This is a genomic window from Bradyrhizobium sp. 137 (assembly GCF_023074095.1).
Taxonomy (GTDB): Bacteria; Pseudomonadota; Alphaproteobacteria; order Rhizobiales; family Xanthobacteraceae; genus Bradyrhizobium.
This window is the reverse complement of the sequence record NZ_JADPKU010000099.1, coordinates 1-111,789: the sequence shown is the minus strand read 5'-3', so window position 1 is coordinate 111,789 and position 111,789 is coordinate 1. Positions and strand designations below refer to the sequence as shown.

At 64.1% G+C, this 111,789-nt stretch carries 106 protein-coding genes, 3 tRNA genes, 2 pseudogenes and 1 riboswitch (1 of these 112 only partly in view); of the genes and pseudogenes, 52 read left to right on the top strand and 59 right to left on the bottom strand.

Annotated features, from left to right (window positions below):
* The 4 genes from hisA to hisB form a co-directional block, all read right to left on the bottom strand.
* A protein-coding gene (gene hisA / locus IVA78_RS26080) for a 1-(5-phosphoribosyl)-5-[(5-phosphoribosylamino)methylideneamino]imidazole-4-carboxamide isomerase (RefSeq protein WP_247421417.1) crosses the window boundary here: on the bottom strand, window positions 1–30 show its beginning. 702 nt of this gene lie to the left of the window's left edge; only the first 30 of its 732 coding nucleotides appear in the window; its start codon is at window positions 28–30; its stop codon lies off the left edge, out of view.
* A 154-nt stretch (window positions 31–184) separates the two neighbouring features.
* The gene (hisH, locus tag IVA78_RS26075; RefSeq protein WP_247421415.1) at window positions 185–835 is read right to left on the bottom strand and encodes an imidazole glycerol phosphate synthase subunit HisH; all 651 of its coding nucleotides are present in this window, start codon (window positions 833–835) and stop codon (window positions 185–187) included.
* Window positions 832–1,362 carry a DUF2628 domain-containing protein gene (locus tag IVA78_RS26070; protein WP_247421412.1) on the bottom strand — a complete coding sequence of 177 codons (531 nt, stop codon included), beginning with the start codon at window positions 1,360–1,362 and terminating at the stop codon, window positions 832–834. The genes hisH and IVA78_RS26070 overlap by 4 nt, the downstream gene beginning before the upstream one ends.
* A gap of 63 nt (window positions 1,363–1,425) precedes the next feature.
* Entirely contained in the window at window positions 1,426–2,019 is a 594-nt protein-coding gene (hisB, locus tag IVA78_RS26065) for an imidazoleglycerol-phosphate dehydratase HisB (RefSeq protein ID WP_247421411.1), read from the bottom strand.
* Window positions 2,020–2,268: 249 nt separating this feature from the next.
* Between hisB and hslV the strand changes: the two genes are divergently transcribed.
* From hslV to IVA78_RS26040, 5 genes are all read left to right on the top strand, one after another.
* Window positions 2,269–2,829 carry an ATP-dependent protease subunit HslV gene (hslV, locus tag IVA78_RS26060; RefSeq protein ID WP_247276596.1) on the top strand — a complete coding sequence of 187 codons (561 nt, stop codon included), beginning with the start codon at window positions 2,269–2,271 and terminating at the stop codon, window positions 2,827–2,829.
* Window positions 2,830–3,017: 188 nt separating this feature from the next.
* Window positions 3,018–3,503 (top strand): GNAT family N-acetyltransferase, encoded by a 486-nt coding sequence (locus IVA78_RS26055; RefSeq protein WP_247421408.1) that lies wholly within the window; start codon window positions 3,018–3,020, stop codon window positions 3,501–3,503.
* The gene (locus IVA78_RS26050; protein WP_247421406.1) at window positions 3,500–4,117 is read left to right on the top strand and encodes a DUF2585 domain-containing protein; all 618 of its coding nucleotides are present in this window, start codon (window positions 3,500–3,502) and stop codon (window positions 4,115–4,117) included. Before IVA78_RS26055 ends, IVA78_RS26050 begins: the two co-directional genes overlap by 4 nt.
* Window positions 4,118–4,170: 53 nt before the next feature.
* Window positions 4,171–5,475 carry an ATP-dependent protease ATPase subunit HslU gene (hslU, locus tag IVA78_RS26045; protein WP_247276599.1) on the top strand — a complete coding sequence of 435 codons (1,305 nt, stop codon included), beginning with the start codon at window positions 4,171–4,173 and terminating at the stop codon, window positions 5,473–5,475.
* A gap of 194 nt (window positions 5,476–5,669) precedes the next feature.
* Complete coding sequence (locus tag IVA78_RS26040; RefSeq protein ID WP_247468525.1) at window positions 5,670–6,794, top strand: hypothetical protein; 1,125 nt, start codon at window positions 5,670–5,672, stop codon at window positions 6,792–6,794.
* 34 nt (window positions 6,795–6,828) lie between these two features.
* Here the strand turns inward: IVA78_RS26040 and IVA78_RS26035 are convergent, their stop codons facing one another.
* From IVA78_RS26035 to IVA78_RS26025, 3 genes are read right to left on the bottom strand one after another with little or no spacing between them, the layout of a single operon-like run.
* The gene (locus IVA78_RS26035) at window positions 6,829–7,419 is read right to left on the bottom strand and encodes a Smr/MutS family protein (protein WP_247421401.1); all 591 of its coding nucleotides are present in this window, start codon (window positions 7,417–7,419) and stop codon (window positions 6,829–6,831) included.
* The gene (locus tag IVA78_RS26030) at window positions 7,416–8,957 is read right to left on the bottom strand and encodes an MltA domain-containing protein (RefSeq protein WP_247421400.1); all 1,542 of its coding nucleotides are present in this window, start codon (window positions 8,955–8,957) and stop codon (window positions 7,416–7,418) included. Before IVA78_RS26030 ends, IVA78_RS26035 begins: the two co-directional genes overlap by 4 nt.
* Entirely contained in the window at window positions 8,935–9,630 is a 696-nt protein-coding gene (locus IVA78_RS26025) for a Tim44/TimA family putative adaptor protein (RefSeq protein ID WP_247421396.1), read from the bottom strand. The genes IVA78_RS26030 and IVA78_RS26025 overlap by 23 nt, the downstream gene beginning before the upstream one ends.
* A 419-nt stretch (window positions 9,631–10,049) precedes the next feature.
* Between IVA78_RS26025 and secB the strand changes: the two genes are divergently transcribed.
* Entirely contained in the window at window positions 10,050–10,535 is a 486-nt protein-coding gene (gene secB / locus IVA78_RS26020; RefSeq protein ID WP_247276604.1) for a protein-export chaperone SecB, read from the top strand.
* Here the strand turns inward: secB and dnaQ are convergent.
* From dnaQ to IVA78_RS26000, 4 genes are read right to left on the bottom strand one after another with little or no spacing between them, the layout of a single operon-like run.
* Window positions 10,526–11,248 carry a DNA polymerase III subunit epsilon gene (dnaQ, locus tag IVA78_RS26015; protein ID WP_247294896.1) on the bottom strand — a complete coding sequence of 241 codons (723 nt, stop codon included), beginning with the start codon at window positions 11,246–11,248 and terminating at the stop codon, window positions 10,526–10,528. The two genes, secB and dnaQ, sit on opposite strands and share 10 nt — an antisense overlap.
* A gap of 30 nt (window positions 11,249–11,278) precedes the next feature.
* Window positions 11,279–11,878: a dephospho-CoA kinase gene (gene coaE, locus IVA78_RS26010; RefSeq protein WP_247421389.1), complete on the bottom strand. Its 600-nt coding sequence runs from the start codon at window positions 11,876–11,878 to the stop codon at window positions 11,279–11,281.
* A gap of 22 nt (window positions 11,879–11,900) precedes the next feature.
* On the bottom strand, window positions 11,901–12,509 hold the full coding sequence (locus IVA78_RS26005) for a Maf family nucleotide pyrophosphatase (protein ID WP_247421387.1): 609 nt from the start codon (window positions 12,507–12,509) through the stop codon (window positions 11,901–11,903).
* A gap of 8 nt (window positions 12,510–12,517) precedes the next feature.
* Window positions 12,518–13,357 carry a pyruvate, water dikinase regulatory protein gene (locus IVA78_RS26000; RefSeq protein WP_247276608.1) on the bottom strand — a complete coding sequence of 280 codons (840 nt, stop codon included), beginning with the start codon at window positions 13,355–13,357 and terminating at the stop codon, window positions 12,518–12,520.
* Window positions 13,358–13,815: 458 nt separating this feature from the next.
* On the opposite strand from IVA78_RS26000, the gene hemJ reads away from it, so the two are divergent.
* The 7 genes from hemJ (at window position 13,816) to IVA78_RS25965 (ending at window position 22,370) form a co-directional block, all read left to right on the top strand.
* The gene (gene hemJ, locus IVA78_RS25995) at window positions 13,816–14,250 is read left to right on the top strand and encodes a protoporphyrinogen oxidase HemJ (protein ID WP_247421385.1); all 435 of its coding nucleotides are present in this window, start codon (window positions 13,816–13,818) and stop codon (window positions 14,248–14,250) included.
* A gap of 244 nt (window positions 14,251–14,494) precedes the next feature.
* Complete coding sequence (gene rho, locus IVA78_RS25990; protein ID WP_247276610.1) at window positions 14,495–15,760, top strand: transcription termination factor Rho; 1,266 nt, start codon at window positions 14,495–14,497, stop codon at window positions 15,758–15,760.
* Window positions 15,761–16,069: 309 nt separating this feature from the next.
* Window positions 16,070–17,428 carry a tRNA uridine-5-carboxymethylaminomethyl(34) synthesis GTPase MnmE gene (gene mnmE / locus IVA78_RS25985; protein ID WP_247421383.1) on the top strand — a complete coding sequence of 453 codons (1,359 nt, stop codon included), beginning with the start codon at window positions 16,070–16,072 and terminating at the stop codon, window positions 17,426–17,428.
* 354 nt (window positions 17,429–17,782) lie between these two features.
* Window positions 17,783–19,663, top strand: coding sequence for a tRNA uridine-5-carboxymethylaminomethyl(34) synthesis enzyme MnmG (gene mnmG, locus IVA78_RS25980; protein ID WP_247421381.1), 1,881 nt, complete (start codon window positions 17,783–17,785; stop codon window positions 19,661–19,663).
* Between the two features lie 141 nt (window positions 19,664–19,804).
* Window positions 19,805–20,446, top strand: coding sequence for a 16S rRNA (guanine(527)-N(7))-methyltransferase RsmG (gene rsmG, locus IVA78_RS25975; RefSeq protein ID WP_247421603.1), 642 nt, complete (start codon window positions 19,805–19,807; stop codon window positions 20,444–20,446).
* A 31-nt stretch (window positions 20,447–20,477) separates the two neighbouring features.
* The gene (locus IVA78_RS25970) at window positions 20,478–21,347 is read left to right on the top strand and encodes a ParA family protein (protein ID WP_247468522.1); all 870 of its coding nucleotides are present in this window, start codon (window positions 20,478–20,480) and stop codon (window positions 21,345–21,347) included.
* 138 nt (window positions 21,348–21,485) lie between these two features.
* The gene (locus IVA78_RS25965; protein WP_247276614.1) at window positions 21,486–22,370 is read left to right on the top strand and encodes a ParB/RepB/Spo0J family partition protein; all 885 of its coding nucleotides are present in this window, start codon (window positions 21,486–21,488) and stop codon (window positions 22,368–22,370) included.
* A 342-nt stretch (window positions 22,371–22,712) separates the two neighbouring features.
* Here IVA78_RS25965 and holA read toward each other — a convergent pair whose 3' ends face one another.
* The 4 genes from holA to IVA78_RS25945 all read right to left on the bottom strand — a co-directional run bounded on the left by holA (window position 22,713) and on the right by IVA78_RS25945 (window position 28,975).
* Window positions 22,713–23,741 (bottom strand): DNA polymerase III subunit delta, encoded by a 1,029-nt coding sequence (holA, locus tag IVA78_RS25960; protein ID WP_247421376.1) that lies wholly within the window; start codon window positions 23,739–23,741, stop codon window positions 22,713–22,715.
* A gap of 104 nt (window positions 23,742–23,845) precedes the next feature.
* Window positions 23,846–24,397, bottom strand: coding sequence for an LPS assembly lipoprotein LptE (lptE, locus tag IVA78_RS25955; protein ID WP_247279959.1), 552 nt, complete (start codon window positions 24,395–24,397; stop codon window positions 23,846–23,848).
* Window positions 24,384–27,005, bottom strand: a complete 2,622-nt coding sequence (leuS, locus tag IVA78_RS25950) for a leucine--tRNA ligase (protein ID WP_247421373.1) — start codon at window positions 27,003–27,005, stop codon at window positions 24,384–24,386. The genes lptE and leuS overlap by 14 nt, the downstream gene beginning before the upstream one ends.
* 272 nt (window positions 27,006–27,277) lie before the next feature.
* Window positions 27,278–28,975, bottom strand: a complete 1,698-nt coding sequence (locus IVA78_RS25945; protein ID WP_247279961.1) for a diguanylate cyclase — start codon at window positions 28,973–28,975, stop codon at window positions 27,278–27,280.
* A 108-nt stretch (window positions 28,976–29,083) separates the two neighbouring features.
* On the opposite strand from IVA78_RS25945, the gene IVA78_RS25940 reads away from it, so the two are divergent.
* Window positions 29,084–29,773, top strand: coding sequence for a YggS family pyridoxal phosphate-dependent enzyme (locus IVA78_RS25940; protein WP_247279962.1), 690 nt, complete (start codon window positions 29,084–29,086; stop codon window positions 29,771–29,773).
* A 137-nt stretch (window positions 29,774–29,910) separates the two neighbouring features.
* On the opposite strand, the pseudogene IVA78_RS25935 reads toward IVA78_RS25940, so the two are convergent.
* Together IVA78_RS25935 and IVA78_RS25930 are read right to left on the bottom strand one after the other, a co-directional pair.
* Window positions 29,911–30,027, bottom strand: a pseudogene (locus IVA78_RS25935) (hydratase); the annotation flags it as partial.
* Window positions 30,028–30,053: 26 nt separating this feature from the next.
* Window positions 30,054–30,590 (bottom strand): L,D-transpeptidase family protein, encoded by a 537-nt coding sequence (locus tag IVA78_RS25930; protein WP_247468518.1) that lies wholly within the window; start codon window positions 30,588–30,590, stop codon window positions 30,054–30,056.
* A gap of 234 nt (window positions 30,591–30,824) precedes the next feature.
* On the opposite strand from IVA78_RS25930, the gene IVA78_RS25925 reads away from it, so the two are divergent.
* Together IVA78_RS25925 and IVA78_RS25920 are read left to right on the top strand one after the other, a co-directional pair.
* Complete coding sequence (locus tag IVA78_RS25925) at window positions 30,825–31,511, top strand: response regulator transcription factor (RefSeq protein ID WP_007598630.1); 687 nt, start codon at window positions 30,825–30,827, stop codon at window positions 31,509–31,511.
* Between the two features lie 56 nt (window positions 31,512–31,567).
* The gene (locus tag IVA78_RS25920; RefSeq protein ID WP_247279964.1) at window positions 31,568–32,011 is read left to right on the top strand and encodes a cyclic nucleotide-binding domain-containing protein; all 444 of its coding nucleotides are present in this window, start codon (window positions 31,568–31,570) and stop codon (window positions 32,009–32,011) included.
* A gap of 133 nt (window positions 32,012–32,144) precedes the next feature.
* Here IVA78_RS25920 and xth read toward each other — a convergent pair whose 3' ends face one another.
* The 8 genes from xth to IVA78_RS25880 all read right to left on the bottom strand — a co-directional run bounded on the left by xth (window position 32,145) and on the right by IVA78_RS25880 (window position 42,134).
* Window positions 32,145–32,960, bottom strand: a complete 816-nt coding sequence (gene xth / locus IVA78_RS25915; RefSeq protein ID WP_247279965.1) for an exodeoxyribonuclease III — start codon at window positions 32,958–32,960, stop codon at window positions 32,145–32,147.
* 219 nt (window positions 32,961–33,179) lie between these two features.
* Window positions 33,180–33,932 carry an outer membrane lipoprotein carrier protein LolA gene (locus tag IVA78_RS25910; protein WP_247280038.1) on the bottom strand — a complete coding sequence of 251 codons (753 nt, stop codon included), beginning with the start codon at window positions 33,930–33,932 and terminating at the stop codon, window positions 33,180–33,182.
* Between the two features lie 153 nt (window positions 33,933–34,085).
* A complete protein-coding gene (locus IVA78_RS25905; protein WP_247421361.1) occupies window positions 34,086–36,566 on the bottom strand; it encodes a DNA translocase FtsK in 2,481 nt (826 codons plus the stop codon).
* A 9-nt stretch (window positions 36,567–36,575) separates the two neighbouring features.
* Window positions 36,576–37,790: an aminotransferase class I/II-fold pyridoxal phosphate-dependent enzyme gene (locus tag IVA78_RS25900; RefSeq protein ID WP_247421358.1), complete on the bottom strand. Its 1,215-nt coding sequence runs from the start codon at window positions 37,788–37,790 to the stop codon at window positions 36,576–36,578.
* A gap of 437 nt (window positions 37,791–38,227) precedes the next feature.
* Window positions 38,228–39,676 carry an ammonium transporter gene (locus IVA78_RS25895; protein WP_247279968.1) on the bottom strand — a complete coding sequence of 483 codons (1,449 nt, stop codon included), beginning with the start codon at window positions 39,674–39,676 and terminating at the stop codon, window positions 38,228–38,230.
* Between the two features lie 38 nt (window positions 39,677–39,714).
* Entirely contained in the window at window positions 39,715–40,053 is a 339-nt protein-coding gene (locus IVA78_RS25890) for a P-II family nitrogen regulator (protein ID WP_247279969.1), read from the bottom strand.
* A gap of 307 nt (window positions 40,054–40,360) precedes the next feature.
* A complete protein-coding gene (locus IVA78_RS25885; RefSeq protein ID WP_247279970.1) occupies window positions 40,361–41,662 on the bottom strand; it encodes an ammonium transporter in 1,302 nt (433 codons plus the stop codon).
* A gap of 133 nt (window positions 41,663–41,795) precedes the next feature.
* Entirely contained in the window at window positions 41,796–42,134 is a 339-nt protein-coding gene (locus IVA78_RS25880) for a P-II family nitrogen regulator (RefSeq protein WP_028176997.1), read from the bottom strand.
* A gap of 234 nt (window positions 42,135–42,368) precedes the next feature.
* On the opposite strand from IVA78_RS25880, the gene IVA78_RS25875 reads away from it, so the two are divergent.
* On the top strand, window positions 42,369–43,244 hold the full coding sequence (locus tag IVA78_RS25875; RefSeq protein ID WP_247468514.1) for a DUF4339 domain-containing protein: 876 nt from the start codon (window positions 42,369–42,371) through the stop codon (window positions 43,242–43,244).
* 4 nt (window positions 43,245–43,248) lie between these two features.
* On the opposite strand, the gene tesB is transcribed toward IVA78_RS25875, so the two are convergent.
* Entirely contained in the window at window positions 43,249–44,112 is an 864-nt protein-coding gene (tesB, locus tag IVA78_RS25870) for an acyl-CoA thioesterase II (RefSeq protein ID WP_247468510.1), read from the bottom strand.
* Between the two features lie 204 nt (window positions 44,113–44,316).
* Here tesB and IVA78_RS25865 point away from each other — a divergent pair, with 204 nt between their 5' ends.
* Complete coding sequence (locus IVA78_RS25865) at window positions 44,317–45,537, top strand: ubiquinone biosynthesis hydroxylase (RefSeq protein WP_247468506.1); 1,221 nt, start codon at window positions 44,317–44,319, stop codon at window positions 45,535–45,537.
* Between the two features lie 248 nt (window positions 45,538–45,785).
* On the opposite strand, the gene IVA78_RS25860 is transcribed toward IVA78_RS25865, so the two are convergent.
* Both IVA78_RS25860 and IVA78_RS25855 read right to left on the bottom strand, forming a co-directional pair.
* Window positions 45,786–45,983 carry a Trm112 family protein gene (locus IVA78_RS25860; RefSeq protein WP_007598651.1) on the bottom strand — a complete coding sequence of 66 codons (198 nt, stop codon included), beginning with the start codon at window positions 45,981–45,983 and terminating at the stop codon, window positions 45,786–45,788.
* A 59-nt stretch (window positions 45,984–46,042) separates the two neighbouring features.
* On the bottom strand, window positions 46,043–46,573 hold the full coding sequence (locus tag IVA78_RS25855; RefSeq protein WP_247468504.1) for a TetR/AcrR family transcriptional regulator: 531 nt from the start codon (window positions 46,571–46,573) through the stop codon (window positions 46,043–46,045).
* Window positions 46,574–46,682: 109 nt separating this feature from the next.
* Here IVA78_RS25855 and IVA78_RS25850 point away from each other — a divergent pair, with 109 nt between their 5' ends.
* The 4 genes from IVA78_RS25850 (at window position 46,683) to IVA78_RS25835 (ending at window position 50,886) form a co-directional block, all read left to right on the top strand.
* A complete protein-coding gene (locus IVA78_RS25850; protein ID WP_247279975.1) occupies window positions 46,683–47,033 on the top strand; it encodes a hypothetical protein in 351 nt (116 codons plus the stop codon).
* Window positions 47,034–47,240: 207 nt separating this feature from the next.
* Entirely contained in the window at window positions 47,241–47,519 is a 279-nt protein-coding gene (locus IVA78_RS25845; RefSeq protein WP_247279976.1) for a PepSY domain-containing protein, read from the top strand.
* A gap of 78 nt (window positions 47,520–47,597) precedes the next feature.
* Window positions 47,598–48,176, top strand: coding sequence for a cytochrome b/b6 domain-containing protein (locus IVA78_RS25840; protein ID WP_247468501.1), 579 nt, complete (start codon window positions 47,598–47,600; stop codon window positions 48,174–48,176).
* Window positions 48,177–48,378: 202 nt separating this feature from the next.
* Entirely contained in the window at window positions 48,379–50,886 is a 2,508-nt protein-coding gene (locus IVA78_RS25835) for an EAL domain-containing protein (RefSeq protein ID WP_247468674.1), read from the top strand.
* A gap of 6 nt (window positions 50,887–50,892) precedes the next feature.
* Here IVA78_RS25835 and IVA78_RS25830 read toward each other — a convergent pair whose 3' ends face one another.
* Window positions 50,893–51,570: an LON peptidase substrate-binding domain-containing protein gene (locus tag IVA78_RS25830; RefSeq protein ID WP_247279979.1), complete on the bottom strand. Its 678-nt coding sequence runs from the start codon at window positions 51,568–51,570 to the stop codon at window positions 50,893–50,895.
* 32 nt (window positions 51,571–51,602) lie between these two features.
* Window positions 51,603–52,526 (bottom strand): thioredoxin, encoded by a 924-nt coding sequence (gene trxA, locus IVA78_RS25825; RefSeq protein ID WP_247421354.1) that lies wholly within the window; start codon window positions 52,524–52,526, stop codon window positions 51,603–51,605.
* Window positions 52,527–52,798: 272 nt separating this feature from the next.
* On the opposite strand from trxA, the gene IVA78_RS25820 reads away from it, so the two are divergent.
* The 4 genes from IVA78_RS25820 to IVA78_RS25805 all read left to right on the top strand — a co-directional run bounded on the left by IVA78_RS25820 (window position 52,799) and on the right by IVA78_RS25805 (window position 56,385).
* Window positions 52,799–52,873: transfer RNA gene (locus IVA78_RS25820), tRNA-Gly, on the top strand.
* Window positions 52,874–52,949: 76 nt separating this feature from the next.
* The gene (locus tag IVA78_RS25815) at window positions 52,950–53,936 is read left to right on the top strand and encodes an NAD(P)-dependent oxidoreductase (protein WP_247468498.1); all 987 of its coding nucleotides are present in this window, start codon (window positions 52,950–52,952) and stop codon (window positions 53,934–53,936) included.
* 379 nt (window positions 53,937–54,315) lie between these two features.
* Window positions 54,316–55,590, top strand: a complete 1,275-nt coding sequence (locus IVA78_RS25810; RefSeq protein ID WP_247279981.1) for a PQQ-dependent sugar dehydrogenase — start codon at window positions 54,316–54,318, stop codon at window positions 55,588–55,590.
* A gap of 201 nt (window positions 55,591–55,791) precedes the next feature.
* Window positions 55,792–56,385: a c-type cytochrome gene (locus IVA78_RS25805; RefSeq protein ID WP_247279982.1), complete on the top strand. Its 594-nt coding sequence runs from the start codon at window positions 55,792–55,794 to the stop codon at window positions 56,383–56,385.
* 165 nt (window positions 56,386–56,550) lie between these two features.
* Here the strand turns inward: IVA78_RS25805 and panE are convergent, their stop codons facing one another.
* The 4 genes from panE to IVA78_RS25785 form a co-directional block, all read right to left on the bottom strand.
* Window positions 56,551–57,474 carry a 2-dehydropantoate 2-reductase gene (gene panE / locus IVA78_RS25800; RefSeq protein WP_247279983.1) on the bottom strand — a complete coding sequence of 308 codons (924 nt, stop codon included), beginning with the start codon at window positions 57,472–57,474 and terminating at the stop codon, window positions 56,551–56,553.
* 110 nt (window positions 57,475–57,584) lie between these two features.
* Window positions 57,585–58,193: a 2-hydroxychromene-2-carboxylate isomerase gene (locus IVA78_RS25795; RefSeq protein WP_247279984.1), complete on the bottom strand. Its 609-nt coding sequence runs from the start codon at window positions 58,191–58,193 to the stop codon at window positions 57,585–57,587.
* 93 nt (window positions 58,194–58,286) lie between these two features.
* The gene (locus tag IVA78_RS25790; RefSeq protein WP_247279985.1) at window positions 58,287–59,636 is read right to left on the bottom strand and encodes an MATE family efflux transporter; all 1,350 of its coding nucleotides are present in this window, start codon (window positions 59,634–59,636) and stop codon (window positions 58,287–58,289) included.
* 82 nt (window positions 59,637–59,718) lie between these two features.
* Window positions 59,719–60,300: a DUF2239 family protein gene (locus tag IVA78_RS25785; RefSeq protein ID WP_247279986.1), complete on the bottom strand. Its 582-nt coding sequence runs from the start codon at window positions 60,298–60,300 to the stop codon at window positions 59,719–59,721.
* A 158-nt stretch (window positions 60,301–60,458) separates the two neighbouring features.
* On the opposite strand from IVA78_RS25785, the gene IVA78_RS25780 reads away from it, so the two are divergent.
* Complete coding sequence (locus tag IVA78_RS25780; protein WP_247468495.1) at window positions 60,459–61,124, top strand: glutathione S-transferase; 666 nt, start codon at window positions 60,459–60,461, stop codon at window positions 61,122–61,124.
* A 23-nt stretch (window positions 61,125–61,147) separates the two neighbouring features.
* On the opposite strand, the gene ggt is transcribed toward IVA78_RS25780, so the two are convergent.
* Window positions 61,148–62,899 (bottom strand): gamma-glutamyltransferase, encoded by a 1,752-nt coding sequence (gene ggt / locus IVA78_RS25775; RefSeq protein WP_247468493.1) that lies wholly within the window; start codon window positions 62,897–62,899, stop codon window positions 61,148–61,150.
* 101 nt (window positions 62,900–63,000) lie between these two features.
* Here ggt and IVA78_RS25770 point away from each other — a divergent pair, with 101 nt between their 5' ends.
* Complete coding sequence (locus IVA78_RS25770; protein ID WP_247279989.1) at window positions 63,001–64,386, top strand: MFS transporter; 1,386 nt, start codon at window positions 63,001–63,003, stop codon at window positions 64,384–64,386.
* 127 nt (window positions 64,387–64,513) lie between these two features.
* Here the strand turns inward: IVA78_RS25770 and purH are convergent, their stop codons facing one another.
* The 3 genes from purH to IVA78_RS25755 all read right to left on the bottom strand — a co-directional run bounded on the left by purH (window position 64,514) and on the right by IVA78_RS25755 (window position 69,496).
* Window positions 64,514–66,106: a bifunctional phosphoribosylaminoimidazolecarboxamide formyltransferase/IMP cyclohydrolase gene (gene purH / locus IVA78_RS25765; protein ID WP_247279990.1), complete on the bottom strand. Its 1,593-nt coding sequence runs from the start codon at window positions 66,104–66,106 to the stop codon at window positions 64,514–64,516.
* 24 nt (window positions 66,107–66,130) lie between these two features.
* Window positions 66,131–66,212, bottom strand: a riboswitch (ZMP/ZTP riboswitch).
* A 59-nt stretch (window positions 66,213–66,271) separates the two neighbouring features.
* The gene (locus IVA78_RS25760; protein WP_247468673.1) at window positions 66,272–67,990 is read right to left on the bottom strand and encodes a heparinase II/III family protein; all 1,719 of its coding nucleotides are present in this window, start codon (window positions 67,988–67,990) and stop codon (window positions 66,272–66,274) included.
* Between the two features lie 159 nt (window positions 67,991–68,149).
* The gene (locus tag IVA78_RS25755) at window positions 68,150–69,496 is read right to left on the bottom strand and encodes a transcription antitermination factor NusB (RefSeq protein ID WP_247468492.1); all 1,347 of its coding nucleotides are present in this window, start codon (window positions 69,494–69,496) and stop codon (window positions 68,150–68,152) included.
* A 189-nt stretch (window positions 69,497–69,685) separates the two neighbouring features.
* Here IVA78_RS25755 and IVA78_RS25750 point away from each other — a divergent pair, with 189 nt between their 5' ends.
* A complete protein-coding gene (locus IVA78_RS25750; protein WP_247279992.1) occupies window positions 69,686–69,883 on the top strand; it encodes a DUF1674 domain-containing protein in 198 nt (65 codons plus the stop codon).
* Between the two features lie 108 nt (window positions 69,884–69,991).
* On the opposite strand, the gene IVA78_RS25745 is transcribed toward IVA78_RS25750, so the two are convergent.
* A complete protein-coding gene (locus IVA78_RS25745; protein WP_247468490.1) occupies window positions 69,992–70,261 on the bottom strand; it encodes a hypothetical protein in 270 nt (89 codons plus the stop codon).
* Between the two features lie 117 nt (window positions 70,262–70,378).
* On the opposite strand from IVA78_RS25745, the gene IVA78_RS25740 reads away from it, so the two are divergent.
* On the top strand, window positions 70,379–70,963 hold the full coding sequence (locus IVA78_RS25740; RefSeq protein WP_247468488.1) for a thermonuclease family protein: 585 nt from the start codon (window positions 70,379–70,381) through the stop codon (window positions 70,961–70,963).
* Between the two features lie 54 nt (window positions 70,964–71,017).
* Here the strand turns inward: IVA78_RS25740 and IVA78_RS25735 are convergent, their stop codons facing one another.
* Both IVA78_RS25735 and acs read right to left on the bottom strand, forming a co-directional pair.
* Window positions 71,018–71,527: a L,D-transpeptidase gene (locus tag IVA78_RS25735; RefSeq protein ID WP_247468672.1), complete on the bottom strand. Its 510-nt coding sequence runs from the start codon at window positions 71,525–71,527 to the stop codon at window positions 71,018–71,020.
* Between the two features lie 362 nt (window positions 71,528–71,889).
* Window positions 71,890–73,836 (bottom strand): acetate--CoA ligase, encoded by a 1,947-nt coding sequence (gene acs, locus IVA78_RS25730; protein WP_247468486.1) that lies wholly within the window; start codon window positions 73,834–73,836, stop codon window positions 71,890–71,892.
* Between the two features lie 399 nt (window positions 73,837–74,235).
* Here acs and IVA78_RS25725 point away from each other — a divergent pair, with 399 nt between their 5' ends.
* Window positions 74,236–75,405 carry a DNA topoisomerase IB gene (locus IVA78_RS25725; protein ID WP_247468484.1) on the top strand — a complete coding sequence of 390 codons (1,170 nt, stop codon included), beginning with the start codon at window positions 74,236–74,238 and terminating at the stop codon, window positions 75,403–75,405.
* 12 nt (window positions 75,406–75,417) lie between these two features.
* Here the strand turns inward: IVA78_RS25725 and IVA78_RS25720 are convergent, their stop codons facing one another.
* Window positions 75,418–75,873, bottom strand: a complete 456-nt coding sequence (locus IVA78_RS25720; protein ID WP_247468482.1) for an SRPBCC family protein — start codon at window positions 75,871–75,873, stop codon at window positions 75,418–75,420.
* A gap of 101 nt (window positions 75,874–75,974) precedes the next feature.
* Between IVA78_RS25720 and IVA78_RS25715 the strand changes: the two genes are divergently transcribed.
* Window positions 75,975–77,054, top strand: coding sequence for an adenylate/guanylate cyclase domain-containing protein (locus tag IVA78_RS25715; protein ID WP_247468480.1), 1,080 nt, complete (start codon window positions 75,975–75,977; stop codon window positions 77,052–77,054).
* A 30-nt stretch (window positions 77,055–77,084) separates the two neighbouring features.
* On the opposite strand, the gene IVA78_RS25710 is transcribed toward IVA78_RS25715, so the two are convergent.
* The 3 genes from IVA78_RS25710 to tsaD are packed head-to-tail and all read right to left on the bottom strand — an operon-like array spanning window position 77,085 to window position 79,563.
* Window positions 77,085–77,504: an EVE domain-containing protein gene (locus IVA78_RS25710; RefSeq protein ID WP_247279998.1), complete on the bottom strand. Its 420-nt coding sequence runs from the start codon at window positions 77,502–77,504 to the stop codon at window positions 77,085–77,087.
* A gap of 2 nt (window positions 77,505–77,506) precedes the next feature.
* Entirely contained in the window at window positions 77,507–78,487 is a 981-nt protein-coding gene (locus IVA78_RS25705; protein ID WP_247279999.1) for an NAD(P)H-dependent glycerol-3-phosphate dehydrogenase, read from the bottom strand.
* Window positions 78,488–78,489: 2 nt separating this feature from the next.
* Window positions 78,490–79,563 (bottom strand): tRNA (adenosine(37)-N6)-threonylcarbamoyltransferase complex transferase subunit TsaD, encoded by a 1,074-nt coding sequence (gene tsaD / locus IVA78_RS25700; RefSeq protein WP_247280000.1) that lies wholly within the window; start codon window positions 79,561–79,563, stop codon window positions 78,490–78,492.
* A 151-nt stretch (window positions 79,564–79,714) separates the two neighbouring features.
* On the opposite strand from tsaD, the gene IVA78_RS25695 reads away from it, so the two are divergent.
* The 5 genes from IVA78_RS25695 (at window position 79,715) to IVA78_RS25675 (ending at window position 84,419) form a co-directional block, all read left to right on the top strand.
* Complete coding sequence (locus IVA78_RS25695; protein WP_247280001.1) at window positions 79,715–80,461, top strand: uroporphyrinogen-III synthase; 747 nt, start codon at window positions 79,715–79,717, stop codon at window positions 80,459–80,461.
* Between the two features lie 72 nt (window positions 80,462–80,533).
* Window positions 80,534–81,775 carry a hypothetical protein gene (locus IVA78_RS25690; protein ID WP_247280002.1) on the top strand — a complete coding sequence of 414 codons (1,242 nt, stop codon included), beginning with the start codon at window positions 80,534–80,536 and terminating at the stop codon, window positions 81,773–81,775.
* A 36-nt stretch (window positions 81,776–81,811) separates the two neighbouring features.
* Window positions 81,812–83,599, top strand: a complete 1,788-nt coding sequence (locus tag IVA78_RS25685; RefSeq protein ID WP_247280003.1) for a heme biosynthesis HemY N-terminal domain-containing protein — start codon at window positions 81,812–81,814, stop codon at window positions 83,597–83,599.
* Window positions 83,600–83,699: 100 nt separating this feature from the next.
* A tRNA-Thr gene (locus IVA78_RS25680) sits at window positions 83,700–83,775 on the top strand.
* 248 nt (window positions 83,776–84,023) lie between these two features.
* On the top strand, window positions 84,024–84,419 hold the full coding sequence (locus IVA78_RS25675; protein ID WP_247280004.1) for a hypothetical protein: 396 nt from the start codon (window positions 84,024–84,026) through the stop codon (window positions 84,417–84,419).
* 70 nt (window positions 84,420–84,489) lie between these two features.
* Here the strand turns inward: IVA78_RS25675 and IVA78_RS25670 are convergent, their stop codons facing one another.
* On the bottom strand, window positions 84,490–85,533 hold the full coding sequence (locus IVA78_RS25670; RefSeq protein ID WP_247280005.1) for a polysaccharide deacetylase family protein: 1,044 nt from the start codon (window positions 85,531–85,533) through the stop codon (window positions 84,490–84,492).
* 253 nt (window positions 85,534–85,786) lie between these two features.
* Here IVA78_RS25670 and IVA78_RS25665 point away from each other — a divergent pair.
* Window positions 85,787–86,079, top strand: a pseudogene (locus IVA78_RS25665) (hypothetical protein).
* Between the two features lie 165 nt (window positions 86,080–86,244).
* A complete protein-coding gene (locus tag IVA78_RS25660) occupies window positions 86,245–86,460 on the top strand; it encodes a cysteine rich repeat-containing protein (protein WP_247280007.1) in 216 nt (71 codons plus the stop codon).
* A 55-nt stretch (window positions 86,461–86,515) separates the two neighbouring features.
* On the opposite strand, the gene IVA78_RS25655 is transcribed toward IVA78_RS25660, so the two are convergent.
* Window positions 86,516–88,204: an MFS transporter gene (locus IVA78_RS25655; protein WP_247280008.1), complete on the bottom strand. Its 1,689-nt coding sequence runs from the start codon at window positions 88,202–88,204 to the stop codon at window positions 86,516–86,518.
* Between the two features lie 134 nt (window positions 88,205–88,338).
* Here IVA78_RS25655 and IVA78_RS25650 point away from each other — a divergent pair, with 134 nt between their 5' ends.
* The 7 genes from IVA78_RS25650 to IVA78_RS25620 all read left to right on the top strand — a co-directional run bounded on the left by IVA78_RS25650 (window position 88,339) and on the right by IVA78_RS25620 (window position 96,115).
* The gene (locus IVA78_RS25650; protein ID WP_247450896.1) at window positions 88,339–89,712 is read left to right on the top strand and encodes a hydrolase; all 1,374 of its coding nucleotides are present in this window, start codon (window positions 88,339–88,341) and stop codon (window positions 89,710–89,712) included.
* A gap of 34 nt (window positions 89,713–89,746) precedes the next feature.
* Window positions 89,747–91,114 carry a cytochrome P450 gene (locus tag IVA78_RS25645; protein WP_247280010.1) on the top strand — a complete coding sequence of 456 codons (1,368 nt, stop codon included), beginning with the start codon at window positions 89,747–89,749 and terminating at the stop codon, window positions 91,112–91,114.
* Window positions 91,115–91,164: 50 nt separating this feature from the next.
* Window positions 91,165–92,574, top strand: coding sequence for an adenylate/guanylate cyclase domain-containing protein (locus IVA78_RS25640; protein WP_247280011.1), 1,410 nt, complete (start codon window positions 91,165–91,167; stop codon window positions 92,572–92,574).
* A gap of 219 nt (window positions 92,575–92,793) precedes the next feature.
* Window positions 92,794–93,300 (top strand): TerB family tellurite resistance protein, encoded by a 507-nt coding sequence (locus tag IVA78_RS25635; RefSeq protein ID WP_247280012.1) that lies wholly within the window; start codon window positions 92,794–92,796, stop codon window positions 93,298–93,300.
* A 202-nt stretch (window positions 93,301–93,502) separates the two neighbouring features.
* Window positions 93,503–94,282, top strand: coding sequence for an SDR family oxidoreductase (locus IVA78_RS25630; protein WP_247280013.1), 780 nt, complete (start codon window positions 93,503–93,505; stop codon window positions 94,280–94,282).
* Between the two features lie 125 nt (window positions 94,283–94,407).
* Complete coding sequence (locus IVA78_RS25625) at window positions 94,408–95,208, top strand: glutamine amidotransferase (protein WP_247280014.1); 801 nt, start codon at window positions 94,408–94,410, stop codon at window positions 95,206–95,208.
* 94 nt (window positions 95,209–95,302) lie between these two features.
* Complete coding sequence (locus IVA78_RS25620) at window positions 95,303–96,115, top strand: enoyl-CoA hydratase (RefSeq protein ID WP_247280015.1); 813 nt, start codon at window positions 95,303–95,305, stop codon at window positions 96,113–96,115.
* A gap of 111 nt (window positions 96,116–96,226) precedes the next feature.
* Here the strand turns inward: IVA78_RS25620 and IVA78_RS25615 are convergent.
* Window positions 96,227–96,302 (bottom strand) — tRNA-Ala (locus IVA78_RS25615).
* Between the two features lie 187 nt (window positions 96,303–96,489).
* Here IVA78_RS25615 and IVA78_RS25610 point away from each other — a divergent pair.
* Genes IVA78_RS25610 through folD form a run of 3 tightly spaced genes read left to right on the top strand, consistent with a single transcriptional unit; the run spans window position 96,490 to window position 98,023 of the window.
* Complete coding sequence (locus tag IVA78_RS25610) at window positions 96,490–96,780, top strand: YggT family protein (protein WP_008539240.1); 291 nt, start codon at window positions 96,490–96,492, stop codon at window positions 96,778–96,780.
* Window positions 96,781–96,795: 15 nt separating this feature from the next.
* Window positions 96,796–97,137, top strand: a complete 342-nt coding sequence (locus IVA78_RS25605; RefSeq protein ID WP_247280016.1) for a DUF167 domain-containing protein — start codon at window positions 96,796–96,798, stop codon at window positions 97,135–97,137.
* A gap of 1 nt (window position 97,138) precedes the next feature.
* Window positions 97,139–98,023, top strand: coding sequence for a bifunctional methylenetetrahydrofolate dehydrogenase/methenyltetrahydrofolate cyclohydrolase FolD (gene folD, locus IVA78_RS25600; RefSeq protein ID WP_247280017.1), 885 nt, complete (start codon window positions 97,139–97,141; stop codon window positions 98,021–98,023).
* 105 nt (window positions 98,024–98,128) lie between these two features.
* On the opposite strand, the gene ppa is transcribed toward folD, so the two are convergent.
* The 3 genes from ppa to IVA78_RS25585 form a co-directional block, all read right to left on the bottom strand.
* Window positions 98,129–98,665, bottom strand: coding sequence for an inorganic diphosphatase (ppa, locus tag IVA78_RS25595; RefSeq protein ID WP_158668697.1), 537 nt, complete (start codon window positions 98,663–98,665; stop codon window positions 98,129–98,131).
* Between the two features lie 177 nt (window positions 98,666–98,842).
* Window positions 98,843–99,352, bottom strand: a complete 510-nt coding sequence (locus IVA78_RS25590) for a GNAT family N-acetyltransferase (RefSeq protein ID WP_008136728.1) — start codon at window positions 99,350–99,352, stop codon at window positions 98,843–98,845.
* 49 nt (window positions 99,353–99,401) lie between these two features.
* Window positions 99,402–99,716, bottom strand: coding sequence for a hypothetical protein (locus IVA78_RS25585; protein ID WP_247280018.1), 315 nt, complete (start codon window positions 99,714–99,716; stop codon window positions 99,402–99,404).
* 3 nt (window positions 99,717–99,719) lie between these two features.
* Between IVA78_RS25585 and IVA78_RS25580 the strand changes: the two genes are divergently transcribed.
* Window positions 99,720–100,631: an alpha/beta fold hydrolase gene (locus IVA78_RS25580; RefSeq protein ID WP_247450901.1), complete on the top strand. Its 912-nt coding sequence runs from the start codon at window positions 99,720–99,722 to the stop codon at window positions 100,629–100,631.
* Complete coding sequence (locus IVA78_RS25575) at window positions 100,631–101,029, top strand: DCC1-like thiol-disulfide oxidoreductase family protein (protein ID WP_247280020.1); 399 nt, start codon at window positions 100,631–100,633, stop codon at window positions 101,027–101,029. Before IVA78_RS25580 ends, IVA78_RS25575 begins: the two co-directional genes overlap by 1 nt.
* Window positions 101,030–101,138: 109 nt before the next feature.
* On the opposite strand, the gene IVA78_RS25570 is transcribed toward IVA78_RS25575, so the two are convergent.
* The 6 genes from IVA78_RS25570 to IVA78_RS25545 form a co-directional block, all read right to left on the bottom strand.
* A complete protein-coding gene (locus IVA78_RS25570) occupies window positions 101,139–102,386 on the bottom strand; it encodes an NAD(P)/FAD-dependent oxidoreductase (RefSeq protein ID WP_247280021.1) in 1,248 nt (415 codons plus the stop codon).
* Window positions 102,387–102,588: 202 nt separating this feature from the next.
* Complete coding sequence (gene typA, locus IVA78_RS25565; protein WP_247280022.1) at window positions 102,589–104,415, bottom strand: translational GTPase TypA; 1,827 nt, start codon at window positions 104,413–104,415, stop codon at window positions 102,589–102,591.
* A gap of 255 nt (window positions 104,416–104,670) precedes the next feature.
* Entirely contained in the window at window positions 104,671–104,931 is a 261-nt protein-coding gene (locus tag IVA78_RS25560) for a hypothetical protein (RefSeq protein WP_247280023.1), read from the bottom strand.
* Entirely contained in the window at window positions 104,928–106,358 is a 1,431-nt protein-coding gene (locus IVA78_RS25555) for a radical SAM protein (protein ID WP_247280024.1), read from the bottom strand. The genes IVA78_RS25560 and IVA78_RS25555 overlap by 4 nt, the downstream gene beginning before the upstream one ends.
* Entirely contained in the window at window positions 106,339–107,055 is a 717-nt protein-coding gene (locus tag IVA78_RS25550; RefSeq protein ID WP_247421311.1) for a prolipoprotein diacylglyceryl transferase family protein, read from the bottom strand. Before IVA78_RS25550 ends, IVA78_RS25555 begins: the two co-directional genes overlap by 20 nt.
* A gap of 100 nt (window positions 107,056–107,155) precedes the next feature.
* Window positions 107,156–107,920, bottom strand: coding sequence for a Crp/Fnr family transcriptional regulator (locus tag IVA78_RS25545; protein WP_247280026.1), 765 nt, complete (start codon window positions 107,918–107,920; stop codon window positions 107,156–107,158).
* Between the two features lie 194 nt (window positions 107,921–108,114).
* Here IVA78_RS25545 and IVA78_RS25540 point away from each other — a divergent pair, with 194 nt between their 5' ends.
* Window positions 108,115–108,495, top strand: coding sequence for a response regulator (locus IVA78_RS25540; RefSeq protein WP_247280027.1), 381 nt, complete (start codon window positions 108,115–108,117; stop codon window positions 108,493–108,495).
* Between the two features lie 3 nt (window positions 108,496–108,498).
* On the opposite strand, the gene IVA78_RS25535 is transcribed toward IVA78_RS25540, so the two are convergent.
* Both IVA78_RS25535 and IVA78_RS25530 read right to left on the bottom strand, forming a co-directional pair.
* Window positions 108,499–110,040, bottom strand: coding sequence for an alkaline phosphatase D family protein (locus tag IVA78_RS25535; protein ID WP_247280028.1), 1,542 nt, complete (start codon window positions 110,038–110,040; stop codon window positions 108,499–108,501).
* Between the two features lie 102 nt (window positions 110,041–110,142).
* Window positions 110,143–111,588, bottom strand: coding sequence for a TAXI family TRAP transporter solute-binding subunit (locus tag IVA78_RS25530; protein ID WP_247280029.1), 1,446 nt, complete (start codon window positions 111,586–111,588; stop codon window positions 110,143–110,145).
* Between the last annotated feature and the right edge of the window lie 201 nt (window positions 111,589–111,789).

Genomic DNA, 111,789 nt, shown 5'->3' with positions numbered 1-111,789 from the left:
CTTGAGATCGATCGCGGGGAAGAGAATCATGTCGCACCTGCTCCCGTCCCCATCGCAGGAACGGACCTGTCAGCTATGCACTCCGTCATTGCGAGCGCAGCGAAGCAATCCAGACTGCCGCCGCGGAAAGACGCTGGATTGCTTCGCTTCGCTCGCAATGACGAGGTGAAAGCCGTCGAATCCATCACGGTTTCCATCGCAAAAAGTTCGAGATCAGGGCCAGCCCGAACCGCTGGCTCTTCTCGGGATGGAATTGCGTGCCGATCGCGGTGTCCTTCGCGACGATCGCGGTGACGGGCCCGCCATAGTCGGCGCGCGCCAGCACGTCCGCCTCGTTGGCGGGGTTCAGGTGATAGGAGTGCACGAAATAGGCGTGCTGGCCCTTGGGGCCAAGCGGCAGCTTGTTCAGCACCGGATGCTCGCGCAGCACCTCGAGCGTGTTCCAGCCCATGTGCGGGATCTTCAGGTTTTCGTCGCGCGGCGTGATCTTCTCGACGTCGCCGCCGATCCAATTCAGCCCCTCCGTCGTGACGTGCTCCTTGCCGCGGCTCGCCATCAATTGCATGCCGACGCAGATGCCGAAGAACGGCCGCGCCTTGACGCGCACCGCTTCGGTGATGGCCTCAACCATGCCGTTGACGGCGTCAAGTCCGCACCGGCAATCGGCGAAAGCGCCGACGCCCGGCAGCACCAGACGGTCGGCGCTGTAGGCCTGGTCCGGATCGCTGGTAACGAATACCTTTTGCGGGTCCTCCAGGCTGCGCGCGGCACGTTCGAAGGCCTTGGCGGCGGAATGCAGATTGCCCGAACCGTAATCGATGATGGCGACGCTCATCTTGACCCTCCCGGTTCTGGAAACAACCCAATGATGCCGCCCGCCGGCAACGGCGGCGGGTTCGAGAATTGCTGACCCGGCACGCTACGGGTCGGCGGCGGGCCGCCGCGATCGACGGCCCATTGATCGTTGACGATGCCGTGCTGCTTCTGGCTCCAACGTTCGAAGAAGCGATGCTCGGCAGTGTCTTCCTTGTCGGCAATCACGACGTCGAGCTGCCGCCATTTGCCGCGTGAGAGAGTCCAGCGGCGCAGGCTCGAGGCCTCGAAGCCCATCAGCAGCGCGACGATGATATTGGCGAAGAAGATCGAGCTGCGTCCAACACTCAGGCTGGACAGCCCCGCATTGAACGCGGCCACGAAGATCACCCAGCCGATCAGCGCCAGCCACAGCCGATTCCACAGCAGCCAGAGCGGGCCGAAGATCATCGCCCAGAAGTGGAAGCCGTCGCGCACGAAGACGAACTTGTCGGTCGCGCGCAGATCGGCTCCGGCAGGGGAGGGAGCATGAACTGTGTAGACAGGCATGGTGATGCCCCGTTCTCTAAATTCAGTGATACCGCAAGCGGCGCGTGCCGCTGGCTGGAGATGTCACCCGCCGAGCGAGCCCTTGGTGGACGGGATTTCGCCCACAGCCTTCGGATCGATCGCGACAGCGGTGCGCAGCGCCCGCGCCAGACCCTTGAAGCAGGACTCGGCGATATGGTGGCTGTTATCGCCATATAGTGTCTCGACGTGGAGAGTCACGCCGGCGTTGATGGCGAAGGCCTGGAACCACTCGCGCACCAGCTCGGTGTCGAACTCGCCGATCTTGTCGCGGGGAAAGTCGGCCTTGAACACCAGGAACGGGCGGCCCGAGATGTCGATGACCACGCGCGACAGCGTCTCGTCCATGGGCATGTGCACGCTGGCATAGCGGGTGATACCCGCCATGTTGCCGAGCGCCTGCTTGACCGCCTGGCCGAGCGCAATGCCGGTGTCTTCGGTGGTATGGTGATGATCAATGTGCAAGTCGCCTACCGCCTTGACCGTGAGGTCGATGCGGGAATGGCGGGCGAGGAGATCGAGCATATGGTCGAAAAAGCCGATGCCGGTCGCGATATTGGCCACGCCGGTGCCATCGAGGTTCACGGTGACCTCGATGTCGGTTTCCTTGGTCTTGCGCTTGATCGTCGCGGTGCGCATTGAAGGCTTTCGCTTTCATTTCAGCATGGTCTTGGTCGGAAAAGCGGTATCCGCTTTTCCAAATCATGCTGTTCGGGGCCGAAAACGCCGGTCTTTTACCAGCCAAATGACGCCTTCGCTACTGCGGGAACGGCTAGCCGGGCCTCTACTTCTGCCTATGGTGAGCGAATTAGGCCCGGAGCGGCCGTTGTGCGCCGGTTGTCCCTTTTGCCCCGACCGCCTAAATCAGGCCGACAACGAGGGTCATTCATGCAGGATTCCCAGAACAGCTCGCCTAGCTGGCACGGCACCACGATTTTGACGGTCCGCAAGGGCGGCAAGGTGGTGGTTGGCGGCGACGGCCAAGTCTCGATCGGCCAGACCGTAATCAAGTCCAACGCCAAGAAGGTCCGCAAGCTCGGCAAGGGCGACGTCATCGGCGGCTTTGCCGGCGCCACCGCCGACGCCTTCACGCTCTTTGAGCGGCTGGAGAGCAAGCTGGAGCAATATCCGGGGCAGCTGACCCGGGCCGCGGTCGAGCTCGCCAAGGACTGGCGCACCGACCGTTACCTGCGGCGGCTGGAGGCCATGATGATCGTGGCCGACAAAGACGTCTCCCTGGTGCTGACCGGCACCGGCGACGTGCTCGAGCCTGAGGCCGGCGTGATGGCGATCGGCTCCGGCGGTAATTATGCGCTGGCGGCGGCCCGCGCCCTGCTCGACACCGATAAGGACGCCGAGACCATCGTCCGCCGCTCCCTCGACATCGCCGCCGACATCTGCGTCTACACCAACCGGAATGTAACGATCGAGAGCCTCGCGAGCGGGTAGGCGGAGCTTCATTTGTCCGAAGGCTTGTCCGAATGCTCGGTGCAACCTCTCCCGCTTGCGGGGGAGGTCGGCGCGAAGCGCCGGGTGGGGGCTCTCTCCTCTGGGGGATTGTCCCATTGCGGAAGCACCCTCTCCCCGACGCTCTCCCGCAAGCGGGAGAGGGAGCGCAGTGCCACCGTGGCTGCTAGATGACGCCCACCTACACCTTCCGCGCGATGACAACGGCCGATCTGCCGCTGATCCGGCGGTGGCTGGGCGAAGCGCATGTGCGGGAATGGTGGGGCGATCCGGACGAGCAGCTTGAGCTGGTCAGCGGCGATCTTGACGAGCCGGCGATGGACCAGTTCATCGTCTTGGCCGACAACAAGCCCTTCGGCTATCTTCAGTGTTACCGGCTGACGGCCTGGAATACGGGCTTTGGGCCGCAACCGGAGGGCACGCGTGGGATCGACCAGTTCATCGGCGAAAGCAACATGATCGCGCGCGGCCATGGCTCGGCCTTCATTCGCCAATTCGTCGACGCGCAGCTGCGCGCCGGTCTGCCGCGGATCGTCACCGATCCTGATCCGCTCAACACACGCGCGGTACGCGCCTATGCGAAGGCCGGCTTCGTCCGCGACCGCATGGTCGAGACGCCGGACGGACCGGCGCTGTTGATGGTGCGTCAACCGTGACGCTGGCGAACACGCAACGGAGCAAGCTCGCCGTACCCCCGCAAGCCTGGCTCGGCATCGCGCTGTTGCTGCTGGCGTTACAGGCCTCCATCCTGTTCGCGGCGGGGCGCGTGCCGATCTGCACCTGCGGCTATGTGAAGTTGTGGCATGGCGCGGTGAACAGCTCGGAGAATTCGCAACAGGTCGCCGACTGGTATAGTTTCTCCCACGTCCTGCACGGCTTCCTGTTCTACGGCCTGACCTGGCTGCTGTTCGCGCGACTGCCCGCGCTGCCTTTGTCATGGCCGGCGCGGCTGATCATCGCCATGCTGATTGAAGGCGCCTGGGAAATCGTCGAGAACTCGCCATTCATCATCGAACGCTACCGTGCCGGTACGATTTCGCTGGACTATTACGGCGACAGCATCGTCAATTCGGTCTCTGACACGCTGTTCATGGTGCTGGGCTTCCTTGCCGCACGCCTGCTGCCGGTCCCGGCAACGGTGGCGATCGGGCTCGCCTTCGAGATCGTGCTGGCGCTCCACATTCGCGACAATCTGACGCTGAATATCCTCATGCTGATCCATCCGATGGAGGCCGTGAAGCAATGGCAATCCGGGCCGCCGATCATCTGATGGCCGAAAAAAGCGGCTTGTCCCGGCCGGAAACTGACCCTAGCTAAGGTGCCATGACAGACTTCTCTCCCCGCGAAATCGTTTCTGAACTCGACCGTTTCATCGTCGGCCAGGCCGATGCCAAGCGCGCCGTCTCGATCGCGCTGCGCAACCGCTGGCGGCGGCAGCAGCTCGAAGGCTCCTTGCGCGAGGAGGTGCTGCCGAAAAACATCCTGATGATCGGCCCCACCGGCGTCGGCAAGACGGAAATCGCGCGGCGGCTCGCCAAGCTCGCGAATGCACCCTTCCTGAAGGTGGAAGCGACCAAGTTCACCGAAGTCGGCTATGTCGGCCGCGACGTCGAGCAGATCGTGCGCGATCTCGTCGAGGTCGCGATCGTCCAGGTGCGCGAGCGCAAGCGCAAGGACGTGCATGCGCGGGCGCAGCTCGCGGCCGAGGAGCGTGTGCTCGATGCACTGGTCGGCGCCAATGCCTCTTCCGCGACGCGAGAATCGTTCCGCAAGAAGCTGCGTGCCGGCGAGCTCAACGACAAGGAAATCGAGATCGAGACGCAGTCGTCCGGCGGCGGCATGCCGATGTTCGAGATCCCCGGCATGCCGGGCGCGCAGATGGGCGCGATCTCGATCGGCGACATCTTTGGCAAGCTGGGCGGCCGCAGCAAGACGCGACGGCTGACGGTGGAGGGCTCGCATGAAATCCTCGTCAACGAGGAATCCGACAAGCTCTTGGACACCGAGCAGCTCACGCTGGAGGCGATCAGCGCGGTCGAGAACAACGGCATCGTGTTCCTGGACGAGATCGACAAGATCTGCGCGCGCGACGGCCGCGTCGGCGGCGACGTCTCACGCGAGGGCGTGCAGCGCGATCTCTTGCCGCTGATCGAGGGCACCTCGGTCTCGACCAAGCACGGCGCGGTCAAGACCGACCACATCCTGTTCATCGCCTCCGGCGCCTTCCATGTCGCAAAGCCGTCCGACCTGTTGCCGGAGTTGCAGGGCCGGTTGCCGATCCGCGTCGAATTGCAGGCGCTGACCCGCGACGACATGCGCCGGATACTGACCGAGCCCGAAGCCTCGCTGATCAAGCAATATGTCGCCTTGATGCTGACCGAAGGCGTGACGCTCGACATCACCGACAGCGCGATCGATGCGCTGGCCGACGTCGCGGTCGCCGTCAATTCCACCGTCGAGAACATCGGCGCGCGGCGGCTCCAGACCGTGATGGAGCGGGTGCTGGACGAGATCTCCTTCACCGCTCCCGACCGCAATGGCGAGACGGTCCGGGTCGACGCCGATTACGTGCAGAAGCACGTCGGCGACCTCGCCAAAAATGCGGATTTGAGCCGGTTTATTTTGTAATTCCGAGCTCCCGCGCTATCTAGGAGCGTCGTCCTGGCGAAGGCCAGGACCCCACCCCCGGCGGTCCTTGTTGAAACAGATGGCGACTTCGATCTCGGCTCAAACGACCTTCTGTGGTTACGGGTCCGGGATCAGCGCTCGCTATGCTCGCTTGTCCGGAACGACCGCTGAGATTGACGCGCGCCGAGTGCCATATGCGCGCTAGCATCCCGCAAAACCCCTGGCGCCTGCTGCTCGCGATCAACACCGCCGTCCTCGTCGGCGTGTTCGTTCACAAGATCCAGCTGCCGCCTTACGTTCCCTATATCCACCTTCTCGTCGACTACCATTTCGGCTTCATCAAGCGTGCGCTGATCGGGGCGATCGTCGCGCTGTTCACGGCGAAGGTGCCGGTATGGCTGGTGTTCGCGCTCGGCGGCGCGACGTGGCTGGCAACGCTGGGCCTTTACGCAAGACTGTTCCAGAACACGTTCGGCTTCACCGCGAAGACGCTGCCGTTGTTCGTCTTCACCGCGGGCTCGCCGTTCTTCCTCAAGAACTTCATGCACACGCTCGGCCATTTCGACATCTATGGCTGTGCGCTGGCGATCGTCCTGCTGCTGATGCCGGCGGGCTCATCGCTGTTCGTGGCGACGGCTGCGCTGTTCTCGATCATGCTCGTCCTGATCCACCACATCCATCTCTTGATGTATGTGCCGACGATCATCACCATCGTCGTGATCAGACATTACCTGGCTTGCGGCTGCCATCGCACCAACGTCGCGTTCGGTGTTGCCGCCTTCGCGATCGTCTCCGGATTGTTCTTCGCGGCGCAATTTGTGGGAACGATGCCGATCCCGGAGGCGGAATTCGTCGCCTATCTCAAGAGCCGGATGGCCGATCCATCCCGCACCGACCTGCTGCAATTCAGCTACATCTGGTATCAGCCGCTGGCGAAGGAGGTTGCCGACACCTGGGGCCGGCTGCCGCACAACATCCTCGGCGTGCCGGTCTTCGCGCTTTTGATCTGGCTGCACACGCCGTTATGGCGCTTCTTTGCGAACCTGATCGACGCGCTCGCCAGCGTGACTCATCGCCGTCTCGTGATCGCGGCGCTGATCGGCGTCAGCCTCGCTTATCTCGTGATGTTCGCGATGGTGTTCGACTATTCGCGCTGGATCTCGAACTGGGCGGTCTGCATGTTCCTGATACTGCATGCGGTGAAGATGCTGCCCGCCGCGCGGAAGGCGCCGCCGATTCAGGCGGAGGATCGCAACACCAATATCTTCGGCCTGATCATCACGCTGATCCCGCGGGTCGGAATCATCCGGCCGTTTTAGGAGGCGCGCTCCCTCTCCAGCTTACGGGAGAGATTTAATGCCTCGCCCGCCGAATTCGCACATACAGCGCACCTTCGCCGCCGTGGCCGATATGGGCCTCCTCGAAGCCGACGACGAAGGCGCGGAATTCCGGCAGGCTCAGCCATTCCGGCACCTGGCGGCGGAGCACGCCGCTTTCGCCACCGCTGCGGCCCTTGCCGGTGATGACCAGGACGAAGGTCAGGCCATCGTGATGGGCGCGGTGCAGGAAGCCGGTCAGCGCACGATGGGCACGCGTCTGGGTCATGCCATGCAGGTCGAGCCGCGCCTCGATCTCGCGTCGTCCGCGCGACAACTTTGCGCGCTCGCGCTTGCCCAGCGGCGCCAAGGGCGGCACGGACGGTTTTGCCACGCGCGGCGCCGGGACAGCTGCGACCGGCCTTGACGGTGACGCAGGTCTGGCCGCCTCGGCGGCAAGCGAGGATTCAGCGCGCGGCGCGGCGGGCGCCTTCGGCGCCCGAAGCTTCCTCAGCGGCTTCACCTGTTTTGCAACGAGCTCCCACAGCTCGCGCTCCTCCTCGCTCAGGGCGCGGCGACGCGGCACGGGGCGGGGCTCCAGCACGGGCGGACGGGATGATCGCTTCATTGCTGCCGAAGCGAACGATTCTTCACCGGCCGCTGCGGTTCGCGAACGGGCTCGATCGCTGGACGCGGCACCGGTAGCGGGACGGAACCGGCAGTGGCGACCGTTTCGTTTTTGTCGACCGTCGCCGCAGCAGCACGAGAGGCGGGCTTCGCCGGATCGGTCTGCGGAAACAGCTTTGCGATCTTTTCCGACGGTCGCGGATCCGGCACCGGCAATCGCGCGCCGCGCACACTGGGATCGAGGCTCTTCGGCACCAGCATCACGAAATGCATGGGATGGCGCAACCGCCCGGAGACGCGGCCGGCATCCGCGCCCGCGCCAAAATAAAGGTCGGCGCGCGCAGGTCCAATGATGGCCGAGCCGGTGTCCTGGGCGATCATCAGCCGGTGGAACGGCGTCTTGGCGCGCTCGGACTCGATCGGCAGCTCGCCCTCGATGAAGAACGGCGTGCCGTAGACGTGCAGCGATTTGTCGACCGCGATCGAGCGGCCGGCCGTCAGCGGAATTCCTTGCGCGCCCACCGCCTCCTCCTTGTCGGACAGATTGACCTCGCGGAAGAAGATGTAGGCGCGGTTCTGGCGGCGCAATTCCTTCGCCCCATCCGGATTCTGCGCCATCCATTCCCTGATCTTCTGCATCGACATCTCTTCCTTCGGAATGATGCCGCGCTCGATCAGGATGCGACCTATCGCCGTGTAGGGATAGCCGTTATAAGCGTCGTAATTGAGCCGGACCGTGCCGCCGTCGTCGAACTTGATCCGTGCCGAACCCTGGATCTGTGCGAACAAGAGATCGGTCGGGTCCTTGAGCCAGGCGATCTCCAGCCCGCGGCCGGCGATCTTGCCGTCCTCGATCTCGCCGCGGTCGTAATAGGGCACCAGCTTGCGGCGACCGATCTTGCGATAGACCGGGCCCTTGTTGGGCAGGCTGACCGAGTCCTGCTTGTAGCCACGCACGAACAGGTTGGAGGGCCGGCGATAGACCGGAACGTTGTAAACGTCGGTCTGGGTGTGCGATCCCTCGAGCACGGGCTCGTAATAGCCGGTGACGAAGCCGTCGGGCTCACCGAGACGGGAGATGCGCAGCGGCGCAAAATTCTGCTCGAAGAAGGTCTTGGCTCTGGCGTCGTCGGTGAGTTCGAGCGATTTGGCGACCCGGCAGGGCTCGCTCAGCGAAGCGCCGAGTGCTTTGGCTTCGGCTTTCGGCTCGGACGCGCCGGTCTGCGTGTTGATCGAACGGCAGCTCGCGCGGAAGGTCTTGTAGGCGGCGAGATGATTATCGTCGCTCCAGCCCTTCACGTCCGCCCAGGCCAGCGGCAGATATTGCGCGCCGGGAATCTCGAACGGCAGCGAAAGCTGCGGATAGGGCAAGGCGCGCGGCGGGGCGGCAGGCAATGTTGGAAGATGACGGTGGTGACTGCGGTAGTGGCGCCGCGCCGCCTCGGCGCCGAGCGAAAACGACGACAGCACGACGACACCTGCGCAAAGCGCCGTCGCGCTGGTCTTCAAGAAGATCTTAATTCGCGCTTCCGGTACCAACCAGCTTCCAGTTCGGATCGCGAGAGGAGGTGTCGCGGGCGAAAGTCCAGATGTCGGTGATGTCGGCGACCGTGTCGGCGCTGCCGTCGACGATATTGCCGGCCTTGTCGCGGGTGACCGAGATCATCTGCGAGACGAAGCGCACGGTGAGCTGGGCGGTGCGGTCGCGCAGCTCGGCGCCGACGAGCTCGGCCTTGTCGATCGAGACGAAACGCGTCTCGGTCTTCTGCTCGTTCTTCTCGCGCTCCTTGATCGCGGCGTCGAAACTCTCATAGACTTCCGGCGACAGCAAATCGCGCAGCGCGCGGCGGTCGCCGTTGGCGAAGGCCAGCACGATCATCTCATAGGCGCCACGGGCACCCGAGATGAAATGGCGTGGGTCGAAGGTGGAATCCTTGTCGACGATGGCGTCGAGACCCTGAGCGAGCGGGGTGCCCGGCTCGGCCAGGCCCTTCCAGCGGTCGGTGGGCGGGGTCGGCTCGGCCGTCGGTGCCAGCGGGGCCTGGTCGATCACCTTACCCGGCATGGTCACGACGTTCTTGTCCTGGGCACCTTGGAGCGCGTTGCGGTCGAACGGCGGCCGTTCGCTGCCGGTGCGCTGCCCCAGCACACTGCGCAGCCGCAGAAAGATGAAGACCGCCAGCGCCAGGAAGATGATGGTGTAGATGTCCACGTCGTATTCGCTTTCTGGTCTTTTCCGAGGGTCTCTTTATCAGAGGGTCCTTGCCGGGAAAAATCGATCCGGCCAGTAGACCGTTCCATAGGGGAACGGCAAGTCTACATCACCATTTCAGGTCCGCGCGTCTGGTCCCTGGGATGTAGGCACGAAATCTTGCCCGGCCAATGGCGCCTTTTGGCACAGTGCCGAGTGTAGCGCGTTTTATGCCCAAGGGGAAACCCGATCCTGCCCGGAAATCGCGCTTCTTCAATCGTTTAGGGCGCAATTTCGCGCAAAAGACCGGGGTGAACGTCACAGTTGCGGGCGCGACTCCGATCCCTCACCTGGGGGTCGTTCGTCCTTGTGGAATGAGGCGGCCCTATGTTAGCCAACCGCCGCGAAATTCAGCCCAAATCGGGTAAGGAGAGACTTTCATGACCAACGGTAACGGCACCCCTCCCGAGGCGGCCCAGGCTCCCCAGCTCAACGTGCTGGCGCAATATACCAAGGACCTCTCGTTCGAAAATCCAAACGCGCCGAGCTCGCTCCAGCAGCAGAGCCAGCCGCCCCAGATCAACATCCAGATCAATGTCAGCGCCAACAATCTCAGCGAACATGAGTTCGAGGTGACGTTGTCGGTCGAGGGCAAGGCCGAGGCCGCGAGCAAGGTGATGTTCTCGTTCGAGCTCGCCTACGCCGGCGTGTTCCGGATCGCCAATGTGCCGAAGGAGAATTTGCATCCGCTGGTCATGATCGAGTGCCCGCGCCTGCTGTTCCCGTTCGCCCGCGAGATCATCGCGACCGCGGTCCGCGACGGCGGGTTCCCGCCGCTGATGCTGGATCCGGTCGACTTCGTCGGTCTGTATCGTCAGAACATGGAGCGGCAGATGGCCGCTCAGGGCCAAGCCGGTCAGGCCTGACCGGCCGCCACGGCAGCTGGAGCGGGCAGGTACTCGTTCCAGATCGCCTTGTCGCCGAGCGTTGCGATGAAGGTGCGATGGGCCTCGCGTTCGGCAGCAGAAACCCGCGGCGCGAGCGGCACCAGGCGTTGCCGCCGCGGCGCTTCGCCACTTGCGCTGACGCGAATTTCCTCGGTTTCCGAGGCCAGCAGCAACTGCGACTGCCGCGCCCCGACCAGGTCGACATAGACCTCGGCCAGAAGCTCGGCATCGAGCAACGCACCGTGCTTGGTGCGGTGTGAATTGTCGATCGCGTAACGCGAGCAGAGATCGTCGAGCCGGTTGGACACGCCGGGATGCTTGCGCCGTGCCAGCAGCAGCGTGTCCACCAGCCGCTCGCGCGGGATCGCTGCGCGCTTGATCCGGTCGAGCTCGGCGTTGATGAAGCTGATGTCGAACGAGGCGTTGTGGATCACCAGCGGCGCATCGCCGATGAATTCCAGAAACTCGTCGACGATCTCGTGGAACAGCGGCTTGGTCGCCAGAAATTCGGCCGACAGCCCATGCACTGCAAAGGCCTCGGCCGGCATGTCCCTTTCAGGGTTCATGTAGCGGTGAAAGGTCTGTCCGGTCGGCATGCGGTTGAATATCTCGACACAGCCGATTTCGACCAGGCGATCGCCGCGGAGCGGATCGAGGCCGGTGGTTTCGGTATCGAGAACGATTTCGCGCATGATCGAGATGGCCGGTGTAAAATCGGCGAATCAGGCTCGCCGCTGCGGCATCTTAACGACCTCGGCCAGGATGTGCTTGATTTGCGCCCGCACCGGCTCAAGTCCGTGTGACGTATCCACTACGAAATCGGCGCGCTTGCGCTTTTCGGCGTCGGGCATCTGCTTGGCGATGATGGCATCGAGTTTTGCTTCGTCCATCGTTCCCCGCGCCAGCACCCGCTCGCGCTGAAGTTCCGGCGAGGTCGAGACCACGACCACTGCGTCGACCCGTTTCTCGCCACCGGTCTCGAACAGGAGGGGAATGTCCAGGACCACGACGGGGACCTTGGCCGCTTCCGCATCGGCAAAGAATTTTTGCCGGGAGGCGCCGAGCATCGGATGGACGATCTGCTCGAGCTTCTTGATCGCGGCAGGATCGTGCACCACGCGCGCGGACAGTTTGGACCGGTCGACCTTGCCGTTGATGGTCGTGCCGGGGAAGGCAGCCTCGATCGCGGGAGCCGCTTCGCCCTCATACAAATGATGAACTGCGGCATCGGCGTCGTAGACGGGAACACCGGCCTCGGCGAACAATTTGGCGGTGGTGGATTTGCCCATCCCGATCGAGCCGGTCAATCCCAGGATCCGCATCAGCGCCCAGCCTGTCTGTCGTTTACACCGCAACTAGCCGCTCGCGGCGCAGGAACGCAAGCAGCGGCAGCAGCGGCAGGCCGAGGATGGTGAAATGATCGCCCTCGATGCGCTCGAACAGATGGATACCGAGACCCTCGAGCTGGTAGGCGCCAACGCTGGTGGTCACGGCAGCGCCGGCGGCGTCGAGATAGGCCGTAAGCTCCGCTTCCGTCATTTGCCGCATCGTCATGCGGGCCACGGAAACATCCTCGAAAACAATCCTTCCGTCATGCGCCACCGCCACCGCCGAATTCAGCTCGTGGCTGTTGCCGGAGAGATCGCGCAACTGCGCCATCGCCTGGGGACGGCCAGCGGGCTTGTTGAAGAGGTGCTCGCCAAGAGCCAGCGTCTGGTCGGCGCCTATTACATAGCTTCCGGGATGATAAGCCGAGACCGCCTTGGCTTTCTCACGCGCCAGCAGCAGGGCGATCTCGCGCGGGTTTGAGAGTTTCGACACCGCCTGGATGCCGCGCTCATCGATAGCAGCCGTGACGGCCACGAATTCGAGTCCAGCATTCGCCAGCAGCATTTTCCGCGCGCTGCTCTGCGAGGCCAGGATCAGCGGAGATGTGCCGCGCCACAGACCCATTGCGACAACTATTCCGAGGGCCGGTTGCGTTGGCGATCGGTGTAGAGCTTCATGATCGCCGCGGCGGTTTCCTCGATCGAGCGCCTTGTGACATCCAGCAGTGGCCAGTCATGCTTGGCGCTGAGCTTGCGTGCGAATGCGACCTCCTCGGCGACCGCTTGCTTGTCGGTATAGGTATCACTGCCGGAATTGGCGCCCATGGAGAGCAGGCGGTTCTGGCGCACCTGAATCAGGCGTTCCGGCGTCGCATGCAGGCTCACCACCAGCGGCCGCGTCAGGGTTTCCAATTGCGAGGGCACCGGAATGCCCGGAACCAGCGGCACATTGGCGGTGCGGATGCCGCGATTGGCGAGGTAGATCGACGTCGGCGTCTTCGAAGTGCGGGACACACCCACCAGCACCACGTCAGCTTCGTCGAGGCCTTCGACATGCTGCCCATCGTCGTGGATCATGGTGTAGTTCAGCGCGTCGATGCGCTTGAAATATTCCGCGTTGAGCACGTGCTGGGCGCCGACGCGACCTGTGGTCGCGGCACCGAGATAGGCTTCGAACAGTTGCATCACCGGGCCGATGATCGACAGGCTCGGAACGTTGATCTCCTTGCACTTGTTCTCGAGCCTGAAGACCAGATCCTTCTCCAGCAGCGTGAACAGCACGATGCCCGGCGCCTCCTCGATCTCATCGAGTACGCGATCGAGCTGCTTTTGGCTGCGCACCAGCGGATAGACGTGCTCGACCGGCGTCACGTTGGCGTATTGGGCCGCGACCGCGCGGGCCACGGTGATCAGCGTCTCACCCGTGGAGTCGGAGACGAGGTGCAGATGGAAATAATTGTTCGAGGTCGGCACAAAAACCCTTTGTATGGAGGCGGTGTGATTTGTGGATTTCTGTGGAGCTTAACCCCTCGGAAAGGGTTGCGCGACAGGAGGGGCGGGACAACGGCCAATTTTCTTCACACCGCTGCCCGTCAGGACAAGTTTGCCGGTCCTCCGCGACGGCAACGGGATTGCGCGGACAAGCCTCTTGATAAGCTGCCGACAGGCGGGCGCAAGCCCCTGAACGCGGGTCAATTATTCCGACAGGGCAGACTGGCGCAGGATATGTTGATGGATGTGAACAAGCGCGCGTGAAGCCGCGGACGGAATTGTGTGAGTCCAATCCACGGTCACATAGACTCAAACCTTAAGAATCTAAGATTCTAGATTTGAGGAAGGCGCTACGGACGGATAAGTGTGCAGGGTAAGACCTTAACGAGTTCTTACTATCCCCAGCGTTTGGAATGCTCGGCAGGAATCCGGGGCGGCACATGTTTGAAGACCTCTATCTCTGGATCAAGGCGCTGCACGTGATCGCCGTCATCGCCTGGATGGCGGGCATGCTCTATCTGCCACGGCTGTTCGTCTATCATTCGGAGACCGAAATCGGCTCGAAGCAGTCCGAAACGTTCAAGATCATGGAGCGCCGGCTACTCAAGGCGATCATCAACCCCGCCATGATGGTCACTTGGCTGGCCGGGCTTTATCTCGCCTGGTCCGGCCATTGGTTCACTTCCGGCTGGCTGCACGTAAAACTGGCACTGGTCTTGGCAATGTCCGCGGTCCACGGCTTTTTTTCCCGCTGGCTGACGGATTTCGCCCGCGACCGGCGCCCGCGGACCCAGAAATTCTATCGGATTATCAATGAGGTGCCGACAGTCCTGATGATTTTCATCGTGATCATGGTGATCGTGAAGCCGTTCTAGGCAACGCGCGCGACGAATCCCTCGGCGCTTCGGCTTGCGGAGCAGGAAGCGATTTTCTATATTATCGGTATCCCACCCAACGCAGGCGGATGTGGTTGTGTCTGAGCTTTCCAGAGGCCGGACACCGCATCAGGTTTGAAGCCTCACCGGCACTCTCCTTGCCAGACCTGCGGACCTTACCTTCTCACGTCCGCATTTCAGCCTCCTCGCACCCCTTCCAAGGTTACCCCACAGGACCACCCCAATGCGGGAAATTAAACTTCAGGACCTCAAGTCGAAAACCCCGGCCGAGCTGGTCTCGTTCGCGGAAGAGAACGGGGTCGAGAATGCCAGCACCATGCGCAAGCAGGAGCTGCTGTTCGCTATCCTCAAGCAGCTTTCGCTGGCCGAGACCGACATTGTCGGCGAGGGCGTCGTCGAGGTGCTGTCCGACGGCTTTGGCTTCCTCCGCTCGCCCGATGCAAATTATCTGCCGGGTCCGGACGACATCTACGTTTCGCCCTCGCAGATCCGCCGGTTCGGCTTACGCACCGGCGACACCCTCGAAGGCCATATCCGCAGCCCGAAAGAGGGCGAGCGCTATTTCGCGCTGCTGAAGGTCAACACGCTCAATTTCGAGGATCCGGAAAAGGCCAAGCACAAGGTCAATTTCGACAACCTCACGCCGCTGTTTCCGAATCAGCGCTTCCGCATGGAGATCGACGATCCCACGCGAAAGGATCTCTCCGCACGCGTGATCGACATCGTCGCGCCCATCGGCAAGGGCCAGCGCGCTTTGATCGTCGCGCCGCCGCGCACCGGTAAAACCGTGCTGATGCAGAACATCGCGCATTCGATCACGCACAATCACCCCGAATGCTATCTGATCGTGCTCCTGATCGACGAGCGCCCGGAAGAAGTCACAGACATGCAGCGTTCGGTGAAGGGCGAGGTGGTGTCCTCGACCTTCGACGAGCCGGCGGTGCGCCACGTCCAGGTCGCCGAGATGGTGATCGAGAAGGCCAAGCGCCTGGTCGAGCATGGCCGCGACGTCGTGATCCTGCTCGATTCGATCACGCGCTTGGGTCGTGCCTACAACACCGTGGTGCCGTCATCCGGCAAGGTGCTGACCGGCGGTGTCGATGCCAACGCGCTCCAGCGCCCGAAGCGTTTCTTCGGCGCCGCCCGGAACATCGAGGAGGGCGGCTCCCTGACTATCATCGCGACGGCACTGGTCGATACCGGCAGCCGCATGGACGAAGTCATCTTCGAAGAGTTCAAGGGCACCGGCAACTCGGAGCTGATCCTGGACCGCAAGGTCTCGGACAAGCGCACCTTCCCGGCGATCGACATCTCGCGCTCCGGCACCCGCAAGGAGGAGCTCATCACCGATCCGCAGGTGCTCAAGAAGATGTACGTGCTCCGCCGCATCCTGAACCCGATGGGCACCATGGACGCGATCGACTTCCTGCTCGACAAGCTGCGCTCGACCAAGAGCAATTCGGAGTTCTTCGACTCGATGAACACCTGAGTGCAGTGCAACGGAAAGTGGAGGGCGCCCTGGGGCGCCCTTTCTTGTGCAGCTTTGCTGCAGTGAACCTGCAGCATGGCAAGAGGCTTGTTACATAGCCCGTTTTTATTTAAGTCATTGATATAGTACGATAATGTTTTCAATTCGGTGAGCCGACCGAGTTGAACGGCTGCGTTCTGCAGCAAAAATGCTGTGCCAATATTGCACTGCAATGCAATCTTCTGCTGCGGGATGTGGCGCAGCAAAATCATGCCGCCTGGCGTTCGAAATGGAGGTTTGCCTTTTCTCCGGCAGCCGGACAAATAGGCCATGCATCCGCAAGACCAGACCATATTTGCGCTGTCGTCCGGCCGTCCGCCAAGCGCGATTGCGGTGGTGCGCGTCTCCGGGCCACGGGCTGGCTTGGCGCTGACGACGCTGGCGGGTGAGCTGCCGGCGCCGAGGCACGCCAGCCGCAGGTTGCTCCGTGACGCCGTGGGCCAGCCGATCGATGATGCGGTCGTGCTCTGGTTTCCGGGGCCGGCAAGTGCGACCGGCGAGGACGTCGCCGAATTCCACGTCCATGGCGGCCGCGCTGTGCTCTCGGCGCTCCTCGCTGCAATTTCTGCTATCCCGAACACGCGAGCGGCCGAGCCCGGCGAGTTCACGCGACGTGCATTCGAGAACGGCAAGCTCGACCTCACCGAGGCCGAGGGCCTCGACGATCTCATCCACGCCGATACCGACCGCCAGCGGCGTCAAGCGCTGCGCCAGTTGCAGGGCCTGCTCGGCAATCGTGCACGCGATTGGCGCGAACGTATCATCGAAGCTTCGGCCTTGATCGAAGCCGGCATCGATTTCTCGGATGAGGGCGACGTGCCTGCCGAGCTTCTGGCGCCCGCCGTCAAGGCGATCGGAGCGCTGCATCGCGAAATTGCAGAAGTTCTTGCGGCACAGGGCCAAGCTGAACGGCTGCGCGATGGCCTGGTGGTCGCGATCGCAGGCGAGCCGAATGTCGGCAAGTCGACGCTGATCAATCAGCTCGCACGCCGCGAGGTTGCGATCGTCTCGCCGTACGCTGGCACCACACGCGATGTGATCGAGGTGCAGCTCGATCTCGACGGCTACCCCGTCACGCTGATCGACACCGCCGGCATTCGCGAGACCGACGATCCTGTCGAGCAAGAGGGCGTGCGCCGGGCACGGGCCAGGGCCGAAGACGCGGATCTCGTGCTGTGGCTGGTGGAGGGATCGCAGACCATCGATCCGGACGCGACGCGGTTGCTGCGGAAGGCCGGCGGCGGGAATGGTCCGTCTGGCGGCTCGATCTGGATCGTGCGCAACAAGGTCGATCTCGGCGGGGCTGGGGGATCGGGGCCGCGGGACGAGTTCGCGATCTCCGCGAGCCGGGGCGATGGCATCCCTCAGCTGGTCGATGCTCTCGTGAAATTCGCCTCTGAATTCTTCGGGAGCAGCGAGGGTGCATTGGTGACCCGGGCACGCCAACGCGAGCTGTTGCGCCAAGCGGCAGACAGCTTGCGCCGGAGTTTGGAGCTTGTAGAAGAGGGCGAAGAGCTCGCCGCCGAGGAATTGCGTGCCGCGGCCTATGCCTTGGGCCGGCTGCTGGGCCGGGTGGACGTGGAAGACGTGCTCGGCGCCATTTTCCAGAAATTTTGCATCGGAAAGTAGGATTAGTTCTTCATTGTAGAGCTAGCCTTTGTTCCACTCTTTGCGTTTCACGTGAAACACATGCTGTGGTTCCTTTGCCTCGTGAAACGGTTGGGGCGCCGGCCGCCCTTACGGGCATCACTGCACGATAATCCAGACTGCCCACGAAAGATTCTGGGATCGCGTCGCCGCGATATCTTTTGATCATTTCAGTGATTTTGTTTCACCTGAAACGCAGCAGGTTCAATAGCTCGTCTACTGTGCATGGGGTTGTTTTCGCGAAATCGCTTTCCCCTCGAATGCTCCGTTTCACGTGAAACATCTCCGCCTAGTTTCCACTTCCGGCTTTCACACCTCTGAGCTAGAAGTTGGCTCATGCGAACAGAGCGAGAGAACTACGACGTCATCGTCATTGGCGGCGGTCACGCCGGCTGTGAGGCCGCGGCGGCTGCTGCTCGGATGGGTGCAACAACCGCTCTTGTGACGCATCGTTTCTCGACCGTAGGCGCGATGTCCTGCAACCCCGCCATTGGGGGTCTCGGCAAGGGCCATCTGGTCCGCGAAGTCGATGCGCTCGATGGTCTGATGGGCCGGGTCGGCGATGCCGGCGGCATCCAATTTCGTGTCCTCAACCGCCGCAAGGGTCCGGCTGTCCGTGGTCCTCGCGCTCAGGCCGACCGAAGGCTTTATGCGGCCGCGATGCAGGCCGCGGTCCGGGAGACCGAGGGTCTTTCCGTCCTCGAGGGGGAGGCTGAGGAGCTGATCGTGGTGGAAGGCCGGGTCATCGGTCTGCGCCTGGCCGACGGCCGGGAGCTTCGGGCAGGGGCGATAGTCGTCACCACCGGCACCTTCCTGCGCGGTCTGATCCATCTCGGCGAGAAGAATTGGCCCGCCGGTCGCGTCGGCGAGGCACCGGCGATGGGCCTTTCTGGCTCCTTTGAGCGCGCCGGCTTCACCCTCGGGCGGCTGAAAACGGGGACTCCTCCCCGCTTGGACGGCACCACGATCGATTGGTCGGCCGTCGAAATGCAGCCCGGAGACGAACCGCCTGAGCCGTTCTCGGTGATGACGGAACGGATCACGACCCCGCAGATCCAGTGCGGCATCACCCGGACCACCTCGGTGACCCATGAGGTGATCCGCGCCAATGTCCATCGCTCCCCGATGTATTCCGGCCAGATCAAGAGTTCCGGTCCGCGTTATTGTCCGTCGATCGAGGACAAGATCGTCCGCTTCGGCGACCGTGACGGCCATCAGATCTTCCTGGAGCCGGAAGGGCTCGACGATACAACTGTCTATCCCAACGGCATCTCGACCTCGCTCCCTGAGGAGGTCCAGCTCGCGATCCTCGCCAGCATTCCCGGCTTGGAGCGGGTGAAGATGGTCCGTCCGGGGTACGCCATCGAATACGACCACATCGACCCCCGCGAGCTCGATCCGACCCTCCAGACCAAGCGTCTGCGCGGTCTGTTCCTGGCCGGGCAGATCAATGGCACCACCGGATACGAAGAAGCCGCCGGGCAGGGCATCGTGGCAGGCGTCAACGCAGCGCTCTCCGCCAGCGGGGCGGCGCTAACGGTGTTCGACCGGGCGGATGGCTATCTGGGTGTGATGATCGACGATCTCGTCACCCGCGGGATCAGCGAGCCCTATCGGATGTTCACCTCCCGGGCGGAATACCGGCTGACGCTGCGGGCCGACAATGCGGATCAGCGTCTCACCGAGAAGGGCATCGCCTTGGGGTGTGTCGGCAGTGCCCGCATGCAGCATCATCGCGCCAAGATGGGTGCGCTGAACGCAGCCCGCGCGCTCTCGAAGTCGCTTGCGATCACCCCGAACGAGGCGATCAAGCACGGACTCTCCCTGAACCGCGATGGCCAGCGCCGGTCCGCCTTCGAACTGATGGCCTATCCGGATATCGGCTGGAGCCAGGTCCGGGCGATCTGGCCGGAGCTGTCGGCGATCGACCCCATCATCGCGACCCACCTCGAAACCGACGCCAAATACGACGTCTATCTGGAGCGCCAGAGCGCCGACGTCGAAGCCTTCCGGCGCGACGAGGGTATGGTGCTGTCGGAGGTCGATTATCAGCAGGTCCCCGGTCTCTCCAATGAGGTGCGGACCAAGCTGGAGAAGGCCCGACCGTTCACGGTCGGCCAAGCCGGCCGGATCGATGGGATGACGCCGGCGGCGCTCGGCATTCTCGCGGCCTACCTGCGGCGCGAGGCACGGAAGACCTCGAAGGCGATTGCATAGGCGTTTCACGTGAAACAGCGCGGGCCGGGAGGCGGCAGATCGTCATCAGGAAAACCTGCGGCGGGCGAGGGTGGCGGTCGATGGCCCGAGCCGAGGCTGATCAGACCGAAGATCGACCACGCCGGCACCAACGATCAATCGCTGGACGCCGTCATCGCTGCCGACAAGATAGCGGCGCTCAAGCTCGCGCCTGTTTCACATGAAACGGAAGACCGGCTCGATCGCTACATCGCCTTGCTCCGCGAGTGGCAGGCCAAGACCAACCTGGTCGCGCCCTCGACCCTGCCGCACCTCTGGACCCGGCACATCGCCGACTCGCTTCAGCTCGTGGATCTCGCACCGGCGGCAAAACGATGGGCCGACCTCGGGAGCGGCGGTGGCTTCCCGGGCATCGTCCTGGCCTGCGCCATGGCCGGGAGGCCCGATGCTCGCGTCCATCTTGTCGAGCGAATCGCCAAGAAGGCCGCGTTCCTGCGCGAAGCGATCCGTGTCACCACATCTCCGGGAGTCGTACATCTCGCTGAAATCGGGGATAATGTGGATAGAATCACCGGCCCCGTCGATTGCGTCACCGCGCGTGCGCTCGCTCCGCTACATCAACTCATCGGCTTTGCGGAGCCGCTGATACGCCAGGGCGCAAAAGCGTTATTTCTCAAGGGTCAAGATGTAGAGGCTGAATTGACCGAAGCCGCTAAATATTGGAATATTCGGCCTCAGCTTCATCCAAGCCGCACCGGCGACGGCTGGATCGTGGAACTGACGTCTGCCGAACGGCGCGGGTGAGGCGTTCAGGGGCCTGAGTGGGGAATTTACGATGACCGTGATTGACGAGCCGCAGCAAGAACAGACCCCTCAAGAACAGGCAGCGGAGGTGCCGCATGGCCACCCGCGCATCCTGGCGCTGGCAAATCAGAAGGGGGGCGTCGGAAAAACAACCACAGCGATTAACCTCGGCACGGCGCTCGCAGCGATTGGCGAACGCGTCCTGATCGTCGATCTCGATCCGCAGGGCAACGCCTCGACCGGCCTCGGCATCGATCGCCGCAACCGTAGCTGTTCGATCTACGACGTGCTGGTCGGCGAAGCCGCCTTGCGCGAGGCTGTGGTCTCGACCGCGGTGCCGCGGCTGCACATCGCGCCCTCGACCATGGATCTCTCCGGCCTTGAGCTCGAGCTCGGCACCACGCCCGGCCGCGCCTTCAAGCTGCGCGACGCCATCGGTGCGCTCAACAACAATGTCTCTCCGGATGCCGACTACACCTACGTGCTGATCGACTGCCCGCCTTCGCTCAACCTGCTCACGGTCAACGCGATGGCGGCGTCCGATGCGATCCTGGTACCGCTGCAATGCGAATTCTTCGCGCTCGAAGGTCTGTCGCAATTGCTGCAGACCGTGGAGCAGGTGCGCTCGACGCTCAACCCGAATCTGTCGATCCACGGCATCGTGCTGACCATGTTCGACTCGCGTAACAACCTCTCGAACCAGGTCGTCGCCGACGTCCGCCAGTTCATGGGCGAGAAGGTCTACAAGACCATGATCCCGCGCAACGTGCGCATCTCGGAAGCGCCGTCCTACGGCAAGCCGGTGCTGGTCTACGACCTCAAATGCGTCGGCAGCGAAGCGTATTTGCGGCTCGCCACCGAGGTGATCCAGCGCGAGCGCGAGCTGCGGACCACGCATTGACGAGGCCGTAGGGTGGCAAAGGTGTCTTCGCCGGGTCCACCGTCTTCCGCACACACTGGTGGGCACGCTTCGCTTACCCACCCTACGTTTCGAAATTCAGTTCTGGAGTGCGCTCAAGTGAATCCAAGGGAGCTGGCGATGGCCGACGAAGCGCGTTCGCGACTGGGCCGGGGTCTTGCGAGTCTGATTGGTGATGTCGGCGGCGAGGCTCAGCATGTCGATCGCCCGCGCGCGCAGCGCAAGGTGCCGATCGAATTCATCAAAGCCAATCCGCGCAATCCGCGTCGCACCTTTTCGGAGGCCGAGCTCAAGGAGCTCTCCGACTCCATCAAGCAGCACGGTGTGATCCAGCCGATCGTGGTGCGTCCGGTGAAGGGCGCGCAGGATCGCTACGAGATCATCGCCGGCGAGCGGCGCTGGCGCGCTTCGCAAATGGCTGGCCTGCATGAAGTGCCGATCGTCCCGGTCGACATCAGCGACAGCGATGCGCTGGAGTTCGCGATCGTCGAGAACGTGCAGCGCGAAGACCTCAACCCGATGGAAGAGGCGCAGGGCTATCACGCGCTTGCCAACGAGTTCAAACGCAGCCAGGACGATATCGCAAGAGTCGTCGGCAAGAGCCGCAGCCACGTCGCCAACATGATGCGTCTGACGAAGCTGCCGGCCGAGGTGCAGGCCTTGATCGCAACCGGCGAGCTGACGGCTGGCCATGCTCGCGCACTGATCGGCGTGCCCGATCCGCTCGCGGCCGCCAAGCGCATCGTCGAGGAGGGCCTCAACGTCCGTCAGACCGAGGCGCTTGCGCATGAAGAGGGCGTGCCGGGGCGCAAGCCGCAGAAGGCGCGCGCTGGGGCGAAGGAAAAGGACCCCGATACGGTCGATCTGGAAAAGCGCGTCAGCGACGCGCTCGGTCTCAAGGTCACCGTCAATCACCGCGATCCTGGCGGATCCGTGCAGATCAACTATCGCAACCTCGATCAGCTCGACGAGGTGATGAAGCGGCTCGCGAAGGGCGCGCTGTAGCTCGCGTGTCGTTCCGGAGCTGGGTGCGAAACCGGGATCGTGCGCGGCACGTCCAATCTATTTCCCTCACCCTGAGGAGCTGCGAAGCGGCGTCGCGAAGGGCGGGGATCACAGGCGGGCCTGCATCCTTCGAGACGCGCGCAAGAGCGCGCTCCTCAGGATGAGGGATTACCGCCATCATTGTGACGCGGGACTCTCTCCACACGTCATTGCGAGGAGCATCAGCGACGAAGCAATCCAGAATCTTTCCGCGGAGGGATTCTGGATTGCTTCGCGGAGCCTGGCATCGGGCCGCGCTTTGCGCGGACCCGTTGGCTCGCAATGACGTGGAGAGAATTCGGCTCAGCCCCGCCGCTTTGCATTCGCGGCGATCGCCATCAGCGTGCGCTGGGCGATGGCGGCGGCGAGGGTGGATTGCTTGCGGGTGTCGAGCGCGGCGGTCGCGAGCTGCTCGATGATGGCGGCGAGCCGGGCCGGGCTGAAGTTGCGCAGCGCCGCTTCGACCGCGGGCTTCCGCGAGAAGTGCAGCCGTGGAAAGCCGCCGTCGAGCACGGCTGAGGCCGGCGTCCCGTCGGCAATCGCGAGCGCCGATTTGTGCAGCCACGCGGCCTGGCGCTGCGCGGCGGAGATGATCACGCCGGGATAGGTGCCGGCGATCATGGCCTTGGCGAATTCGGCCTCGACAATGTCGGGCCGGCCGGCAAAGGCGCCATCGACGATGGGATCGAGCTTCAGCTCGGAGGCGTCGGCAACCACGGACATCACGTCATCCAGCGTGACCTCGCCCTTGCCATGGGCATAGAGCGTGAGCTTGCGCAGCTCGTTGCGCGAGGCCTGGCGGTCGCCGCCAAGGAACGACATCAGCGCCGCGCGGGCGTCCTGCGCGATGCGCAGATTGGCGATGCGGAGCTCCTCCTCCATCAGCTTGGCGAGGTCGCGCTCGGTGTCGGGATAGCAGCCGATCGCGACCGCCGTCTTGGCGCGCTCGCACGCCTTGCGCAGCGGCGATTCCGGGCGCAGCTCGCCGGCCTCGATCACGATGCGGCAATCCTTTACGTTCATCTCGGCCAGGGTGTCGATGCCGCTGGCAAAGCTGCGCGAGCCGGCGCGGACGCGGATGGCGCGGCGGCCGCCGAACAGCGGCACCGTCATGGCTTCGTCGACGAGGCGCGACGGCTCGGCGGAGAGCTCGTCGCCGTCGAGCTTGACCAGCGAGAACGGATCGTTGGGATCGTCGACGGCGGATGCGATCAGCGCATCGGCGCGCTCGCGCACGAGGCCCGCGTCGGGACCGTAGAGCAGGATGATCGGGCGGCCCGCATCGGGGCGGGCGAGGAAGGCATCGATCTCTTTTCCGCGCAGCGCGACCATGCCTAGATTGTCATTCCCGGGCGCGCATCGCGCAAAGCCGGAATCCAGAGGTTGGGAATTGAGATTCCGGGTTCACTTCGTGCCCCCGGAATGACGGAAATGAACTACGTGCCCGCGGTGAAGAACGAGGCGAGCCGAGTGTTGATGTTCTCCGCGATCTCGTTGGCGGCACGATCCTCGGCGTCGCGCACGGCGCGGTTGCGGGAGAAGCGCTGATAGGAGCCGGGCATGTCGTAGGACACGCGCGAGAAGGTGGTCCCGGTCATCACCGACTTGCCGGTCGCGACGTCGATCAGATTGTATTGCGCATCGATGCCGTAATTTTCGCTGGTCGGCAGTCCCGTCGCGGCGCTCACGATCAGGGACGAGCGGGTGGTGGTGAAGCGGATCTCCAGGCGGTGGGTCGGCGGCATTCCCGTCGCCGTGCCGTAGAGCTTGAAGGCCAGGGCATTGCGGACCTCGACGCCAACGCGCGCCTCGCGGGAGGCGTTCGCTTTGGCGATCGGCGGCAGCTCGACCCCCATCAGCTTCTCGCGCAGGCCAGGGGTACCGTCGTTGCGCTCGGCATACATCGGCTGGAAGCAGCCGGCCGTCAGCGCCGCCAGGGCGGCGACCGCCAGCAAGCGGGCTGCGATGCGGATCCTAGCCGACAACATTCACGATCCTCTTGGGGACGATGATCACCTTGCGGACGGGCTTGCCGTCCAGGGCCAGCTTTACCGCATCGAGGGCCAAAACGGCAGCCTCGATTTCCGGATTCTGGGCCAGTGTTGCAACTGTGACCTCACCCCGCTTCTTGCCGTTGACCTGGACCACCAGGGTCACGCTGTCTTCAACCAGCAAATCGCGTTCGATTTGGGGCCAATTGGCCTCCGAAACCAGCCCGCTCTGGCCCAAAGCCTGCCAGCACTCCTCGGCCAGATGCGGCATCATCGGGGAGAACAGCTGGACCAGGATCTGGCTGGCCTCCCGGATTGCCCAGGCCAGGTCCGCGGCGGGCTGGCCGGGGCGCTGGAGCACCTCGGATAGGGCATTGGCGAATTCGCGGATATGGGCGAGGCAGACGTTGAAGTGCAGTCGCTCGATGCCGGTCGTGACCTTGTCCAGGGCGCCATGGGCGGCCTTGCGCAAGGCGGTGGCATCTGCCCCGAACGAAGCCGGCCGGGCCGCCGGCGCGTCGTTGCCGAGTTCCTTCGCATCGTTCACCAGCCGCCACAGCCGCTGCACGAAGCGCGATGCGCCCTGGACGCGCTCGTCGCTCCAGATCACGTCGCGATCGGGCGGGGAGTCTGACAGCATGAACCAGCGGGCGACGTCGGCGCCGTAGGTCTCGATGATGTCGTCGGGATCGACAGTGTTCTTCTTCGACTTCGACATCTTCTCGATCGGACCGATCTGGATGTCTTCGCCGGTCGCGAGCAGCGTGGCGCGGCGACCATTGCCGCCGACCTCGACCTTGACCTCGGCCGGCTGCACATAGGAGCCGTCGGCCTTTTGGTAGGTCTCGTGCACCACCATGCCCTGTGTGAACATCCCGGCAAACGGCTCGTCGAGCGCGATGTGCCCAGTCGCCTTCATCGCGCGGGTGAAGAAGCGGCTGTAGAGCAGGTGCAGGATCGCGTGCTCGACGCCGCCGATATACTGATCGACCGGCAGCATCCGGTTGGCGACCGCAGGCGTCGTCGGCGCGTTCTCGTTCCAGGGATCGGTGAAGCGCGCAAAGTACCAGGACGAATCCACGAAAGTGTCCATGGTGTCGGTCTCACGCTGCGCCTTAGCCCCGCATTTCGGGCAGGTGACGTGTTTCCAGGTCGGATGATGATCGAGCGCGTTGCCCGGTCGGTCGAAGGTCGCATCATCCGGCAGCTTCACCGGCAAATCCGCATCCGGCACCGGCACCACATCGCATTTCGGACAGTGGATGACGGGAATCGGGCAGCCCCAGTAGCGCTGGCGCGAAATGCCCCAGTCGCGCAGGCGGAAATTGACCTGCCGCTCGCCGACCGGCGCGTTGCCGCGCAGCTCGCCTTCCAGCCGCTTCGCCACCTCTTCCTTGGCCTGATCGATCGTCATGCCGTCGAGGAAGCGGGAATTGATCATGCGGCCGTCACCGTCATAGGCGGTATCGGTGATGACGAACGATTTCGGATCCTGCCCCTCGGGGCACACCACCGGCGTGTTGCCGAGATTGTACTTGTTGACGAAGTCGAGGTCGCGCTGGTCGTGCGCGGGGCAGCCGAAGATCGCGCCGGTGCCGTATTCCATCAACACGAAGTTGGCGACATAGACCGGCAGCTTCCAGGAGGGATCGAACGGGTGCACTGCGCGGATGCCGGTGTCGAAGCCCTGCTTCTCCGCGGTGTCGATGACCTCCTGCGCGGTGCCGATCTTCTTGATCTCGGTGATGAACTCCGCAAGCGCAGGGTTCTTCGCGGCGGCCGCCTGCGCCAGCGGATGATCCGCCGAGATCGCCATGAACTTCGCGCCGAACAGCGTGTCCGGGCGCGTCGTGAAAATCTTCAGCTCGTTTTCGCCGGCCGTCGTCGCCGCATCCAGCGCAAAGCGGATCAACAGGCCTTCCGAGCGGCCGATCCAGTTGCGCTGCATTAGCCGCACCTTGTCGGGCCAGCGGTGGAGCCCGTCCAGCGCCGACAGCAGCTCCTGCGAGTACTTCGTGATCTTGAAGACCCACTGGTTCATCTCGCGCTGCTCGACGACGGCGCCGGAGCGCCAGCCACGGCCATCGATTACCTGCTCGTTCGCGAGCACGGTCATGTCGACGGGGTCCCAGTTCACCTTGCGCTTCTCGCGCTCGGCGAGCCCTTCGCGGAGGAAGTCGAGAAACATCTTCTGCTGGTGCTTGTAGTAGGAAGGATCGCAGGTCGCGATCTCTCTGGACCAGTCCAGCGACAGCCCGATCGAGCGGAGCTGCTTCTTCATCGCGGCGATGTTGTCGTAGGTCCAGGCCTTGGGCGCGACCTTGCGCTCGATCGCGGCGTTCTCGGCCGGCAGGCCGAAGGCGTCCCAGCCCATCGGGTGCAGCACATTGAACCCCTTGGCGCGCATGAACCGGGCCAGGACGTCACCGAGCGTATAGTTGCGGACATGACCGATATGGATGCGCCCGGAGGGGTAGGGGAACATCTCGAGGACGTAATATTTCGGCCGCGGATCGTCGTTTCGGGAGACGAAGATCGCCTGTTCGTCCCAGAGGCGTTGCCAGCGCGGTTCGGCGTCGCGGGCATTGTAGCGTTCGGAGGTCATGGAATCGTTGGGTTTTCGTGGGTTCGGCCGGCTAAAGACGGCGGACTAGGCCATAAAAGCCTGTAAGGGGTCAATGGGTTGCCGAACGCCGATAGATTTCACGTTTTCCGCTTCAAACCTCCGGTTCGCTACCGAGGTAGGTCCAGTTTGAGGTGCAATTAACGAGCTGAGCGCCAGTCTCGAGCGCGGCAACCGCGCGCTCTATCTTGCAAGAGCAGCGGCCGCAATCGCGCCGTTACGGAGAGCGAGTTCGATCGGGAGCGGATGGCCGGCTAGCCTGCCATCGCGATCTCGGTCGCGCCGGTCTCGATCGCCTGCACGCCGTGCTCGACGACGTTGTTGCGGCCGCGGTGTTTTGCGGCGTAGAGCGCGGCGTCGGCGGCTTCGATGAGGTCACCGGGGCGCAGTGTCTCGTTTGGCTTCGTCGCTGCAACGCCGATCGAGACGGTGACGATCATATGCGCGGAGGTGATATGCGGCAGGCAGAGTTTCAACACGGCCGCGCGGACGAGTTCGCCGATTTCGACGGCGCGGGCGACGTCGGTGTTCGGCAGCAGCAGACAGAATTCCTCGCCGCCATAGCGCGCCGCGAAACCCATCGTGTCGGCGGCAATACCGGACAGCGATTCGCCGAGCCGGGTCAGGCAGGAATCGCCTTCGAGATGGCCATAAGTGTCGTTGAAGAGCTTGAAGTGGTCGACGTCGATCATCAGAAGCGCGAGGTCGCTGCCATATTGCTGGGCGCGCATCCATTCGAAATCGAGCCGGCTCTGGAAGCCGCGACGGTTTGCGAGACCGGACAGCATGTCGATCGATGCCATCACCGTCAGGCGGTCGTTGCTCGCGATCAGCTCGCGCTCGCGCTGACTCAATTGCGCGGCCATCGCATTGAACGCGCGCGCCAGCGGCACGAACTCGGCGGGCAGGCGAGTACGCGCCGCCCGCGCCGACAGATCGCCTTCGCCGAGACGCTTGGCCATGTCGGCCAGCATCTCGATCGGCTTGATCACCAGTTTCTCGGCGGCGATCAGCGCGCCGAGCAGGACGAACACGACGACGAAGGCGAGCTGAAGATAGGCGGTGCGGATGTCGCGGCTCACCGCCGCGGACACCTTGTCCTCGTCGATGCTTGCGATCAGGCGGGCATTGGTGCCGGCGATGCGGATGTAGCTGACCGCGCGGCGGGAGCCGTCGGCAGCTAGAAAGGACAGCGCGCCTTCATCCTGGTCGGACCGCAGCGCCCTGTCGGCGATCGCCGACATCAGCGGCATGTTGTCGAGGGGACGGCCGACCGCGCTGTGCTGGTCGGCGGGCGCGGCCAGTACGGTGCCGGCGCTGTCGACGAGAACCGCCGTGATGCCGGCGCGTCCGCCGAGATTGCTCATAACCTTCGACATCCAGTCGAGGTTGACGGTGGCGAGCACGACGGCATCCGGAACGCCGCTGAAGGCGGACACCGGATAAACCGCCATGACGGTCGGCGTCGGCGCGGGCCGCGACAGGATGAAGTCGCTCAGCACGAAACGGCCGGTTTCCTGTGCCTGCAGGAAGTAGGGCCGGTCACTGAGATCGAGGCCGACATACATGTTGTTGGTGGCGCACTGGATGCGGCCGTCCTGGCCCGCGATTAGAAGCGTGCGGATCCAGGGCAGGCTCGACGGCAGGCTCGCACGCAGCACGTCGCAGCTCTTGCTGATCCCGCCGGCGGACGCCCGAATGAAGGCCTCCGATTTCAGGATGGTCTCGACCGACGAGATCACCTCGCGCTGCGCATCGGCGCTGTGCCTTGCGACGGTGGTGAATTCGGCGGCGGCCTGCGCGATCTGCCGCGCGCGCGTGTCTTCGAGCGAACGGATGCGCTCGAGCATCAAGGGGGCCACCAGAATCACCGCGAGCAACGCGAGCCGCGCCCGGATTCCGAGAACCTGCTTGAGTTTGGCTCGTTTGCGGTTGAGACTGACGCTTGCCATCTTCGCTACCCACCCCACGGGCAAGGTAAAGCGAAGGGTTCAAAAACTCTTTCTTGAACTCGGTAAAATTGGACTTACCTGCGGTTACGACCACAACCGTTCGACGTCATGACAGAAGCCAACGCCGCGCCGGCAACCGGCCATTCACCAAACGGGCTCGCCGCAGTCGAGGCCGAAATTGCACGTGCCTGCAAGGATGCGCAGCGCGATCGCGCCTCCGTGACGCTGATCGCAGTGTCCAAGACTTTCGCCGCGGATACGATTACCCCGGTGATCGACGCCGGACAGCGCGTATTCGGCGAAAATCGGGTCCAGGAGGCCAAAGGCAAGTGGCCCGCGTTAATGTCTGTCTACTCGGACATCGCGCTGCATCTGATCGGGCCGCTGCAATCCAACAAGGCGAAGGAGGCGGTCGCGCTGTTCGATGCCATCCATTCGGTCGACCGTCCGAGCATTTGCCAAGCGTTAGCCAAGGAAATCGAATCCCAGAACAAGCACCCGCAGCTGTTCGTCCAGATCAACACCGGCGAGGAGCCGCAGAAGGCCGGCGTCGCGCCCGGCGAGGCCGATGCCTTCCTCGCGAGCTGCCGCGACACCTATGGGCTGACGATTTCCGGCCTGATGTGCATCCCGCCGATCGACGAACCGCCGGCGGCGCACTTTGCTCTCACCGCCAAGATCGCGGCGCGCAATGGCCTGAAGAACCTGTCGATGGGCATGAGCGCGGATTTTGTGACCGCGATCATGCTCGGCGCCACCCATGTCCGCGTGGGAAGCGCGATCTTCGGGCATCGGTGAGAGCCGTAGGCGAAGGGCCGTGGGGCAACGGTCTTGATTTCGTCATTGCGAGCGAAGCGAAGCAATCCAGAGTCTTTCCACGTATGCATTTCGGGATTGCTTCACTTCCCCCGCAATGACGGCGGAAGGGGCCGCACCTACGCAAACCCCACCGACACCTTGCCCAGCACGCCGAAATCCACCGCAAAATGATCGCCGGCCTGGATCGGCAGCGGCGGATGGCCCATGCCCGGGGTCACCACCTCCGCTGCCCGATCTGATCCCTGTCGAGCATGCGTCCTCACCCGATGATGATTTTCGTTCTTGGTCCCAATCGTCGCAGCAATTGCAGCATCGCAGATCTCGTCATGGCGACGCAGCCTGCGGTCGGGCCGAAATTGTCGCGGGCGAGGTGCAAGAACACCGCGCTGCCGCGGCCGGCGATGCGCGGCCTCGTGTTGTGGTCGATCTCGATGATGAAATCATAGAGATGGTCGCTCCGCTTGAGCCGGTCACCGCCCTGCCCTTCGCCGAGCCGGATACCTTGGTTGTAATGACGGTCTTTGGGGTCCTCGCACCAGGCGTCCTCGCCGGTGATGATCCGGGCCGGCAAGAATGTCTGCGGACGGCTGTGCCGATCGCCCCGCCACCACAACCGCCTGGGGCGGAAGCTGCCTTTCGGGGTGCCGCCGTCGCCCTCGCGCTTGTTGGCGAGGATGCCGCCGCGTCCCAGCGCCACCGGTATCGTCAGTGCTCCGGCCGTCAGCCAGCCCCGGCGGGGATTGCCGGCGGCACGCCCAACGCGGATCGCGGACAGCGGCCCGGCACTTCGGTTCATGGTGTAACTAGCTGACGCAGCTTTGTTTTTCATGTGAACGTGCGATGTCGAATTCATTACAGGACATTCATCAAAACGCCCTGCTATTCTGGGTTAGAGTGGTTCTGGCTTGTGAATCGGTAACAGCCCACTACTTCAACACGAACAACAATAACAACGGCGACCCCTAACTTTCCCTCGCGGCTGGGTGCGGCATGGATGCGCGCCGAGCCGGATCCAAAAGGATGACCCCCTATGGCCAATGCCCGCAAGATCCTGATCGTGGATGACGATACCGATCTGCGCGATACGTTGGTGGAGCAATTATCGCTGCACGAAGAATTCGAAGCATCCGCCGTCGATACCGGCGCCAAGGGCGCAAGCGCCGCAAAGGCCAATGCTCCCGATCTCGTTCTGATGGATGTCGGCCTGCCCGACACCGATGGTCGCGAGGTGGTTCGCTCGTTACGCAAGGGCGGCTTCAAGGCCCCGATCATCATGCTGACCGGCCACGACACCGATTCCGACACCATTTTGGGGCTGGAGTCCGGCGCCAACGATTATGTGGCAAAGCCCTTCCGCTTCGCCGTGCTGCTCGCCCGCATCCGCGCCCAGCTTCGCCAGCACGAGGCCAGCGAGGACGCGGTGTTCTCGGTCGGCCCCTACTCTTTCCGCCCCGGCTCGAAGATGCTGACGGCAGCGAACGCGCGCAAGGTCCGCCTCACCGAAAAGGAGACCGCCATCCTCCGCTTCCTCTACCGGGCCGGCCAGATGCCGGTGTCGCGCGAGACGCTGCTCCAGGAGGTCTGGGGTTATAATTCCGGCGTCACCACCCACACGCTGGAAACCCACATCTACCGCCTTCGCCAGAAGATCGAGAAGGACGCCGCCAACCCGGAAATCCTGGTCACGGAAGCCGGTGGCTACAAGCTGGTGCCGTGATACGCTTCAGGGGCCTGCGAATCGTTAGATCGCGTGCCCTTGAGCCTCGGACCTGAATGTCAATCGACGACGATGTAGCGCTTCTCGAGCGTGTCCCGACACTGCGCCTGTTGGGAGACGCCTCGTTGCGCATGCTGGCGATCGGCTCCGAGCAGCGCAACTTCGTCCGCGGCGACGTCCTGTTCAATCTCGGCGACGATGCCGACGCCGGCTTCGTGGTCCAGCGCGGCGCCTTCCGGGTCGATGACGGCGCCGGTGCCGAAATGATCGCCGGTCCCGGCGCCCTGATCGGCGAGCTCGCGCTGGTGGTGCCGATGAAGCGGCCGTCGACCGCGGTCGCGCTGGAGCACGCCTCCGTCATCCGCATCGCGCGCAGCCTGTTCCAGCGCGTGCTCGAAAGCGACCCCGCCGCCGCGGTTCGCCTGCGCGACGAATTCGCAGTCCGCTCCAGCCAGATCGCCAGCGATATTTTGATGGCCGGTGCGAAGCTGACGTCGTGAGTGATCCTCATGGTGAGGAGGCGCGTCAGCGCCGTCTCGAACCATGAAGGCCCGGACATCGCCCGCAGCCCATCCTTCGAGACGCGCGCACGCGCGCTCCTCAGAATGAGGGCGTCAGGCGTGATGGACGGTGCTAAACCTCGAGCGTCACCGTCACCGGGACATGGTCCGACGGCCGCTCCCAGCTCCGCGCATCGCGAAGGATCTTGAAATCCTGAACCGCATCCTTCAGCGCGCGCGAGACCCAGATGTGGTCGAGCCGGCGGCCGCGATCGCCGACGGTCCAGTCGGGGGAGCGATAGCTCCACCACGTATAGACCTTCTCCGACATCGGGATGCGCTCGCGCGCGACATCGATCCATTCGCCGGCAGCCAGCGCCGCCTTCAGCTTCTCGGTTTCGATCGGGGTGTGCGAAACCACCTTCAGAAGCTGCTTGTGCGACCAGACGTCGTTCTCGTGCGGGGCGACGTTGAGGTCGCCGACGAGGATGTGGCGGTCCTGCCCTCGCGGATGCAGCGGCTCGCAGGCTCTCATCTCGTCGAGGAAGCGCAGCTTGTGGTCGAACTTCTCGTTCAGCGCGGGATCGGGAATGTCGCCGCCGGCGGGCACGTAGAAATTATGCACGATCAGCGGCTTTGCGATGTTGGCCGTGCCGCCGAACGACACCGAGATGTGGCGGGAATCCAGCTTGTCGCAGAAGGTCCGGATGTCCTTCGACTCGAACGGAATCTTCGAGACGATGGCGACGCCGTGATAGCCCTTCTGCCCGTTCAGCGCGACGTGCTCATAGCCGAGCCGCTTGAAACGCTTGAGCGGAAAGGCGTCGTCGATGCATTTGGTCTCCTGCAGGCACAGCACGTCCGGCCGCGCGCTCTTGAGGAATTTCGCGACCAGATCGATGCGTAGCCGCACCGAATTGATGTTCCAGGTTGTCAGGGAAAAACGCATGGGACGTGCGTCTTAGCAAGCTCTCGCAGGATGGGCAAAGGCGCAGCGCGACGTGCCCACGTCTTTTCCAGCTTGGAAATGCGAGGTCTCGCAGCACGGGCACAGCAATTTGTCCGGTGCAGCTCGAAGAGCGAAGCGTGCCCACTATGCCTGCCGCGAGGAAAGAGATGGTGGGCACGGCGCAAGGGCACCTTCGCTCACCCTACGGCGATAGAACGTTCAACCTGGCGATGGGCCGTAATTGGTGAAATCGATCTTGAACATGTTGGGATCGAGCTTCTTGCTCGAATCCAGATTGTAGACCGCGATCGTGGTGTCGTAGCCCTGCGGATCGGTGACGGTCCACTGCTTCAACTGACCGTCCTTGGCGCCAAACATCAAGAGGAGACGGCTGGTGCCGACCAGCGCCTGCTTCTCCTCGATGGTAACGCTAATGAAGACGTCGTCAGCCGATACGTTGACGACGTTGGTGTCTCTCATCAGGTCGATGCGATCGGACAGCAGGAAACGCAGCGGCGTCTGCGACAGCGGATACACGTCCTGGGTTGCGAGCTTGCGATCACGCACCACCAGCGACGATCCGTCGGCGACGATGTCGATCGGGCTCGGCGCATCATATTCGAAGCGGACCTTGCCCGGCTTCTGGATGTAGAAATCGCCCTGCGTCTTGCTGCCGTCGGGGCCGACCTGAACGAAATTCCCGACCAGCGTCTGAAGCGAGGACAGATAGGCGCTGACCTTGGCGGCCTGTGCCTTCTGGTTGGCGTCGAAGGTCTGGAAGATGCTGCTCGGCACGTTGCGGCGCGGATCCGGGATGACCGGATTCGGTGGCGTCTGCGTCGCACCGGTGATAGCTGGCCCGCCCGCGGCGCCGCCGTCACGTCCCTTCGGCGCGGGCTTGGGCACAGGCACAGTCTGCGCCAGCGACGCTGCGGTCACCATCGCGGCGGTCACCAGAAGCACGCCGGCCACCCGCGCGCTACGCGCAGCGATGGTGGCAGCGAATCGAATGTCCGTATGTCTGATCAACGCGTCGTCCTAACGTGGCTGGGCGCCTTCTTAGCGTGATTTCGGCCAAAAGCAGATATCGATTCTGCGTGAAATGATGTCTCGAGGTCCCTTGCCTCACATATGGCTGTCTTCTTCCTCGACCAGAATCTCACGCTTGCCGGCATGGTTGGCGGGCCCGACGATGCCTTCCAGTTCCATGCGCTCCATCAGCGATGCAGCGCGGTTATAGCCGATTTGCAGGCGGCGCTGGATGTAGCTGGTCGAGGCCTTGCGGTCACGTTTGACGATGGCAACGGCCTGCGCAAATAAATCGCCGCCGCCGTCGGCACCCATGCCCGTGGCGTCGAACACCGCGCCATCCTCGTCCTCGGTGGGCTCTTCGGCCGTGACCGCTTCGAGATATTCGGGCTGGCCCTGCGTCTTGAGGTGACGCACCACCTTCTCGACCTCCTCGTCGGAGGCAAAAGGTCCGTGCACGCGGCTGATGCGGCCGCCGCCGGCCATGTAGAGCATGTCGCCCTGGCCGAGCAGCTGCTCGGCGCCCATCTCGCCGAGGATGGTGCGGCTGTCGATCTTGGACGTCACCTGGAAAGCGATGCGGGTCGGGAAGTTCGCCTTGATGGTGCCGGTGATGACGTCGACCGACGGACGCTGCGTGGCGAGGATCACGTGCAAGCCGGCGGCGCGCGCCATCTGCGCCAGACGCTGCACCGCGCCTTCGATGTCCTTGCCGGCGACCATCATCAGGTCGGCCATTTCGTCGACGATGATGACGATGTAGGGCAGCGGGTCGAGCGAGAGCTTCTCTTCCTCGTAGATCGCCTTGCCGGTCTCCTTGTCGAAGCCGGTATGCACCGTGCGCGTCGGCTCCTCGCCCTTGGCCTTCAATTCGAGCAGGCGCGTGTTGTAGCCATCGATGTTGCGCACACCGAGCTTGGCCATGTTCTTGTAGCGCTCTTCCATCTCGCGCACGGCCCATTTCAGCGCAACCACCGCCTTCTTCGGATCGGTCACAACCGGCGTGAGCAGATGGGGGATGCCGTCATAGACGGAGAGTTCGAGCATCTTCGGATCGACCATGATCAGCCGGCACTGGTCGGGGCGCAGCCTATAGACCAGGCTGAGGATCATGGTGTTGATGGCGACCGATTTGCCGGAGCCGGTGGTACCGGCGATCAGCATGTGCGGCGTGCGCGCTAGGTCGATGATGACGGGATCGCCGCCGATGGTCTTGCCGAGGCAGAGCGGCAGCTTTGCAACCGTGTCGGTCGCCTCTTTCGCCACCAGCAGTTCGCGCAGATAGACTTTTTCCCGGTGCGCGTTCGGCAGCTCGATGCCGATCGCGTTACGGCCGGGCACGACCGCGACGCGGGCGGATAGCGCGCTCATCGAGCGCGCGATGTCGTCGGCAAGCCCGATCACGCGCGACGACTTGATGCCGGGCGCCGGCTCCAGCTCGTACAGCGTGACGACGGGACCCGGATTGGCCTTCACGATCTCGCCGCGCACGCCGAAATCCTGGAGCACGCCTTCGAGGGAGCGGGAATTGGTTTCAAGCTCGGCCTTGCTGAGCGGCTGGCGGTCGCCGGCCTTTGGCGCGGCGAGCATGGAGACGGACGGAAGATCGAACTTGTCGGAGGATTTCTTGGCAGGAGTTTTCGGAGCAGCCTTCTTGCGCGGGGCGCGCGCGGCGGGCTCCTCCTCTTCCTCCTCGTCTTCCTCTTCCTCTTCTTCGTACTCGTCCGCGTGGTCCTCGTCCTCGGACTGCGGTGTGATCGAGGGCGCGCCGCGGCCGCCGCCGAGATTGGGCTCCTGACGACTGAACGCAACGGGCTTGGTCTTCGGCCCGCTCGAGACCAGCGAGCGGTAAGCGGCGCCGAGCAGCCAGATCAGTCGCGCCTTGGTGCTCATCAAGGCGTGGAACAGCCAGCCCAGCGACACCGAGCCGCGATCGCTCTCCTCGTCTGCGTCGAGCGGTTTGTCGTCGTTTTCGATATCCGCGAACTCGTCGTCATGCTCGCGCGCGCCGAGACCACAGGCGATCAGGAAGGTCGCCGTCATCGCGGCGAACAGGATCGTGCCGAGCAAGATGCGGTAGATCGTGCCGGCCGGCCCAAAGATCACTGCGGGTGCGCGTACCAGGGCATCGCCGACCACGCCGCCAAGGCCGGTCGGCAGCGGCCAGGCGCCGCCATGCGGCCAGCAGCTGACGAAGCCCGCCGCGATCACCGTGCAGAGAATCCAGGAGCCGAGCCGCAGCGCTTCGCGGTCGAATGGCCGATGCGTCATCATGCGCCAGCCCCAGACCGCGACGGTCAGGACCAGCATGATCGCGCCGAGCCCGAGAATCTGCATTGCAAGATCGGCGCCGATCGCGCCGGCATAGCCGAGGATGTTGCGGATCGGCCGTGAGGTGGCGTGGCTGAGGCTGGGATCCTGCACCGACCAGGTCATCAGCGCCGCCGACGCGACGCCGGACAGCGCGACCAGGCCGAGGCCGGTGAGCTCGCGCAGGCGCCGCGCCAACCCCTCGCGGATCGAGGGCGGCAGATGGCCGACCAGTGGAATGACACGTTCGATTGCCGACATGCTCATGGGCCCCGCCTAACCCAGAGTCTCGACCAGGCGGTGCAGCGCCTGCGCCGTGGTCTCGCCATCCTGCACCAGCGCGAGGCGAATGTAGCCTGCGCCGGGATTGAAGCCGTCGGGCTGGAGCCGCGCCAGATAGCTGCCGGGCACCACGCGCACGCCTGCTTCCTTGAAGAGTCTCAGCGTCACGGACACGTCGTCGCCGATCGCGGACGTGTCGAGCCAGACGCAGAAGCCGGCATCGGGCCGGCGGTAGCCGTAACGATTGCCGATGATCTGGTCGGCGAGATCGAACTTGATCCGGTAGAGCCTGCGGTTCTCCTCGACATGCGTTTCGTCGCCGTAAGCAACGGTCGCGACATGCTGGAGCGGCACCGGCACTTGCGGCGCCGCGATGTTGCGCAGCTCCAGGAACATGCCGATGAACTTCTTGTCACCGGCGGCAAAACCGACGCGCAGGCCCGGAAGGTTGGAGCGCTTCGAGAGCGACTGGAACGCGACCACGCGGGTGAAATCGGGGCCGGCGCATTCGAGCGCGCTGCCCGGTGCCTGGCGGGTGTAGATTTCCGAATAGCACTCGTCGCTGAGAATCACGAAGCCGTGGCGATCGGCGAGTTGCTTCAACCGCTTGAAATAATCGGGTGTGGCGACCGAGCCCTGCGGGTTGGCGGGCGAGGCGAGATAGAACGCCACCGTGCGCGCCAGCGTCGCCTCATCGATGGCATCGAGATCGGGCAGGAAGCCGTTGTCGACGGTGGTCGGCAGATAGACTGGCTCGCAAGCTGCTGCGAGGGCGCCGGCGCCATAGACCGGATAGAACGGGTTCGGCATCAGGACGGCGGGCTTGCCCGGGCGCGGGCCGACATAGCGCGCGGCTGCGATCGCGGCGAGGAACAGCCCCTCGCGGCTGCCGTTGAGGACGAGAATCTCGCTCTCGGGGTCGAGCGCCCGGGGCAGGTTGAAACGCGACGACAGCCAGGCGCCGGCGGCTTTGCGGAACGGGTCGGTGCCCTTGTTCATGGGGTATCGGCCGAAATCGGCGATGTGCTTGGCCAGCACTGGGCCGACGAAATCAGGCACCGGATGCTGGGGTTCCCCGACCGCAAGCGTGATCAAGGGCTTACCCGGCTGATGCGGGGCCAAGAGCTCGTTCAGCCGGACGAAGGGCGAGCGTTCGGTCTCGGAGCTTCCACCGGTCTGCGGCGCACGGGATGAAGCGGTCATAGCCATTCTGGGCGCCAGCACTCTTGGAACAGCCGGTCGCGCGAAGGCACCGGCGGGAAGCGGTTCAGTTCACCATAGATAGGGCGAGGTTAAGACGCGATTAACCATCGGTCGCCGCCTCCGTCCAGAGCGGGAATATTGAGGCGGGATGACGGCGGGATCCATGGCGCTTTTGTCGAGGTCCACGCTTCTCGTCGCTGGCGGCGCTTGATCGTGCTCTTCCCGGGAACGTCGATGTTTCGGCGACGTCATAGCCGGGACAAGCCCGGCCAAGAGGAGCTTCGTGACAGTCGCGCAACGGCAATCTTTTCTTCGGCACCCCGATCGAAAGAAAGGGGCTCCAGCTTGCGCTGGAGCCCCTCAACGGTCAGGGCATTGCCGGGTATGTGCCCGAACCGTAGGTCTGGTCGCGGTCCCCAAGGAGATCGCGACCGGGAGGAGAGTTACATGTTGTAGGCGCGCTCGGTGTGCTCGGTGATATCGAGGCCTTCACGTTCGCTCTCGACATTGGTGCGGAGACCAACGATCACGTCGACGACCTTATAGAGGATCGCCGAACCGATGCCCGACCACACCAGCGTCGTGCCGACGCCCCAGAGCTGGGCGATCATCTGCGTTGCGAAGTCATAATCGGCAGCCTTCGGCGGGATCGCGGTATAGTCCATGATGCCGGCACCACCCAACGCGGGGTTGACGAGGATGCCGGTGCCGATCGCGCCGACGATGCCGCCGACGCAGTGCACGCCGAACACGTCGAGCGAGTCGTCATAGCCCAGCGCGTTCTTCACGGCGGTGCAGAAGAACAGGCAGACCACGCCGACCACAAGGCCGAGAACGATCGCACCCATCACGCCGGAGTAACCGGCCGCAGGCGTGACCGCCACGAGGCCCGCGACAGCGCCGGAGATGACGCCGAGCACCGAGGGATGACCCTTGATGATCCACTCCGCGAACATCCACGACAGCGCGGCGGCTGCGGTGGCGACGAAGGAGTTGGTCATGGCGAGCGCAGCGCCGCCGTTGGCCTCGAGGTTGGACCCGGCGTTGAAGCCGAACCAGCCGACCCAGAGCAGCGAGGCACCGATCATCGACATGGTCAGCGAGTGCGGAGCCATCAGCTCCTTGCCGTAGCCGACGCGCTTGCCGATCAGCAGAGCGCCGACGAGACCTGCGATGCCGGCGTTGATGTGCACCACGGTGCCGCCCGCGAAGTCGATCGCGCCCTTCTTGAAGATCCAGCCGGCGTCGGCATTGATCTCGTCGAGCTTGGCCTGCGCCGCGGTCTTGGCTGCCGCGTCACCCGCCGCTGCGAGGGCCTTGGCCGCATCCTGAATCATGTCCGGGCCGGGCCAGTACCAGACCATGTGCGCGATCGGGAAGTAGATCAGCGTGACCCAAAGCGGGATGAAGAGCGCGATCGCCGCGAACTTCATGCGCTCGGCGAAGGCGCCGACGATGAGGGCGGGCGTGATCGCCGCGAAGGTCATCTGGAAGCAGACATAGATGAGCTCCGAGATGTTGGCGTCGACCGAGAAGGTTGCGGCCTTGGTATCGGTGGTCACGCCCATCATGAAGGCCTTGGAGAAGCCGCCGATGAAGTCGGAGCCTCCGGTGAAGGTGAGGCTGTAGCCGTAGACGGCCCAGATCACGGTGACGACGCAGACGGTGTAGAACACCTGCATCAGAACCGAGAGCATGTTCTTGGAACGGACGAGGCCGCCGTAGAACAGCGCGAGGCCGGGGATCGTCATCAACAGCACAAGCACTGTCGATGTCAGCATCCAGGCGTTGTCTCCCTTGTTGACCGTTGGCTCGGCATAGGCTGCGGTCGCAGCGAACAGGCCGACTGCGAGAGCCGCCAGTCCCGCGCCATAGGGACGCTTAAACGTCATTTTATTCACTCCTGATTGGATAAAGGTTGAGCGCGAAATCAAAGGGCCGCGGCGTCGGCCTCGCCGGTGCGGATGCGCACCGCATGGTCGAGGTTGATGACGAAGATCTTGCCGTCGCCGATCTGGCCGGTTTTCGCGGCAGACGTGATGGCGTCGACGGTTTTGTCGACCTGGTCGGAGGCGATAGCGACCTCGATCTTAATCTTGGGCAGGAAGCTCACGGCATATTCGGCGCCGCGGTAGATTTCCGTATGGCCCTTCTGGCGGCCATATCCCTTGACTTCCGTCACCGTGAGACCGTGAACGCCGATGGCGGTCAGGGCGTCACGGACTTCTTCCAGCTTGAATGGCTTGATAATCGCCATAACAATTTTCATGGGTCCTATCCCCGCTTTGGCCCGGTCCGGACATGGCCGGGCGTTCTCGACTGGTTCGCCACGAGGGAGAAGTTCACTACGCGGGCACAGCCGGGACCCTAGAATCAAATGCCGTGCCAGATCAGGCGCGTTGCCTAATAGATTATGAAAACGGGTGTTTTCGCGCTTGGCGCGTGCTGCTGCGCAGTGCGCTATTACGTCGCGCTCAAAACGTGGTCACGACTGCCCAAAAGGCGGGCAGGACAGGCTGTCGACACAATGTTGCTCATGCCTCGGGCAACGGGAAGGTAATTTCGTAGCGTAAGGCTTATTGCAGGGCCTCGCCGTGCTGCGAAATGTCCAGGCCTTCGAGTTCGTGCTCATGGGATACGCGCAACGGCACGAACAGGCCGACCAGCTTGAGCAGGATGAAGCTCACGCCTGCCGACCAGACGAAGGTGACGGCGACGCCATAGAACTGGATCAACAATTGCTGGGGGTGGCCCTCGATCAGGCCGGCGGCGCCGCCAATGGCGCTGGTTGCGAACACGCCGCCAAGCAGGGTGCCGGTCAGGCCGCCGATGCCATGGACGCCGAACACGTCGAGCGAATCGTCATAGTTGAAGCGGTGCTTCAGCCAGGTGCAGGCCCAATAGCAAACCGCACCGGCGATGATGCCGATGACAATGCCGTGCCAGGGCGCCACGAATCCGGAGGCCGGCGTGATGGTGCCGAGCCCCGCGACCGCGCCGGAGATCATGCCGAGCACCGAAGGCTTGCGCCGCGTCGACCATTCGATCGCGCCCCAGGTCAGGGCGCCGGCGCAGGCGGCGAGATGCGTTGCGATGATCGCCATCACCGCGCGCGAATTGGCCGCGCCCGCCGAGCCGCCGTTGAAGCCGAACCAGCCGACCCACAACAGGCCGGTGCCCATCACCGCGAGCGAGAGATCGAATGGCGAAAGATTCTCGGTGCCATAGCCGTGACGGCGCCCCATTACCATCGCGGCGACGAGGCCGCCGGTGCCGGCCGACAGATGCACCACGAGGCCGCCGGCGAAATCCAACACGCCCATACTGGCGAGGAAGCCGCCGCCCCACACCCAATGCGCCAGCGGAATGTAGACGAACATGAACCAAGCGACGGAGAACAAGAGATAGGCGGAGAACCGCATGCGATCGGCGACCGAGCCCGCGACCAGCGCCACCGTGATGATCGCAAACGTCATCTGGTAGAGCATGAACAGCGATTCCGGGATCGTCTTGGCCGCCGGATTGATGCTGTCCATGGTCATGCCCGCAAGGAACCAGCGGTCGAGCGTGCCCATCCAGGGGCCGTCGCCGACGAAGCACAGCGAGTAGCCGAACGCGACCCAGAGAATCGAGATCAGCGTCACTGCGGCGAGGCTCTGCGCCATGGTGGCAAGCACGTTCTTCTTCCGCACCATGCCGGAGTAGAACAGCGCAAGTCCCGGGATCGTCATCATCAGCACCAGCGCGGTGGCGACGATCATCCAAGCGGTGTCGGCGGTGTTGATCTCGGAGCCCGCGGCGTGCGCCGGCGAGGCAATGATCGACAAAAGTCCGATCGGCACAGCCAAACAAGCTGCGCGGCGCAACAATCCCGCCATGTCGTTCCCCCAGCATGGTGATGACGTCGCACACTGTGGCGTCGTTGCCCGGTGCGATCGACGAAGACATATCAGCGCGTTTTTGAGCGAAGCGGATTCCGGCTCGCCCCAAGACAACGCGTCAAACCAGAATCTAGAGCGCGTCGCTGTCGGTTTCGCCGGTGCGGATACGCAGCGCGTGGTCGATCGGCGTGACGAAGATCTTGCCGTCACCGATCTGGCCGGTGCGCGCGGTCGCGGTGATCACGCTGACCGCCTTGTCGGCCACGTCGGATGCGACCGCGATCTCGATGCGCAGTTTGGGCAGGAAGTTCACGACATATTCGGCGCCGCGATAGATCTCGGTGTGGCCCTTCTGGCGGCCATAGCCCTTCACCTCGGTCACCGTCATGCCGTGCACGCCGATCGCCGTGAGGGCCTGGCGGACCTCATCGAGCTTGAAGGGTTTGATGATCGCGACGACGAGTTTCATGGTCAGGCCTATTCCCCGGGATGCGCCGTATGTCCTCGGCGCTGCGTCAATCTGGCATCTTTCCGGGCAAATGGCACAAAAAAGTTGCAGGTTGAAGCGGAAAAACGTTTGGCCATGTGAACGGCCGCCTCTGTACAGGGCAGCCGTTCATCCTTCACAATGCATTTTTGGCATGGATGCGGTGAACCCAGGCGTCCCGGCCGGTACATAAGTATGTTCGAGGGGGACGGCTACATGGCGAGTTGGTTCTACGCATCCGAGGGCAAGCAGCAGGGGCCCTTTCCGGAGGGGCAATTTCGCGACCTCGTCGCCCAAGGAATCGTGCGCCCAGACACGCTGGTGTGGACCGAGGGCATGGCCGGCTGGCAGAAGGCCGCCGAAATTCCTGGCCTGGTCCGCGGCGGCGCCGCGCCGCCGATGATGCCGGCCGGCGGATATGCTCACGCTGGCGGCTATGATGGCGCAGGTGGAGGATCACTTTCGGTCGATTTCGGCATCCTCGAGTTCACCTGGCGCAGCATCGTCTTGCTGATCGGAATGATCTTCGTCCTGCCAGCGCCGTGGGTGTTCGTCTGGTACACGCAATGGATCGTGTCCTGCGTGAACGTCCCGGGGCGTCCGAACCTCAGCTTCACCGGCAACGCGATGACGCTGGTGCCCTGGTTTTTCGGCTTCATCGTCCTGGCGATCGCCATCTCCTTCATCGGCAGCGAGATCTTGAGCAACCTGCTGTTCATCGTCCAGATCGTTCTCTACTGGCTGCTGATCAAATGGATGGTCGCGAACCTCGCCTCCAACGGGCAGCCGCTGGGCTTGAGCTTCACCGGCTCGATCTGGGCCTATATCGGCTGGAGCCTGCTGTTCGCGGTCTCGGTCATCACCATCATCGGCTGGGCCTGGGTCGCCGCGGCGCAGATGCGCTGGTTCTGCCGCAGCGTCGAAGGCACGCGGCGTGAAATCGTCTTCAAGGGCAGCGGCCTTGACATTCTGTGGCGTGGAATCGTGGCCGTGGTCCTGTGCAGCTTCATCATCCCGATCCCGTGGGTGTATCGCTGGATCATGAACTGGTTTGCATCGCAGACCGAGCTCGCTCCGCGCGGCTCGCTTTAAGCTATCACGTCCTCCGCTCGCGCACCGAGCCTTCCTGCGCGACGGAGGCCACCAGCGTGCCGTCGGGCTTGAAGATCGAGCCGCGGGTCAGGCCGCGGCCGCCTTGTGCGCTCGGCGAATCCTGAGCGTAGAGCAGCCACTCGTCGGCGCGGAATGGGCGGTGAAACCACATCGCGTGGTCGAGACTCGCTGGCATCATGCGCTTGTCGAACAGCGTGCGGCCATAGCGCGCCATGATCGCATCCAGCAGCGAAAAGTCCGAGGCATAGGCGAGCGCACACATGTGCAGTGCCGGATCGTCGGGCAGTTTCGCAGCCGTCTTGATCCAGACGTGAATGCGGCCATCGTCGATCTTCTGGCCGAAATAACGGCCGAGCTCGACCGGGCGCAACTCGATCGGACGATCGGATTCGTAATAGCGGCGGATGAACTCCGGCATCTCCTTGAACATCGGCTGCTTCGCCACCTCCTCCGCCGTGAGCTTTTCCGGCGGCGGGACGTCGGGCATCTTGTCCTGATGATCGAACGCACTCTCCTCCTCGGCGTGGAACGATACCATGATCGAGAAGATCGCGTTGCCGTGCTGGATCGCGGTGACGCGGCGCGTCGAGTAGCTCTTGCCATCGCGCAGGCGCTCGACCTGGTAGATGATCGGGATCTGCGGGTCGCCCGGCAGAATGAAATAGCAATGCAGCGAATGCGGCAGCCGGCCCTCGACGGTGCGGCAGGCCGCCACCATCGCCTGTCCGATCACTTGGCCGCCGAACACCCGCTGCCAGCTCGTTTTTGGGCTGTTGCCGCGGAACAGGTTCACCTCGAGCTGTTCGAGGTCGAGGATTGAAATGAGGTCGATCAGGCCTTTGGACATGCTGCTGCTTTCGAGTGCCTCGTCATTTCGGGCATCGCGACAGCGATGCCCCGGAATCCCGAGCCGATAACCTCCGGATTCCGGGTTCGCGCTCGCGCGCGCTCCGGCTGACGGAACGATTGCCGTTCCGCCCTTGTTTCACCGCACTGTTTCGCCCACCTCAAGTCTGCTAGCAAGTCCAGGAATTGGCCGGGAAAGTCGGGTATGTCGGTACAGGGGAGCATTGTCATTGGCGGCGGCGCGTTTGCAGGGCTGGCGCTGGCGCTGGCGCTGCGCCAGGGGCTCGGGCCCGAGATTCCCGTCATCGTCGCCGATCCCGCGCTCAGCATGCGTCCAAGCCGCGATCCGCGCGCAACTGCGATCGTGGCGGCTTGCCGCCGGCTGTTCGAGGCGATCGGCGCTTGGGACGATGTCAGGGGCGAGGCGCAGCCGATCCTCGACATGGTCGTCACCGATTCCAAGCTGGAGGACGCGACGCGTCCGGTGTTCCTGAATTTCGCCGGCGATGTCGCGCCGGGCGAGCCCTTCGCGCATATGGTCGAAAACCGTCGCCTGATCGATGCACTGGTGGTGCGTGCGGAGGCCGAGGGCATCGATCTGCGTGCCACCATTGTCGCCTCGTACGACGCGCGTTCCGAAGGCATCGACGTGACGCTCGGCGACGGCAGCGTGATCGCCGCAAGCCTGCTGGTCGCCGCGGATGGCGCCAGATCCAAGCTGCGCGAGCGCGCCGGCATCGCTACCCATGGCTGGGAATATGACCAGTCCGGCATCGTCGTCACCGTCGGGCACGAGCGCGATCACGAGGGCCGCGCCGAGGAGCATTTTCTGCCGGCCGGTCCGTTCGCGATTTTGCCCCTATCCGGCAAACGCTCCTCGCTGGTGTGGACCGAGCGCCGCAGCGAAGCCGCACGCATCATCGCGCTGAGCGAGGCGGAATTTCACGGCGAGCTCGAGCAGCGCTTCGGTCTGCATCTCGGCGAGGTCAAGGCACTCGACACGCCGCGTGCGTTCCCGCTGTCCTATTTCGTCGCGCGCTCCTTCATCGCCGAGCGTCTGGCGCTGGTCGGCGACGCCGCTCATGTCATCCATCCGATCGCGGGCCAAGGCCTCAACATGGGACTGAAGGATGTCGCCGCGCTGGCCGAGGTGGTGGTCGATGCCGCGCGGCTCGGCATGGATCTCGGCAGCGTCGATGTGCTCGAACGTTACCAGCGCTGGCGCCGCTTCGACACCATGGCGATGGGCGTCGCCACCAACTCGCTGAACCTCCTGTTCTCCAACCAATCGACGCTCCTGCGCTCGTTGCGCGATATCGGCCTCGGCCTCGTCGACCGCGCCCCGCCGCTTAAGAATCTCTTCATCCGACAGGCCGCCGGCTTGACCGGTGAAGTGCCGCGTTTGTTGAAGGGCGAAGCGTTGTAGGCGGAGGTTTCAAGAGCGCTCGCCCCACCCTCTCCTCATCGTCCGGACAAGCGCGCTCTGAGCGCGCGCAGATCCGGGACTATACGCCGCAGCAATGATTTGCGAAGGCTTGGAGTTACCAGCTTCGCGCCATAACTCCCTTTGTGGTTATGGATCCTGGCCCCCCGCACGCAATTGCGCGCTAGGCCGGGACGACATCAAGAATGTGGTGAAGCCATCGCGCTCCAGCCGGGATACGTGCCGTGACTTCAATCGATCTTGCGCGCCTCTTCCGGCAGCATGATCGGGATGCCGTCGCGGATCGGGTAAGCGAGCTTGGCGCTGCGCGAGATCAGCTCCTGCTTGGCAGAATCGAACTCCAGCGGGCCCTTGGTCAACGGGCAAACCAGAATCTCCAGCAGCTTCGGATCGACACTGGCTTCGGGGCGTTCGGTGGGCGCGTTCATGATGGTCTCCGGCAGTCGGATTGCCTCTAGCACAGAAATTCGCATCCGCCCATCGCGGCCTAAGCGGACATCATCCGCAAGAGCTCGTCGAGCAGGGCCTGGAGCCGCGCCTGCGGCACGGGCGTGCCCGATAACGCGAAGCCGAGAAAGCTCCAGTACAGGATCTGCGAGCGCGCCTGCGCCATCGCCGGGTCGAGTCCCCGCTTCTTCAGCAGCGCCTCGATATAATCGAGCCTGCGGCGGTCGATCACACGGACTGCGCCTTGCGCGGCCGCATCGAACGCCGCCCAGTTGCGCACGGCGCGCTCGAGGTCGAGCCGCGCGCTGAAAGATCTTCGCAACAGCGCCGTCAGCGGTTCGTCACTGCCAGCCTCGACATCGGCGATGATCTGCTCGGCCGCGATCTCGCGCCAGCGCTTCAGCAAGGCCGCGTGGAAGGCGCCGAGATCGGCAAAATGCCAATAAAAGCTGCCGCGCGACACGCCCATGGCCTTGGCGAGCGGATCGGCCTTCAGCGCCGTGAAGCCGCTTCTGGCGAGCGCCTTCAGCCCCTGTTTGATCCAGTCGTCGGCGGCGAGCTGTTCGGTCATGGCGAGTTCCCGATGATCAGGACCATACACGAGTGTATTGACAGGTCACCGTGCGCGGGTCCATACCATACACACCTGTATGGCCACTGGATAGATCGGAGTTTCCGTCATGCGCGATCTCCTGCTGCAATGCTCCGGCGCTGCCGCGATCGTGCTGGCGCTGATCCACGGCATGCTCGGCGAGACCAAGGTGTTCGCTCGTGCCACAATCGAGCCGCCGCGCCTTCGTACGCTGATCCGCTTGGTGTGGCAGGCCGGCACGGTGGCCTGGATCGGCGGCGGCGTGCTGCTGCTCGCGGCACCCTTGATGCAGTCGAACCTCGCCCGGCACTGGATCGTCGTCACACTCGCCGTCGTGTTCGGCTGCGCGGCACTCGCCAACGCCCTCGCGACGCGCGGCCGCCACTTTGGCTGGGTCGGCATGGGCACTGTGGTGGCGCTTGCGGTTGCCGGCTACTAGCGGCGCTCGCGTTTGGCCCGTGAGGCGTAAGGCCGCAGCCGCACTTCAAATGCGCGTTGCATGCGGAGAGCGCTGATCTTTTGGCGACCATTAGAACAAATCTAAGATTGGTCACCCCAAACCGGATTGACTTCACCTTCGCCTTTGCTTCCTTCGGCTGCGCTTCGCGCTGAGCACACAGCGCACACGACAGAGGAGGAGACGTTCGTGAAGGTCATTCGAGTTGTTGCCATTGCACTGACGATCGGGATTGGTACGGGATCGGCGGTCATGGCCGACGGTTTCAAGGACTGCACCAAGCTCGACAAGGCGTCATGGAAGCCGGCCAGCGAGGCCGAAGCCAAGGCGAAGGCGCTGGGCTACGAGGTGCGGCGCTCCAAGATCGAAGGCTCGTGCTACGAGGTGTACGGCGTCAAGGAAGGCAAGCTCTACGAGCTGTTCTACAGCCCCGAAGATCTCAGCCTGAAGCATACGATTGCCAAATGACTTGCGCGAAGTAGTCTGCGCCGAGTGACTCGCGCCAAATGACTTGCGCAAAGTGAAGCGGAATTGATGGCGGAAGCGATGCCACAAGCGCGCGGGGTGTCCAACGGGACCCCCGCGGATCGAACTGCTTCGCGGGCGGTCGCGGTCTGGGACCTCCCGCTGCGGCTCTGGCACTGGCTTCTCGCGACCTCGGTTCTGATCGCGTGGTTCACGCCGACCGTCTATGACGGCCTGCACCGCATCGTGGGCTATACGGTCATCGGCCTACTTGGCTTCCGACTGGTCTGGGGCTTCATAGGAGGCCGTTATTCGCGCTTCCGGATGGTCGGGGTCAGACTTCGCGCGGCGCCCGGCTATCTCTGGAACCTGCGCCGCGGCATCACCGGCCGCTATATCGGACTCAATCCTGCCGGCACCTTGATGCTGGTGGCGCTGCTGGCTTCGCTCGCGGTGTCGACGATCACGGGCGCGATGTCGGTGACCGTCACTTTTTTCGGCGTCTGGTGGGTCGAGGATACCCACCATTATTCATCGGACGCCGTCATCATCCTGGTCGTGCTGCACGTGCTCGGCGTGGTGCTGATGGGGACGCTCCAGCGCGAGAACCTGATCCGCGCGATGTTCACCGGACGCAAGCGCATCCGCAATCGCCTCTAGGGCTTGTTGCCGATCCTTGCAGGTCTCCTTCGCTCTCCTTGGGCGCGATGGCGGTGTGACGCATGCGCAATGCTCGGCAAAATCGAATTGCGCAGGAAGCATTAACGTCACGGTAAGCATGCAATCAGGCGTTGCACAAAATTAACGCGAACGACGTTTAGCCCGTTCACCATCGACACTATTGACGATGGAGCGATATTGGATGTTCCGCGTTTTTTCCTGCCTTACCGTCGAGCATGATTGGCGGTTGGTCCTGCTGGCTGGCCTGGTCTGTTTCGTCGCGAGTATCGTTGCGATCAGTATCTTCCATCGCGCGATCGCTGCGCGCGCGAGATCACGGTTGATCTGGATCGCCATTGCTGGCGCTGCGATCGGATACGGAATCTGGGCAACCCATTTCGTTGCGATGCTCGCCTATGAGCCTGGCGTCCCGACCGGTTATGGAATCGTGCTGACGACGCTCTCACTGGCTACGGCAATGCTGCTGACGTCGGGGGGCTTCAGTGTTGCGCTCGGCGATTCCGGCCGGTGGCGCGCAGCGGCCGGCGGCGTCATCATCGGCGGCGGCATTGCCAGCATGCACTATCTCGGCATGTGGGCCCTTGAAGTGCCGGGTCGCGTCGCCTGGTCGCCGGACCTCGTGCTCGTCTCGATCACTCTCGGCATGTGCCTCGGCTATGCGGCCTTGGCTGTGGCGATCAGGTACCAGAACTACCGCGGCACGCTCGCGGCGGCGGTCCTGCTGACCCTTGCCATCGTATCGCATCACTTCACGGCCATGGGTGCCGTGCAAATCACGCCGGACCCAATGCGTGCGACAGGTGTCCTATCGCTTTCTCCGGCCGTGCTCGCGCTGGCTATCGCCGGTGTAGCACTCTCCGTGCTGGGCATGAGCCTGATCGGCGTGGTGGCCGATCGTCGCCTGGCAAGCAGAACCGTGAGGTTCGAAGGGATCATCAGCCAGCTTTCGGACGCACGGCAGCAGCTCGAAGACTCGCAGCAGGAGCTACAGGAACAGAAGCTGAGGCTGGACACGGCCATCAACCACATGGTCGAAGGCCTTTGCATGTTCGATGCCGAGAAGAGGCTGGTCATCTGCAACGAGCGTTACGCCAATCTGTATCGGCTGCCGCCGGAATTGCTGCGCGCGGGAACCTCGCACCGCGACATCATCAGGCATCGCATCATCAGCGGTACACTCAAAAGCGACGCAAGCGACATTGCCGCCGAGCAACTGATCTCGAAGCTCGATGCTTTGCCAGTCAATGCGGTCTCGAGCCGAATCGACGAATTCGCTGATGGCCGGTTGATTTGCGTGACGAGACAGCCGATGGCTGGTGGCGGATGGGTGGCAACGCATCTCGATGTCACGGAGCAACGCCGGTCCGAAGCCAAGATTACCTATATGGCGCAGCACGACGCGCTGACGGAGTTGCCAAATCGCGTGCTGCTGAGAGCGCGTTTGGAGCAGGCCTTCGCCGAGACGCGCAATGGAGCTCGCCATCTGGCGGTCCTCATGATCGATCTCGACCGCTTCAAGGAGGTCAATGACACGCTCGGACATCCGGCGGGCGACTCGCTGCTGCGTGCGGCCGCGACGCGTTTGCGGGAGTGCAGCCGGGAAACCACCTTGATTGCCCGACTGGGTGGCGATGAGTTCGCCGTCGTGGACTATGTTACAAATCCCGTCGTGGATGCGGCCTCGTTCGCCGAGACGATCAAGGCTGCGCTCTGCGAACCCTTTGACCTTGGCGATCATCAAGTCACCGTGGGCGCCAGCATTGGGATCGCCATCGGGCCCCGCGACGGGGCTGATTCCGACGTCATCCTCAAGAGCGCAGACCTTGCTCTGTACGCGGCAAAGAGTGGCGGACGCGGCGCATTCCGCTTCTTCGAACCGGAGCTGGACCAGCTCATGCATGTCCGCCGCAACCTGGAAAAGGACATGCGCAGAGCGCTTGCGCGGGGCGAATTCGAGCTCCACTACCAGCCATTTGTGAGTGTGGAGACCGGCCAAACCTGCGGCTATGAGGCGTTATTGCGGTGGCACCATCCGGAGCGCGGTCTGGTCTCGCCTGCCGAATTCATTCCGCTTGCGGAGGAAACCGGCTTGATCCTGCCCCTGGGCGAATGGGTCTTGAGAGCTGCCTGCACTGAGGCAGCCAAGTGGCCTTCCGATCTGATGATCGCAATCAATCTCTCTCCCGCTCAGTTCAGGAGCAAGGAGCTCGTCTCCATCATTGTCGGCGCCCTGGCGACCTCGGAGATTGCGCCGCACCGGCTCGAGCTCGAGGTCACCGAAACCGTCATCATGCACGACAGCGACGCGGTGTTCGCAGCGCTTGGGCAGCTGCGCGAGCTCGGCGTGCGAATTGCCCTCGACGATTTCGGCACGGGCTATTCATCGCTGAGCTTTCTGCAGAAATTTCCATTCGACAAGATCAAGATCGACCGCAGCTTCGTCAGCGAGCTGTCCAGCAAAAGCGAAGAGGCGCATCGGATCGCCCGTGCCGTCGTGGCGTTCGCGGTCAGCCTCGGCAAGACGACGACCGCTGAAGGCGTCGAAGCCGCCGAGCAACTGGACATCCTGCGCGAACAAGGCTGTGTCGAGGCGCAGGGCTACTATTTCAGCCCGCCAATGCAGGCCTCGAGGATCCCGGAGGTGGCCCAGCGGAAGGCCGAAGCCGAAGCGGCTGTCCGTGCCGCGTAGGTGTTCTCACTGCAGCGGCGGATCGCCGCTGGTGCGCTTCTTGGCGAGATCCATTTCGGTGACCGCGATCAGGATCTCGGCGCGGGTCTTTAAGTCAGGCGCCTCCAGCATGGCCTGCTTTTCCGCGGGTCCGTAGGGCGACATCATCGCCAGCGCGTTGACCAGCGCCTCGTTGGGCGCGCTCTCGACGCCCTCCCAGTCGACCTTGAGGTTGTTAGCCTTCAGGAAGTCCGCCAGCACCGCCAGCAGGGCTTCGCGATCGACCTGGTCCTCGCCCATACGCGCGGTGAAATCGTCGACGAAGGCGAAGAAATCCACCTTGCATTGCCGGTAGGCGGTCAGCACGTCGAGCTCCTCGACCACCTTGAAGCGCGAGACGCCGGTGAGCTCGAGGATGTAGCGGCCATCACCGGATTCAGCGAGCTGGGTGATGCGGCCGACGCAGCCGACGCGGAACAGCGCCGGCTTGTCGGAATTCTTCGGCGAGTGCGCCACATCAGGCTGGATCATGCCGATCAGGCGATGGCCGTCGCGGAAGGAATCGTCGACCATCGCGAGATAGCGCGGCTCGAAGATGTTGAGCGGCATCTGGCCCCGCGGCAGCAGCAGCGCACCCGGCAGCGGAAATACCGGAATGACCTCCGGAAGGTCGGCGGGCCCGCGATATTCGATGTTGATCGGCATCTGCCCGGTCCCCCTGGCGTTGCCAGCACGCCCTACGAAAACAGGATCGTCGACAAACGCTTGCGTCCCTCGACGGTTGCATCATCCGTGCCGCCCCAGGCCTCGAAGAACTGCACCAGCTGCTTGCGGGCGCCGTCGTCGTTCCATTTGCGGTCGCGCTTGATGATCTCGAGCAACTGCTCGGTGGCGGCCGCGCGATTGCCTTGCGCGTTGAGCGCGGTGGCGAGATCGAATCGGGCCTGATGATCGAGCGGGTTTGCGGCGACTTTCTGTTCCAACTCGGCCACCGGTCCCAGCGCTTCCGCCTGCTCGGCGAGGTCGATCGTGGTCTGCACGGCTTTCACGGCGGGATCGTTGCGCTTGGATTCCGGCACCATGGCCAGCGTCTGCTTGGCCTGTTCCATCGCGCCGGAGACGGCGTAGCACTTTGCAAGGCCCGCAAGCGCCGCGATGTTGGTCGAATCATGCTGGAGCGCCTCGGCATAGATCTGCGCGGCCGCAGCCGTGTCGCCCTCGGCGAGCACGGCCTCGGCCTCCTGCACGATCTCGGCGACGTTGACCTCGCCCGGCGCGGTGACGCCCTTGGTCAGCCGCTCGATGAAGGCATTGAGCTGGCTCTCGGGCACCGCACCCATGAAGCCGTCGGCTGGCTGGCCGTTGACAAAGGCGATCACCGCCGGAATCGACTGGATGCCCATCTGCCCCGGAATCGCCGGGTGCTGGTCGATGTTCATCTTGACCAGCTTGACCTTGCCCTTGGCCGCCTTGACCGCCTTTTCCAGGATCGGGGTGAGCTGCTTGCAGGGGCCACACCACTCCGCCCAGAAATCGATCAGCACCGGCTGGCGCTTCGATTCCTCGATGACGTCCTTCACGAAAGTCTGGGTGGTGGTGTCCTTGATCAGATCGGCGGCAGCCGGGCCCGCCGCTCCGTTACCCTGGTCGATGATCGTCACGGGATCCCCTCGTCATGTCTGGAATGGCGGCTCTTTAACACGCCGCCGATGCATATGCTTGGTGTCGGCTCCTAAATTGGGCCGAATGGGCCGAATTTCAATCCAGGTGCCTTGATTCGCCGGTTCCGGGGCGCTTTCGGGCGATTTGGTCGCATTCAGCGTCCATATGGGGCCTCCGACTGCGAATCTATGCCGCCTGTAGCTGTTGCATTCCCCTTCCGCTTTTGGCATACGACAGCCGTTGCCGGCGCGTCACGCGACCGACACAGGATGCGGGTGTAGCTCAGTGGTAGAGCACGACCTTGCCAAGGTCGGGGTCGAGGGTTCGAGCCCCTTCGCCCGCTCCAATTTTTCCCAGAGCATCCAGCCGAACCGGGCCGGGCCGTGGTTTTCCACGCCGCCGGCGACTGCATTGGGTCTCACATGACGATTCTGGTCACCGGCAGCGCGGGCCACCTTGGGGAGGCCATTCTCCGGACGCTGCGGGGGCGCGGATTGCCTGCGCGCGGGGTCGATCTGAAGCCATCTTCCTTCACCGACGCGGTCGGATCGATCGCCGACCCAGGCTTCGTGCGGCGCCAGATGGCGGGCGTCACCGCGGTGATTCACACTGCGACGCTGCACAAGCCGCATGTGGCGACTCACAGTAAGCAGGATTTCGTCGACACCAACGTCACCGGCACGCTCAACCTGCTCGAGGCGGCCGCGGCGAGCGGCGTGAAGAGCTTCGTCTTCACCAGCACCACCAGCGCGTTCGGCTCGCAGCTTCGCCCGGAGGCAGGACAAGCCGCAGTGTGGGTCACCGAGGACCTGCCGCCGGTGCGGAAGAACATCTATGGCACGACCAAGCTGATGGCCGAGAACCTCTGCGAGCTGTTCTTTCGCGAGCGCGCCCTGCCGGTCCTCATCCTGCGGACGTCGCGCTTCTTTCCGGAAGCCGATGACGATCCGGCGATGCGATCGGCTTACACGACCGAGAACGCGCAGGCCAACGAGCTGCTCTATCGCCGGTTGGACATCGCGGACGCGGTGAGCGCCCACCTACTCGCCGCCGAGCGCGCGCCCAAGATCGGCTTTGCGCGCTACATCGTCTCGGCCACGAGCCCGTTCGAGCAACGCCATCTCGCGGCGCTCGCGCGCGATGCTGCCGGTGTCGTGCGCGAGCTCTATCCGGATTGCGTGCAGCTCTATGCGGCGCGCGGCTGGCGCCTCTTCCCCGCGATCGATCGCGTTTATGTCAACGAACGCGCGCGGCGCGAGCTGGGCTGGCGGCCTGAATTCGACTTCGCGCATGTGCTGCGCAGCCTGCATGATGGCCGCGATTTCCGCAGCGCGCTGGCACGCGAGATCGGGTCGAAAGGCTATCATGAGGCGGAGTTCGACGATGGGCTCTACCCCGTCGACCCGTAAGCGCGCTTACCGCAATTTTGCTCGATGCTTCAACTGTCTGTCCGGTGTCGCCGAGCGCAGGCTGGCCTGAGCCGATCTACTGTGCATGGGGTTGTTTTCGCATTTTTTGGATGTCCGCCCCTCGCGCCGCCTGAAAATGGTCACGCGCGATATCGATTCCGCGTTGCAGCGAGAGCGTTGGCATCGCGCCGTTCGCCCCTCATTGACATTCCGTCTCAATTTTTCCGGAGTGCAACCGCAGTGCATGCGATGCCCTTCTCAGCGCTCGCAGATGTGCTAGCTTTTTGCGTCTGCCTCCCGGCAGACTCCAAACTTCGCCTCTCGACTAGCAAAATAAAATAAATTGCAGCCCTGACGGCTGCCTTTGGGGAGTGACGCGATGACATCGATGTTCCATCGATCCGTGTTGGCGCTTGCAGCCGTTGCCCTTCTCGCAGGGTCTAGCGCTGGCAATGCGCAACAGCAGGACAAGAACCGGGCGCTGAAGAAATACGAATCCGGTACCAAGGAGTTCTGGACCCATCCGCCGGATGACTGGTTCCTCGGCGACGAGACCGAGGCGCAGAAGGGCCTTGCGCCGCCATCGGGTCCGCCGACCGGCGCTTCCGACACCGAGCTCGCTAACATCGTCAAGAAGATCAAGCTGCCGCCGGGCTTCAAGATCGAGGTCTATGCTTCCGGCGTGCTGGCCGCGCGGCAGATGGCCTGGGGCGACAAGGGCACGCTGTTCGTCGGCTCGTTCGGCCTCGGCAACGTCTATGCCATCAAGGACAACAACGGAAAGAAGGAGGTCAAGACCGTCCTCAAGGGCCTGAACATGCCCACCGGTCTTGCCTTCAAGGACGGCGCGCTCTACGTCATCGCCGTCGACAAGCTGATCCGCTATGACGACGCCGAAGCCAAGCTCGACAATCTCGGCGAGGGCAAGGTCGTCTATGACGACATGCCGTCCTATGCCGCGCATGGCTGGAAATATATCGCGGTCGACAAGGATGGCTGGTTCTTCCTGCCGTTCGGGCCGCCCTTCAATGTCGGCATCCCGCCGACCAGCGTCTCGCAGATCCGGCGCGTCGATCCCAAGACCGGCAATGCCGAGATCTGGGCGCTCGGCGTCCGCAACTCGGTCGGCGGGGACGTCGATCCGCGAACCGGCAAATACTGGTTCACCGAGAACGCGCGCGACTGGATCAGCGATGATCTGCCCTCAGACAAGCTGAACATGATCAACAGGATCGGTGAGCATTTCGGTTATCCCTATTGCCACCAGGGTAATTTGCCTGATGACAAGTTCGCGATGGGTCATAAATGCTCCGAGTTCACGCCGCCGGTGCTGAATCTCGGCGCGCATGTCGCTCCGCTCGGCATGAAATTCTATACCGGCGACCAATTCCCCGCCGAGTACAAGAACAATATCCTGATCGCCGAGCACGGCTCCTGGAATAGGCACAAGTACCAGGGCGCACGCATCGTGCGCGTGATCGTCGGGCCTGACGGCAAGAATCCCAAGCAGGAAATCTTCGCCTCCGGCTGGCTCGAGGGCGATCAGGGCTATCTCGGCCGTCCCAACGACATCCTTCTTGCCAAGGACGGCTCGATCCTTGTGGCCGACGACTGGGCCGGCGCGATCTATCGCATCAGCTACAGCAAGAAATAGCGCGCGGACGATAAGAGGCTGCGGTGGTCGCGAGGTGCCGCAGCCTCGTTTGCTTTCAACTTCGATGCCGTTCCCGATTGCGCGCCACTTGCGCGCAAGTCCGGAAACCATATCCACGAACGGGGGCTATGGATTCCGGCTCCCGCCAAGCGGCGCGCCCCGCCCCGCAATGACGAACTCGACAGATCGGAAGTGCTAATCATGCGCCGCCAGTTTTTTCCGTATGTCATCGGCGCGCTTTCGCTCGCAGTGCTTGCATTCGTCTCGGCCCAGGCCGCCGATAATGCCGCGATCAAGGAGAAGACGGCTGCCTGCGCCGGCTGCCACGGCGAGAACGGCATTTCGCAGACCGAGAACGTCCCCTCGCTCGCCGGCCAACCCGATCAATTCCTGCAATGGCAGCTGGTGTTCTTCCGCGCCGGCTCGCGCAAGAACGATCAGATGCAGCCGATCGTCGAAGAGATCACCAACGAAGACATTCGCAATTTCGGCGCCTATTTTTCGCAGCTGGCGCCGCCGAAGGCACCGGAAGACGAGGACCCGGACTTGTCGAAGAAAGGCGCCCAGGTCGCAGCCGGCCGCCGCTGCGCCTCATGCCATACGGACACCTATGCCGGCACCAAGGCCGTGGCGCGGCTCGCGGGCCAACGCGAGGAATATCTCGTGAAGGCGCTGCACGACTACAAGTCCGGGCAGCGCGTCGGCGGCGGCGTCGCCGCGATGGCCGATGTCGCCTATCACATGAGCGAGGAAGAGATTACAGCAGTCGCGCACTACCTGGCGCATTTGCAGTAGCGCAAGGCTGTTGCCCCAAACTCCACCGTCGTCCCGACGACGGGACCGATAACCACAGGATGTGGTTTGGCGAAGACAGGTCGTTTTTCGAGCATCGCGCGGTACTGATAGCGTCGCTTCCGATAGGTCACGCAGTATGGGTCTCGGCCTTCGCCGGGGCGGCCGCTACCTCGCCCTCTGCTTCTCATACGCCTTCAGATGCGTATATGCGATGCGCAGCTTCGGCACGGGAACCTTCGCCGCATCTCCGCGTGCGATGAGATCGCCGATAACGTGATCGGCTTCGACCGGCAGGCCGGCCTTGATGTCGCGGAACATGGATGCCGTCATCGGCGAGTCCTCGGTGGTCAGATTGCCCTTCACGCGCTCGAAGAACGGTCCGGCCGGCGGATAGCCCGACGCAGCGGCAATCGCGCTGGTCTCGTCCAGCATGCCAAGCAGAAAATCCCTGCCGCCGGGGGCAGCGAGAATATTGCCGACGGAGCTGCGCATCAGGCTGGTGGACGCTGCGAGCGTGGAGAGGAACACCCACTTCTCCCACATGTCCTGCAGGATGTTCTGGCTGGCGGTGGCGCCATTGATACCGCTCCTGAAGGCCTCGTCGATCGCCTTGACGCGGTCCGACAGCTTGCCGTCGCGCTCGCCGTAATTGATCGATTGCATCGGCTGGAGCTGCACCACCTCCCGCTGCTCGTTGAGGGTCGCGGCGATGGCGCAGAGGCCGCCGAGCACGCGCTCCTTACCGAACTTGTCGTCGAGGACGTCGAGATGCTTCATGCCGTTGAGCATGGGGATGATCGCGGTGTTCGACCCGACGGCGGCCGCGAACGACTTGATGGCGTCGTCGAGGTCGAACGCCTTGCAGCTCAGCAGCACGACGTCGAATTTTTCCGCGAGCTTGTCCGCTTGCACTGTCGGCGGGGCCTTCAGCGTCACATCGCCATTCGGACTCTTGATGACGAGGCCGGCGCTCGCGAGCTCGCCGGCGCGGCGCGGCCGCACCAGGAAGGTGACGTCGCGGCCGGCCTGCAACAGCCTGCCACCAAAATAGCCGCCGATGGCGCCGGCGCCGACCACGAGGATACGCATGGGATGCTCCATTGTTGCTCTTGGTGGCTACTTATAATCGTCATTGCGAGCGAAGCGAAGCAATCCAGAATGTTGCCGCGATCACATTCTGTCGCTGGAGAATGAAGGTACTACGTCCCCAGCACCATCTCCTCGACCTCACGCAGCTGCTCCTTACCGAAGAACATCTCATTGCCGACGAAGAAGGTCGGCGAGCCGAACGCGCCGCGCGCCACCGCTTCCTCGGTATTCTTGATCAGTCTGCCTTTCACCTCGGGTTCCTGCGCGCGGGCGAATAACTTTTGCGCATCGAGGCCGGATGACGCCAGCGCCTTCGTCGCGACCTCAGGGTCGTCCATCTTCTTCGGCTCGCGCCACATGTGGTGGAAGGCGGCTTCGACATAGGTCTCGAACACGCCCTCGAGCTGCGCTGCGATCGCCGCGCGCATCAAATTCAACGTGTTGACGGGGAAGAACGGATTCATGATGTAGGGCTGGACTTTGAAGCGCTTGATGAAGCGCTCGGTCTCGACCGCCTGAAACTCGCGCTTGTTCTTGATGCCGGCGAGCGTCTCGGCCGGCGACTTGTTGTTGGTCGCCTTGAAGATGCCGCCGAGCAGGATCGGCACATATTCGAACTTGACGCCGATGCGTTGCTCGATTGCCGGGATCGCCAGATGGCTGAGATAGGCGTTCGGGCTGCCGAAATCGAACAGGAATTGCGGGGCTGTGCGGGTCAATTCGATCTCCCTGGCGGCGCTTTTCATCCATTGTGGCGCAGGCCGCGCGACAGGTCCATCGTTTAATGACGGTCATAATGCCTTGATGTCCCGTCAGAGCAGACGCCGGATCGTCTGCTTGCGCCACACCAGGAGGTAACAGCCCATCTGCAAAACGAACATGGCGCAGAACACGATCGGATAGGCGGCCCATACGCCCTCGAGGCCGATCGTGCGGCTTAGGATCATTGCAGCCGGCAGCTCGATCGCGACGATCGCGAAGATCGAGAGCAGCATCGGCGTCAAGGCGATGCCGGCGGCGCGCAGGGCGCCCGAAAACACCGTGGCGAGGCCAAACGGAACCGAGCTCCACAGGGCGATGTAGAGGAGAGTCTTCGCCAGATCGAGCACGGCGCCGTCGGTGATGAAGATGCCGAGCACGGCGCGCGGTACCAGATAGATCAGCGCCACCAGCCCGCCGGTCAGAACGACATTGAACGCGAGGCCGGTGCGCACGATGCCCTCGAGCCGCACCCTGTCGCCGCCGCCGATCGCTTGCGCACCGAGGATCGAGACCGCGATCGAAATCGACATTGCCGTGAACTGCGTGTAACCCATCACCTGATTGACGGCGCCGTACGCGGCCGTGGCGTTTGAGCCGAAGCCGTTGACGAGCCCAAGCAGCACCAGCTCGGCAATCGCCATCACCACCATGCCAATTGCGCTCGGCAGTCCGATGCCGAGGATTTTTCCGAGCACGGCGCCGTTGAGCCGCAGATGACGCAGCAGTGCAGCGTCCGGTGCCAGTGCATGCTTTCTCCGGAGCAGATGGACGGCGAGCACGATCAGCGTCAGCGCGTTGGCAATTGCGGCTGCCCATGCCGGACTGGTGATGCCCGCTGCCGGCAAGCCGAACGCGCCGCGGATCAGCAGCGGCGTCAGGGCGAGGCCGATCGCGGTCGATAGCGCCAGCGCGAGGAGCGGCGTCAACGTATCACCGACGCCGCGGATCATCGCTGTCATCAGTAGGAAGATGAAGCCGAGCGGCATCGTCAGCAGCATGATGCGGGCATAGGCGCTGGCCTGGTCGAGGATGTCAGCGGGCGTTGCGAGCATGACCATCAGTGGCCGGCTGAAGATCCCGCCAGCGAGTGCAACCGTTGCCGAGAGCGAGAGGCCGATCGCGAGCGTCGTGCCGACGACGAGCTTGATCCTGCCGTGCTCCCCCGCGCCAAAGGCTTGGCCGATCAAGACGGTGGCGCCGGTGCTCAGGCCGATGACGAAGGCGAACAGGAAGAACATCACCGGGAAGAATGCCGAGACTGCGGCGAGCGCGTCGATGCCGATCATCTGGCCGAGATAGACGTTGCTGACGGTGCCAAACAGCGATTGCAGCGCGTTGCTTGCCATCAGAGGTGCGAGGAAGCGAAGAAACGTCGTCCAGAGAGGCGCGGATGCGGACATGAATTTGCCTTTCATCGAGGCGTGCGAAGCCGTTGCCGCGCGATGCGCGGCTCGGCCGTTGATAGGGTGAATGCTGCGCGGTTTAAGCCCGGTCGCTGTAGGCGAGCTTGACGATGTGGTCGCGGATGTCAGTCGGCCAGTCGGCGATCAGCCCGGTGAAGCGCCGTCGTTCATCCGCGAACAGCGCGCGCGAGGCTTCCTCGAACTGCGGCAGATTGCCCGCCATGGTCGACATGAAGTGATAGGCCGCATCGCGCGCCTGCCGCTCGCGGTCCTTGTCGCCGCTGGCGCGTCTGGCCTCGTCGACGAGCTTGCGCAGCGCGACCGAGGCGCCGCCGGGTTGCGCGTTGAGCCACTCCCAGTGGCGCGGCAGTAACGTCACCTCGCGCGCGACCACACCAAGCTTCGGCCGGCCGCGGCCGCGCGGCTCGCTCAGTGGTTCGGTGATTTCGGTCGGCGGCGGCATGATCTCGGCCAGCCGCGCCAGCACCTCGTGATCCTCGCCGCGCAGGTCGAAATCGATCGACCGGCCAGTCCCATCGTCGAAAATGATGATCGGCTGGTCCGGATTCGATCCGGCCCGCTTGACTGCGAGGGCGACATCGCCGGCCGCTCCCGAGGCCAGCCGGCGCTGGCCCATGAAGGCTGTGAAGGTGGCTTGCATTGGAATCATTGCCAGATTGACTGTGTTGGCGATTTAATACCCGGGTAAATTTAAGGCGTCAATATACCCGGGTGAAAATAGGCGCACCGATGGCTCGACATTGTGTTCCCGGGCTGGCACCAACGGCGCGACGACCAAGCCAAGCTGGGGACCACGCGATGCTGACCGTTCACCACCTCAACAATTCCCGCTCGCAGCGCGTGCTGTGGCTGCTCGAGGAATTGGGCGTGCCCTACGAGATCGTGCGCTATCAGCGCCAGCCGGACATGCGCGCGCCGAAGGAGCTGCGCGCCATCCATCCGCTTGGCAAATCGCCGGTCATTACAGACAACGGCAACACCATCGCCGAGTCGGGCGCGATCATCGAGTATCTCATCGCTACCTATGGCAACGGCCAACTGATCCCGCCGCCGAACACGCCGGAACGGCTGCGCTTCACCTATTGGCTGCATTATGCGGAAGGGTCGGCGATGCAGCCGCTGCTGCTCAAGCTGCTGTTCACGCTGATGCCGAAGCGCGCGCCGGCGTTGCTGCGCCCCTTGGTGCGCAAGGTTTCGAATCAGGCGCTCACCGCGCTGGTCAATCCGCAGCTCAAGCAGCACATGGACTTTTGGGAAAGCGAGCTCAGCAAGAGCGAGTGGTTCGCCGGCAACGAGTTCACCGCAGCCGACATCCAGATGAGCTTTCCGCTGGAAGCAGCGCAAGCGCGCGGCGGGCTGGAGCAGGGCCATCCCAAGGCGATGGCGTTCCTGGAGCGCATCCACGCGCGGCCGGCGTATAACCGCGCGCTCGAAAAGGGCGGGCCTTATCAGGTCGGGCGCTAAATCATCTCGGCGCAGTGACAGGGTTACTGTCCCGCAGCTTCCGCCCCACGCGTGCGCGGATCGGGCGCGCCGAGCGGCCCATTCGGCGTCACCAGAATCGAATTGGCCGATGTCTGTCCCATCGGCTCCACGACGAAGTGGCCTATCGCCTTCAGCTCCAGCAGAACATCGGCAGGAAAGCCGCTCTCGACGCGCACCTCGTCCGGCAGCCATTGGTGATGCAGCCGCGGTACGGAGACGGCGGCAGCCACATCCATCTTGTAGTCGAGGACGTTCACGATCACCTGGAGCACGGTCGAGATGATGCGGCTGCCACCAGGCGAGCCCGTCACCAGCACCGGCTTGCCGTCTTTGAGCACGATGGTCGGTGACATCGACGACAGCGGGCGTTTTCCAGGCCCTGGCAGATTGGCCTCGAAGCCGACGAGGCCGTAGGCATTCGAGGCGCCGACCGCCGCGGTGAAGTCGTCGAGCTCGTTATTGAGCAGCACGCCGGTGCCGTCGGCAACGAGGCCGACGCCATAGCTGAAGTTCAATGTGTAGGTGTTGCTGACGGCATTGCCGCGGCCGTCGACGACGGAGAAATGCGTGGTGTTGCTGCCCTCGCGCGGCGAGATAGCAGCAGAAACGAGCTCTTTCGAAGGCGTGGCGCGCTCGGCGGAGATGCCCGCGCGCAGCTTGGCAGCGTAGTCCTTCGCGGTCAGCGTCTCGATCGGTGCGTTGACGAAGGCGGGATCGCCGAGATAGCGCGCGCGGTCCGCATAGGCGCGCTTCATAGCTTCGATCAGGAGATGCAGCGATGCCGGCGATCCCTGCTTCAGATCGGCGAGCTGGAAGCCTTCGAGAATGTTGAGCGTTTCCACCAGCACCACGCCGCCGGACGAGGGCAGCGGCATCGATACGATGTCGTAGCCGCGATAGGTGCCGCGCACCGGCGCGCGGATCACCGCCTGATAGGACTTCAGATCGGCAGGCGTCATGATGCCGCCGGCGTCAGCCACGGCCTTGGCGAGTTTCTCGGCAACTGGCCCCTCATAGAAGCCGCGTGGCCCCTGTGCGGCCACGGCCGATAGCGTTTCGGCGAGATCGCCCTGCGCCAGCCTGTCGCCTTCGCCAAGTGGCGTGCCGTCGGGGCGCGAGAAGATCTTGGCCGAGGAAGGCCAGCGCGCCAGCCGCCGGTGCCAGGCCGGCAGCGTATCGGCCATGTCGTCGCTGACGGCAAAGCCATCGCGAGCGAGCGCGATCGCCGGCTCGAGCAATTGCGCCAGCGTGAACTGACCGGAGCCATATTTCTCCAATGCGAGCGCGAGACCTGCAACGGTGCCGGGCACGCCGACGCCAAGCGCGGAATCCCGTGACCTCGTCGGGTCAGGCTTGCCATCGGGCCCCAGGAAAACTTGCGGCGTGGTCGCAGCTGGCGCGGTCTCGCGATAGTCGATAGTGATGTCTTCGTTGCGATCGGCGGAATGGATCACCATGAAGCCGCCGCCGCCGATATTTCCTGCGCGCGGATAGGTCACGGCCATCGCAAAGCCGGTGGCGACCGCGGCATCGACGGCATTGCCGCCACGGCGCAGGATGTCGGCGCCGACCTGCGCAGATATCTTCTCCTGCGCCACCACCATGCCGTGTTCGGCAGCAACGGCGCGCACCATATCGCGCGCGGGCGGGACATAGCCCCGCCGCGCGTCCTGGGCCGTCACAGCGACAAGACCGAACGCCAGCGTGGCTATGACGGCGAAAAATGTCCGCCGTGTCGAATATGACAACATCATCAAAATTCCCGTCGCGCCTTCCGGCCAGTTCACACGCGTCACGGCAATGCTATACGGTTTGCCCCGAGACAGGCAAAACTGTTCGTGATGGGGACTGCGTGATGACAACGATCGCCCAGGATGTGCGCATGGCCGGCGTGCCGCGGACCTATCCGCGGCGCGCCGCCGTCGTCAGCTGGATCTTCTTCGATTGGGCCGCGCAGCCTTATTTCACACTGATTACGACCTTCGTGTTCGCGCCCTATTTCGCGACCGGCATCGCGCCAAATCCCGCCATCGGTCAATCGCTGTGGGGCTTTGCGATGGCGGCCGCGGGCCTTGCGATCGCATTGCTGTCGCCGGTGCTCGGAGCCATCGCGGATGCTTCGGGCCGCAGGAAACCATGGATCGCAGGTTTCGGCGCGGTGCTGGTGTTGGCGTCCTGCACGCTGTGGATCGGCAAGCCCGGCGATGACGCCATCATTCCGCCGCTGCTCACCGCCGTCGCGCTCGCCAGCGTCGGCGCGGAATTCGCTACCCTCTTCAACAACGCGATGATGCCGACTCTGGTGCCGCCGGAGCGGATCGGGCGGCTGTCCGGCACCGGCTGGGCGACAGGATACATTGGCGGCATTGTCAGCCTGATCATCGTGCTCGGCCTGCTCGCCGCCAATCCCGAGACCGGCCGCACGCTGCTCGGCTTGATGCCGCTATTCGGGCTCGACCCCATCACGCATCAGGGCGACCGTGCTGCCGGGCCGTTGACCGGGCTGTGGTTCATCATCTTCGTGATGCCGATGTTCCTGTTCACGCCGGATTATCCGGCAAAGCGCCCGGTGCGCGAGGCACTGCGCGAAGGACTGTCTGAGCTGAAGCAATCGATCAAAGGTCTGCCGAAGCAGAAGTCGCTCGCGGCGTTCCTGCTCGCCAACATGATCTACACCGACGGTCTGGTGTCGCTGTTCGCCTTCGGCGGCATTTATGCCGCCGGCACCTTCGGCTGGCACACGATCCAGATCGGCACGTTCGGCATCATGCTCGCGATCGCGGGTGCCCTCGGTGCGTGGCTTGGCGGCAAGCTCGACGATCGTCTCGGGCCGAAGCGCGTGATCGCCGGCAGCCTGCTGATTCTCCTGCTGTCGGTGGCGGCGATCCTGCTGGTCGACAAGGACAGTGTGTTGTTCGTCAAGGTCGCGCCGCCGCAGCCGGGTGCGGCCCTGTTCTCGAGCGCGGCGGAGCGTGCCTATCTGGTGCTGGGGTGCCTGATCGGCGCCGCCGGCGGCCCGTTGCAAGCCGCTTCGCGCACGCTGCTGATCCGTCTGGCGCCGAAGGACCGCATCGCACAGTATTTCGGCCTGTTCGCATTGACCGGGAAGGTGACGTCTTTCATCGGTCCGCTGTTGATCGGCATGATCACCGCTGCGACGGCGAGCCAGAAAGCCGGCATGGCCGTGCTGGTGGTGTTCTTCGTCGCGGGATTGGGGCTGTTGATGCGGGTGCGGGATTAGCCGCACCACGCAATTCCATCTCCGCCGTCATTGCGAGGAGCGAAGCGACGAAGCAACCCAGACTCTCTCCGCGCAGACTGGATTGCTTCGCTTCGCTCGCAATGACGACGTGGTTACCGCCAATCAATCAATGCCTGAAGTGCCGCGTCCCCGTGAAGACCATCGCGATGCCGTGCTCGTCGGCGGCCTTGATCACCTCGTCGTCGCGCATCGAGCCGCCGGGTTGCACCACGGCGGTGGCGCCGGCTTCGATGCAGGCGAGCATGCCGTCAGCAAACGGGAAGAACGCATCCGACGCCACCACCGAGCCCTTGGTGAGCGGCTCGGCAAGCTTCAGCTCACTCGCCGCGTCCTGGGCCTTGCGCGCTGCGATCCGCGCTGAATCCACCCGGCTCATCTGGCCCGCGCCGATGCCGACGGTGGCGAGGTCCTTGGCATAGATGATGGTGTTGGATTTCACGTGTTTTGCCACACGGAATGCGAATTTCAGATCGCGCATCTCGGCATCATCAGGCGCACGCTTGGTCACGACGTTGAACGTCATGTCGTCGACCACGGCATTGTCTCGGCTCTGCACCAGCAGGCCGCCCGCCACCGTCTTGGCGGTCAGGCCCGGCGCGCGTGGATCGGGTAGGCTGCCGGCCAGCAGCAGGCGCAGATTCTTGCGTGCGCCGATGATGGAGATCGCCTCCTCGCTGGCATCGGGCGCGATGATCACCTCAGTGAAGATCTTCGTGATCTCGCGCGCGGTGTCGGCGTCGAGCGGACGGTTCATCGCGATGATGCCGCCGAAGGCGGAGGTGGAATCGCACGCGAGCGCCTTGCGATAGGCGTCGACGAGGTTCAAGCCCTCCGCGACGCCGCAGGGATTGGCGTGCTTGACGATGACGCAGGCCGCGGTACGTTTGGCATCGAACTCGCCGATGCATTCATAGGCCGCATCGGTGTCGTTGATATTATTGTAGGAGAGTTCCTTGCCCTGGAGCTGCCGCGCGGTCGAGACGCCCGGGCGCTTGTCGGGGGTTGCGTAGAACGCAGCGGTCTGGTGCGGGTTCTCACCATAGCGCAGCGACTGGATCAGCCTGCCGCCGAAGGCGCGGAAGTCCGGCGCGTCGATTTCGAGCTGCCGGTTGAACCAGTTCGAGATCGCGGCGTCATAGGCGGCGGTGCGGGCATAGGCCTTTGCCGCAAGACGCCGACGCAGCTTCAGCGTGGTTGCGCCGTTGTTGGCGGCGAGCTCGTCGAGCACGGCCTTGTAGTCCTCTGCCTCGACCAGGACGGCGACGTCGTCATGGTTCTTCGCGGCGGCGCGGATCATGGCAGGGCCGCCGATGTCGATGTTCTCGATGCAATCCTCGAAACCGGCGCCTTTGTCGACGGTCGCTTCAAACGGATAGAGGTTGACGACGAGGAGGTCGATCGGGGCGATGCCGTGGGTCTTCATCGCGTCGGCATGGTCCTTGTTGTCGCGGATCGCGAGCAGGCCGCCATGCACCTTCGGATGCAGCGTCTTGACGCGACCGTCCATCATCTCGGGGAAGCCGGTCAGCTCGGAGACGTCCTTCACCTTGAGGCCGGCTGCGGCGATCGCCTTGGCGGTGCCGCCGGTCGAGACCAGTTCGACATCGTGCGCGGCAAGCGCCTTTGCGAACTCGATCAGGCCTGTCTTGTCGGAAACGGAGAGCAGGGCGCGGGTGACGCGACGGAGATGGTCAGTCATGAGCAAGATCCTCTGTTCAGGGAGTGTCTATGCCCAGGCGCGCGGCGGATATGTATCGCGCTTCCCGATGGTGCTCCATCCAAGGTCGCCAGTCGCGCGAACGAGCGCTCGATAGCAGCTTTCGGCGTCGCTCTCAACGGCTAGATAGCGCCGGATCGCGCCTGTTTACAAGGGAAGTTCCGGCTCGCGACGGGCATTGCGGCGCGCATTGGTCACCGCTGGCGAGGCGGTGGAACGCACAAAACTCCAGCGGATCGAGGGAGCCTGCCGCGCATCCTGTCGGATCACGATCTGCGCGGTGCGGCGCGGCCCGTCATTGCCGGCCAGGAACACACTGTCTTCGAGATCGACCTTGTCGTCGAGCGCCTCAAACGTCCAGACGTCGCGGTTCGGCAACACCAGCATGACGCCGCGCGCATCCGACAACCGGCTCGCCTTCACTGCCGGATGCAGATGGAAGCGCAGCGCGAAATCGGCATCAGCGCCCTTGAAGCGTTCGCCTTGCGGCGGCGACAGCGTGTCCTCGCCGTCGATGCGCGCACCGTCATTGGCGATCATCAGCACGCGGCGATGAATCGCGCCGAATTTAGCGAGATAGCCGTCATGAGAAGTTGTAAGCAGCGTGCCGTTCTGGACTATTTCGCGATAGCTCTCGACCTCGACCGGGCCGCTGGTGACGGGCGCACCGTGCAGGAGGCGCTTCATCGCCGACATCTCGACGAACTGGCAGGATGAGGTGTCGTGATAGGCCAGCGTCGAATGCGCTGCGGTGCCCCGTGCGAACGGCCGCCAATTGTCGCGGCCCGTGGTCGGCATTCCGCAATTGGTGACGATGCGGCTGATGCCGGAGGACAGTTCGAACGACAGGCAGCCAGCATGGGCGTCGTGGCTGACGCCCGCCGGTGGCGGCGGTCCGGTATCGATGATCAGCGTGGTTTGGCCGGCGTCGAGCCGCTGGAACCCTGTATGCGGCATGTTCGCCATCGGTGCGCCGTGGGTATCGTCATAGGCGAGCAGCGTCGCGAGCAGGTCGGACGGGGTCGCACTCATGCCGTTGAACAGCGCGAAATTGCCGTCCCCATGGCGAAAGAAGCGCAGCATCGGCATCATGCGATCGATCGCGTTGAGCAGCGCCGGCGGCGGCGCGATGTTGCGCGCCGCGAAGGTCTGTCGCAGCGGCAACAGGTCGATCAGGAGATCGATCAGCGCGCCCGGGTTACGGGAGATGTGTCCGCCGTCGGGCAGGATCTGCCGCTGCAATTCGTCGGAGAGCTTTTTCGAGGCGCTGCGGATGTGGCGCGCCTGGTTGGCGAGGCATAGCGCCGCGTAGCACAGCGCGATCAGCACCTGGAGCTTCGGCACCCCGTCGGGAATGTCGAGCATGGCGTAGCGCAGCAGGCGGATCTCGCGCGCGAGGGCGCGCAAGTAACGGCGGTAAAACTTGTTGTCGGTGTCGTTGAGCACCAAGGGCGCCTGTGACAGCAGCGAGATCACGCGACGCGCCAGCACGTCGGGGCGCCGCGCGACCGGACGGCGCTTGTTGGCGGGGTTCGAGATCCAGTCCTCGACCAGTGCGCGCGCATTCGCTCGCGTCAGCGCGGTGTCGGCGGCGCGCAAGTGCCGCAGCCAACCGAAGCCGAGCAGCGCGACCTCCCAATCCTCCGAGGGCGGTTCGAGATCGAAGATCGAGCGGCCGTGGCAATTGACGATCTTGCCGGCGAAGACGAAGCGGCCGGCATAGATCTCGGCGGCGCGGGTCGCATCCGCGGTGCGCAGGTCATGCGGCGCAATGATCAGCCGGTCGGTGCGGCTGGGCCAGACCCGCGACACCGCCACAGGTCCGCCGCTCGCGCGCGCGAGCATGTTCCGCGCGAAGCGGTTCATCACCAGCGTCGAGATACGTCTGCGTTGAGCGACCGACACGCCTTGCCTTGAAGGGGAGAGGAGGATTCCGACGAATCCTTATTAATCCCAAAATCGCACGGCGGACACCACCTTGAAAGGGTACGAATTAGCGTCGGGGGTGCAAAATCCAGTGCAAAATCAGGATTTAACGAGCCGAGCCGCGTAGAATCCGTCGAGCCCGCCGAGCTTGGGATCGGCGTTTGGAAGATGACTGGGCAGGGTGCGCAGATCGCCTTCCGCGCTGAGGATTTCGTCGAGACCTGCGACCTCGGACGCCTCGATCGGAACGCGGCGAAGCGCGGGCTCTGCGGCCAGCAGCGCAGCGATGGCCTGCTCACCCTCTTCGGGTTCCAGCGAACAGGTGCAGTAGACCAGCGTCCCCCCGGATTTGAGCAGCGACAGCGATTTGCGCAGCAGCCGCTGCTGGAGCGCGGTCAGGGCGGCGATGTCAGATTGCTGCCGGAGCCATGCCACGTCGGGATGACGGCGGATCGTGCCGGTCGAGGTGCAGGGCGCATCGATCAAAATACCGTCGAAGGCTTCGGCAGGGCCGGCCCATTCCACGGCGTCAGCGACGACGGTCTCGGCCTGGAGCGACAATCGCCGCAGGTTTTCGCGCAGCCGCGCTACCCGGGCGGGCGAGCGGTCGATGGCCGTGACATGCGCGCCGGCATGTGCCAGCTGCGCGGTCTTGCCGCCCGGAGCGGCGCAGAGATCGGCGATGGACTTGCCGTTGATGTCACCGAACAGTCGAGCGGGTAGCGCGGCCGCGGCGTCCTGCACCCACCATTGTCCCTCGGCAAAGCCCGGCAGCATGGTCACCGCGCCATGCAGCAGCATCCGCACGGTGCCGGTCGGCAGCGTCTCGCCATGCAGGCGGCTTGCCCATTGTGCGGCATCCGACTTCACCGTCAAATCGAGCGACGGCTCGTGGCCGAGCGCGAGCGCCATGTCTCTTGCGGTCGCATCGCCATAATGCGCGCTCCAGCGCGCGAGCAGCCATGGCGGCAGGTCCAGCGATTGCGTGGCAACTTCCTCGACCAGGGCCTTGCCTTCGCGCGCGCAGCGGCGCAGCACGGCATTGACGAGCCCGGCATAACGCGCGGCGCGCCGGTCGGATTGCACGAGGCGAACGGAGAGATCGACGGCGGCGTGGTCGGGCACGTCCATCCAGAGGATCTGCGCCGCGCCGATCAGGAGCGCGCTCTGCGCACGCGGTGCGTCGGAGGGAATGCCCTTGTCGAGCAGGCGGGACAGCACGTGGCCAAGCGTGCCGAGCCGGCGCAGCACGGTGGCGACCAGGCGGCGCATCAGCGCGCGGTCACGGTCGGCCAGCGACTTCAGTCCGGGATGAGCGCCGCTTCCGTCGAGTTGGTCGTCGAGCGTGCGGTGCTTGTGCAGCACGCCGTCGACGATGTCGGCGGCAATCCGCCGTGCCGCAAGACCTGGCACTTCGGACGGAGGGGCGAAACGTTGAGATGGCATGCGGAAGCAAGGTTCTGAGCGAGCGGCAGTTCCGCCGCGATGGGCGCATGCCTTAACCGGCTCATTTGTGGCACGCGAATATGCCAAATGTAAGAATCGCTTCCGGCTTTTTCAGCCCTTGGGCCCCATTTCAGGGATGCGTTATTGGACGTCGCGCTGCGGGCCGTCCTGCGCTAGAAGAGCCGCACGATGAGTGACCAGCCTTCCGTTCCCGATCGCAAGCCGCTGCCGCCCGCAGCCCAGCGCGCGCTGGCTGAAGCCGAGGCGCGGCGACAGGCCGCGGCAGCCGAAGCCAAAGCGCGGCCGAAGGAGCTTCAGGGACCGAAGGGACCAGAGCCCACCCGCTATGGCGATTGGGAGAGCAAGGGCATCGCCTCCGACTTTTGAGCCCTTGCTGGTCCAGCGGGGTGTTCGCCGTGGCATCACAGATCGCGATGCTCGCGCTCGGTGAGCGACAGGCGACATGATCTCGATGAACTTGCCCGCGCGGCTTGCTTATTCTCTGCTCGATTCCATCTGCTCGATGCGGATCAGGCTTCCCTTGAACGTTTTGGCCGCACGCGCGTTGTCGCCGACTCCGTCACCACGACTGACACAGGGAATCTCGATCGTCTTCTTGGCACCGCGAGCTGTAACAGCACCTCGCGGTGCGACGATCGGGCGGGCGATGTTCAGCACAGAGAAGACGAATGCGCCGCCGACGAGCGCGACTTTGGCGGCACGATCCCGCTCCCGCCGCACCGCGAATTCGTTTGCCTCGCTCATCGAGTCGACAATCCATGCTAAGTGGAACTTTCCTGCATGGCTCGTGTGTCGATCGGAATTGTCGCGTCTGGAGCGTCGCACTTGTCGGTTTCCCCGACTCAGCCCTAGCTTGGCTGGATGCGCCTCCCCAATCGCCCCAGTGCCTATCGGCCGCAGTTCGGCGGCTCTCCGTTCCATCGCCGATTCTCCGGACTGTTGCCCTGGATGTTCGTGGTCGGCATCGTGACGGCTGTCGTGCTTGCCTTCCGGCACGGCACGAACTGGCCCGTCCCGCATGGAGCCGACGGCCAGGCGACCGAAGTCGTCCTCCAGCAGGCGGGAGATGCTGGCGCTCGCCAGCCGGTCGAGGTGATCCGCACTGTCGACGGCGACACGTTCCTGGCGCGCGTGCATCAGCGCAGCGGCGGCCATCTCGTTGTGCGGGTTCGCCTGCGCGGCATCGATGCGCCGGAACTGAAGGCATCTTGCCAGGATGAGCTGAACAAGGCCGAAGCCGCCACCGATGCGCTGCGCAATCTGCTCGGCCAGGGGGACGTAACGATCTCCAATCTCGGACCCGACAAATACGGACGCATTCTCGCTGATGTCGCGACCCGGCGGACTGCCAACGTTGCGGCGACGCTGCTCGCGGGCGGTTACGTGCGCAGTTACAATGGCGGCCATCGCGACGGCTGGTGCGCGCGGGGCTGGCGCTTCTGGTAGCAAAAAGCCGCGTCGCAAGACGCGGCTTTGGCAATCCTCTTCCGAACTCTTCGATCAGTGCGTGACGACCACCGTCGTGCCCACGGGGACGCGGCCGTAGAGATCGGTGATGTCGTCGTTGAGCATGCGGATACAGCCATAGGAGACGAAGCCGCCGATCGAGCCCGGCACGTTGGTGCCGTGGATCGCATATTCGCCGCCGGACAGCGTCATCGCCGCAACGCCCATCGGGTTGCGCGGCGAGCCACCCGGGATGACGTCGGGAATGTTCGGCTTGTCGCGCTTCACCTCGGCAGGCGGTGCCCAGGCCGGATTGAGATACTTGCCGTCGATCTTCGTCGTGCCGGCCCATTGCTTGCCGGCCTTGCCGACGCCAACCGGATAGCGCACGGCATGGCCGTTATCGAGAATGAGATAGAGCCGCCGCTCGCTGGTCTTGACCACGATCGTGCCCGGCGAATAATCGGCCAGGTTCGTCCCGACCATTTCCGGCCGCGCCTCGGCCGCCGTCAACATCAAGACCCCGAACCCCATGGTGGCGGCCAGCGCCACCGCAATCCTCATCGATTTCATTTTCCCCTTGCCCCGAAAGGATCGTCCAAACCACGCAAACCCGGCAATTGCGGCTTGCCCAGACATTCCTAACCGCGCTTGTTAACCGGATGGTTTCCACGCGCGGCCACCAAGGCCAGCCAGCGGGGGGAACAAAGGAAAAGTTCGAAATAAAGTAAATGACTTGAAAACAACACTCGGCGGGAAAGATGCCGCGCGGCAAGGCGGGCCCTGACAAGTGTGCGACGATGTGAACGGCTGTTATTGCAGGAGGGGTAGATTATGTCTCGGACCCGCTGCAGCGCCCTGGCGCTGCAGCGCATCGCTAAAGAAGCGCTGCGCTGCGTCCGGGGCACGAGAGCGCGATCCTGGCTTTAGGCCTGCTTCCGGTTCTGCCGGTTCTTGACGAGGTCGTCGACCACGGCGGGATCGGCCAGCGTCGAGGTGTCCCCTAAGCTGCCCGGCTCGTCCTCGGCGATCTTCCGCAGGATGCGGCGCATGATCTTGCCGGAGCGGGTTTTGGGCAGGCTCGGGGCGAACTGGATCTGGTCGGGCGAGGCGATCGGGCCGATCTCCTTGCGCACCCAGGTCACGAGCTCCTTGCGCAGATCGTCGGTCGGCTCGACGCCGGCCATCAACGTGACATAGGCGTAGATGCCCTGGCCCTTGATGTCGTGCGGGAACCCGACCACGGCCGCCTCCGACACCTTCTCGTGCGCAACCAGCGCACTCTCGACTTCCGCGGTGCCCATGCGATGGCCGGAGACGTTGATGACGTCGTCGACGCGGCCGGTGATCCAGTAATAGCCGTCGGCGTCACGCCGGCAGCCGTCGCCGGTGAAGTATTTGCCCTTGTAGGTCGAAAAATAGGTCTGCTCGAAGCGGGCATGGTCGCCATAGACTGTGCGCATCTGGCTCGGCCAGGATCGCGTCAGGCACAGATTGCCGGTGGCCTCGCCCTCGAGCACCTTGCCGTCGGCGTCGACGATTTCCGGCACAACGCCGAAGAACGGTTGCGTCGCCGAGCCCGGCTTGAGTTTTGTTGCGCCCGGCAGCGGCGTGATCAGGATGCCGCCGGTCTCGGTCTGCCACCAGGTGTCGACGATCGGGCAGCGGTCGTCGCCGACGACGCGGTGATACCACTCCCATGCTTCCGGATTGATCGGCTCGCCGACCGAACCGAGCAGACGAAGCGAGGCGCGCGAGGTCTTCTTCACCGGCTCGTCGCCGGACTGCATCAGCGCGCGGATCGCGGTCGGCGCGGTGTAGAAGATGTTGACCTTGTGCTTGTCGATGACGTTCCAGAACCTGGAATTGTCGGGATAGTTGGGCACGCCTTCGAACATCAGCGTGGTCGCGCCGTTGGCGAGCGGCCCGTAGAGGATGTAGCTGTGGCCGGTGACCCAGCCGACGTCGGCGGTGCACCAGTAGATGTCGCCGTCGTGATAGTCGAAGACGTATTGATGCGTCATCGAGGCGAACACGAGATAGCCGCCCGAGGTGTGCAGCACGCCCTTGGGCTGGCCAGTCGAGCCCGAGGTATAGAGGATGAACAGCGGATCCTCGGCATGCATGTGCTCGACCGGGCATTCCGTCGTCACCATCGCCGCCGCCTCGTGGTACCAGAGGTCGCGCGTCGGGTTCATGTCGATCTTGCCGCCGGTGCGCTTGACCACGACGACCCAGTCGACGCCGTCGGTTTTGGCGAGCGCCGCGTCGACATTGGCCTTCAGCGGCACCTTCTTGCCGCCGCGCAGACCTTCGTCAGCGGTAATGATCACCTTGGATTGGCAGTCATTGATGCGCTGGGCGAGGCTGTCGGGCGAGAAGCCGGCGAACACCACGGAGTGGATCGCGCCGATTCGCGCGCAGGCCAGCATCGCATAGGCCGCTTCCGGGATCATCGGCAGGTAGATGGTGACGCGGTCGCCCTTCCCAACGTTGCGGGTGCGCAGGATGTTGGCCATCCGGCAGACCTCGTCGTGCAGCTCCTTGTAGGTGATGTGCCGGGATTGCGAGGGGTCGTCGCCTTCCCAGATGATCGCGGTCTGGTTGGCGCGCTTGTGCAGATGCCGGTCGATGCAATTTTGGGCAACGTTGAGGACGCCGTCCTCGAACCATTTGATCGATATGTTGCCGGGCGCGAACGAGACGTTCTCGATTTTCGTCGGCGCCTTCATCCAGTCGATGCGCTTGGCCTGCTCCGCCCAAAAACCGTTCGGGTCCGAGATCGAGCGCGCATACATGTCCTTGTACTTGGCCTGGTCGACCCAGGCCCGCTTCGCCCACTCTGCGGGTACGTCGTAGATCTTCTCGGACATGTTTCCCTCCACATACGGCAAGCCGAACGCATGCGATTGGCTTGCCGACTTGATCGCTGAACGATTATGCGTCGGGCTAACCGGACCCGACAAGGAGCACAAGCTGGACCTTCGGCGGGCGGCCGACCATGCGGGGGATCAAGGTCCGCAGGGCGGCATGGCGCAAACCTGAAACAGGCCAAGAGGCGCCTTTCGGCTCTTTACCCAGATCTCCGAAATAGCGGGGTGCAGACCCGCATGCGCCGTCTGGAGGTATCACGCAACCGCCTATCACTGATTCAGGACTGGCAATACGGTTCGGAACACCCTAAATGGCCAACCCGGGTCCAAAGAGACCCAAGGAACAAAAATCAGAACAGCGGCATTGAACGGTAAGAAACAGGGCGAAGGCTTAACACTATGATGGATCAGCAGAATCTCGGGACGATGCGGCCCGCTTCAGCCGATCCTGCGGCCATTGCCCTCGCCAAAGCCCTGGGACAATGGCCGAAGCCGGCTGGTTTCAGGCGTTCCAGCCCGAAAAAGACCTTCGACACGAGGCAGGCCGCGACCGTCGAGGCGCTCGCAAGGGAACTCGGCCTGCGGCTCGGCGATCAAAACGAGCTGACCATCCGGCGCATCAAGCGCGGCAAGGGCTATTCCTTCGTCCGCCCGAACGGGGCCCATATCCGCGACGCCCGCACCATCCGCCGGCTGCACGCCATGGCAGTGCCGCCGGCCTACCGCGAGGTGCGCTACTCCGCCGATCCGAGCTCGCATCTCCAGGCCGTGGGACGCGATGCCGCGGGCCGGCTGCAATATCGCTATCACGCCGATTGGGAGAAGGTCCGCGAGCACCGCAAGGCGCATCGCCTCGAGAAGCTCGTCGGCGCGCTGCCCAAAATCCGGCGCAAGGTCTCGGCGTTCCTGTCAGGGGACGAGCCGACGCGCGAGTTCGCGCTTTCGGCCGTCATCGAACTGATCGCCCGCACCGCGATCCGTCCCGGCAACGAATCCTACGCCCGTCTCAACGGCACTCGCGGCGCCACCACGCTGCTCAAGTCCAACGTCACGCTGGAAGACGATTGCTTTGTGATGACCTTCAAGGCGAAGGGCGGCAAGGCGGTGCGGAAGGAGTGCGACGCAGCCAAGCTAGTCCGCGCCATCGGCATTTTGCAGCGCGTTCCGGGCAAGCGCATGTTCCAGTATCGCGACGCCTACGGCATCGTGCGCGCGGTCAATACCACGCAGGTGAATGCGTTTCTGCGCGAGATCGCCGGCATCAAGATCTCGCTGAAGGATTTTCGCACGCTGATGGCGTCCGCCGTGGTCGTGGAATCGCTGTCGCGGATCACGCCGGCGACCAGCCAGCGTGGCCGCAAGAAGCAGGTGCTTGACGCAATCCGCGCCGCCGCCGACCAGCTCTCCAACACGCCGGCGATCTGCCGCAAGAGCTACGTCCACGACACCATCGTCACCGCCTTCGAGGACGGCATCCTCGAACGCTTTGCCGCGACCATGAAGGGCCAGCGCTCGCAGGCGAGGCGCGAGCAGCTTCTGGCGCAAGTGGTGGCGACCGCGGCGGTCTGATCCGCCTGTCGGCTACGCTTTGTTCGAAACGCCGCGGTCCGGACCGGGATCGCCACCGGCAGCTGCCGTGGTGAGCCGTTCCAGATAATGTGCCCACCCCGTCGCATGTGCGGCGGCCTGTTCTGCGGTCGGCAGGCCGCTGTGGGTCATCCGCAGCAACGTGCCGCCGTCTTGCTCAATCAGGTCGATCTCGATGAGGCTCGAGCCGGGCGGCACTTCCTGGCCGCCCTCCCAGCCGAACGTGTAGGCGAGACGATGCACCGGCACGACCTCGCGGAAAGCGCCGCGGGCGACGCCGCCGCGCGGGCCGACGCCTTTAAGCAGATAGAGCCCGCCGGGACGGGGCTCCGTGGTCGCGTCGGAACCCATCCAGCTCAAAATCTTCTCGGGGTCGGTCAGATAGGCGAAAACAGTCGCGCGCGGGGCGGCGATCTGGGTCTCGCGTCGCACTATGAACGGTTCGGTCATTGGCGATCATCCCTGGGCTGACACTCGGACATGGCGGGGCCGGAGCGGCCCGTCAAGGATTGCCCGTGACAAAGACGGCGCGCTTTCGTCATGATTGAGCCATGCATCTCTCCCCGACCCTCGCCTGGCTTGTCGATGCCGCCGCAGATAGTCTTGGGGCGGACCGCCTGCTTGCGGAACTCGGCGCCCATTTGGTTGCTGATGGCGTGCCGCTTGCGGCGGGGGCGCTGACGCTGGAAGTGCCTCACCCGCTGATCGCGAAGCGGACCTGGTTGTGGCGCGCCGACACTGGCCGGGTGATCGAAGCGCTCGGCTTTGCGCCGGGCGGGCTGGCACCGGACCCGCCGAACGATGCCGGCCGCCGCTGGCTGCGCGATATCGCGGGCGGTGAGGTGCACGAAGATATCGTCGGACGGGCCGATGGGCCTTTGCTTGGGTGGATCGGGCCGGGTCCGTTCACCTCGGGCGAGATCGAGCGATTGCGCCAGGCCGCACGTTTTGCCGCGACGCCGCTCGCCGTGCTCGCCGCGCGTGCCACGTTGCGGGCGACACTCGACGCCTATCTCGGCAAGCGCAGTGCGGAGCGGGTGCTGGCGGCGCCGCTGCGGCGCGATCTTGGCGAGACCATTCAGGCCGCGTTGCTCTATGCCGACTTGCGCAACTTCACCGGTTTGTCGGAGACAAGTCCGCCGGGCGATGTCATCGCAGCGCTCGATGCCTGGTTCGACCGCATCGCCGGCGCCGTTCACGCCTTCGGCGGCGAGGTGCTGAAATTCATCGGCGACGGCGTGCTGGCGATCTTTCCGGTGGTCGAAACGTCACCGCGCCGTGCCTGCGAGGCCGCTCTGCGCGCCGCAAGCGCGGCCGAAGCCGGGATGGCCTATCTCAACGAGGAGCGCCGCCGCAACGGCTTGCCGCCGCTCGCGTTCGGTGCCGCCCTCCATCTCGGCGAGATGCTCTGGGGCAATATCGGCGCTGCCAACCGGCTCGATTTCACGGCGATCGGCTCCGCCGTCAATCTCGCCAGCCGGCTCGAAGGGTTATGCAAGCCGTTGGGGCGGACCGTGCTCGTGTCGGGCGCGCTCGCTGCAGAGACGGACATGCCTCTGATCGCGCTCGGATCGCATTCGCTGCGCGGGATCGCCGCACCGTGCGAGGTGTTTGCGCTGCCGGAGACGTAGGGCCGAGTTTCGCTCATTCGGGCTACGCACCTACGACGACATCCCACCCATCTTGCAGACGAGCTTCCACTCCTCCGCCGTCACGGGCTGCACCGACAGGCGCGAATATTTCACAAGCGCCATGTCGGCGAGCTTCTTCTCGGCCTTGATCGCGGCCATCGTCACCGGTGTCTTCAGGGGCTTGTCGGCCTTGATGTCGACGCAGACGAACTTGCCGGTCTTGTCGGTCGGATCCGGATAGGCTTCCTTGATGACCTCCGCGATGCCGACGATCTCCTTGCCCTCGTTGGAATGATAGAAGAACGCCTTGTCGCCCCTCTTCATGGCGACCAGGTTCTGGCGCGCGGTGAAGTTGCGCACGCCGGTCCAGGCCTCGCCCTTGGCGCCCTTCGCCACCTGCTGGTCCCAGGACCACACCGACGGTTCGGATTTCACCAGCCAATAAGCCATGTTCATTCCTCTGCCTTGAAGGGGCGCGTCAACAGTCCCGAGATAGCGGCATCGATCGTGCTCCGGCCGCTCAGGATCGAAGCGACCGCTTCCGATACCGGCATCTCAATGTGTTGCGAAGCCGCAAGCTCGATCAGAACCGGCGCGGTGGACTCGCCCTCGGCAAGCTTGCCTGCGGGCGGGTTCTCACCGCGGCCCAGTGCGAGGCCAAGCGCGAAATTGCGTGATTGCGGGCTCGAACAGGTCAGAATGAGATCACCGAGGCCGGACAAGCCCGTGAGTGTCTCGCTGCGCGCACCAAGCGCGCGACCAAGGCGTGTCAGCTCGGCAAAGCCGCGGGTCGTGAGCGCGGCCTGGGCCGAGGCGCCAAGTTTGCGTCCGACCGCAATGCCGACCGCGATCGCGAGCACGTTCTTGGCCGCGCCGCCGATCTCGACGCCACGGATGTCGGTGGAATGATAGGGCCGGAATCTCGGCGAGCCCAGCGCCTGCACTAGGCGGGTAGCCAGCGCTTCTTGTTTCGCCGCCAGCGTTACCGCGGTCGGCAGGCCGCGCGCGACATCGTCGGCGAAGCTCGGGCCTGACAGGATCGCCGGCTGCGCGCCCGGTGCAGCTTCGGTGATCACGTCGGTCATGAATTTGTGGGTGCCGTGCTCGATGCCCTTGGCGCAGGCGACGACGGGTACCGGCCTTGCAATGTGCGAGGCCAGCAGGTTGACCGCGCCGCGCAGATGCTGCGCGGGCGTTGCGATCAGCAGCATGTCGGCGCGCGCGGCGAGCGCCAGATCGCTCGTCACGACGATTTCCGGAGCGATCCGCACGCCGGGCAGCCGCGGATTGTCGCGCGTCGAGGCAATCCGCGTCGCATGTTCGGCATTGCGCGCCCACAGCGTCACGTTCCGTCCTGCCCGCGCCGCCACGGTTGCGAGAGCCGTGCCCCAGGCACCTGCCCCGACCACGGCGACGGAATCGAACGCGGTCATCACTAGAATCCCGCTCGCGTGTTGCCGTAGCCCGCCGGTGCCGTCGCGTTGGCATCGAGCAGCCAGCGTGCGCGGGGCTGCGCGTCCATCGTATCGGTCATGCCGAGCGCAAGGCGTTCGGCGCCGGCCCAGGCGATCATCGCGCCATTGTCGGTGCAGAGCTCGGGCGGCGGCATGATCAGCTGGGTCCCGGCCTGCTGCGCGACGTCGTTCAGGGCCTCGCGGATCGCCTGATTGGCGGCCACACCGCCGGCGGCCACGAGCGCGCGCGGCGCGCCGAACCGCTCGCGGAAAAGTCTTAGACCGACGCTCAAGCGGTCGGCCGTCGACTCCAGCGCGGCGGCTTGAAAACTCGCGCAGAGATCGCTGATGTCCTGCGGCGTGAGCTCGGCGATGCGGCTCGCTTCGTTGCGGACCGCCGTCTTCAAACCGGATAGGGAGAAATTGGCGTCGGGGCGCCCTTGCATCGGGCGTGGAAAGGCGAAGCGCATCGCATCGCCGCTTGCCGCCGCGCGCTCGACCTGCGGACCGCCGGGATAAGGCAGGCCCAGCATCTTCGCGACCTTGTCAAAGGCCTCGCCAATGGCGTCGTCGACCGTGGTGCCGAGCCGCACATACTGGCCGACGCCGGTGACCGCAACGATCTGGGTATGTCCGCCCGAGGCGAGGAATAGGCAATAGGGGAATTCGATTCCGTCGGTGAGACGTGGCGTCAGCGCGTGCGCCTCCAGGTGGTTCACCGCGACGAGCGGGGTGCCGTGCACCATCGCGATCGCCTTGGCGGTGGTGAGCCCAACGATGACGCCGCCGATCAGCCCCGGGCCCGCGGCCGCCGCGACACCGCCCAGCTGGGCGAAGCCGACGCCGGCCTCACTCATGGCGCGGTCGATGATGTCATCGAGCAGATCGACATGGGCGCGGGCAGCGATCTCCGGTACCACGCCGCCGAAGCGGGCGTGCTCCTCGACCTGCGACCGTACGATGTTGGACAGGATCGTCCCGCCACCGTCAGGCGCGCGCTCGACCACGGCCGCGGCGGTTTCGTCGCACGTGGTTTCGATGCCCAATACCAGCATTGGCGAATTGTTATCCAACTTGCGCCCTTGCGCTCATCCGTAAAGCAGAGTTCTGGTACGTCCGGTAGCATTCCGGGCACGGCTTGCGCAATCGTCACGCGCGGCCGCCCTCGCAAATGGCCACCGTCAAATGGTTCGGGAACACCAAGCGATGTCCATTCTCGTCACACGACCACATCCCGACAATGAGGCGTCGGCGGCGAGTTTGCGCGCGCGAGGGCATGTGGTGCTGCTTGCGCCGGTGCTCAAGTTCGAGCCGGTCGCCTTTCATGACGAGAGTGAGACGAGCTATGACGGCATCATCGTTACATCGGCCAATGCGATCCGTGCCGTCGCGCCGCAATTGCCGGGTCTTGGTCTGTTGCACTTGCCGCTGTTTGCGGTCGGCGAGCACACGGCTATTGCGGCGCGCGACGCCGGCTTTGCCGAGGTGATCGTCGCCGGTGGCGACGCCGCGGCCTTGCGTGACAAGGTGGTGCAGAGTGCACGTGACAAGGTGCTGAAGAAAAGGAGCACGCTGCTTTATCTGGCGGGTGCGGATCTGTCGCGTGATCTCGGCGCCGAGCTCAGCGCCGAAGGATTCAATGTGGTCACGCAGACCACTTATCGCATGGCTCCGGTCAAGTTGCTGCCGCGAGAAGTTTGCGAGGGCTTTGCCAGCCATGGGATCGAGGCGGTGCTGCACTATTCCCGGCGCAGCGCGCGGGCGTTCCTGGAGGCGGCGCGGGACGAAGGTGTCGAAATCTCGGCGCTGGCTATACCGCAATGCTGCCTGTCCGAGACGGTTGCCGGCGTGCTGCGAGAGGCCGGCGCGTCGCAGGTTCTGGTTGCGGCGACGCCGGACGAAAATGCCTTATTCGACACCTTGGAGCGTGCTTTGCGCACCCGTTTGGCGTAAGAGGTCGAGCCGAATCCGACGCAATCGGATCCGAAGGATCTGTGCAAGGTATGGATGTGAGGAACCGTCACGATGGTCGACGACAAGCCTGAAGACGCAGGATTGGCCCCCGACAGCGGTCGTGCCAAGCGCGCCCCTCCCACCATCGACCTCGAGGCGAGCGAAGTCTCGACCCAGCCGCAGCAGGCGGCGGGCGAGCCCGAGGCTCAGCCGACGCCGGAGCACGCCGAGACCGAGCCGGCACAATCCGAGCCGGCCAAGTCCGAACTTGCCGACGCTGAGCCGGAACGTGACGAGGCGCCGGCCGCTGTGGCATCCGCGCCTGTATCGCAGCCGATTTCGCCCTGGGTCGTTGCCCCGCTCTCCGGCGCTGTCGCAGCCGCAGTCGTGATTGCGGTCGGTTGGATGCTGGGCTGGCCCGCGGTGCAGGCGCCGCCTGCCGCACCGCAAGTCACGAGCGCGACGGTCGATGCGCTCAGCGGGCGGGTGAGCGCAGTCGAAGCCAAGGCCGGCAAGCCCGTCGCCGATCCAGCGATGGCGGCGCGGATCGACGCGCTGGAGAAGTCCGTCAGCAGTCTGCGCAGCGACATCGCCAATCTGCGCGAACAATCCGACAAGACTGCGAGCGCACTGAACGACGTGAAATCCGCTCCAGATGCTGCCGCGCCCGATCTTGCCACGCTCAACGACCGCATTGCGCAGCTCGAGCGCGCCAGCAGGACCGAACGAGCCGAGCTCGCGCAGCAAGGCGAGAAGATCGCCGAGGCCAAAACGATGGACGACAAGCCGCTGCGCCATGTGGTGGCGGCGGCCCTGCTCGACGTAGCCGTTCGCCATGGCGATCCCTATCAACAGCAACTGGCCGCGGCGCGGTCGCTGACGGCAAAGCCGGATATGCTGAAGCCGCTCGACGCCTTTGCATCGTCCGGCATCCCGACGCCGGTCGCGCTGAGCCGCGAGCTTCTCAATATCGTGCCGAAACTGTCGCCGCCGGCGGAAACCCAGACCGGCGGCACCGGTATCGTCGAGCGTCTCCAGGCGGGCGCGTCGAAGCTCGTCCGCATCGAACGCACCGACGGGATCGGCAATGACCGCGGTGCCATCGTGGCGCGCATCACCTCGGCGGCGCTGCGCAACGATGTGGCGGAGGCACGTCGCGAGCTGAAGTCGCTTCCGGAAACTGATCGCACCGCCGCGCAAGCCTGGCTCGACAAGGCCGATGCTCGCGACGCCGCGCTCGCCGCCTCCCGCAAATTCGCCGACGATGCCATGGCGGATCTCGCCAAATCTGATCCAGCCAAGCCTGCTCAATAAAGATTCGCGCAACGATCGGCGCTTATAGGGATCGCCATGCTTCGCATCGTCCTCTTTCTCATTCTGATCGCATTGGCGGCGGCCGGCGGAGCCTGGGTTGCCGATCAGCCCGGCGATCTGGTCCTGACCTGGGGCGGTCTCCGTGCCACGACGACCTTTCCCGGGTTCGTGCTCGGGCTTGGCATCTTCGCAGCCGCGATCGTGCTGGTCTGGAGCGTCTTGACCATGATCTGGCGCATGCCGGGGCGTCTGCGCCGCCGTCGTCATGAGAAGCGCCATGCCCGCGGTCGCCACGCGATCACTCACGGCCTGCTCGCGATCGGTCATGGCGACACCGCGCTTGCCCGTCGACATGCGGCAGCGGCCCGACGGCATGCGCCGAATGATCCGCTCGCGCTGCTCTTGCACGCGCAGTCGGCGCAGCTCGAAGGCAATCGCGACGAAGCGCAGCGCGTCTTCCGCGCCATGACCGAGCGTGAGGACACGCGGCTGCTCGGCCTGCGCGGCCTCTTCATCGAGGCGCAGCGCGCCGACGATGCGCTCGGCGCCGTGACGATCGCGGAGGAAGCGATCAAGCTGTCGCCATCCTCGACCTGGGCCTCCCATGCCGTGCTTGGCTTCCGCTGCGCGCGCGGCGACTGGGGCGGCGCGCTCGCGATCCTCGATTCGAATCTGTCCGCGGGTCTGATCGACAAGGGGACCTATCGCCGGCAGCGCGGCGTCCTGCTCACCGCGCGCGCGCTGGAATTGGAAACCATGGACCGCGACGTCGCGCGCGAGAGCGTGATGGAGGCGATCAAGCTCGCGCCGACCCTGGTGCCGGCCGCGGTGCTCGCCGCAAAATTCGAGAGCGAAGCGCATCAGGTGCGCCGCGCCATGAAGCTGCTCGAGGCCGCCTGGCTCGCCAATCCGCATCCCGATCTTGCGGATGCCTATGCCCATGTGAAGCTCGGCGATTCCGCCCGGCAGCGCTTGCAGCGGGTCGAGACGCTCGCGGCCAAGACGCCTGCCGACAAGCCCGGCCATGTCGAGGGCCAGCTCGCGATCGCGCGCGCTGCGATCGATGCCTCCGAGTTCGCCCGCGCGCGCGAGGTGCTCGCACCGTACCTCGACGATCCGACCCAGCGCGTTGCGCTGCTGATGGCCGAGATCGAGCGTACCGAGCACGGCGATGGCGGCCGTGCGCGCGCCTGGACCTTGCGTGCGGTGCGGGCCCGCCTCGATCCGGCCTGGACTGCGGACGGCTATGTCAGCGACCGCTGGCGTCCGGTCTCTCCGGTCACCGGCCGTCTCGACGCCTTCCAGTGGCAGACGCCGGTCGCGAGCCTGCCTTCCGACAAGGGCACCACGATCGAATCCTCGGCCTTCGAGGAGGCCATGCTGGCGGCACCGCCGCCGAAGCGAGTGACGGCGGCCAGCAAAGCGCCGGTGGAACCGGTGGAGACGGCGCCAGCGCCGGCTGCCCAGGACAATTCCCCTCCTCAGGCCAAGGAAGGTTCCAAGGAAGGTTCCGAGGAAGCTCCCATGGAAGCTCCCAAGGAGGCTGCCAAGGAAGAACCAACGATCGTGGCTTCCGAGCCGGTTGATCCGGCTCCCGCGCCTGCCGAATCATCGCCGCCGGCGGCAACGCCGGTATTCCGGAGCCGCGCCGACATTAGCAAACCCGGACCGGCCCCCATCCCTGCCGTGATCCCGATCGTCCGCGCGCCGGATGATCCCGGGGTCGACGACGAGGGACCGAGCGACGAATTTACGGAACAAATCGGCACGCCAAAGGCCCAGGCCGGCGGGTGGCGCGGATTCTGGTCTCGCTGGGGCGCGTGAGGCCCATTTCGAACGCCGCTTGTCCTTGCCAATTCGGGCCATGCCCGATATCAGGGGCGCGCGTATCGGGGCCGGCATTGTCCTGGCTCCGGCAGGGTTCGCCGCAATAGCTCAGTCGGTAGAGCACGTCATTCGTAATGACGGGGTCGGGGGTTCGAATCCCTCTTGCGGCACCACCACTTAGCTGTCCAGCCCGGAGACATAGGTAACAGGTCGTACCTGAGACATGGGTGACAACCTCGTGCCGAACGGGCTGTCGAGGGTTGCAGGGTCACTCACTCCACGCATTTCTTGGCACGGCCATTATAGCTCGGCCCGCACGTTCACTGCGCGCGCGAAGGGCGCAGCCTGAGTGATCGTGATCACGTAACCTCAGGCGGGCTTCCCGTAACGTCCCGGTTACGCCAACACGGGGAGATTTCACATGCGCAAGATCATTCTGGTTGCCGCCATGCTCCTGGCCTCTGCGTCTGCCCAGGCAGGCGGATCCCGCAGCCTGTCACTGGCCGCGGCAGGCGAGCAGACCTCCGCGCCGCAAATCACGACCACTTCGGCGACGGCCGCTCCGACGCAGGTGAGCGACGTCGTGCCAGCCAATGAGGCTCCGAAATATTCCGATCGTCCGCCGGCAGTGTCGCTTTCTGCGCCGGCTGCGCCGACCGCTCCGGCCGTGACGACGCCCACGACGAGCTCCGCGCAGGTCACGACGATCAAGCCCGCCAGCAAGACCACGGCAACGGCGGACAAGCCGAAGCACAAGCGCAGCTGGACCGAACGTCGCATCATCGGCGAGCTGCACCGCCACGGCATCTACTGGTAACAGCCGCTTGCCCAAAGCAAATGGCCGGGGGAAGGGCCCGGCCATGCGCATATTGAAGCGGTGATCGCGCTTACTGCGAAACCGTCTGCACCACACTTGCGATCGGACGGGCGCTCGAGGTCGGCACCTTCAAGTCCTTCAGCAATGCCTCGTCATATTCCGGCAGCGTCTGAATGGTCGTCTTGGCCTTCATTTGCACGATCTTGTAGCCGCCGGCCTTGAGCCGCGCGAGCAGCGCCGGCATGGCTTCGCCGGTGTGCTTCTGGAAATCGTGCATCAGGATGATGCCCTTGCCGAGCTTGTCCAGCCTGGTCATCACGGTCTCGACGATCTTCTCCGGCGTGGCGCCCTTCCTGAAGTCGAAGGAGTCGATGTCGGTCGAGAACATCGCGACGTTGCGGGTGCCGAAATAGGTCACCATCGCGGGATTGTGCTGAAGCTGCGGGAAGCGGAAGAACGGCGCCGGATTGGTGCCGAGCGCGAATCTCACGGCGCTGAAGCCCTTCTCGACCTCGTCCTTGACCTGCTGCTCCGTCATCTTCTTGCTGTTGAGGTTGACATGCGACCAGGTGTGCGTGCCGACCGTGTGGCCCTGGGCCAGCACCTGGCGCAGGATCTCCGGATGATAGGTTGCGTGCTTGCCGACCGAGAAAAACAGGCCCTTGGTGCATTCATCCGCGAGCGCCTTGAGTACGGCGGGCGTATTGACCGGCCACGGACCATCGTCGAAGGTCAGCACGACCTCCTTCTCGGTGAGAAAGTCGAACTGCTTGAAGTGCTCGAAGCCGAAGCCGGGACCGCCTGTGGTGTCGATCTCGACCACGCGGGCAACGCCCAGCGCGTTCGGATTGGCGCAGGCCTGTTTCTGCTGCACCGGCATGGCCGGGGCGGGCGCCGCGGCAGCTGCCGCCGGCTTGGCCGCGATCGCCGCGGTGGTCTCGACGTCATCCTTGGCGGCGAGCTTCGCCGGTGCCGGCAATGGATCGGCGGCACGGGCGGCAACTGTCTTGGGGGCGCCCTGATCGGCGCGCGCGGAATAATAAAACCAACCGCCGGCGGCGATCACGACCGCCGCAACTACACTGGCCAGCATCAGGCCCAACGCATTACGCATCGCTATTCTTTCCAATTACGCAACCAAACCGGCGGAATTTCCCGCGCGACGAGCCATTAATGCGAAGGAACAGTTAACGTGACACCAACGCGACGCCGGTCGCGTAGGAATTTCAGCGAAGTGCGCCAAAGTGACTGAGGTCACAGAGGCTGTGCCTCCCGTGACCATCATCACAGTGGAAACGGTTTGGCCGGAGCATCGTAGTTCCCATCAACAACCGGCGCCGTTCCGACGGTGCCAATGGGAGCTTCAAATGACCAAGTCGTTTTCCAGCAAGATCCGCGACACCAGTCTGGCCCTGGGCTTTGCCGCCTCGTGTCGACCGTCTCGACGACCTCGGGCTTCGCCTTCTCGGCCGAAGCGCAGCAGATGTGCACCGGCGATGCCTTCCGACTCTGCTCCGCGGACATTCCCAACATCCCGAAGATCACGGCGTGCATGATCAAGCATCGTTCTGACTTAACCGCCGGCTGCCGCGCGGTGATGGACAAGGACCTCGCCAAGGGCGCGTCGCGCAAGGTCGCTGACGCGCAGGACAAGCAGTAAGCAACACGGCGATCGTTGCGTCGGATAGCTCCCCTCGCGATGTACCCCGGGGTCAAGCCGGCGCCATGCGGTGGCACGTTGCAGCCAGTCAACAAAGCCGTTGCGGCCTTAGGACCATCGCACTAGCTTCGCCCGCACATTCTTTGCGGTAGAAGGCATTACGCGATGGCTAGATTTCTTTTCGTTATTTCTTTGCTCCTGTGCGCATCGGCCGCGTCCGCGCAGCAGCAGCCCGGCCACGATGCCTGCGCGCGTGATGTCAGTCGCTTCTGCCGCGCCGTGATGAACAATGGCGACGGCGCTGTGCTCGCCTGCCTGAAGCAGAACCGCACCCGGCTGAGCAAAGGCTGCGACAAGGTGCTGACGGATCACGGGCAGTAACCTGTCATTCCGGCCTCGCGCCTGACGGCGCGCTGCGGAATGACGAACGTGAGGCTTACGTGCTGCTCCCCGCCGCGGTCGCGACCACCGGCAGCACTTCGCTATTGGCGCGGTCCGGCGTGTCCTCCTTCCAGCGCACCGAGCCGAACGGACGCTCCAGCATGCGCCGGATCCGCACCGGCTCGGGGCCGATGTGGAAGGCCATGGCTTCCTGATGCAGAGCGCGTTCGGACTGAGTCGAACGGTTGCGCTGGCGTAAATAGTCAAGCCACGTCGGACAATGATAGCGCTCGGTCCACAATTCCGGATCGGCGATGTCGCGTGCGATCGACCAGCCATAGGCGCCGTTCCGCTGCCGGGAGAGCTGTACGTCCTGCATCACATTGTGGAAGGCGCGGGCATTCTCTTGGCTTACGCGGTATTCGATCTCAACCACCAGAGGCCCGCTGCGGCCGGTCAGCGACAGCTTCACCTCAGGATCGGCCAACACCTCGGCATCCTCATTGCGCGCGCCGACGCGCGGCATCGCTAGCCAGACGCCGAGCAGCGGCGAGATCAGCATCAGGCCGGCCGCGACCAGGAGTGCGACCTCGACCCCGGCATAGTCGGTGAGATGGCCCCAGCCCCAGGCGCCGATCGCGATGCCACCCGAGATCGAGGCCTGGAACGCCGCGAGCGAGCGGCCCGCGACCCAGCGCGGCGCCGAGAGCTGCACGCCGATATTGAACAGCGCGATCGCGGCCATCCAGACCGCGCCGGCCAGCACCAGCGCAGTTGCCGTCAGCACCGGCTCCGTGCTCAAGCCGACCGCGGCCATCGCAAACGCCATCGAGATGGTGCAGGCGCGGATCGCGGCTTCGCCGCTCATGCGCTTGCGCAATTCATGGATGTTGAGCGCGCCGATCACGGCCCCCATGCCGAAGGCGCCGAGCATGATGCCGTAGGTCTGCGCGCCGCCATGCAAGAGGTCGCGCGCGACCAGCGGCATCAGCGCCATCACGGCCCCGCCGATCAGGCCCATCACCAGCGTGCGCAACAGCACGATCTTGATCGGCGGCGAATTGGTGATGTACCGGAAGCCCGAGACCATCGCGCGGTTGAGCTTCTCTCGTGGCAGGCGCGAGGGTTCGGTGTTGCGGCGCCAGAGCAGCAGGACCACCAGCAGCGGCAGATAGAGAATCGCGTTGCAAGCGAACGCCGCCACCGCGCCGAGCGCAGCGACGATCACGCCGCCAACCGCGGGACCGAAGCTGCGCGCGATGTTGTAGCTGATGCCGTTGAGCGCGACGGCCGAGGGCAGTGCGTCGGGCGGCACCTGTTCGCTCACCGAGGACTGCCAGGCGGGGCCGAACAGCGCATTGCCGCTGCCGACGACGAAGCAAAAAGCGAGCAGCAATTCGGGAGTGATCAGATTAAGGCCGGCCAGCACGGTGAGCGCGCTCGCGCCGACCAGCGCGATCGACAGCGAGACCAGGGTGACGATGCGTCGATCATACATGTCTGCGATGGCGCCCGCCGGCATCGAGATCAGCATGATCGGCAACATCAGCGCGGTTTGCACCAGCGCCACCTTATCGGCCGAGGCCGCCATCTGCGTCATCGCCCAGGCGGCACCAACGCCTTGGATCAGGAGGCCGAGATTGGAGAGCAGGCTGGCAAGCCAGATGCGCCGGAATACGGTGTACCGCAGCGGCGCGGTGATGCCGTCGGCGACAATTTTCTGGCGGTTCCTCTGCTCGGTCATATCCCTTCCAAACGGTCTGGCAGAAATGGTCCTGGCGATTCCGGCAAATTCAGTGATGCCTGCGAAAGTCCTTCGCTGTCCAGTGATTAGGCCAGTATAAGCGGTGCAAAGAGGCGTTTGCCGGGGAGGAACAGATGAAGCTGTCGCGACGGACGATCCTGCAAGGGGTCAGCAGCTTGCCTTTCGCAGTTGCGAGCTTGCCGGCAGGCGCGATGGCCCAAACCGCACCGGCCGCCACGCCAAGCACTGAGCTGCCGCCGATCCTGTTCGTCCACGGCAACGGCGACTACGACGCGCTCTGGATGACGACCTTGTGGCGGATGGAATCGAACGGCGTCGCACGCGATCGCATGGCGGCGATCAATTTCACCGATCCGCTTGCGCGCAGCGACGACAAGGTCGAGCAGGCGAACCGGTCATCGACAGAAGACCAGCGCCGCGAGCTCACCGCCGCCATCGCTGACCTGAAGCGCCGTACCGGCGCGTCGCGCTTGGCGCTGGTCGGCAGCTCCCGAGGTGGCTATGCGATCCGTAACGTCATCAAAAATGGCGGTGCCGGCGATGTCAGCCACGCCGTGTTGTGCGGCACGCCCAATCACGGCGTGTTCGCGACCGACGACCAGCCCAACAACGAGTTCAATGGCCGCGGTGCATTCCTGCGCGGCTTGAACGACGGCGAGAGCGAGGTGACGGCGGGCACAGCTTTTCTCACCTTGCGCAGTGACGGCCTGGACAAATATGCACAAGCCGACGGCCGTTTCATCGGAAAGCCCGGCGTCCCGACCGGTATTACCGCGGAGGGGCCGGAGCTGAAGGGGGCCACCAACCTCGTACTCGGTGCGCTCGATCATCGCGAGGTGGCGTTTCATCCGCGCGCATTTCGCGAGATCTACAAGTTCGTCGCCGGGCGCGAGCCGATGCGCATCGCGATTGTGCCGGAGCCAAGCGTGAAGTTGAGCGGTTTGGTCACGGGCACGCCGGGCGGCGTGCCGACCAACCGTCCGGCGGCCGGCGCAACCGTCGACGTCTTCCGCGTCGATCCCGAAACGGGAGAGCGCAAGGGCGTTGCGCTGCACAGCTCAAAGACCGGTGCCGATGGCCGCTGGGGACCGGTGCAGATCGATCCTACCTGGTCGCTCGAATTCGTCCTGGTATCTCCCGACACGCCGACGACGCACATCTACCGCTCGCCATTCCCGCGCTCGTCGGACGTCGTGCACCTGCGGCCTGCGCGCCCGCTCGGGCCGGCTGACAAGGACGCAGGAGCTGTCGTGATCATGTCTCGGCCGCGCGGCTATTTCGGCCTGCCGCGGGACGTGGTGCTGCTCGACGGCAAGGAGCCGGCCGACGTCAAACCGGGCGTGCCCACGGATGCGGCAGCAACCCTGCGGCTTCCGGCCAGCGAGGTCGGGCGTAACATCGTGGCCCAGTTTGGCGAAGAACGGATTGTGGCACGCGCCTGGCCCGCCTCTGAGAGCAGGATTGCGATTGCCGAGCTGACTTATTAGCTGTTTGCTTGCGTCACTTCCGCCGGAGAGAGCCATGAACATCGCCAGCGTGCATCGGCCCATCATCCCTCCGACCCCGCCGCGTGCGCCGGACGACATGTCGTTCTTTGGCAAGCTCGCGGTGATCCGCCAGAACATGATCGCGACCTGGGGGCAGCGCGCCTATGAGGAAGACGTCATCCCGGGCCGCTTTTTTTTCCGCAACAGTTTCATCCTGAACCAGCCGGACGCGATCCGGCACGTCCTGCTCAGCAATTACGAGAACTATACGCGCACGCCGGCGGGCATCCGCATGCTGCGCCCGGTGCTCGGTGACGGCCTCCTGATTGCGGAAGGTCATTCCTGGACCTTTCAGCGCCGCACGCTGGCCCCGGCCTTCACGCCGCGCGCTACCGCAAATCTCGTCCCGCACATGACCGCGGTGCTCGACGAAGCGATTGCGAAGCTCGACGCGCGAACCGGCGAGCCCGTCGATCTGCGCGAGGTCATGCAGCGCATGACGCTCGAGATCGCCGGGCGCACGATGTTCTCGTTCGGCATGGACCGCCATGGCGCGACCTTGCGCAATTTCATCATGGAATATGCCGCGCGGCTGGGACGGCCCTATTTCCTCGACATGGTGCTGCCGGTGTCCTGGCCGAGTCCGATGGATCTTGCACGGGCGCGCTTTCGCAAGCGCTGGACCGAATTCGTTGCCATGCTGGTCGCCGAACGGCGCGCGGCGGGCAAGAAGGACGGCGCGCCGCCGCGTGACCTGTTCGACCTCATGGACGAGGCCCGCGATCCTGAAACGGGCAAGGGCTTTTCCGACGAACAGCTCGTCGACGAGGTCGCAACCATGATCCTGGCGGGTCACGAGACTACGGCGACGGCGCTGTTCTGGGCGCTCTATCTGCTGTCGCTCGACCCTGACACGCAGGAGGAGGTCGCCTCCGAGACCTGCGGCGAACATCTCGACAGCATGGCCGACATCGAGCGGCAGAAATTCACCCGTGCCGTGATCGAGGAGACCATGCGGCTCTATCCGCCCGCCTTCCTGGTCGCGCGTGCCGCGCGCGAGAAGGACAACGCGGCCGGCATCGAGATCGGCAAGGGCGACATCATCATGATCGCGCCGTGGCTTTTGCACCGGCACGAGAAACTGTGGGATCAGCCGAACGCGTTCATTCCAAAGCGCTTCATGGCGAAAGAGCCGCCTGATCGCTTCGCATATCTGCCGTTCGGCGCCGGCCCCCGCGTCTGCATCGGCGCGCCGTTTGCGCAAGCCGAATCGGTGCTGGCGCTGGCCCGGCTGATCGGCGCGTTCCGCGTCGAGCTTGCCGATACCGTTCCCGTGATTCCGCATGGCGTCGTCACGACGCAGCCGGACCACTCACCCATGTTCCGCATCACGCGTCGGTAACGGATGCTCGTCTGGCCGATGGCGTGATCCACCTTAGACAGAGCCCCGCCATGAGCGACATCCAGGCCCAGTTTTCCGTTCTGAAGCAGACCGCCGACGCCAAGGTGGTCGACGCGATTGCGCAACTGATCGCCAATGGTCAGGACCGAGACCTCAACCGCATCAACGTGCTGGATTTTGCTGATCGTGCCGGGCTCGATCAGGAGAAGGTCATTTCCGGATTTCTGCACGCATCGCGGCTAGGCCTGTTCGACATGAGCTGGAACGTGCTGTGTCCCGGCTGCGGAGGAGTTCTGGGTGCGCATACGACGTTGAAATCCCTGAAGCATGAAGACTACAACTGCGCGCTCTGTGCAGCTGGGTACGAGGCGTCAGTCGATGAGATGGTCGAGGTGGCTTTTACCGTCAGTCCGCGTGTCCGCCGGATCGGTGCTCACGATCCCGACACGTTGCCGATCTGGGAATATGTGCGGCAGATGTTCTGGAGCTCCGGCGTCGACATCAACGATGAATCGTTCTCGCGCCTGATCAACGAAGTGACGCTGGAAGCGCTCGAATTGCCTGCCGGCGAAAAGGCGATCCTCTCGCTGAAGCTTCCCAACCAGTTCGTCATCGTCTTCGAGCCGGTCACGCATTCCGCCCATTTCCTGGATGTTCAGGGTGAGCCGACGAGCGAACGTCAGCAGCTTTCGATTATGTTCAACAAATTAGAGGCGCCTACGGGGACCACTGTGATGCGCCCTGGACCGTTGCGCCTCACGCTCGAGAATCAATCAGGCAATCGCGTGTTGCCCTCGGTGTGGATTGCCGCCGACGCGTTGCATGAGATGATCGGCAAGCGCAAGCCCATTCTGACGGCCAAGCGGATGCTGTCCAATCAGACGTTCCGCGACGTCTTCAAGGCCGACAACCTCAATGTCGACCAGCGATTGAAGATCACGTCGCTGACCTTCCTGTTCACTGACCTGAAGGGGTCGACGGCGCTGTACGAGCGAGTCGGTGATCTCAGTGCTTTTGACCTCGTGCGCGCGCATTTTCGTGCGCTGCTGGAGATCATTGCCGCCGAGAAGGGGGCGGTTGTGAAGACAATCGGCGACGCTGTCATGGCGACCTTCGTCAGACCTGAGCACGCAATTACCGCGGGGCTGCGCATGCGCGCAGCCATGGATGAATTGAACAAGGAGCGCGGCGCCAACGATCTCATTCTCAAGATCGGTATTCATGAGGGGCCTTGCCTCGCGGTGATGCTCAACGAGCGCCAGGATTATTTCGGTCAGACCGTCAACATCGCCGCGCGCGTGCAGAGCCTGTCGACCGCGCAAGAGATCCACATCACCGGCCCAGTCCTCGATGTGCCGGCGGTTGCCGAAATCCTTCAGCAGCGCGAGATCAAGCCAATCCAGAAGCAGGCGGCTCTGCGCGGCATTGCCGACAAGATGGTGGTGTACGAGATACCGTAAGGGATGCGTCCGACATGCGCTCCGTCGCATTGACGGCGTGGCGGCGGATGCGCGCTACATCCTCCAGCGTCGATCGGACCGGACATAACGCCAACCGGCAGATTGCCGAAACGTAATGCGGCGCGCGGAACTGACGCACATTGCGCCGGTTGAATTTGCGCCTCATATAATGCTGGTAGCATCCGCCTCTCGCGGCTTCATCGATCTCGGTAGGACTTTATGCTCGACGGCCTGCGCCAATTCATCGCCGACATTGTTGCTCCCCACGACCAGACTCGCGCATTCGGCGACAGCGACTATCGGCTGGCGGCCACGGCGCTGCTGATTCACGTGGTCTCGCTGGACGGTCAGCCGAGCGCAGCCGAGCAACGTAAACTGCATAGCCTGATCGAAAGCCACTTTGGGCTGGATCGCGGCACTGCGGACCGGCTGATCGCCGACGCCACCGAGGTCGAGGGCGAGGCGGTCGATCTCTATCATTTCACCAGCGTGATCATGCGCTCGCTCGACGAAGAGGGTCGCAAGCGCATTGTGCGGATGATGTGGGAACTGGTCTATGCAGACGGCCAGGTCAGCGAGTTCGAGGACAACGTCGTCTGGCGCGCCTCTGATCTGCTCGGGATTTCGCAGCGCGACCGGATCGACCTGAAGCACGCGGTCGCGGACCGAGCCGGTGGTCAGGTCAAGGACAGCGCGGTCGCGGCTGACGGCTCTGGCCTCGACTGATGGCGGCCTGCGCGGAGACATGACGAAACTTTAATTTATCCGCCGCCTGCGCCGAATTCGCCTGCAAATCAAAGGTTTTTCAAGGCGGCTTGTCGTTCTGCTCAAGCGGCCATGCTGGCAGCGCAGCTTGCATGTCGCGCGTGGCCTATGCTCTCGTTCCACCATTGCGGGGCCAAAAACTTGAATTCAAGAGACTTCGATCGTGACTGAGCGGGTGACGCTGATTACCGGTGCCTCGGCGGGTATCGGCATGGAGCTGGCGCGCGTGTTTGCCGCCAACGGGCATCGCCTCGCATTGACCGGGCGACGGGCGGGCCGGTTGGAAGCGCTTGCCGCGGAGCTGGCCGCCAAGGGCGGCAAGAAACCGATCGTGATCGCCTGCGATCTCGAGGAAGCGGATGCCGGCGACAAGATCGCGGCAGCGCTTGCCGCCGAAGGTGTCGAACTCGATCATCTCGTCAACAATGCCGGTTTCGGCGTGTTCGGTGATGCGATCGAGCGCGATCGCGTCGAGCAGCTCGGCATCGTCGATGTCAATGTCCGGGCCCTGACGGATCTGTCGCTGCGCTTTGCCGATCAGCTCATCAAGAACAGGGGCGGTCTTCTCAATGTCGGATCTGTCGCCGGCTTTCTGCCTGGCCCCGGCATGGCCGTCTACTACGCCTCAAAGGCCTATGTCATCTCCTTCACCGAAGCGCTGCGGGCGGAGCTTGCACCGCGCGGCGTCCGCGTCACCGTGCTTTGCCCGGGCCCGGTGCCAACCGAATTCCAGGCTCGCGCCGGAGTCGGATCCCAACATGATACGGCGGTTCTCAACGTCTCTGCCGCCGAGGTGGCCCGCGATGCGTATCGCGGTCTGATGGCCAACAAACGGGCAGTGCTGCCTGGTCTGGGCATCAAGATTGTGCCGTTGGCGCTGCGTTTCTTCCCGCGCGGCTTCATCTTGGCCGCGACCAGCCGATTCCAGAGGCGCAGATCCTAGAGAAGGCCTGAGGCGTCCGTAGTGGCCCGGAGCTTGCTTTGATCTCGGTGTGTGCGCGAACTCACACGATGTTAACCATCGCTTAGCTATGCTGGCGGTCTGAACCGATAGCACTCGCAGAGGCCATGTCGTTCCGGACGGACAGGTTTCGTCGCGCAGAATTGGTGCCCCTCCGAACGAGGACGCCTGGCGCGGCCGCCTTCGTCTCCGAAGCCCGGCTCCCGGTTCTGATCGTCCTGCATCAGGAATCCTCGACCCCCGGCCGAATCGGCAATGCCCTGCGCGCGCTCGGCCATCGTCTCGACATCCGGCGACCGCGCTTCGGCGATGCCCTGCCCGAGACGCTCGATCAGCATGCCGGCGTCGTGATCTTCGGCGGCCCCATGAGCGTCAACGATCCCGATGACTACATCCGCCGCGAGATCGACTGGATCGAAATTCCGCTCCGCGAGCAGCGGCCGTTCCTCGGCGTCTGCTTAGGTGCACAGATGCTGGCGATGCAGCTCGGGGCCCACGTCGCGCCTCATGCGGAGGCGCTGGCCCAGATCGGGTACTACCCGATCAGGCCCACTGCCGCGGGACATGCGCTCTGCCCGCACTGGCCGGGGCAAGTCTACCACTGGCATCGCGAAGGATTTGATCTTCCGGTCAGCGCCGAGCTGCTCGCCGAGGGCGATGATTTTCCGGTGCAGGCGTTCCGTACGGGCAATGCCTTCGGTGTGCAGTTTCATCCAGACGTGACCTACGCGATGATGTGTCGCTGGACCACGCGCGGCTATGATGGCTTCAGCGCGCCGGGTGCGCGGCAGCGGCATCATCATTTTGCAGATCGTGCCGTCTACGACGCCGCGGAACGCGCCTGGCTCGATCACTTCATCGATGGCTGGCTGGCGCGCCGGCCGGCGCTTGCGCAAGCCGCCGAGTGATCGCGCCTTCGCCCGAAGCCCTTGCCTCTCCCCTGAATATGCTAGGCTCTCTGTCAACGAGCGCACACGAACGCGCCGGCAAAGGGAGAGCGCCATGGCCTACGAGCACATTCTCTATGAAGTGAGCGACAAGATCGCAACCATCACGCTCAATCGCCCGGATCGCATGAACGCTTGGACGCCGATCATGGAGCGCGACGTGCGTCACGCGATGGAAGCGTCAAGCATCGACGACAAGGTCCGCGTCATCGTGCTCACTGGTGCGGGCCGCGCCTTCTGCGCCGGCGCCGACATGGATGCGCTGAAAGGGCTCGACCCCGATGACGTCAGACGCGCCTCGAACCTGCCGCCCTTTGACATGAACCGCCGGCCGGATTGGCAGACGCGCTACGGCTATTACCCATCGATCAAGAAGCCGATCATTGCCATGCTCAACGGCGCGACCGCGGGCATTGGCCTCGTCCACGCGCTCTATTGCGATCTGCGCTTTGCCGCCGACAACACGGTGTTCACGACCGCCTTCGCGCGGCGCGGTCTGATCGCCGAGCACGGCATCAGCTGGATGCTGCCGCGCATCGTCGGTCATGCCAACGCGCTGGACCTGTTGCTTTCGGCCCGGCGCGTGCCGAGCGCGGAAGCGCTGCGGATCGGGCTGGTGAACCGGATCTGCTCGCCGGAGAAACTGCGCGAGGAGACCTATGCCTATGCCCGAGACCTCGCCGATTTCGTCTCACCGAGCGCGATGGCGGTGATCAAGCGGCAGCTATACGAGGTGCCGTTCCACACGCTGGCCGAGGCGACGATCGAAGCCAACCGAGAGATGATGGTGGCGCTGAACGGCAGCGATTTCCGGGAAGGAGTCGCAAGCTTCATCGAGAAGCGGCCACCGCGGTTTACGGGGAAATAGGGGCAGGAGCTTCGAGCAGTCCATCTTCGCCCTTTGGGCTTCGCCGGACACCACGCTTCGCCCTTGCGGCCCCGACGTGGCTGCGCCACGCGGAGCCCGAAGGGCGAAGCGTGGTGGAGCCAGGCGGGATCGAACCGCCGACCTCGTCATTGCGAACGACGCGCTCTCCCAGCTGAGCTATGGCCCCTTTGCTGGCCGCTCTGGTGAATGCGGCCGACAACCGGGCGCCATTTAAGTCCCCGCCAAGGTCAAGTCAAGGACGGCTATAACCCGGTTTTAGCCATCCGGGCGCCGACTTCCCTTGTTTGGGTCGGGGGGAACCGATATCAAGCCAACGGCGTCAATCCCGACCGGAGCCAGAGTTTTCAAAAACCATGCGTGCCGTTCTCGACATCGTCATCATCGTGCTCGATCTCTACGTCTGGCTGCTGATCGCGTCCGCGATCCTGTCCTGGCTGATCGCCTTCAACGTGGTGAACACCCGCAACCAGTTCGTCTCGGCGGTGGCGGAGTTCCTGTACCGCATCACCGAGCCCTTGCTGGCACCTATTCGCAATTTCCTGCCCAGTCTCGGCGGCCTCGACATCTCGCCGATCATCCTGATCCTGCTGATCATGTTTATCGAGCGGGTGATCCTGTATTACATCTACCCGAACGTGATCTAGGCAGGCTGGAGCGCCTTGGTTGCCAAAGAACCCTGGCGTCCCTCCGGCACAGGAATCAGCATCGCGGTGCGGGTGACGCCGCGCGGCGGCCGCGACGACATCGACGGGATCGAGCAGCTCTCCGACGGCCGCAGCGTGCTCAAGGTGCGGGTACGCGCCATTGCCGATGGTGGCGAGGCCAACAAGTCGGTCTTGGTCCTGCTGGCGAAATCGCTTGGTGTGCCCAAGGCCAACGTCAGGCTTTTATCCGGGGCGAGCTCGCGGCTGAAGCAGATCGCGATCGAGGGCGATTCGGCAGGGCTCGGCGAAGCCTTGCGTCAGCTCGCTTTCGTCAAATCGATAGACCATGGGAACTGACATGACCGCTAAAATCATCGATGGAAAAGTCATTGCCGCGGAACTTCGCGGCCGCGTCGCCGAGGAGGTCGCCCGCGTCAAGCGCGAGCACAATCTGGTGCCGGGCCTTGCGGTGGTGCTGGTCGGCAACGACCCTGCCAGCGAGGTCTATGTCCGCTCCAAGCACACCCAGACGCAAGGCGCCGGCATGGCCTCGTTCGAGCACAAGCTGCCGGCCGACGTTTCGCAAGCAGACCTCTTGGCGCTCGTCGCAAAGCTCAACCGCGATCCGGCCGTGCACGGCATTCTGGTGCAACTGCCGCTGCCGAAGGGGCTGAACACCGAGGCCGTGATCAACGCCATCGATCCCGCCAAGGATGTCGATGGCCTGAATCCGAGCAATGCCGGCCGGCTCGCCGGCGGTTTTGAGGCGCTGTCGCCCTGCACGCCGCTGGGCTGCATCATCCTGACCAAAAGCGTGCACGCTTCGCTCGAAGGCATGAACGCTATCGTCATCGGCCGCTCCAACCTGGTCGGCCGTCCGCTGGTGCAGTTGCTGCTGAACGAGAACGCCACGGTCACGATCGCGCATTCGCGCTCGCGCGATCTGCCTGCCCTCGTGAAGCGCGCCGACCTCGTCTATGCCGCTGTCGGCAAGCCGGAGATGGTGCGCGGCGACTGGCTAAAGCCGGGCGCGACCGTGATCGACGTCGGCATCAACCGCATCCCCAAACAAGACGGCAAGACCCGCCTCGTCGGCGACGTTGCCTATCAGGAAGCGCTTGGGGTTGCCGGCGCGATTACGCCGGTGCCGGGCGGCGTCGGCCAGATGACGGTCGCCTGTCTGCTGGTGAATACGCTCCGTGCCGCCTGCGCGATCACAGGGCTGCCGAAGCCGGCGGTGTAGGTTGTCGTCTCCGGGGCGGCTCGAAGAGCGAACCCGGAATTTCGGGCCACACACTTCTGGATTCCGGGTTCGCTCTTCGCGCGCCCCGGAACGACGGTTATTTCGTTACTTCTTCTTTTTCTTCTCGCGCTCAATGCCTTCGAGAATCAGCTTGTGCGCGTCCTCGGGGCCGCCCCAGCGCAGGATTTTCACCCACTTGCCCTTCTCAAGATCCTTGTAGTGCTCGAAGAAGTGCTGGATCTGCTGGAGCGTGATGTCAGGCAGGTCAGAGTAGCTCTTCACCTTATCGTAGCGCTGCGTCAGCTTCGACGACGGCACCGCCAAGATCTTTTCGTCGCCGCCGGCTTCGTCTTCCATGAACAGCACGCCGACCGGCCGCACGCTCATGACGGCGCCGGGAATGATGGCGCGGGTGTTGATGATCAGGACGTCACAGGGATCGCCATCATCCGACAAGGTGTGCGGGATGAAGCCGTAGTTCCCGGGGTAACGCATCGGCGTGTAGAGGAAGCGGTCGACCACGAGCGTGCCGGCCTCCTTGTCCATCTCGTATTTGATCGGTTCGCCGCCCACGGGGACCTCGATGATGACATTGACGTCATGTGGTACGTTTTTCCCGATCGAGACCGCATCGATACGCATTCAAGGCTCCGTTGTTGCCGAGGTGACATCGCGCCCGGCAGCGATTTTGGCGCTGTCATACGCGGGCTTGGCCCGCTGATCCATCGCGTTTTTGTGAAATAATGAATCCGGCGATCACCGGCCCAAGTGGCAACGGTATCGACGGATGGAAACGCTGCCGATTCAGGTTTCAGCAGCTCAATTGGTCCAGGCGAAGGCAACCTTGTCGAGCGACTTCGGCCCGAACCGCTCCGAGGAGCGTGCCACCATGCGGCCGCCTAGGGCACGGTAGAACTCGGTGGCCGGATCGTTGTCCGACAGCGCCCACACCACCATGCTTTTCAGGCCGCTCTGCATCAGGTCGCGGCGGGCGGCGGCGAACAGGCGGCGGCCGAAGCCGAGGCCCTGGAATTCAGGACGCAGATAGAGTTCGTAGATCTCGCCGTCGAAATGCAAGCTGCGGGCACGGTTGCGGCCATAATTGGCGTAGCCTGCGATCTTGTCGCCGAACACCAGCACGCTGACGCGGCTGCCCTTGCGGATCGCACTGTCCCACCATTGCGGACCGCGGCGGTTGATCAGCTTCTCCAACTCGGCGCCGGGAATGATGCCCTGATAGGCCGAGCGCCAGGCTTCGTCATGGGTCGACGCCACCGCAGTTGCATCTGCGGCTTTGGCCGGCCGGACTTCGATCAGGGTTGTGCTCATGGACGCGATCAAACCAAGTCGCCGCGCCGGCGGCAAGACCTATCGTTAATTATCGGTTAACCTGTGGACTTTCTGCATCAGTTTTTAACCATGTTGTACCGAAAGAGGACAAGCCGCCGTTCAGAACGGGATCGGCCTGCCATGCGCCGGTGCAAAACTCGCCTGCGGCGCCTAATGAATGCGATGGCTGCGCAAAAAGTCTGGCCGGAGTGATTCGTTCCTCCTGGAGCATGATCCGGAAAAGTGTGGAGCGGTTTTCCGAAAAGATTATGCTCAAACAATAGTCTAAAGCGCGATGATCATTCGTCTTCATCTCATCGCGCTTTCGTGTGACATCGCTGTCGGTGTCCGCCTCCTCTGGCAATTCATGCGGCTCCTCATCACCCCTGCGCTTCTGTGTTTGCTGGCCGTGCTGACTGCGTCACCTCTGTGCGCTCAGACCACGTTTGGCCCCTCCGGAGAGGAGGGCGAACCGTTTCGCCGGCAACAGTGGCGCGTGCCGTCGCCGGATACCAGCATTGCCGCGCATGCGCTGCTGTTTCGCCCTGTCGGCGCCGGCCCGTTCCGGCTCGCGGTCATCGCCCACGCCTCGACGCAGAATGGCTTGCGTCGCGCGCAAATGCCGCGACCGGAATATCGCGCGCTCACGGCGTATCTCGTCGCGCACGGCTTTGCCGTGCTGGTGCCGGAACGGCTCGGTCACGGCGCGACCGGCGGCCACTATGTCGAAGACCAGGGCGGCTGCGACGAAGCGGACTACGCGCGATCGGCCCGCGCAACGGCCGACGAAATCCGGCTCGCGCTGGACTATTTGCGAAAGCAGGAATTCATTCGCAAGGACGCTGCAACGGTGATCGGCCATTCCGCCGGCGGCTGGGGCGCGCTGGCACTCGCCAGCGCCGAGCCGAAGGCGGTTTCCGTCATCATTGCATTCGCGCCAGGGCGCGGCGGCCATGCCAATGATGAGCCGAACAGGATCTGCGCGCCGCATACGCTCCTTGCGGCCGCCGCCGAATTCGGCAAGACCGCGCGCATCCCCGTCACGTGGCTCGTTGCCGCCAACGACAGTTACTTCGCTCCGGCATTTTCTCAAAGACTGGCTGAGGCGTTTGGCGGCGGTGGCGACAAGCTCGACTTTCGTATCCTGCCGGCCGTCGGCAGCGAGGGTCATTGGATGATCGAAACCGAGGCCGGCGTCAAAGCCGCAACCGGCGAGCTCGCGCGCGCGCTGAACCAGGGCAGGCCGGTGGCGGCCAAGAAGCCATGGGACAATCGCTGATGCCTGAATGGCCCGACGACGATGTGATCCTGTTCGATGGCGTGTGCATTTTCTGCTCGCGCTGGGTCCGCTTCGTCGCCGCCCGCGATACGGCGAAGCGGTTTCGCTTCACGCCGGTCCAGTCGGATTATGGGGCGCGGCTCGCGCGCACGTTCGGGATCGATCCGCACGATCCCGATACCAATGCAGTGATCCACGGCGGCGAGGTGTTCATGAAGTCCGATGCCGCGCTGACGGTGCGGTCTCAGCTCCCCGGCTGGGAATGGGTGCGCCGGCTGTTCGCCGTGCCGAGGCCGCTGCGGGATCCCGTGTACAGCCTCGTCGCACGCAGCCGCTATCGCATCTTCGGCAAGGACGATGCCTGTTTTGTGCCCGATGCCGATTACGGGCGCGGGTGATCGACTAGTATCCTCGTCATTGCGAGGAGCGAAGTCACGAAGCGATCCAGAATCTCTCCGCAGAAAGACCCTGGATGCTTCGCCGCGCTCGCAACGACGGAGCTTGCGGTCATGGCCTGCCAAGGGCCGCCAACACTTCCCTGGCCGCTCGCTCGCCGCTGTCGCGCGCGCCATGCGCTGTCGAGAAGAAATTTGGCGAGGTTGCCTCGCCCGCGAAGAACAGCCGGCCATCAACCGGCGCGGCCAGCACGGCGCGATCGCCGGCGTGACCCGGCAGCGCGTGCGAATAGGAGCCGCGGGCGAAAGGATCGTGCGCCCAGCGCGACTCGCGCAGGGATTTTAGCTTGCGGCGGATGTCGTTGCCGAGAAAGCCTGCAATCTCGTCGATGCTATGGGCGGCGAAGGCGCCCTCGCCGGCATCTTCCAATTGACGCGCAAAGCTGCCGCCGAAGAAGCCATCGATGCAGGGCTGCCCGAATGGGCGGATGTGATAGGTGCCCATCGCGGTGCGCATGGTGGCGCCGCGCAGGTTTCCCTCGGTCGGAAAGGCTTCAGCATCCGCGAGCGCCAGTGTCACCTTGTCGTTGACACCGAGCGGCAGGCCCCGTGCGGCATGGAGCTTGGCGGGAAGCGGCGGGGAAAAGCGGATCGCCTCATCGGCAATCAGATTGGTCGGGACGGTGACGATCACCTTGTTCACGGTCATCGTGCCCTGCGAGGTCTGGAGCCGGATGCGCTGACCGGAGTGATCGACCAGCGTGACGTTGCAGCTGAGCGCGACCGGACACGGCGCGCCATAGGCCGCGATCAGCGTTCCATATCCGGCTCGCACGCGCCAATTGAAATACGTGTCCTCGTAGCGCTCCATGTCGAGGATCGAGACTTGATCGAGTTCGCACCCGTTCACATAAGTCGAGACCGCGTCGATCATCGGATTCCAGCGGTTGCCAGGCTCGAGATAGCAGGAGGCCGGCGCGTCCTCGCCGCTTTCCGCGGCCTCCCAGGCGCGTTCGTAGAATTCGTCGATCGCGTCTGCGAAGGCGATGCGCTCGGCTTCCGGAAAGGCGTCGCCATAAGCGCGATCGCCCCAAGGCGGCAGATCCGTGTTGATCTCGAAGCCGAGCTGGCGGGCAATCGCAACGAAGGAATTCTTGTCGGCCGAGTGCAGCCAGCCGCAGCCGACGTCGAAGGTCACGTCAGGCGAGGCCTGCACGGTCCAGGCGCGGCCGCCGAGCCGGTTACGCGCCTCCAGCACGATCACGGAGAGGGCGGAGCCATGCAGCGCATGCGCGGCGCCAAGGCCGGCGGCACCCGCGCCGATGATCGCGACGTCGGCGGAGGAGGGAAGGGAGGTCATGGGCAGGCTCTAGCACGTTCGCCAATTGTCCTGAAGCCGGCCAGGTATGCAGCTCTCGTGTCCCGGACGCGCTGCAGCGCCTGCGCTGCTGCGCAGAACCGGGACCCAAGTCGACGGGTAAACGAAACGAGAGTGCTGGGCCCCGGCTCTGCACCGCATCGCTGGTGCGCTGCGCTGCGTCCGGGGCACGCGAGAGTGGGCTTTACGCCACCGCTTCCTTGGCCTTTTCCGCACGCTTGCGCTCGTTCGGGTCGAGATGCTTCTTACGCAGGCGGATCGACTTCGGGGTGACCTCGACGAGCTCGTCGTCCTCGATATAAGCGAGCGCCTTTTCCAGGGTCATGCGGATCGGCGGGGTCAGGCGCACCGCTTCGTCCTTGGAGGTCGTGCGGATGTTGGTGAGCTGCTTGCCCTTGAGCACGTTGATCTCGAGATCGTTGTCGCGGGTATGCTCGCCGACGATCATGCCGCGATAGACCTTCCAGCCCGGCTCGATCATCATCGGCCCGCGGTCTTCCAGCTTGAACATGGCGTAGGCGACCGCCTCGCCCTGGTCGTTGGAGATCAGGACGCCGTTGCGGCGGCCCTGGATCTCGCCCTTGTAAGGGGCATAGCCGTGGAACAGGCGGTTCATGATCGCGGTGCCGCGGGTGTCGGTCAGAAGTTCGCCCTGGTAGCCGATCAGGCCACGGGTCGGCGCGTAGAACACCAGACGCAGGCGGTTGCCGCCGGAGGGCTTCATCTCGATCAGCTCGGCCTTGCGCTCGCTCATCTTCTGCACGACGACGCCGGAATGCTCTTCGTCGACGTCAATCACGACCTCCTCGATCGGCTCCATGGTGGCACCGGTGGCTTCGTCCTTCTGGAACACGACGCGCGGGCGCGACACCGAGAGCTCAAAGCCCTCGCGGCGCATGGTCTCGATCAGGATGGCGAGCTGCAATTCGCCGCGGCCCGAGACTTCCATCGCGTCCTTGTCGGCGGCTTCGACGACGCGCAGCGCAACGTTGCCTTCGGCCTCGCGCAAGAGACGGTCGCGGATCATGCGGCTCGTCACCTTGTCGCCTTCGGTGCCGGCGAGCGGGGAGTTATTGACGATGAATGACATCGACACGGTCGGCGGGTCGATCGGCTGGGCCGGCAGCGGCACTTCCACGGTCGGATCGCAGAACGTGTCGGCGACGGTGCCCTTGGTCAGGCCCGCAATCGCAACGATGTCGCCGGCTTCGGCTTCATCGAGCGGCGTGCGCTCGAGGCCGCGGAACGCCAGGATCTTGGTGATGCGCCCGGACTCGACCAGCTTGCCGTCGGCATTGAGCACCTTGACCTGCTGGTTCGGCTTGAGCACGCCGGAGGAGATGCGGCCGGTGATGATACGGCCGAGATAGGGGTTGGCTTCCAGGATGGTGCCGATCATCTTGAACGGACCTTCCTCGACCTTCGGCGGCGCGACGTGGCGCAGGATCAGGTCGAACAACGGCTCCATGCCCTTGTCCTTCGGACCCTCCGGGCTTTCGGCCATCCAGCCCTGCTTGGCCGACCCGTAGAGGATCGGGAAGTCGAGCTGCTCCTCGCTGGCATCGAGTGCTGCGAACAGGTCGAACACCTCGTTGATGACCTCGGTCGGGCGCGCGTCGGGACGGTCGACCTTGTTGATGACGACGATCGGCTTCAGGCCGACCTTGAGTGCCTTGGACACCACGAACTTGGTCTGCGGCAGCGGGCCTTCGGCGGCGTCCACCAGCACCAGCGCGCCGTCTACCATGTTCAGGATGCGCTCGACCTCGCCGCCGAAATCGGCGTGGCCGGGGGTATCGACGATGTTGACGCGGGTGTCTTTCCACTGCACCGAGGCCGCCTTGGCCAGAATGGTGATGCCGCGCTCGCGCTCCAGATCGTTGGAGTCCATGGCGCGTTCGGTCACCTTCTGGTTCTCGCGGAACGTGCCGGACTGCTGGAGGAGGCGGTCGACCAGGGTCGTCTTGCCGTGGTCGACGTGGGCGATAATGGCAACGTTGCGGAGGTTCATGAGTGAGCTTCTTTGCGTTCGAACAATGGGTTAAGCGCGATCTCGCCGGTCGGACCGGGACCTCTTCTCGAAACAACGCTGAAAGACTGGAAACGGGCGCTCGCCGCCCAAAAGGGAAGCCCGGCCATATCAGACCGGGCGCCCTACGCGTTGCGGCGCAATATATGCAAAAACAGCCAAAAAACAATGTGTACTTTGGCCGTTGGTTGACTGAATTTTGTCCGGGAATCTCCGGGGGTTAGGCGAATAGCGGCCTTAAGCGCGCCGCCCCTTGATCGCCGCCCAGATCAGGGCAACGCCGCCGATCCCCACGACCAGTCCCAGGAAGACCAGTGGCGCGATGTCGGAGGCGATCCGGCCGTCCTCGACCACCGACATTCCGCCAAAGAGCAGGGCGCAGACACCCGGCAGCAGCATGACCAGCCCGAAGATCGCCATGAGGGCGGTCAGGCAGCCGCCGCGTTTGTTCGCCGGGGCAGGAGGCAGTCCCGGCGGCGGTATGTCGCTGATGCTCATGCTTGCAAGGCTCCTTCGGTCGCCTGTGCAGCGAGAGCCGCGCGAATGCCGTCGATCTTTCCGTTGCGGTAGAACAGATTGTAGGTGTCAAACGGAATGATCGAGCCTTGCTCCGTCACGAAATGGATGCAGCTGCGCTTGACGTTGCCGACGCAGAAATTGAAGCGATCGAGAAACTGCACGATGGTGACGCGGAACACGTTCTCGTAAGTGAGCCCTTCCGGCACCTGAAAGCTCGGCAGGCAACATAGCAGTTCGCAGACGCGTTCGGGGGTGTTGAGCGGGCCCGACGACAGCGAGAAGAGGTCAATAAACTTCTCCTTCAGCACCGGATATTTCTCCGGGCTGATCGTGTTGGGCATGACCGCGACGAGCTGCTCCTGCGGGATCAGCGAGGTCAGCGGCAGCACCTTCTCGCCGTTGCGCAGGCCATAGCCGATCGAGATGCTTTCGGGATTGCAGGGCAGCGGGATCATGTCCTTGTCGCCGAACACGTCGGTCTCGATCACGCGCTTGCGGATTTCCGACAGCATGATGCGGTCGGTGTTCTTGTCGAAATTCTCGTTACGGCCGGCGTCTTGCACCGGCTGCAGCGTGACCCCGCGCACGCATTTCCAGGTGAGCGCGTGGCGAACGATGTCGCCGATCTCCGCATCGTTGACGCCGCGCTTGATGGTTGCGACCAGCGTGGTCGATACGCCATAATGCTCGAGATTCTCCAGCGCCTGCTGGCGGATTTTTCGAAGGTCCGCGCCGCGCAGATTGATCAGCGGCTCGCGCTGCAGCGAATCGAACTGGAGATAGACCTCCAGCCCGCGCTTGTTCTCGGCGAGCCGCGCCACGAAATTCTTCTCGCGGGCGATGCGCAGGCCGTTGGTGTTGATCATGACGTGGCGGATCGGGCGGGCGCGCACGGCGTCAAGGATCTCGAAGAAATCCGGATGCAGCGTCGGCTCGCCGCCGGAAATCTGCACCAGGTCGGGCTCGCCCTCGCTCGCGACCAGCGCATCCAGCATCCTCTCGACCGTTGCGAGCGGCGTGAACCGCGTCCGCGCCGGCGAGGATTCGGCAAAGCACACTGGGCAGGTGAGATTGCAGTGCTCGGTGATCTCGATCAGCGCCAGGCAGGAATGCTGCTCGTGGTCGGCGCACAGGCCGCAATCATAGGGGCAGCCGAATTCCGTACGCTGCTGGAATTGCAGCGGCCGATCACCAGGCTTGATGAAATCCTTGCACAGACGCCAATAGGCCGCGTCCGTCGACACCAGCGTTGATTGGACGCCATGCTGCTTGCAGCGTTTTTCGTACCAGACCTCGTTGCCGAGAATCTGGATCTTGGTCGGCACCAGCTTCAGGCAGGTCTCGCAAAGGGACTGGGTCTGGCCCCAGAAGATATAGGGACGCGACCTACGCAACGGCGCGTTCATGCAGGGATCTCGCTTTGGGCGCCGTCGCCAGCATGAATGCGGCGTAGAGCAGGATGGACAGCGACAGCAGGTGAAACAGCGTGAAGGGGCCGATCAGCGTGCCATAGGGCTTGAGGAATTCCCACAGGAAGCGCTGCGCTCCATAGTAGACGAGCACCAGGTAGAAACCATTGGTGACCACAAACCGGTTTCGGTTCAAGACTGCCAGCACATAGAGAAGCGCGAACACGCCCATGGCGGTGCTCTCATAGAGCTGCACCGGGTGGCGAAGGAGGCCGTCGCCGAAATCATGGCCGAAGGGCAGCGCCGTGGGCGTGCCGTAGGTGAAATCGTCGAGGCCCGCGAAGTAGCAGCCGATCCGGCCGATTGCGATGCCGAGCGCCAGCGGCAGGGCAAAACGGGCGCCGGTTCGCACCGTGATGCCTGCGGACCATTTGTAGAGCTCGATCGCCACGATGCCGCCGGCGAGCGCACCCTCGACCGAGCGCGCAACGCCGCTCTGGCCCGACAGCCACAGATTGGCCGACCCGAACAGGTAGGCGCCGACGCCTGCGCCGAACACCAGGGCGGCGATGTAGGACATTTCGAAGGATTGCGCAGGAAACCGCAAGCCCTGTCGCGACAGCCAGTAGACGGCAGCTGCCGCCGCCAGCCATGCTGCAATATCGAAGACCGTATGAAGGAAAGCCCCACTCATGCGGCGGAGAGTATAGCACGATCACGCCAGAGGAGCGCGCATGTCCTCTCCCATGTGCACTGCCTTCACAAGGGAGAAGGAAGAGGCGAGATTAGGTCCGCTATCCGGCCTCCCGCTCCTCCGTTGGATAGACGCCTCGCAACACTTCCTCGAAGTGCAGCTTCACTGCATCGTTGCAGAGGCAGGCGCGCAGGCGCAGGCCGTCGCGGCTGCGGACGAGAATTGAGCCGCGCCTCGTGTCGAGCACGCCTTCGGCTTTGAACGATTGGAGCACGCGGCTCGCATAGCTGCGTCCCACTCCGAGCAATGTCGCAAGCTGCTCATGCGTCAGCGGCACGCTGCTTTCGCCGCCGGTTCGCTCCATCGCCGCCAAGATCCATTTGGCCGTGCGCTGCTCGATCGAGTGGATGGCGTTGCAGGCGGTCGACTGGAAGATCTGCGCCAGCATGCAATCGGCATAGCGGGCGAAGATGTTGCGCAGCGACGGCGAACGCGTCTTGGCTGCTTCCAGTTTGCCGACGTGAATGCGCGAAAATGGGCCGCCGAACTTCACGCAGATGCGGGTATAGGCCGGCAGAAATCCCTCGCTGACGATGCCGCCCACCGCGCCTTCACGACCGACCAGGATGGTCTCGACGTCGCGGCCATCCTCGTTAGGGACGAGAAAGGTCGCAAGCGAAGGTCCGCAGGGGAAGTGGACGACCTGCACGTCATCGCCGGGATTGTAGAGCAGTTCGCCGGCCGCGCAGTCCTCGATGGTGACGTGCGGCGCGAGCAGGGCGTAATCCGCCGGGCTCAGGCGCCGCAACAGATTGTTGATCGGCCGGCTGTCGACCTCGCTTGTACTGCCGATACGCGCATCCATCGTGAACCCCCCGTGCTCTTTTCCACAATACCTTTCCACAATACCGGGTTCCGTCCGTTTCCTGTGTGCACAAGTGGACAGACGGAAGAACTGTGATGTGGTGGTTTCGTTCCGGGAACCCTCCGATGCGCTGGGCGCAGGCGTTGTGGCGCGGCTGTCCTGATCAGAAAAACCTCTCGCTCCAAGATGCGATCATGGCACCCGCACTTCCCGATGGCTTCCCATATCCTGCCGACGTCCTGGTCGTCGAGGACGATCCGATCATTGCAATCGATTTCGAGGACCGTCTGCTCGGGTTTGGCGTGAGGCACGTGCGCACCGCCGGGTCGGTGACGCAGGCGCTGGACGCGATCGCGAAAGGTGCTCCCGATTTCGCCCTGCTCGACGTCGAGCTGAACCGCGAGAAGAGCTTTGCGATCGCCGAGCGACTGGTGGCGCTGAACGTCCCATTCGTCTTCGTCACCGGCTATGGTGCCGAAACGCGGATTCCGCCCGAATTTGCGGCGCGGCCGCGGCTGCAAAAGCCGTGCTCGAGCGAGGCGCTGGAGGCTGCGCTGCGGACGCGCGATCGCTGAGGTTCAGGCAGATTTCGGGTCGAGCGTGGTCGACCACAGCGCCACGTCGGCCCGGTCGCGCAAGGTCACCGTCATCTGGCCGGAGGCGCCGTCGATCTTGACGTGGCCGAAGAACTGCATCCCGGCAGACGGCGGCAGGTTCTGGCTGTCCTTGCCGGGTGCCTTGACGAAGCGCACCTCCGGCCCAAAGGTGTTGTCGAGCGCGTTCGGACCGAAAGTGCCCGCATGCAGCGGACCCGAGACGAACTCCCAGAACGGCTCGAAATCCTGGAATTGCGCCTTGTTCGGATCGTAATAATGCGCGGCGGCGTAGTGTACGTCCGCGGTCAGCCACACCGTGTTGCTGATCGGCGCCATCTTGATGAAGCGAAGGATGTCCGCGATCTCGAACTCGCGGCCGCGTACCGGGCCGTCGCCTTGCGCAATCGCTTCCGATCCGCCTTTCGGCGTGTCCGCGACGATGAGACTGAGCGGCATGTCTGAGGCGATCACCTTCCAGGTCGCGCGCGAATTCAACAGGCCGCGCTTGAGCCAGGCGATCTGGTCGGGTCCGAGGAAGTGGCTGGCCGGTCCGTATTCCGTTTCCAGATTGGCGCCGTTCGCGCCGCGATAGCTGCGCTCGTCGAGCACGAACACGTCGAGATGCGGGCCGTAGGAGATCTGGCGATAGATCCGGCCCGGCTCAGTGATGCTCTCGCGCATCGGATACATCTCGTGGAAGGCGCGCGAGGCGCGCGCGGCGAGCAGCGTGATGTCGCGGACTTTGTATGACGCCGGCAACTCCTTCGACAGCGACCAGTTGTTGGTGACCTCGTGGTCATCCCACTGCACGAAGATCGGCACGTCGGCATTGAAGCCGCGGAGGTTGTCGTCGGTCAGATTGTATTTGTGCGCGGCGCGGTACTCGTCGAGCGTCTCCGCGACCTTGGCCTTCTCGGGGATCGTGACGTTCTTCCAGATCTTGCCGTCGGCGAGCTTCACCTCGGATTGGACGAGGCTGTCGGCGTAGATCGTATCGCCCGAGTGCAGGAAGAAGTCCGGACGATGCTTGCGCATCGCGGCGAAGGTGAACATGCCGCCGTCGTCGGGGTTGATGCCCCAGCCCTGGCCGGCGACGTCGCCACCCCAGACGAAGCTGACATCGCGGCGGTCGGCCGGCGCGGTGCGGAAGCGGCCGGTCACCGGCTCGCCCTCGACCGCGCTATGCGAGAGATCACGGAAGCGCACGCGATAGAAGATGTCCTGTCCGCTCGGCAGGTTCTCGATCAGCATTTTGGCCGTGAAGTCGCTCTCGGGCAGCGCCGCGATCGGCGGCAGCGCGCGAGCGTCCCTGAACGACTCCGTCGTCGCCACCTCGACCAGCATCTGAGCCGGCCGGTCGGTGCGTGCCCATACCACGCCGCCGTCGACCGTGACGTCGCCTGATTGTACGCCATGGGTGACCGCAGGCCGGTCAGCCGCTCGCGACAGATAAGGCATCGCGATCGTGCCAAGCGCGCCGGCGCTGGTAGTGAGGAAACGGCGGCGTGAGAATGTGATGTTCATGGACGGTCCCGATTTCGCCAGGGACGGGTGCCTTGCGGCAGCCGCCACGATGAAATCAGACCCTATATTGAGACAATGTGACGCAGCAATAACGCGCAGGCGCTACGCGTTGCCGGCGGCTCTGAATTGCGTGCCCGTGCGTGGCGGGGTCTGCGGCAGGCTGAACAGCACCGCCTTACGGTCGGCGACGGCGGCATGGAATTGGTCGAGTGCGATGTTGAAGGCGGTGAGCGCGGCCTCCTCGATCGCACCGTGATCGAAGCAGCGCAGCGTGTCGCGCAAAATCACATCGGCTTCGGCCTGCATCTGGTCAAGCTCTTCGGTCGTCTCGCTCTTGCGGGCCGCCGTGATCATGTCGAGCAGGCGTTCGCGCAAATGGCTGTTGTTGTCGCGCTCGTCCTTCTTCAGATAGCCGGCAAACCAGGCGCCGATCGAGCCCATGGCGGAGAGCGCCATCAGGCTCCACCAGATGTAGTCGCTGTATTTGTCGAGAAACGTCTTTTCCTCGCCGTCAACGAAGGCGGCGGCGCCGGGATGCACGGGGATCACCGCATCCTTGTCGGTGTCGGGCGTCTCGATCTTCGCCGCCAGCGGGAATTCCGTCACCAGTTGCTGGCGCACGGCGAACAGCTGCCGCGTGAATGCCGCGATGGTGGTTTCGGACACAGCTTTGCGCGCCACGATGTGGTGCGCAAAGCTGATGGTTTTGACCTCGTCGTCCGGACGGTCGGGTGAACCGCCATAGGCGCCGGCTGGAATCTCCGCGGATTCGTAGACCGGGTGGTTCTGCGCGATCGCGTCGGCGGAATCGATGGCGAGGAAAGTCGGCGTGCCGCCCTCTTTGACCGATGCAGAGATCGCGTCCGCCGTGATCTTGCTGTTGACCGGGCCGGCCGCGAGGTAGACGTCGGCCTTCTGGGCCTTGATCGCCTCGGCAACCTCGTTGGCCGGGAATTGCACGATCTCGACCTTGGCGGGATCGACGCCGTATTGCTGAAGGATCACCTTGAGCAGGTTGACGTTGGCCTGGGTGCGGCCGACGACACCGATGCGATGCCCGGCGAGTTGTGCCACCTTGGTGATCTTGGCGCCCTTCTTCTTGCCCTTGCCCGCTACGGCCCACAGCACCACGACATTCTTGCGCAGCGTCGCGACCGCCTGCGCGTTCTTCGGCACATCGAGGTCGCCGCGCACGATGGCAAGATCGACCTTGCCTTCCGCGAGGGCATTGGCGCTGGCGGTGGCGCCGTCCGTCTGGATCGGGCGCAGCCGCACCTGGCTCTTGTTCTGCGTGAAAGCCTGGGTCAGCGCCTGCACGACCTTGACGTCATCGCTGCTGGCGGGACCAACCGCGATCTTCAGCGTCACCGGCCGCATCGCGAAGTAGTAACCGCCGGCGAGCGCACCGACGATCGCAAGCACGAGCGCCAGAGACACGAGCGCGGTCTTCCGCGCCGCGGATCGCGGCGAAGGCGGAGAGGGCGTTTCGGCCAGGTTCAGTCCCCCGGTCATCGATCTCCCAAACAGGCGCTTGAGGCTCAGTTTCATCTTCGCCGGCGATTTACGCCCGCAATTGTAGCAAATTTCTTGTCCGGCGGGGTTACATCTCCTTCATGGTTAGCGGGAATGGACGAAATCCCGTATGAACCCCAGGGCTATCGCATGTGGCCGAGGAGCTCAAAAAGAAAGGCATCGTTCCACCCGGCGCGCTTGAGCTTGAGGCGCAAGGAGATGGTGGTGTCAGGGTGA

Coding starts and splice junctions, on each gene's coding strand:
- hisH (WP_247421415.1), bottom strand. CDS start 835: ATGAGCGTCGCCATCATCGATTACGGTTCGGGCAATCTGCATTCCGCC.
- IVA78_RS26070 (WP_247421412.1), bottom strand. CDS start 1,362: ATGCCTGTCTACACAGTTCATGCTCCCTCCCCTGCCGGAGCCGATCTG.
- hisB (WP_247421411.1), bottom strand. CDS start 2,019: ATGCGCACCGCGACGATCAAGCGCAAGACCAAGGAAACCGACATCGAG.
- hslV (WP_247276596.1), top strand. CDS start 2,269: ATGCAGGATTCCCAGAACAGCTCGCCTAGCTGGCACGGCACCACGATT.
- IVA78_RS26055 (WP_247421408.1), top strand. CDS start 3,018: ATGACGCCCACCTACACCTTCCGCGCGATGACAACGGCCGATCTGCCG.
- hslU (WP_247276599.1), top strand. CDS start 4,171: ATGACAGACTTCTCTCCCCGCGAAATCGTTTCTGAACTCGACCGTTTC.
- IVA78_RS26040 (WP_247468525.1), top strand. CDS start 5,670: ATGCGCGCTAGCATCCCGCAAAACCCCTGGCGCCTGCTGCTCGCGATC.
- IVA78_RS26035 (WP_247421401.1), bottom strand. CDS start 7,419: ATGAAGCGATCATCCCGTCCGCCCGTGCTGGAGCCCCGCCCCGTGCCG.
- secB (WP_247276604.1), top strand. CDS start 10,050: ATGACCAACGGTAACGGCACCCCTCCCGAGGCGGCCCAGGCTCCCCAG.
- dnaQ (WP_247294896.1), bottom strand. CDS start 11,248: ATGCGCGAAATCGTTCTCGATACCGAAACCACCGGCCTCGATCCGCTC.
- coaE (WP_247421389.1), bottom strand. CDS start 11,878: ATGCGGATCCTGGGATTGACCGGCTCGATCGGGATGGGCAAATCCACC.
- IVA78_RS26005 (WP_247421387.1), bottom strand. CDS start 12,509: ATGGGTCTGTGGCGCGGCACATCTCCGCTGATCCTGGCCTCGCAGAGC.
- hemJ (WP_247421385.1), top strand. CDS start 13,816: ATGTTTGAAGACCTCTATCTCTGGATCAAGGCGCTGCACGTGATCGCC.
- rho (WP_247276610.1), top strand. CDS start 14,495: ATGCGGGAAATTAAACTTCAGGACCTCAAGTCGAAAACCCCGGCCGAG.
- mnmE (WP_247421383.1), top strand. CDS start 16,070: ATGCATCCGCAAGACCAGACCATATTTGCGCTGTCGTCCGGCCGTCCG.
- mnmG (WP_247421381.1), top strand. CDS start 17,783: ATGCGAACAGAGCGAGAGAACTACGACGTCATCGTCATTGGCGGCGGT.
- IVA78_RS25970 (WP_247468522.1), top strand. CDS start 20,478: ATGACCGTGATTGACGAGCCGCAGCAAGAACAGACCCCTCAAGAACAG.
- IVA78_RS25965 (WP_247276614.1), top strand. CDS start 21,486: ATGGCCGACGAAGCGCGTTCGCGACTGGGCCGGGGTCTTGCGAGTCTG.
- holA (WP_247421376.1), bottom strand. CDS start 23,741: ATGGTCGCGCTGCGCGGAAAAGAGATCGATGCCTTCCTCGCCCGCCCC.
- lptE (WP_247279959.1), bottom strand. CDS start 24,397: ATGTTGTCGGCTAGGATCCGCATCGCAGCCCGCTTGCTGGCGGTCGCC.
- leuS (WP_247421373.1), bottom strand. CDS start 27,005: ATGACCTCCGAACGCTACAATGCCCGCGACGCCGAACCGCGCTGGCAA.
- IVA78_RS25945 (WP_247279961.1), bottom strand. CDS start 28,975: ATGGCAAGCGTCAGTCTCAACCGCAAACGAGCCAAACTCAAGCAGGTT.
- IVA78_RS25940 (WP_247279962.1), top strand. CDS start 29,084: ATGACAGAAGCCAACGCCGCGCCGGCAACCGGCCATTCACCAAACGGG.
- IVA78_RS25930 (WP_247468518.1), bottom strand. CDS start 30,590: ATGAACCGAAGTGCCGGGCCGCTGTCCGCGATCCGCGTTGGGCGTGCC.
- IVA78_RS25925 (WP_007598630.1), top strand. CDS start 30,825: ATGGCCAATGCCCGCAAGATCCTGATCGTGGATGACGATACCGATCTG.
- IVA78_RS25920 (WP_247279964.1), top strand. CDS start 31,568: ATGTCAATCGACGACGATGTAGCGCTTCTCGAGCGTGTCCCGACACTG.
- xth (WP_247279965.1), bottom strand. CDS start 32,960: ATGCGTTTTTCCCTGACAACCTGGAACATCAATTCGGTGCGGCTACGC.
- IVA78_RS25905 (WP_247421361.1), bottom strand. CDS start 36,566: ATGAGCATGTCGGCAATCGAACGTGTCATTCCACTGGTCGGCCATCTG.
- IVA78_RS25900 (WP_247421358.1), bottom strand. CDS start 37,790: ATGGCTATGACCGCTTCATCCCGTGCGCCGCAGACCGGTGGAAGCTCC.
- IVA78_RS25895 (WP_247279968.1), bottom strand. CDS start 39,676: ATGACGTTTAAGCGTCCCTATGGCGCGGGACTGGCGGCTCTCGCAGTC.
- IVA78_RS25890 (WP_247279969.1), bottom strand. CDS start 40,053: ATGAAAATTGTTATGGCGATTATCAAGCCATTCAAGCTGGAAGAAGTC.
- IVA78_RS25885 (WP_247279970.1), bottom strand. CDS start 41,662: ATGGCGGGATTGTTGCGCCGCGCAGCTTGTTTGGCTGTGCCGATCGGA.
- IVA78_RS25880 (WP_028176997.1), bottom strand. CDS start 42,134: ATGAAACTCGTCGTCGCGATCATCAAACCCTTCAAGCTCGATGAGGTC.
- IVA78_RS25875 (WP_247468514.1), top strand. CDS start 42,369: ATGGCGAGTTGGTTCTACGCATCCGAGGGCAAGCAGCAGGGGCCCTTT.
- tesB (WP_247468510.1), bottom strand. CDS start 44,112: ATGTCCAAAGGCCTGATCGACCTCATTTCAATCCTCGACCTCGAACAG.
- IVA78_RS25865 (WP_247468506.1), top strand. CDS start 44,317: ATGTCGGTACAGGGGAGCATTGTCATTGGCGGCGGCGCGTTTGCAGGG.
- IVA78_RS25860 (WP_007598651.1), bottom strand. CDS start 45,983: ATGAACGCGCCCACCGAACGCCCCGAAGCCAGTGTCGATCCGAAGCTG.
- IVA78_RS25855 (WP_247468504.1), bottom strand. CDS start 46,573: ATGACCGAACAGCTCGCCGCCGACGACTGGATCAAACAGGGGCTGAAG.
- IVA78_RS25850 (WP_247279975.1), top strand. CDS start 46,683: ATGCGCGATCTCCTGCTGCAATGCTCCGGCGCTGCCGCGATCGTGCTG.
- IVA78_RS25840 (WP_247468501.1), top strand. CDS start 47,598: ATGCCACAAGCGCGCGGGGTGTCCAACGGGACCCCCGCGGATCGAACT.
- IVA78_RS25835 (WP_247468674.1), top strand. CDS start 48,379: ATGTTCCGCGTTTTTTCCTGCCTTACCGTCGAGCATGATTGGCGGTTG.
- IVA78_RS25830 (WP_247279979.1), bottom strand. CDS start 51,570: ATGCCGATCAACATCGAATATCGCGGGCCCGCCGACCTTCCGGAGGTC.
- IVA78_RS25815 (WP_247468498.1), top strand. CDS start 52,950: ATGACGATTCTGGTCACCGGCAGCGCGGGCCACCTTGGGGAGGCCATT.
- IVA78_RS25810 (WP_247279981.1), top strand. CDS start 54,316: ATGACATCGATGTTCCATCGATCCGTGTTGGCGCTTGCAGCCGTTGCC.
- IVA78_RS25805 (WP_247279982.1), top strand. CDS start 55,792: ATGCGCCGCCAGTTTTTTCCGTATGTCATCGGCGCGCTTTCGCTCGCA.
- panE (WP_247279983.1), bottom strand. CDS start 57,474: ATGCGTATCCTCGTGGTCGGCGCCGGCGCCATCGGCGGCTATTTTGGT.
- IVA78_RS25790 (WP_247279985.1), bottom strand. CDS start 59,636: ATGTCCGCATCCGCGCCTCTCTGGACGACGTTTCTTCGCTTCCTCGCA.
- IVA78_RS25785 (WP_247279986.1), bottom strand. CDS start 60,300: ATGCAAGCCACCTTCACAGCCTTCATGGGCCAGCGCCGGCTGGCCTCG.
- IVA78_RS25780 (WP_247468495.1), top strand. CDS start 60,459: ATGCTGACCGTTCACCACCTCAACAATTCCCGCTCGCAGCGCGTGCTG.
- ggt (WP_247468493.1), bottom strand. CDS start 62,899: ATGATGTTGTCATATTCGACACGGCGGACATTTTTCGCCGTCATAGCC.
- IVA78_RS25770 (WP_247279989.1), top strand. CDS start 63,001: ATGACAACGATCGCCCAGGATGTGCGCATGGCCGGCGTGCCGCGGACC.
- purH (WP_247279990.1), bottom strand. CDS start 66,106: ATGACTGACCATCTCCGTCGCGTCACCCGCGCCCTGCTCTCCGTTTCC.
- IVA78_RS25760 (WP_247468673.1), bottom strand. CDS start 67,990: ATGAACCGCTTCGCGCGGAACATGCTCGCGCGCGCGAGCGGCGGACCT.
- IVA78_RS25755 (WP_247468492.1), bottom strand. CDS start 69,496: ATGCCATCTCAACGTTTCGCCCCTCCGTCCGAAGTGCCAGGTCTTGCG.
- IVA78_RS25750 (WP_247279992.1), top strand. CDS start 69,686: ATGAGTGACCAGCCTTCCGTTCCCGATCGCAAGCCGCTGCCGCCCGCA.
- IVA78_RS25745 (WP_247468490.1), bottom strand. CDS start 70,261: ATGAGCGAGGCAAACGAATTCGCGGTGCGGCGGGAGCGGGATCGTGCC.
- IVA78_RS25740 (WP_247468488.1), top strand. CDS start 70,379: ATGCGCCTCCCCAATCGCCCCAGTGCCTATCGGCCGCAGTTCGGCGGC.
- IVA78_RS25735 (WP_247468672.1), bottom strand. CDS start 71,527: ATGAGGATTGCGGTGGCGCTGGCCGCCACCATGGGGTTCGGGGTCTTG.
- acs (WP_247468486.1), bottom strand. CDS start 73,836: ATGTCCGAGAAGATCTACGACGTACCCGCAGAGTGGGCGAAGCGGGCC.
- IVA78_RS25725 (WP_247468484.1), top strand. CDS start 74,236: ATGATGGATCAGCAGAATCTCGGGACGATGCGGCCCGCTTCAGCCGAT.
- IVA78_RS25720 (WP_247468482.1), bottom strand. CDS start 75,873: ATGACCGAACCGTTCATAGTGCGACGCGAGACCCAGATCGCCGCCCCG.
- IVA78_RS25715 (WP_247468480.1), top strand. CDS start 75,975: ATGCATCTCTCCCCGACCCTCGCCTGGCTTGTCGATGCCGCCGCAGAT.
- IVA78_RS25710 (WP_247279998.1), bottom strand. CDS start 77,504: ATGGCTTATTGGCTGGTGAAATCCGAACCGTCGGTGTGGTCCTGGGAC.
- IVA78_RS25705 (WP_247279999.1), bottom strand. CDS start 78,487: ATGACCGCGTTCGATTCCGTCGCCGTGGTCGGGGCAGGTGCCTGGGGC.
- tsaD (WP_247280000.1), bottom strand. CDS start 79,563: ATGCTGGTATTGGGCATCGAAACCACGTGCGACGAAACCGCCGCGGCC.
- IVA78_RS25695 (WP_247280001.1), top strand. CDS start 79,715: ATGTCCATTCTCGTCACACGACCACATCCCGACAATGAGGCGTCGGCG.
- IVA78_RS25690 (WP_247280002.1), top strand. CDS start 80,534: ATGGTCGACGACAAGCCTGAAGACGCAGGATTGGCCCCCGACAGCGGT.
- IVA78_RS25685 (WP_247280003.1), top strand. CDS start 81,812: ATGCTTCGCATCGTCCTCTTTCTCATTCTGATCGCATTGGCGGCGGCC.
- IVA78_RS25675 (WP_247280004.1), top strand. CDS start 84,024: ATGCGCAAGATCATTCTGGTTGCCGCCATGCTCCTGGCCTCTGCGTCT.
- IVA78_RS25670 (WP_247280005.1), bottom strand. CDS start 85,533: ATGCGTAATGCGTTGGGCCTGATGCTGGCCAGTGTAGTTGCGGCGGTC.
- IVA78_RS25660 (WP_247280007.1), top strand. CDS start 86,245: ATGGCTAGATTTCTTTTCGTTATTTCTTTGCTCCTGTGCGCATCGGCC.
- IVA78_RS25655 (WP_247280008.1), bottom strand. CDS start 88,204: ATGACCGAGCAGAGGAACCGCCAGAAAATTGTCGCCGACGGCATCACC.
- IVA78_RS25650 (WP_247450896.1), top strand. CDS start 88,339: ATGAAGCTGTCGCGACGGACGATCCTGCAAGGGGTCAGCAGCTTGCCT.
- IVA78_RS25645 (WP_247280010.1), top strand. CDS start 89,747: ATGAACATCGCCAGCGTGCATCGGCCCATCATCCCTCCGACCCCGCCG.
- IVA78_RS25640 (WP_247280011.1), top strand. CDS start 91,165: ATGAGCGACATCCAGGCCCAGTTTTCCGTTCTGAAGCAGACCGCCGAC.
- IVA78_RS25635 (WP_247280012.1), top strand. CDS start 92,794: ATGCTCGACGGCCTGCGCCAATTCATCGCCGACATTGTTGCTCCCCAC.
- IVA78_RS25625 (WP_247280014.1), top strand. CDS start 94,408: ATGTCGTTCCGGACGGACAGGTTTCGTCGCGCAGAATTGGTGCCCCTC.
- IVA78_RS25620 (WP_247280015.1), top strand. CDS start 95,303: ATGGCCTACGAGCACATTCTCTATGAAGTGAGCGACAAGATCGCAACC.
- IVA78_RS25610 (WP_008539240.1), top strand. CDS start 96,490: ATGCGTGCCGTTCTCGACATCGTCATCATCGTGCTCGATCTCTACGTC.
- folD (WP_247280017.1), top strand. CDS start 97,139: ATGACCGCTAAAATCATCGATGGAAAAGTCATTGCCGCGGAACTTCGC.
- ppa (WP_158668697.1), bottom strand. CDS start 98,665: ATGCGTATCGATGCGGTCTCGATCGGGAAAAACGTACCACATGACGTC.
- IVA78_RS25590 (WP_008136728.1), bottom strand. CDS start 99,352: ATGAGCACAACCCTGATCGAAGTCCGGCCGGCCAAAGCCGCAGATGCA.
- IVA78_RS25580 (WP_247450901.1), top strand. CDS start 99,720: ATGCGGCTCCTCATCACCCCTGCGCTTCTGTGTTTGCTGGCCGTGCTG.
- IVA78_RS25575 (WP_247280020.1), top strand. CDS start 100,631: ATGCCTGAATGGCCCGACGACGATGTGATCCTGTTCGATGGCGTGTGC.
- IVA78_RS25570 (WP_247280021.1), bottom strand. CDS start 102,386: ATGACCTCCCTTCCCTCCTCCGCCGACGTCGCGATCATCGGCGCGGGT.
- typA (WP_247280022.1), bottom strand. CDS start 104,415: ATGAACCTCCGCAACGTTGCCATTATCGCCCACGTCGACCACGGCAAG.
- IVA78_RS25560 (WP_247280023.1), bottom strand. CDS start 104,931: ATGAGCATCAGCGACATACCGCCGCCGGGACTGCCTCCTGCCCCGGCG.
- IVA78_RS25555 (WP_247280024.1), bottom strand. CDS start 106,358: ATGAACGCGCCGTTGCGTAGGTCGCGTCCCTATATCTTCTGGGGCCAG.
- IVA78_RS25550 (WP_247421311.1), bottom strand. CDS start 107,055: ATGAGTGGGGCTTTCCTTCATACGGTCTTCGATATTGCAGCATGGCTG.
- IVA78_RS25545 (WP_247280026.1), bottom strand. CDS start 107,920: ATGGATGCGCGTATCGGCAGTACAAGCGAGGTCGACAGCCGGCCGATC.
- IVA78_RS25540 (WP_247280027.1), top strand. CDS start 108,115: ATGGCACCCGCACTTCCCGATGGCTTCCCATATCCTGCCGACGTCCTG.
- IVA78_RS25535 (WP_247280028.1), bottom strand. CDS start 110,040: ATGAACATCACATTCTCACGCCGCCGTTTCCTCACTACCAGCGCCGGC.
- IVA78_RS25530 (WP_247280029.1), bottom strand. CDS start 111,588: ATGAAACTGAGCCTCAAGCGCCTGTTTGGGAGATCGATGACCGGGGGA.